General features: G+C 63.6%; 104 protein-coding genes and 1 tRNA gene (2 of these 105 only partly in view). 49 read left to right on the top strand and 56 right to left on the bottom strand.

Translation table 11 applies throughout. The features are described 5' to 3' along the window. From kdpA to B0G80_RS22040, 6 genes are all read right to left on the bottom strand, one after another. Nucleotides 1-1,000 carry the 5' portion of a potassium-transporting ATPase subunit KdpA gene (gene kdpA, locus B0G80_RS22065; RefSeq protein WP_116119409.1) on the bottom strand. The gene continues 806 nt to the left of window position 1, outside the view, so 1,000 of the gene's 1,806 nt are visible here — the first part of the coding sequence; it begins with the start codon at nt 998-1,000; the stop codon falls past the left edge of the window. Continuing rightward, on the bottom strand, nt 997-1,089 hold the full coding sequence (kdpF, locus tag B0G80_RS22060; protein WP_007583461.1) for a K(+)-transporting ATPase subunit F: 93 nt from the start codon (nt 1,087-1,089) through the stop codon (nt 997-999). Before kdpF ends, kdpA begins: the two co-directional genes overlap by 4 nt. Next, nucleotides 1,086-1,199 carry a hypothetical protein gene (locus B0G80_RS22055; protein ID WP_007175652.1) on the bottom strand — a complete coding sequence of 38 codons (114 nt, stop codon included), beginning with the start codon at nt 1,197-1,199 and terminating at the stop codon, nt 1,086-1,088. Before B0G80_RS22055 ends, kdpF begins: the two co-directional genes overlap by 4 nt. 258 nt (nt 1,200-1,457) lie before the next feature. Next, nucleotides 1,458-2,432, bottom strand: coding sequence for a quinone oxidoreductase (locus B0G80_RS22050; protein WP_116119408.1), 975 nt, complete (start codon nt 2,430-2,432; stop codon nt 1,458-1,460). 49 nt (nt 2,433-2,481) lie between these two features. Continuing rightward, nucleotides 2,482-2,871: a methylglyoxal synthase gene (locus B0G80_RS22045; RefSeq protein ID WP_106280312.1), complete on the bottom strand. Its 390-nt coding sequence runs from the start codon at nt 2,869-2,871 to the stop codon at nt 2,482-2,484. 87 nt (nt 2,872-2,958) lie between these two features. Continuing rightward, nucleotides 2,959-3,738 carry an SDR family oxidoreductase gene (locus B0G80_RS22040; RefSeq protein WP_116119407.1) on the bottom strand — a complete coding sequence of 260 codons (780 nt, stop codon included), beginning with the start codon at nt 3,736-3,738 and terminating at the stop codon, nt 2,959-2,961. Between the two features lie 363 nt (nt 3,739-4,101). On the opposite strand from B0G80_RS22040, the gene upp reads away from it, so the two are divergent. From upp to B0G80_RS21985, 10 genes are all read left to right on the top strand, one after another. Next, nucleotides 4,102-4,752 carry a uracil phosphoribosyltransferase gene (gene upp, locus B0G80_RS22035; RefSeq protein ID WP_012432337.1) on the top strand — a complete coding sequence of 217 codons (651 nt, stop codon included), beginning with the start codon at nt 4,102-4,104 and terminating at the stop codon, nt 4,750-4,752. 485 nt (nt 4,753-5,237) lie between these two features. Beyond that, entirely contained in the window at nt 5,238-5,966 is a 729-nt protein-coding gene (locus B0G80_RS22030) for a YebC/PmpR family DNA-binding transcriptional regulator (RefSeq protein WP_106280309.1), read from the top strand. A 266-nt stretch (nt 5,967-6,232) separates the two neighbouring features. After that, a complete protein-coding gene (purD, locus tag B0G80_RS22025; protein ID WP_106280307.1) occupies nt 6,233-7,531 on the top strand; it encodes a phosphoribosylamine--glycine ligase in 1,299 nt (432 codons plus the stop codon). A gap of 283 nt (nt 7,532-7,814) precedes the next feature. After that, the gene (hemF, locus tag B0G80_RS22015; protein ID WP_116119405.1) at nt 7,815-8,738 is read left to right on the top strand and encodes an oxygen-dependent coproporphyrinogen oxidase; all 924 of its coding nucleotides are present in this window, start codon (nt 7,815-7,817) and stop codon (nt 8,736-8,738) included. A gap of 49 nt (nt 8,739-8,787) precedes the next feature. Beyond that, a complete protein-coding gene (locus B0G80_RS22010) occupies nt 8,788-9,504 on the top strand; it encodes a nicotinate-nucleotide adenylyltransferase (protein ID WP_408968044.1) in 717 nt (238 codons plus the stop codon). Nucleotides 9,505-9,508: 4 nt separating this feature from the next. Beyond that, nucleotides 9,509-9,967, top strand: coding sequence for a ribosome silencing factor (gene rsfS / locus B0G80_RS22005; protein WP_116119403.1), 459 nt, complete (start codon nt 9,509-9,511; stop codon nt 9,965-9,967). Between the two features lie 70 nt (nt 9,968-10,037). Further along, entirely contained in the window at nt 10,038-10,508 is a 471-nt protein-coding gene (rlmH, locus tag B0G80_RS22000; RefSeq protein WP_106280297.1) for a 23S rRNA (pseudouridine(1915)-N(3))-methyltransferase RlmH, read from the top strand. A gap of 262 nt (nt 10,509-10,770) precedes the next feature. Next, nucleotides 10,771-11,400, top strand: coding sequence for a nucleoside triphosphate pyrophosphatase (locus B0G80_RS21995; RefSeq protein WP_106280456.1), 630 nt, complete (start codon nt 10,771-10,773; stop codon nt 11,398-11,400). Nucleotides 11,401-11,409: 9 nt separating this feature from the next. Next, nucleotides 11,410-12,879, top strand: coding sequence for a ribonuclease G (gene rng, locus B0G80_RS21990; RefSeq protein ID WP_012432329.1), 1,470 nt, complete (start codon nt 11,410-11,412; stop codon nt 12,877-12,879). A 209-nt stretch (nt 12,880-13,088) separates the two neighbouring features. Continuing rightward, nucleotides 13,089-13,751: a dihydrofolate reductase family protein gene (locus B0G80_RS21985; RefSeq protein ID WP_116119402.1), complete on the top strand. Its 663-nt coding sequence runs from the start codon at nt 13,089-13,091 to the stop codon at nt 13,749-13,751. Nucleotides 13,752-13,810: 59 nt separating this feature from the next. On the opposite strand, the gene B0G80_RS21980 is transcribed toward B0G80_RS21985, so the two are convergent. The 4 genes from B0G80_RS21980 to B0G80_RS21960 all read right to left on the bottom strand — a co-directional run bounded on the left by B0G80_RS21980 (nt 13,811) and on the right by B0G80_RS21960 (nt 18,159). Continuing rightward, entirely contained in the window at nt 13,811-14,821 is a 1,011-nt protein-coding gene (locus tag B0G80_RS21980) for a response regulator (protein WP_116119401.1), read from the bottom strand. A 180-nt stretch (nt 14,822-15,001) separates the two neighbouring features. Further along, nucleotides 15,002-15,406, bottom strand: a complete 405-nt coding sequence (locus B0G80_RS21970) for a response regulator (protein ID WP_116119399.1) — start codon at nt 15,404-15,406, stop codon at nt 15,002-15,004. Between the two features lie 7 nt (nt 15,407-15,413). Further along, a complete protein-coding gene (locus tag B0G80_RS21965) occupies nt 15,414-16,751 on the bottom strand; it encodes a sensor histidine kinase (protein ID WP_116119398.1) in 1,338 nt (445 codons plus the stop codon). A gap of 1 nt (nt 16,752) precedes the next feature. Continuing rightward, nucleotides 16,753-18,159: a class I SAM-dependent methyltransferase gene (locus tag B0G80_RS21960; RefSeq protein ID WP_116119397.1), complete on the bottom strand. Its 1,407-nt coding sequence runs from the start codon at nt 18,157-18,159 to the stop codon at nt 16,753-16,755. Between the two features lie 501 nt (nt 18,160-18,660). On the opposite strand from B0G80_RS21960, the gene B0G80_RS21955 reads away from it, so the two are divergent. Beyond that, on the top strand, nt 18,661-19,086 hold the full coding sequence (locus B0G80_RS21955; protein WP_106280285.1) for a CopG family transcriptional regulator: 426 nt from the start codon (nt 18,661-18,663) through the stop codon (nt 19,084-19,086). Between the two features lie 90 nt (nt 19,087-19,176). After that, a complete protein-coding gene (locus B0G80_RS21950; RefSeq protein WP_116119396.1) occupies nt 19,177-20,295 on the top strand; it encodes a PHB depolymerase family esterase in 1,119 nt (372 codons plus the stop codon). Between the two features lie 149 nt (nt 20,296-20,444). Here B0G80_RS21950 and B0G80_RS21945 read toward each other — a convergent pair whose 3' ends face one another. Next, nucleotides 20,445-21,254 (bottom strand): mechanosensitive ion channel family protein, encoded by an 810-nt coding sequence (locus tag B0G80_RS21945; RefSeq protein WP_116119395.1) that lies wholly within the window; start codon nt 21,252-21,254, stop codon nt 20,445-20,447. Nucleotides 21,255-21,445: 191 nt separating this feature from the next. Here B0G80_RS21945 and B0G80_RS21940 point away from each other — a divergent pair, with 191 nt between their 5' ends. After that, a complete protein-coding gene (locus B0G80_RS21940; RefSeq protein WP_116119827.1) occupies nt 21,446-21,661 on the top strand; it encodes a DUF2945 domain-containing protein in 216 nt (71 codons plus the stop codon). Nucleotides 21,662-21,718: 57 nt separating this feature from the next. Here the strand turns inward: B0G80_RS21940 and B0G80_RS21935 are convergent, their stop codons facing one another. From B0G80_RS21935 to B0G80_RS21925, 3 genes are all read right to left on the bottom strand, one after another. Then, on the bottom strand, nt 21,719-23,416 hold the full coding sequence (locus B0G80_RS21935) for a bifunctional diguanylate cyclase/phosphodiesterase (protein WP_116119826.1): 1,698 nt from the start codon (nt 23,414-23,416) through the stop codon (nt 21,719-21,721). Between the two features lie 355 nt (nt 23,417-23,771). After that, a complete protein-coding gene (locus tag B0G80_RS21930; protein WP_106280276.1) occupies nt 23,772-24,272 on the bottom strand; it encodes a GAF domain-containing protein in 501 nt (166 codons plus the stop codon). Between the two features lie 186 nt (nt 24,273-24,458). Then, the gene (locus B0G80_RS21925) at nt 24,459-24,884 is read right to left on the bottom strand and encodes a molybdopterin-binding protein (protein WP_116119394.1); all 426 of its coding nucleotides are present in this window, start codon (nt 24,882-24,884) and stop codon (nt 24,459-24,461) included. A 265-nt stretch (nt 24,885-25,149) separates the two neighbouring features. Between B0G80_RS21925 and B0G80_RS21920 the strand changes: the two genes are divergently transcribed. The 4 genes from B0G80_RS21920 to B0G80_RS21905 all read left to right on the top strand — a co-directional run bounded on the left by B0G80_RS21920 (nt 25,150) and on the right by B0G80_RS21905 (nt 29,222). Beyond that, on the top strand, nt 25,150-26,760 hold the full coding sequence (locus B0G80_RS21920; protein ID WP_181919999.1) for an SH3 domain-containing C40 family peptidase: 1,611 nt from the start codon (nt 25,150-25,152) through the stop codon (nt 26,758-26,760). 131 nt (nt 26,761-26,891) lie between these two features. Further along, entirely contained in the window at nt 26,892-27,359 is a 468-nt protein-coding gene (locus B0G80_RS21915) for a VOC family protein (protein ID WP_106280270.1), read from the top strand. A gap of 36 nt (nt 27,360-27,395) precedes the next feature. Next, nucleotides 27,396-27,869 (top strand): VOC family protein, encoded by a 474-nt coding sequence (locus B0G80_RS21910; protein ID WP_116119392.1) that lies wholly within the window; start codon nt 27,396-27,398, stop codon nt 27,867-27,869. A 141-nt stretch (nt 27,870-28,010) separates the two neighbouring features. Continuing rightward, nucleotides 28,011-29,222 carry an MFS transporter gene (locus tag B0G80_RS21905; RefSeq protein WP_116119391.1) on the top strand — a complete coding sequence of 404 codons (1,212 nt, stop codon included), beginning with the start codon at nt 28,011-28,013 and terminating at the stop codon, nt 29,220-29,222. 90 nt (nt 29,223-29,312) lie between these two features. Here B0G80_RS21905 and B0G80_RS21900 read toward each other — a convergent pair whose 3' ends face one another. The 4 genes from B0G80_RS21900 to B0G80_RS21880 form a co-directional block, all read right to left on the bottom strand. After that, nucleotides 29,313-30,116, bottom strand: a complete 804-nt coding sequence (locus B0G80_RS21900; RefSeq protein ID WP_106280454.1) for a transglutaminase family protein — start codon at nt 30,114-30,116, stop codon at nt 29,313-29,315. 141 nt (nt 30,117-30,257) lie between these two features. Then, complete coding sequence (locus tag B0G80_RS21895) at nt 30,258-31,175, bottom strand: transglutaminase family protein (protein ID WP_116119390.1); 918 nt, start codon at nt 31,173-31,175, stop codon at nt 30,258-30,260. A gap of 359 nt (nt 31,176-31,534) precedes the next feature. After that, entirely contained in the window at nt 31,535-32,944 is a 1,410-nt protein-coding gene (locus tag B0G80_RS21885) for an HdeD family acid-resistance protein (RefSeq protein WP_116119388.1), read from the bottom strand. A 244-nt stretch (nt 32,945-33,188) separates the two neighbouring features. Beyond that, nucleotides 33,189-34,115 (bottom strand): recombination-associated protein RdgC, encoded by a 927-nt coding sequence (locus B0G80_RS21880; RefSeq protein WP_116119387.1) that lies wholly within the window; start codon nt 34,113-34,115, stop codon nt 33,189-33,191. A gap of 219 nt (nt 34,116-34,334) precedes the next feature. Here B0G80_RS21880 and B0G80_RS21875 point away from each other — a divergent pair, with 219 nt between their 5' ends. Further along, the gene (locus tag B0G80_RS21875) at nt 34,335-34,883 is read left to right on the top strand and encodes an ester cyclase (protein WP_116119386.1); all 549 of its coding nucleotides are present in this window, start codon (nt 34,335-34,337) and stop codon (nt 34,881-34,883) included. Nucleotides 34,884-34,968: 85 nt separating this feature from the next. Further along, the gene (locus B0G80_RS21870) at nt 34,969-35,289 is read left to right on the top strand and encodes a hypothetical protein (RefSeq protein ID WP_116119385.1); all 321 of its coding nucleotides are present in this window, start codon (nt 34,969-34,971) and stop codon (nt 35,287-35,289) included. 16 nt (nt 35,290-35,305) lie between these two features. Here the strand turns inward: B0G80_RS21870 and B0G80_RS21865 are convergent, their stop codons facing one another. The 5 genes from B0G80_RS21865 to msbA all read right to left on the bottom strand — a co-directional run bounded on the left by B0G80_RS21865 (nt 35,306) and on the right by msbA (nt 42,376). Beyond that, complete coding sequence (locus tag B0G80_RS21865; protein ID WP_116119384.1) at nt 35,306-36,565, bottom strand: glycosyltransferase; 1,260 nt, start codon at nt 36,563-36,565, stop codon at nt 35,306-35,308. A gap of 5 nt (nt 36,566-36,570) precedes the next feature. After that, nucleotides 36,571-37,917, bottom strand: a complete 1,347-nt coding sequence (locus tag B0G80_RS21860; RefSeq protein ID WP_116119383.1) for an O-antigen ligase — start codon at nt 37,915-37,917, stop codon at nt 36,571-36,573. Continuing rightward, nucleotides 37,917-39,044 carry a glycosyltransferase family 9 protein gene (locus B0G80_RS21855; RefSeq protein ID WP_116119825.1) on the bottom strand — a complete coding sequence of 376 codons (1,128 nt, stop codon included), beginning with the start codon at nt 39,042-39,044 and terminating at the stop codon, nt 37,917-37,919. Before B0G80_RS21855 ends, B0G80_RS21860 begins: the two co-directional genes overlap by 1 nt. A 348-nt stretch (nt 39,045-39,392) precedes the next feature. Next, on the bottom strand, nt 39,393-40,469 hold the full coding sequence (locus tag B0G80_RS21850; RefSeq protein WP_116119382.1) for a glycosyltransferase family 4 protein: 1,077 nt from the start codon (nt 40,467-40,469) through the stop codon (nt 39,393-39,395). Between the two features lie 113 nt (nt 40,470-40,582). Next, complete coding sequence (gene msbA, locus B0G80_RS21845; RefSeq protein ID WP_116119381.1) at nt 40,583-42,376, bottom strand: lipid A export permease/ATP-binding protein MsbA; 1,794 nt, start codon at nt 42,374-42,376, stop codon at nt 40,583-40,585. Between the two features lie 202 nt (nt 42,377-42,578). Here msbA and B0G80_RS21840 point away from each other — a divergent pair, with 202 nt between their 5' ends. Then, entirely contained in the window at nt 42,579-43,340 is a 762-nt protein-coding gene (locus B0G80_RS21840; protein WP_116119380.1) for a glycosyltransferase family 2 protein, read from the top strand. Nucleotides 43,341-43,376: 36 nt separating this feature from the next. Here the strand turns inward: B0G80_RS21840 and dnaE are convergent, their stop codons facing one another. Continuing rightward, nucleotides 43,377-46,958: a DNA polymerase III subunit alpha gene (gene dnaE / locus B0G80_RS21835; RefSeq protein WP_116119379.1), complete on the bottom strand. Its 3,582-nt coding sequence runs from the start codon at nt 46,956-46,958 to the stop codon at nt 43,377-43,379. Nucleotides 46,959-47,289: 331 nt separating this feature from the next. On the opposite strand from dnaE, the gene B0G80_RS21830 reads away from it, so the two are divergent. Both B0G80_RS21830 and gluQRS read left to right on the top strand, forming a co-directional pair. Then, nucleotides 47,290-48,153 (top strand): sulfurtransferase, encoded by an 864-nt coding sequence (locus B0G80_RS21830; protein WP_116119378.1) that lies wholly within the window; start codon nt 47,290-47,292, stop codon nt 48,151-48,153. A gap of 31 nt (nt 48,154-48,184) precedes the next feature. Next, the gene (gene gluQRS / locus B0G80_RS21825; protein ID WP_116119377.1) at nt 48,185-49,075 is read left to right on the top strand and encodes a tRNA glutamyl-Q(34) synthetase GluQRS; all 891 of its coding nucleotides are present in this window, start codon (nt 48,185-48,187) and stop codon (nt 49,073-49,075) included. A gap of 200 nt (nt 49,076-49,275) precedes the next feature. Here gluQRS and B0G80_RS21820 read toward each other — a convergent pair whose 3' ends face one another. The 6 genes from B0G80_RS21820 to purT form a co-directional block, all read right to left on the bottom strand. Then, on the bottom strand, nt 49,276-50,748 hold the full coding sequence (locus tag B0G80_RS21820; RefSeq protein WP_116119376.1) for a DEAD/DEAH box helicase: 1,473 nt from the start codon (nt 50,746-50,748) through the stop codon (nt 49,276-49,278). A gap of 359 nt (nt 50,749-51,107) precedes the next feature. Further along, the gene (locus tag B0G80_RS21810; RefSeq protein WP_116119375.1) at nt 51,108-52,544 is read right to left on the bottom strand and encodes an aldehyde dehydrogenase family protein; all 1,437 of its coding nucleotides are present in this window, start codon (nt 52,542-52,544) and stop codon (nt 51,108-51,110) included. A gap of 25 nt (nt 52,545-52,569) precedes the next feature. Further along, nucleotides 52,570-54,222, bottom strand: coding sequence for an acetolactate synthase large subunit (locus B0G80_RS21805; RefSeq protein ID WP_106280237.1), 1,653 nt, complete (start codon nt 54,220-54,222; stop codon nt 52,570-52,572). Nucleotides 54,223-54,493: 271 nt separating this feature from the next. After that, nucleotides 54,494-54,862: an MliC family protein gene (locus tag B0G80_RS21800; RefSeq protein ID WP_106280236.1), complete on the bottom strand. Its 369-nt coding sequence runs from the start codon at nt 54,860-54,862 to the stop codon at nt 54,494-54,496. A 91-nt stretch (nt 54,863-54,953) separates the two neighbouring features. Continuing rightward, entirely contained in the window at nt 54,954-55,166 is a 213-nt protein-coding gene (locus B0G80_RS21795; RefSeq protein ID WP_116119374.1) for a DUF6726 family protein, read from the bottom strand. A 136-nt stretch (nt 55,167-55,302) separates the two neighbouring features. After that, the gene (gene purT, locus B0G80_RS21790) at nt 55,303-56,517 is read right to left on the bottom strand and encodes a formate-dependent phosphoribosylglycinamide formyltransferase (protein WP_116119373.1); all 1,215 of its coding nucleotides are present in this window, start codon (nt 56,515-56,517) and stop codon (nt 55,303-55,305) included. A 253-nt stretch (nt 56,518-56,770) separates the two neighbouring features. On the opposite strand from purT, the gene B0G80_RS21785 reads away from it, so the two are divergent. Continuing rightward, nucleotides 56,771-57,310: an META domain-containing protein gene (locus tag B0G80_RS21785; protein ID WP_116119372.1), complete on the top strand. Its 540-nt coding sequence runs from the start codon at nt 56,771-56,773 to the stop codon at nt 57,308-57,310. Nucleotides 57,311-57,571: 261 nt separating this feature from the next. Continuing rightward, a complete protein-coding gene (locus tag B0G80_RS21780) occupies nt 57,572-61,948 on the top strand; it encodes a DNA translocase FtsK (protein WP_116119371.1) in 4,377 nt (1,458 codons plus the stop codon). Between the two features lie 206 nt (nt 61,949-62,154). Here the strand turns inward: B0G80_RS21780 and B0G80_RS21775 are convergent, their stop codons facing one another. Continuing rightward, nucleotides 62,155-63,450: a lactonase family protein gene (locus B0G80_RS21775; protein ID WP_116119370.1), complete on the bottom strand. Its 1,296-nt coding sequence runs from the start codon at nt 63,448-63,450 to the stop codon at nt 62,155-62,157. Here B0G80_RS21775 and B0G80_RS45950 point away from each other — a divergent pair. Then, nucleotides 63,400-63,552 (top strand): hypothetical protein, encoded by a 153-nt coding sequence (locus tag B0G80_RS45950; protein ID WP_181920028.1) that lies wholly within the window; start codon nt 63,400-63,402, stop codon nt 63,550-63,552. The genes B0G80_RS21775 and B0G80_RS45950 overlap by 51 nt on opposite strands. A gap of 130 nt (nt 63,553-63,682) precedes the next feature. After that, complete coding sequence (locus B0G80_RS21770; protein WP_007175701.1) at nt 63,683-63,835, top strand: DUF3096 domain-containing protein; 153 nt, start codon at nt 63,683-63,685, stop codon at nt 63,833-63,835. 241 nt (nt 63,836-64,076) lie between these two features. Here B0G80_RS21770 and B0G80_RS21765 read toward each other — a convergent pair whose 3' ends face one another. Further along, a complete protein-coding gene (locus B0G80_RS21765) occupies nt 64,077-64,322 on the bottom strand; it encodes a hypothetical protein (protein ID WP_116119369.1) in 246 nt (81 codons plus the stop codon). Between the two features lie 241 nt (nt 64,323-64,563). Between B0G80_RS21765 and B0G80_RS21760 the strand changes: the two genes are divergently transcribed. Further along, entirely contained in the window at nt 64,564-66,444 is a 1,881-nt protein-coding gene (locus B0G80_RS21760) for a glycoside hydrolase family 15 protein (protein WP_116119368.1), read from the top strand. 180 nt (nt 66,445-66,624) lie between these two features. After that, the gene (locus B0G80_RS21755) at nt 66,625-67,902 is read left to right on the top strand and encodes a polyhydroxyalkanoate depolymerase (protein ID WP_106280221.1); all 1,278 of its coding nucleotides are present in this window, start codon (nt 66,625-66,627) and stop codon (nt 67,900-67,902) included. Between the two features lie 88 nt (nt 67,903-67,990). On the opposite strand, the gene B0G80_RS21750 is transcribed toward B0G80_RS21755, so the two are convergent. Next, the gene (locus B0G80_RS21750; protein ID WP_012432273.1) at nt 67,991-68,623 is read right to left on the bottom strand and encodes a TetR/AcrR family transcriptional regulator; all 633 of its coding nucleotides are present in this window, start codon (nt 68,621-68,623) and stop codon (nt 67,991-67,993) included. 242 nt (nt 68,624-68,865) lie between these two features. On the opposite strand from B0G80_RS21750, the gene rsxB reads away from it, so the two are divergent. From rsxB to B0G80_RS21735, 3 genes are all read left to right on the top strand, one after another. Further along, a complete protein-coding gene (gene rsxB / locus B0G80_RS21745) occupies nt 68,866-69,699 on the top strand; it encodes an electron transport complex subunit RsxB (RefSeq protein WP_116119367.1) in 834 nt (277 codons plus the stop codon). 19 nt (nt 69,700-69,718) lie between these two features. Next, nucleotides 69,719-70,363 (top strand): endonuclease III, encoded by a 645-nt coding sequence (nth, locus tag B0G80_RS21740; RefSeq protein WP_106280219.1) that lies wholly within the window; start codon nt 69,719-69,721, stop codon nt 70,361-70,363. Between the two features lie 154 nt (nt 70,364-70,517). After that, nucleotides 70,518-70,952, top strand: coding sequence for a DUF1841 family protein (locus tag B0G80_RS21735; protein ID WP_116119366.1), 435 nt, complete (start codon nt 70,518-70,520; stop codon nt 70,950-70,952). A gap of 127 nt (nt 70,953-71,079) precedes the next feature. Here B0G80_RS21735 and B0G80_RS21730 read toward each other — a convergent pair whose 3' ends face one another. Both B0G80_RS21730 and B0G80_RS21725 read right to left on the bottom strand, forming a co-directional pair. Beyond that, nucleotides 71,080-71,463 carry a c-type cytochrome gene (locus tag B0G80_RS21730; protein WP_106280217.1) on the bottom strand — a complete coding sequence of 128 codons (384 nt, stop codon included), beginning with the start codon at nt 71,461-71,463 and terminating at the stop codon, nt 71,080-71,082. A 59-nt stretch (nt 71,464-71,522) separates the two neighbouring features. Continuing rightward, nucleotides 71,523-71,891, bottom strand: coding sequence for a c-type cytochrome (locus B0G80_RS21725; protein WP_106280215.1), 369 nt, complete (start codon nt 71,889-71,891; stop codon nt 71,523-71,525). A 479-nt stretch (nt 71,892-72,370) separates the two neighbouring features. Between B0G80_RS21725 and B0G80_RS21720 the strand changes: the two genes are divergently transcribed. From B0G80_RS21720 to B0G80_RS21700, 5 genes are all read left to right on the top strand, one after another. Beyond that, nucleotides 72,371-73,213, top strand: a complete 843-nt coding sequence (locus B0G80_RS21720) for a MoxR family ATPase (RefSeq protein ID WP_116119365.1) — start codon at nt 72,371-72,373, stop codon at nt 73,211-73,213. 107 nt (nt 73,214-73,320) lie between these two features. Continuing rightward, entirely contained in the window at nt 73,321-74,496 is a 1,176-nt protein-coding gene (locus B0G80_RS21715; protein ID WP_106280213.1) for a VWA domain-containing protein, read from the top strand. 51 nt (nt 74,497-74,547) lie between these two features. Further along, nucleotides 74,548-75,768: a benzoate/H(+) symporter BenE family transporter gene (locus B0G80_RS21710; RefSeq protein WP_116119364.1), complete on the top strand. Its 1,221-nt coding sequence runs from the start codon at nt 74,548-74,550 to the stop codon at nt 75,766-75,768. Nucleotides 75,769-76,222: 454 nt separating this feature from the next. Next, a complete protein-coding gene (gene tal / locus B0G80_RS21705; protein ID WP_106280210.1) occupies nt 76,223-77,176 on the top strand; it encodes a transaldolase in 954 nt (317 codons plus the stop codon). A 475-nt stretch (nt 77,177-77,651) separates the two neighbouring features. After that, on the top strand, nt 77,652-78,065 hold the full coding sequence (locus tag B0G80_RS21700; protein ID WP_116119363.1) for a VOC family protein: 414 nt from the start codon (nt 77,652-77,654) through the stop codon (nt 78,063-78,065). A 112-nt stretch (nt 78,066-78,177) separates the two neighbouring features. Here the strand turns inward: B0G80_RS21700 and B0G80_RS21695 are convergent, their stop codons facing one another. The 6 genes from B0G80_RS21695 to B0G80_RS21670 all read right to left on the bottom strand — a co-directional run bounded on the left by B0G80_RS21695 (nt 78,178) and on the right by B0G80_RS21670 (nt 83,757). Continuing rightward, nucleotides 78,178-79,302 carry an FUSC family protein gene (locus B0G80_RS21695; protein WP_181919998.1) on the bottom strand — a complete coding sequence of 375 codons (1,125 nt, stop codon included), beginning with the start codon at nt 79,300-79,302 and terminating at the stop codon, nt 78,178-78,180. A 149-nt stretch (nt 79,303-79,451) separates the two neighbouring features. Further along, the gene (mctP, locus tag B0G80_RS21690) at nt 79,452-81,002 is read right to left on the bottom strand and encodes a monocarboxylate uptake permease MctP (RefSeq protein WP_116119362.1); all 1,551 of its coding nucleotides are present in this window, start codon (nt 81,000-81,002) and stop codon (nt 79,452-79,454) included. Further along, a complete protein-coding gene (locus tag B0G80_RS21685; RefSeq protein WP_106280205.1) occupies nt 81,002-81,241 on the bottom strand; it encodes a DUF3311 domain-containing protein in 240 nt (79 codons plus the stop codon). Before B0G80_RS21685 ends, mctP begins: the two co-directional genes overlap by 1 nt. A gap of 421 nt (nt 81,242-81,662) precedes the next feature. Then, nucleotides 81,663-82,604 (bottom strand): spermidine synthase, encoded by a 942-nt coding sequence (locus B0G80_RS21680; RefSeq protein ID WP_116119361.1) that lies wholly within the window; start codon nt 82,602-82,604, stop codon nt 81,663-81,665. Continuing rightward, nucleotides 82,601-83,074 (bottom strand): DNA-deoxyinosine glycosylase, encoded by a 474-nt coding sequence (locus tag B0G80_RS21675; protein ID WP_106280202.1) that lies wholly within the window; start codon nt 83,072-83,074, stop codon nt 82,601-82,603. The genes B0G80_RS21680 and B0G80_RS21675 overlap by 4 nt, the downstream gene beginning before the upstream one ends. Continuing rightward, nucleotides 83,074-83,757, bottom strand: a complete 684-nt coding sequence (locus tag B0G80_RS21670; protein WP_116119360.1) for a chorismate lyase — start codon at nt 83,755-83,757, stop codon at nt 83,074-83,076. The genes B0G80_RS21675 and B0G80_RS21670 overlap by 1 nt, the downstream gene beginning before the upstream one ends. 240 nt (nt 83,758-83,997) lie before the next feature. Between B0G80_RS21670 and B0G80_RS21665 the strand changes: the two genes are divergently transcribed. After that, nucleotides 83,998-84,504 carry an OmpA family protein gene (locus B0G80_RS21665; RefSeq protein ID WP_116119359.1) on the top strand — a complete coding sequence of 169 codons (507 nt, stop codon included), beginning with the start codon at nt 83,998-84,000 and terminating at the stop codon, nt 84,502-84,504. A 61-nt stretch (nt 84,505-84,565) separates the two neighbouring features. On the opposite strand, the gene B0G80_RS21660 is transcribed toward B0G80_RS21665, so the two are convergent. Then, a complete protein-coding gene (locus tag B0G80_RS21660; RefSeq protein ID WP_116119358.1) occupies nt 84,566-86,383 on the bottom strand; it encodes a tetratricopeptide repeat protein in 1,818 nt (605 codons plus the stop codon). 26 nt (nt 86,384-86,409) lie between these two features. Then, entirely contained in the window at nt 86,410-88,242 is a 1,833-nt protein-coding gene (locus B0G80_RS21655; RefSeq protein WP_116119357.1) for a tetratricopeptide repeat protein, read from the bottom strand. A 259-nt stretch (nt 88,243-88,501) separates the two neighbouring features. Between B0G80_RS21655 and B0G80_RS21650 the strand changes: the two genes are divergently transcribed. Beyond that, entirely contained in the window at nt 88,502-88,783 is a 282-nt protein-coding gene (locus tag B0G80_RS21650; RefSeq protein ID WP_116119356.1) for a hypothetical protein, read from the top strand. Nucleotides 88,784-88,958: 175 nt separating this feature from the next. On the opposite strand, the gene htpG is transcribed toward B0G80_RS21650, so the two are convergent. Continuing rightward, a complete protein-coding gene (gene htpG, locus B0G80_RS21645) occupies nt 88,959-90,857 on the bottom strand; it encodes a molecular chaperone HtpG (RefSeq protein ID WP_116119355.1) in 1,899 nt (632 codons plus the stop codon). A gap of 194 nt (nt 90,858-91,051) precedes the next feature. Beyond that, nucleotides 91,052-92,509 (bottom strand): PLP-dependent aminotransferase family protein, encoded by a 1,458-nt coding sequence (locus B0G80_RS21640; protein ID WP_106280189.1) that lies wholly within the window; start codon nt 92,507-92,509, stop codon nt 91,052-91,054. A gap of 265 nt (nt 92,510-92,774) precedes the next feature. On the opposite strand from B0G80_RS21640, the gene B0G80_RS21635 reads away from it, so the two are divergent. The 6 genes from B0G80_RS21635 (at nt 92,775) to B0G80_RS21610 (ending at nt 100,603) form a co-directional block, all read left to right on the top strand. Next, nucleotides 92,775-93,476: a VOC family protein gene (locus B0G80_RS21635; protein ID WP_116119354.1), complete on the top strand. Its 702-nt coding sequence runs from the start codon at nt 92,775-92,777 to the stop codon at nt 93,474-93,476. Nucleotides 93,477-93,548: 72 nt separating this feature from the next. Next, entirely contained in the window at nt 93,549-94,745 is a 1,197-nt protein-coding gene (locus tag B0G80_RS21630) for a PLP-dependent aminotransferase family protein (RefSeq protein ID WP_116119353.1), read from the top strand. Nucleotides 94,746-94,843: 98 nt separating this feature from the next. Continuing rightward, the gene (locus B0G80_RS21625; protein ID WP_012432248.1) at nt 94,844-95,308 is read left to right on the top strand and encodes a RidA family protein; all 465 of its coding nucleotides are present in this window, start codon (nt 94,844-94,846) and stop codon (nt 95,306-95,308) included. A gap of 180 nt (nt 95,309-95,488) precedes the next feature. After that, nucleotides 95,489-96,379, top strand: coding sequence for a PhzF family phenazine biosynthesis protein (locus tag B0G80_RS21620; protein ID WP_116119352.1), 891 nt, complete (start codon nt 95,489-95,491; stop codon nt 96,377-96,379). 493 nt (nt 96,380-96,872) lie between these two features. Continuing rightward, the gene (locus tag B0G80_RS21615) at nt 96,873-99,227 is read left to right on the top strand and encodes an EAL domain-containing protein (protein ID WP_116119351.1); all 2,355 of its coding nucleotides are present in this window, start codon (nt 96,873-96,875) and stop codon (nt 99,225-99,227) included. Nucleotides 99,228-99,394: 167 nt separating this feature from the next. Further along, complete coding sequence (locus B0G80_RS21610) at nt 99,395-100,603, top strand: chromate transporter (protein WP_116119350.1); 1,209 nt, start codon at nt 99,395-99,397, stop codon at nt 100,601-100,603. A gap of 5 nt (nt 100,604-100,608) precedes the next feature. Here B0G80_RS21610 and B0G80_RS21605 read toward each other — a convergent pair whose 3' ends face one another. From B0G80_RS21605 to B0G80_RS21585, 5 genes are all read right to left on the bottom strand, one after another. Then, nucleotides 100,609-101,067 (bottom strand): CopD family protein, encoded by a 459-nt coding sequence (locus B0G80_RS21605; protein WP_012432243.1) that lies wholly within the window; start codon nt 101,065-101,067, stop codon nt 100,609-100,611. A gap of 251 nt (nt 101,068-101,318) precedes the next feature. Beyond that, entirely contained in the window at nt 101,319-103,643 is a 2,325-nt protein-coding gene (parC, locus tag B0G80_RS21600; protein ID WP_116119349.1) for a DNA topoisomerase IV subunit A, read from the bottom strand. Nucleotides 103,644-103,723: 80 nt separating this feature from the next. Further along, nucleotides 103,724-105,709 carry a DNA topoisomerase IV subunit B gene (locus B0G80_RS21595; RefSeq protein WP_116119348.1) on the bottom strand — a complete coding sequence of 662 codons (1,986 nt, stop codon included), beginning with the start codon at nt 105,707-105,709 and terminating at the stop codon, nt 103,724-103,726. A 354-nt stretch (nt 105,710-106,063) separates the two neighbouring features. Beyond that, on the bottom strand, nt 106,064-107,992 hold the full coding sequence (locus B0G80_RS21590) for an ATP-binding cassette domain-containing protein (protein WP_116119347.1): 1,929 nt from the start codon (nt 107,990-107,992) through the stop codon (nt 106,064-106,066). 180 nt (nt 107,993-108,172) lie between these two features. Then, complete coding sequence (locus tag B0G80_RS21585; RefSeq protein ID WP_116119346.1) at nt 108,173-108,574, bottom strand: DUF4399 domain-containing protein; 402 nt, start codon at nt 108,572-108,574, stop codon at nt 108,173-108,175. 352 nt (nt 108,575-108,926) lie between these two features. Between B0G80_RS21585 and B0G80_RS21580 the strand changes: the two genes are divergently transcribed. The 5 genes from B0G80_RS21580 (at nt 108,927) to B0G80_RS21560 (ending at nt 112,211) form a co-directional block, all read left to right on the top strand. Continuing rightward, nucleotides 108,927-109,118, top strand: coding sequence for a rubredoxin (locus B0G80_RS21580; protein WP_007175738.1), 192 nt, complete (start codon nt 108,927-108,929; stop codon nt 109,116-109,118). A gap of 507 nt (nt 109,119-109,625) precedes the next feature. Next, a tRNA-Arg gene (locus B0G80_RS21575) sits at nt 109,626-109,700 on the top strand. 127 nt (nt 109,701-109,827) lie between these two features. Further along, nucleotides 109,828-111,174 (top strand): hypothetical protein, encoded by a 1,347-nt coding sequence (locus B0G80_RS21570; protein WP_116119345.1) that lies wholly within the window; start codon nt 109,828-109,830, stop codon nt 111,172-111,174. Beyond that, nucleotides 111,155-111,475 (top strand): hypothetical protein, encoded by a 321-nt coding sequence (locus B0G80_RS21565; protein WP_147309889.1) that lies wholly within the window; start codon nt 111,155-111,157, stop codon nt 111,473-111,475. Before B0G80_RS21570 ends, B0G80_RS21565 begins: the two co-directional genes overlap by 20 nt. 112 nt (nt 111,476-111,587) lie before the next feature. After that, nucleotides 111,588-112,211: a hypothetical protein gene (locus B0G80_RS21560; RefSeq protein WP_116119343.1), complete on the top strand. Its 624-nt coding sequence runs from the start codon at nt 111,588-111,590 to the stop codon at nt 112,209-112,211. Nucleotides 112,212-112,227: 16 nt separating this feature from the next. Here the strand turns inward: B0G80_RS21560 and B0G80_RS21555 are convergent, their stop codons facing one another. From B0G80_RS21555 to B0G80_RS45945, 6 genes are all read right to left on the bottom strand, one after another. Beyond that, entirely contained in the window at nt 112,228-112,497 is a 270-nt protein-coding gene (locus B0G80_RS21555; RefSeq protein ID WP_116119342.1) for a hypothetical protein, read from the bottom strand. 9 nt (nt 112,498-112,506) lie between these two features. After that, nucleotides 112,507-112,695: a hypothetical protein gene (locus B0G80_RS21550; protein ID WP_116119341.1), complete on the bottom strand. Its 189-nt coding sequence runs from the start codon at nt 112,693-112,695 to the stop codon at nt 112,507-112,509. Nucleotide 112,696: 1 nt separating this feature from the next. Then, complete coding sequence (locus tag B0G80_RS21545; protein ID WP_116119340.1) at nt 112,697-113,050, bottom strand: hypothetical protein; 354 nt, start codon at nt 113,048-113,050, stop codon at nt 112,697-112,699. Nucleotides 113,051-113,878: 828 nt separating this feature from the next. After that, on the bottom strand, nt 113,879-114,265 hold the full coding sequence (locus tag B0G80_RS21540; RefSeq protein ID WP_116119339.1) for a hypothetical protein: 387 nt from the start codon (nt 114,263-114,265) through the stop codon (nt 113,879-113,881). 130 nt (nt 114,266-114,395) lie between these two features. Next, a complete protein-coding gene (locus B0G80_RS46990) occupies nt 114,396-114,530 on the bottom strand; it encodes a hypothetical protein (RefSeq protein WP_258878942.1) in 135 nt (44 codons plus the stop codon). Continuing rightward, a protein-coding gene (locus B0G80_RS45945) for a hypothetical protein (protein WP_181919997.1) crosses the window boundary here: on the bottom strand, nt 114,527-114,604 show its final stretch. It continues 96 nt past the right edge of the window; 78 of the gene's 174 nt are visible here — the last part of the coding sequence; its start codon lies off the right edge, out of view — the gene reads right to left on this strand; it ends in the stop codon at nt 114,527-114,529. The genes B0G80_RS46990 and B0G80_RS45945 overlap by 4 nt, the downstream gene beginning before the upstream one ends.

Genomic DNA, 114,604 nt, shown 5'->3' with positions numbered 1-114,604 from the left:
CCGCGCTGATCTCGCCGAACACGCAGACCGCAAACGCGATCGTCATGGCGGCGAGCACGGCCACGCCCTGCTTGCGGTCCGCGATCATGCGGCCGAACACCAGCGCGAGCGCCGCCGGGATAATCAGGATCGAGAAGATCTGCAGGAAGTTCGAGAACGGCGTCGGGTTCTCGAACGGATGCGCCGAGTTGCCGTTAAAGAAGCCGCCGCCGTTGGTGCCGAGCATCTTGATCGCTTCCTGCGACGCGACCGGGCCCATGGCGAGGGTTTGCGTCTTCACGGGCGTATCGACCGTGACCGGATTGCCTTTGGCGTCCTTCACCGGATTGCCTTGCGCGTCGAGCTTGGGCGCGGCATAGGAGGTGGTTTGCAGCGTCGGCACGTCCTGATAGGTCTTGAAGTTCTGAATCACCCCCTGGCTCATCAACAGCGCCGCGACGATCGCCGACATCGGCAGCAACACGTACAGCGTCACGCGGGTCAGATCGACCCAGAAGTTGCCGATGGTTTGTGCCGTGTGACGCGCGAAGCCCCGAATCAGCGCAATCACCACCACGATGCCGGTGGCCGCCGAGAAGAAGTTCTGCACGGTGAACCCGAGCATCTGCGTTAGATAACCCACCGTCTGCTCGGGCGTGTAATCCTGCCAGTTCGTGTTGGTCACAAAACTGATTGCCGTGTTGAACGCGCCGTCGACCGTCATCGGGCCGAACTGCTGCGGGTTGCCCGGCAGCCAGCCTTGCACGCGCAACAGCACGTAGAGAAACGCGACGCCGAGCACGTTGAAGGCGATCGTGGCGATCGCGTAGTGCTTCCAGCTCATTTCCCTGGACGGATCGACGCCCGCGATGCGATACAGCAGACGCTCGACGGGACCGCCGAAGCGGACCACGCGCGAACTGCCGTCCATCACGGCGCTCAGATAACGGGCCATCGGCACCGCGGCTGCCAGCAGCACGACGATGAAGAGGCCCGCTTGCAGGACATTGTTCGAGTTCATTCAATGTCCTCCGCGCGCAACAGCGCATAGACCAGATAGGCGAACAGCAGCGCGGTCGCCGCGCCCGATAACCACAGAATCCAGTTCATGAGCGCGCTCCCTGCCCACGGCGGAACTGCATCAACTTCTCGCAGCCGGCAATCAACGCGAAGGTCAGCGCGGCAAACAGCACCAGCCCCCCGACATACAGCACATCCATTTTTGTTCTCCATTACACGGACTTTGGATAGCCGCAACGTTATGCCGAAGCGCGTAAAGGCCTGGTCAAAGATGGCGTGGCGTGTATAAAAATCGCGTAAACGAACAAGGCTGTTCCATCCTGCGATGGAACAGCCTTGGGTGGGCTGCGTCAGGCTTTGCGGCGTAAGGCGCCGGTTTGACCAGGGCTTGGGCGCGTCCTTCAATGAGCTTCGTTTTTATACGGCCGTCGTTATCGCGCTCGGGTCATCGTCGTCCGTTACGGCAGGAGCACTGTCGAGCCCGTTGTGCGGCGCCCTTCGAGATCCGCATGCGCTTGGCCAACGTCCGACAAAGCGTAACGCTGATTGATGCTCGTCTTGACCTTGCCCGACACCAGCACGTCGAACAACTCGGTGGACATTGCCTCGTAATCGCTGCGTTTGGCGATGTAGGTAAAGAGCGTCGGACGCGTGAAGAACAGTGAGCCACGTCCGGCGAATTCCGACGAATCGATCGGCGGCAACGGCCCCGACGCATTGCCGAAGCTCACGAACAGGCCGAGCGGCGCGAGGCAATCGAGCGAGCCCGTAAACGTGTCTTTACCGATCGAGTCGTACACCACCGGCACGCCCGCGCCGTTGGTGATCTCGCGCACGCGTTTGGTGAAGTTCTCGCGCGTGTAGACGATCGCGTGATCGCAACCGTGCGCCTTGGCGATCTCCGCTTTCTCATCCGAGCCGACTGTGCCGATCACCGTCGCGCCGAGCGCCTTCGCCCACTGGCACGCCAGCAGACCGACACCGCCCGCCGCGGCCTGGATCAGGATCGTGTCGCCGGCTCTCACGGGATACGTGCGGCGCAGCAGATATTGCGCGGTGAGGCCTTGCAGCATCACCGAGGCGGCCTGCTCGTCGCTCAACGCGTCGGGTACTTTCACCGCCTGCGCCGCCTGCAGCACGCGCTCCTGCGCATACGCGCCGGGCGGACGTCCCACGTACGCGATGCGATCGCCCACCTTCAGACCGCTGACGCCCGATCCGAGCGCCGTCACTTCGCCGGCCGCTTCCATGCCGAGACCGCCGGGCAACGGCAACGGATAGAGACCCGTGCGGAAGTACACGTCGATATAGTTCAGCCCAACCGCCGTCTGCCTGACGCGGATCTCGCCCGCGCCCGGTTCGCCGACTTCGACGTCGACCCACTTCATCACTTCGGGACCGCCGGTTTTATCGAATCGGATTGCTTTGACCATCACGTCTCCTTGAGGTTGGTTTTGATTCAGGCGTGCCGGGAGCGAAAGCTCAAACCTGTTGCGTGAGGCGCAAGGTCAGCGAGTCGAGCACCATGCGCGCCGTCGAAATGTTGGTCGCGCACGGAATGTTGTGCACGTCGCACGCGCGCACCAGCGCGTTGATGTCCGGTTCGTGCGGTTGCGGCGTCATCGGATCGCGCAGGAAGATCACCATGTCCACGCGCCCTTCCGCGAGTTGCGCGCCGATCTGCAGATCACCGCCGTGCGGGCCCGACAACATCCGCTCGACCACGAGGCCGTGCGCGTCGGCGATGCGCCCGCCGGTCGTGCCGGTCGCCACGATGTCGCAGCGCCTGAGCGTGTCGACGTATTCGCCGGCCAGTTTGACGATATCGTCCTTCTTGTGATCGTGCGCGATCAGCGCGATGCGGGTGGTCATGACGTAAGACTCCTGAAACCGTTGTGATTGTCGTTGTTGTGGTGATGCTTGTGGTGGTGCTTGTGGTGATGCTTTAGGACGTGCCGTTCAGAACGTCCCGGGATAGGCGCCGCCGTCGATCAGCCAGTTCTGTCCGGTGATATAGCCGGCATGCGCGCTGCACAGGAACGCGCAGGCAGCGCCGAATTCCTCGCGGGTGCCGAAACGGCCGGCGGGAATCGTCTTCGTGCGCTGCTTGCGCGCCTCGTCGACGGAAATGTTCTGCGCCTTGGCTTGCGCCGCGAAGGTGACGCCGATGCGGTCGGTGTCGAACAGCCCCGGCAGCAGGTTGTTGATGGTCACACCGGTGGGCGCGACCTTGCGCGCCAGTCCCGCGACGAAGCCCGTCAGCCCCGAGCGCGCGCCATTGGACAACCCGAGCACGTCGATCGGCGCCTTCACCGCCGAACTCGTGATATTGACGATGCGCCCGTAACCTTTCGCGCTCATCGAGTCGATGGTCGCGCGTATCAGCTCGATCGGCGTGAGCATGTTGCTTTCGAGCGCACGGATCCAGTCTTCGTGCGTAAAGTCGCGAAAGTCGCCCGGCGGCGGGCCGCCCGCGTTGTTGACCAGAATGTCCGGCTGCGGACAAACGGCGAGCGCCGCTGCCCGGCCTTCCGGCGTGGTGATGTCGCAGGCCACCGTCTTCACTTCCACGCCGCTTTGCTTGCGAATCTCGGCGGCGGTCGCCTCCAGCGTCTCGGCGGTGCGCGCGACGATCGTCAGGTTGACGCCTTCGGCGGCGAGCGCTTCCGCGCAGCCGCGCCCCAAGCCTTTGCTGGCCGCGCAGACCAGCGCGGTGCGTCCTGCGATTCCCATGTCCATATGTGTGCTCCTCGTGAAGTTGTGCCGCGTGCGAGACACCGGGCCGCCGCAAGTTTTCTTACGTTCCTCAGAGGCCTGGCGTAAAGCGACAGGTCCGGGGCCGCATTCTGGCGAAACCGCGGACCGCCTCGCGCGCTCTCCCCTCGGCCTCGGCCCTGGCGAGATATCCCGGCCCCTCGCGCGGCAAGTTTCCCCGATTCTAGAAGAATCGGTGCCGGACTGCGGCGGGCCGCTGCAATCTCCGGTATCTTCCGGCGGCACTCTTTCGGTAAACTTGCGCCGTGGCGCGTCCGCCAGCCTGCCGGTTTCCCGGCCGCGCGACGCGCCGAACCGATCCCTCTAGCCGCCCCGTGCGCACCCGCCATGACCCAGGACAGCCGTTTTCCCAATCTCTTCATCCTCGATCACCCGCTGATCCAGCACAAGCTGTCGCATATGCGCGACCGGGACACCTCGACTCGCACGTTCCGCGAACTGCTGCGTGAAATCACGCTGCTGATGGGCTACGAGATCACCCGCAATCTGCCCATGACCACGCGCCGCCTGACCACGCCGCTCGTCGAGATCGACGCGCCGGTGATCGCCGGCAAGAAGCTGGCGATCGTACCGGTGCTGCGGGCCGGCATCGGCATGTCGGACGGCCTGCTGGAACTGGTGCCGTCGGCGCGGGTGGGCCACATCGGCGTGTACCGTGCCGAAGATCATCGCCCGGTCGAATATCTGGTGCGTCTGCCCGACCTCGAAGACCGCGTGTTCATCCTGTGCGATCCGATGGTCGCGACCGGCTACTCCGCGGTGCATGCGGTCGACGTGCTCAAGCGCCGCAACGTGGCCGGCGAGAACATCATGTTCCTCGCGCTGGTCGCCGCGCCCGAAGGCGTGCAGGTGTTCCAGGACGCCCATCCGGACGTCAAGCTGTATGTCGCCTCGCTCGATTCGCATCTGAACGAGCACGCGTACATCGTGCCGGGTCTCGGCGACGCCGGCGACCGCCTGTTCGGCACGAAAAACTGAAAGCGGCCTGAAAAACGCTTGACGGCGCGCGCCAGCCGCCGTCATCACGCACTTTTCGCGGTGTTCGCCGCTATCTCGTCCTCTGCCGCGCCCCTGCGGCGTGATAAAATTCGAATCCGCTCAAAGAGCGGCTCAACTCGCACTACCGTCGACCACACCGCCTGGCGCCCCGCGCCTTTCGCGGGGCCTGGCAGGCCGGCGCGGCGTTTGCCGCGTGCGAGCCGCACCGCCCCGTCCCAATCGCGCTGCCGACTCGCGGTCCCGCCAGCCGGGCCCGGCTGGCCGCGATCAGGGTCGATACGCACAGCCACGGCGGGTTGGCCACGAACAGTTGAGCCGGACAGTCAGGCAGCGGGCGGTTTGACAGCGAGGCGCACAATACCGCGAACGCGCGCACAGGCGCGCGAACACGAGCAAGCGCCCGACATCGCAACGACAATTGCACAATGCGTGCGCCCCACCGGCGCGCGCGATGGAGAACAGGTATGGCGGGTCATTCGAAATGGGCCAACATCAAGCATAAGAAAGCAGCGGCCGACGCCAAGCGCGGCAAGGTCTGGACGCGGCTCATCAAGGAAATCCAGGTCGCGGCGCGCATGGGCGGCGGCGACATCGACTCGAACCCGCGCCTGCGGCTCGCCGTCGAAAAGGCGTACGACGCCAACATGCCGAAAGATAACGTCAACCGCGCGATCCAGCGTGGCGTGGGCGGCGTGGACGGCGCAAGCTACGAAGAAATCCGCTACGAAGGCTACGGCATCGGCGGCGCGGCGGTGATCGTGGACACCATGACCGACAACCGCACGCGCACGGTGGCGGAAGTGCGTCACGCGTTCTCGAAGAACGGCGGCAACATGGGCACGGACGGCTCGGTGTCGTTCATGTTCGATCACGTCGGCCAGTTCCTGTTCGCGCCCGGCACGGCGGAAGACAAGCTGATGGAAGCCGCGCTCGAAGCCGGCGCCGACGACGTCGTCACGAACGAAGACGGCAGTATCGAAGTGCTGTGCCCGCCGAACGATTTCCCGAAGGTGAAGTCGGCGCTGGAAGCCGCCGGCTTCAAGGCCGAACTGGCCGAGGTGACGATGAAACCTCAGACGGAAGTCGAGTTCACCGGCGAAGACGCCGTGAAAATGCAGAAGCTGCTCGACGCGCTGGAGAATCTGGACGACGTGCAGGAAGTCTATACAAACGCCGCGATCGCCGACGAATGAGCGTGCCACGGCAGCGCGTGGCGCATGCACTTGCAGTGGCACTGGCACTTGCACTTGCATGCACCCACGCCCGCGCCGCCGTCTGGCCCTCGCGTTGTTGCTGAGCGGGCGTGCGTGTCTGACCTCACATCACGCGACCACCCGGGTTCGTACTGTGCCCTGCGCGCCGCCACCGGCTGCTGCGGGCTGTTTGCGAATCTTGCTCTCATTCCACGGCTGAGCGTGCTGCGTCAGCCGTTTATGGTTTTTAAGTCTCGGGGATTCACATGAAGTTACTCGTCGTCGGTTCCGGCGGTCGCGAACATGCACTCGCATGGAAGCTCGCGCAATCGCCGCGGGTTCAGCTCGTCTACGTTGCTCCGGGCAACGGCGGCACCGCCCAGGACGAGCGTCTGCGCAACGTCAACATCACCGAGCCGGCTGCGCTCGCCGATTTCGTCGAACAGGAACAGATCGCCTTCACGCTGGTCGGGCCGGAGGCGCCGCTCGCAGCCGGCATCGTCAATCTGTTCCGCTCGCGCGGTCTGAAGATTTTCGGGCCGACCAAAGAAGCCGCCCAGCTCGAAAGCTCGAAAGACTTCGCCAAGGCGTTCATGAAGCGCCATGCGATCCCGACGGCCGAATACGAAACCTTCGCCGACGTCGCCGCCGCGCACGCGTATCTCGACGCCAAGGGCGCACCAATCGTCATCAAGGCCGACGGCCTCGCCGCGGGCAAGGGCGTGGTGGTCGCGCAAACGCTGGAAGAAGCGCACGCCGCCGTCGACATGATGCTGTCGGACAACAAGCTCGGCGACGCCGGCGCGCGTGTCGTGATCGAGGAATTCCTCACCGGCGAGGAAGCGAGCTTCATCGTGATGGTGGACGGCAAGCATGTGCTGGCGCTCGCGTCGAGCCAGGATCACAAGCGTCTGCTCGACGGCGACCAGGGTCCGAACACGGGCGGCATGGGCGCCTACTCGCCCGCGCCGATCGTCACGCCGCAACTGCACGCCCGCGTGATGCGCGAAATCATCCTGCCCACCGTGCGCGGCATGGAGAAGGAAGGCATCCGCTACACGGGTTTCCTGTACGCCGGTCTGATGATCGACGCGCAAGGCAACCCGAAAACGCTCGAATTCAACTGCCGCATGGGCGACCCGGAAACGCAGCCGATCATGGCGCGTCTGAAGGGCGACTATTCGAAGGTGGTCGAGCAGGCCATCGCCGGCACGCTGGATACGGTGGAACTGGAGTGGGATCGCCGCACCGCGCTCGGCGTCGTGCTCGCCGCGTATAACTATCCGGACACGCCGCGCAAGGGTGACCGCATCAACGACATTCCGGCTGAAACGGCGGATTCGGTCACGTTCCACGCCGGCACTACGCTGGCGGACGGCAAGCTGACCACCTCGGGCGGCCGCGTGCTGTGCGTGGTGGGACTGGCGGATTCGGTGCGCAGCGCGCAGTCGGTCGCGTACGAAACGATCAACCAGATCTCGTTCGACGGCATGCAGTATCGCCGCGACATCGGCTACCGTGCGTTGAATCGCAAGCACGACGTCAAGACCGACGGCAAGCACTAAGCCACGACCCCACTTGCCCGCGTGCGGCGCCAACGGCGCTACACTGCGGGTTTTCGCGGCGGGTTTCGCTTCGCTATCCGCGCCCGCAGCATGACCTGGGCAGATATGACCCGACTCAGGCCCGACGTGGCCTGACCGAAGCCCGTCGCGGCGGCAGTATTCCGCCCGAAGCGAAAAACCGTATGGCCGCGCCTTCGCAGGTTCCCCCTGACGCCGGCCCGGCCGTCGCCCTTCACGATGAACCCGCGGCACGACGAGCGTGCCGCCCTCAGCATCTTCATTCATGACCGATTCGAGCTACGACGCACAGGCCGTGCGCAGCTGGCTGCAAGGCCTGCAAACGCATATCGCGGACACGCTCGGCGCGTTCGACGGCACGCCGTTCGCCACCGACGCATGGCAGCGCGGGCCCGGCGAGAAGCTGCGCGGCGGCGGCTACACGCGGATTCTGGAAGGCGGCAACTTCTTCGAGCGGGCCGGCATCGGTTTTTCGGACGTCGCCGGCGACGCCTTGCCGGGTTCGGCGAGCGCCGCGCGTCCGCAACTCGCCGGCCGTGGTTTCGAAGCAATGGGCGTGTCGCTCGTGCTGCATCCGCACAATCCGCACTGCCCGACCGTGCATATGAATGTGCGTCTGCTGATCGCGACCAAGGCCGGCGAAGAGCCGGTGTTCTGGTTCGGCGGCGGCATGGATCTGACGCCGTACTACGGCTACGAGGAAGACGCGCAGCATTTTCATCGCACTTGCCGCGACGCGCTGCAACCTTATGGCGCGGACCTCTACCCGAGTTTCAAGCGCTGGTGCGACGAGTATTTCTTCCTTAAGCACCGCAACGAAGCGCGCGGCATCGGCGGGATTTTCTTCGACGATTTCTCGGCGCCGGGCTTCGACCAATCGTTCGCGATGCTCAGAAGCGTGGGCGACGCATTCCTCAAAGCGTACCTGCCGATCATCGAAAAGCGCCGCAACATTCCGTACGGTCAGGCCGAGCGCGATTTCCAGGCATACCGGCGCGGGCGCTACGTCGAGTTCAATCTGGTCTTCGACCGTGGCACACTGTTTGGGCTGCAGAGCGGCGGGCGCACGGAATCGATCCTGATGTCCATGCCGCCTGTGGCGAACTGGCGCTACAACTGGCACCCCGAACCGGGCACGCCGGAAGCGCGTCTTTATAGCGATTTTCTCGTGCCGCGCGAGTGGGTGTGAGGCTCAGGCCCGCACCGCGCCGCGCATCGTCACGACAAAGGATCTTCACCTGAAGCCGAACGCTCATCCTGTTGCCCTGCCTCGCCGGATCGGACTGCTCGGCGGCACTTTCGATCCGATCCACGACGGCCACCTCGCGCTCGCGCGGCGTTTCGCGCATGTGCTGCATCTGACCGAACTCGTGCTGTTGCCGGCCGGCCAGCCCTGGCAGAAAGCCGACGTCTCGCCGGCCGTGCATCGGCTGGCCATGACGCGCGCGGCGGCCAGCGAGCTGGTGCTGCCGGGCGCGACCGTGCGTGTCGCGACCGACGAGATCGAGCACGACGGCCCGACCTACACGGTCGACACGCTGCAACGCTGGCGTGAACGCGAAGGTGAGGACGCCTCGATTGCGCTCCTGATCGGCGCGGATCAACTGGTGCATCTCGACACATGGCACGACTGGCGGCGCCTGTTCGACTTTGCGCATATTTGCGCGGCCACGCGGCCCGGCTTCGACCTCGCGTCGATTCCTCCCGTGGTCGCAAAAAAAATCGACGCGCGCCGTGCGCGCGCCGACGTTCTGCAAGCCACGCCCTGCGGCCACTTGCTGATCGATACGACGCTTGCGTTCAACGTTTCGGCCACCGACATTCGCGCGCATCTGCGCGAACAGGTGAGCCAGCGGCTCGCCCTCGCGGGCGACGAACAGCAAGACCAGGCGGCGAGCCATGTCCCCACCGCGGTGTGGGACTATATTCTTCAACATCATCTGTACCACCGGTAACCCTATGGATATTCGCAAACTGCAACGCGTGATCGTCGACGCTCTCGAAGACGTCAAGGCGCAAGACATCAAGGTGTTCAACACCAGCCACCTGACCGCGCTGTTCGATCGCGTGATCGTCGCGAGCGGCACCTCCAATCGCCAGACCAAGGCGCTCGCTTCGAGCGTGCGCGAGAGCGTCAAGGAAAACGGCGGCGACATCATCAGTACCGAAGGCGAGGACATCGGCGAATGGGTGCTGGTGGATTGCGGCGACGCGATCGTGCACATCCTGCAACCGGCCCTGCGCCAGTACTACAACCTCGAGGAAATCTGGGGCGACAAGCCGGTGCGCATCAAGCTGTCCACGCCGGACCCGTTTGGCGGCGCGCGTTCGAGCGAACCCGATGAGGACGAGGACGAAGAGGAAGCAGCGCCGGCCGTGAAGAAGCCCGCGCGCAAGACGGCCGCGCGCCGCAAGTAAGTCAGGCGGCGGGCTTTGGGCAACTCACACCGTTCCGGTCCGCGTTGACATTCGCGATCTTCGATCCGTCATGAAACTGCATATCCTCGCCGTCGGCCACAAGATGCCGGACTGGATCGCCACCGGCTTCGACGAATACGCGAAGCGCATGCCGCCCGAACTGCGCATCGAGTTGCGCGAAATCAAACCCGAGCAGCGTTCGTCGGGACGGCCCGCGGAAAGCGTGATGGCCGCCGAGCGGCTGAAAATCGAAGCCGCGTTGCCGAAGAACGCGCGCATTGTCGCGCTCGACGAACGCGGCAAGGACTGGACCACCATGCAGCTCGCCGGCGCGCTGCCCGGCTGGCAGCAGGACGGCCGCGACGTGGCGTTCCTGATCGGCGGCGCCGATGGACTCGATCCTCAGTTGAAAGCGCGTGCCGATATGCTGCTGCGCGTCTCCAGCCTGACCTTGCCGCACGCGATGGTCCGCGTGCTGCTTGCCGAACAGCTTTACCGCGCGTGGACCATCACGCAAAATCACCCCTATCATCGCGTGTGAGCGAATGAGGCGGCGCTGAGAATGCGCAGGTGCGGTTGGCGGTCGCGACGCCAGGTTGCGTGTCGTAGTCGCATGTTGCAGTCGCGCCTTCGCCGTGTTTTTTCGGGTCGCATTTGCGGCGCTAACCGATGTGCATGCTGGCGTGCACAACAACGTGCGCGTAGCACGCGTCGTCATGCTCGCACCGCTGGTTTCCCACCGCACTGATCGACGCTCGACACCCGTCGCGCCCTCACGCAATCCGCTTCATCGAGACCTGTTCATGTCCACGTCCGCCGCTTCGCTGCATCCGTTCGTCTACCTCGCTTCGCAGAGTCCACGCCGCCAGGAGTTGTTGCAACAGCTCGGCGTGCGTTTCGAACTGCTGCTGCCGCGCCCCGATGAAGACGCCGAAGCACTCGAAGCCGAACTGCCCGGCGAACGCGCGCACGACTACGTGCAGCGGGTGTGCGTCGCCAAGGCGCATGCGGCGCGCGCGCGCCTCGTGGCCGGCGGCCATGCCGCGCGGCCGATTCTGGTTGCGGATACAACCGTCACGATCGACGACGCGATTCTCGGCAAGCCGGTCGATGCTGACGACGCCGTCGCGATGCTCAAGCGCCTCGCCGGACGCGATCACGAAGTGCTGACGGCCGTGGCCGTGGTCGATGCCGAAGGCGCGCTACTGCCGGCTGCGTTATCCGTGTCGAAGGTACGTTTTGCTGCACTGCACGCAGACGCGATCCGCCGCTATGCCGCGAGCGGCGAGCCGCTCGGCAAGGCGGGCGCGTACGGTGTGCAGGGACGCGCCGCGGAGTTTATCGAGCATATCGACGGGTCCTATTCAGGTATCATGGGTTTGCCGCTTTTTGAATCCGCTGCCCTCCTGCGTGCAGCGCGCATCGACTTCTAAAATAACACCATGAATGAAGAAATCCTGATCAATGTCACGCCGCAGGAAACGCGCGTCGCGCTGGTCCAGCAAGGCGCCGTCCAGGAACTTCACGTCGAACGAACGCTGTCGCGCGGCCGCGTCGGCAACGTCTATCTCGGCAAGGTCGTACGCGTGTTGCCGGGCATGCAGTCCGCCTTCATCGACATCGGTCTCGAACGCGCCGCGTTCCTTCATGTAGCCGACATCTGGCACCCGCGCATTGCCGGCGAGCCGCAGCATCAGACACCGCATCAGCCGATCGAAAAAATCGTCTTCGAGGGGCAAACGTTGATGGTGCAGGTCGTGAAGGATCCGATCGGCACCAAGGGCGCGCGACTGTCCACGCAAGTGAGCATCGCCGGGCGCACGCTCGTGTATCTGCCGCAGGAGCCGCATATCGGCATCTCGCAGAAGATCGAGAGCGAAGCCGAGCGCGAAGCCGTGCGTGCGCGTCTGACCGCCGTGCTGCCCGCCGACGAGAAAGGCGGCTACATCGTGCGCACCATCGCTGAAGATGCGACTAGCGAGGAGCTGGCCGGCGACGTCGCGTATCTGCGCAAGACGTGGGCGACGATTCTGTCGCAAGGTCAGCGCATGCCGCCCACCAGCCTGCTGTATCAGGATCTGAATCTCGCGCAACGCGTGCTGCGCGATTTCGTCAACGACGAGTCGTCGCGCATTCAGGTCGATTCGCGCGAGACGTATCAGATGCTGGCGGATTTCGCGGCCGAGTTCACGCCGGCGGTGTCGTCGAAGCTGCACCACTACACCGGCGAGCGGCCGCTTTTCGATCTGTACAACATCGAGGCGGAAATTCAGCGCGCGTTGTCGCGCCGGGTGGATCTGAAGTCGGGCGGTTATCTCGTGATCGACCAGACCGAAGCGATGACGACCATCGACGTGAATACCGGCGGCTACGTCGGCGCGCGCAACTTCGACGATACGATCTTCAAGACCAACCTTGAAGCCGCGCACACCATTGCGCGGCAATTACGTCTGCGCAATCTGGGCGGCGTGATCATCATCGACTTCATCGACATGGAGAACGTCGAGCATCGCGATCAGGTGTTGGGCGAATTGAAGAAAGCGTTGTCGCGCGATCGCACGCGTGTGACGGTGAATGGGTTCTCGCAACTCGGCCTTGTGGAGATGACGCGCAAGCGTACGCGTGAATCTCTTGCTCATGTGCTGTGCGAGCCTTGTCCGGTTTGCCAGGGCAAGGGGCAGGTCAAGACGCCCCGCACGGTGTGTTACGACGTGCTGCGCGAGATTCTGCGCGAGTCGCGCCAGTTCAATCCACGCGAGTTTCGCGTGGTGGCGTCGCAGCAGGTGATCGACCTGTTTCTCGAGGAAGAATCGCAGCATCTGGCAATGCTGATTGATTTCATCGGCAAGCCGGTGTCGCTGCAGGTGGAGTCGAATTTGAGCCAGGAGCAGTACGATATTGTGCTGATGTGAAAGTGCTTTTTGTTTAGAAACAAACATCTGTAAAGAGATCGGCAGCCAGCTTCTCCTCTGGCTACCGTTCTTCCCTTCCCGAATGCAATACCCGTCGTACTTGAACACTTCAACGCCTGCAAACGAACACGTCCAGACGCGCCACTTGTAGAGTTCCTACACGGCACTGTCCCAGAACGAATAGTTAGGCGTCCAAGCGGAGACACAAGATGACACGAGTTCGCGTTAACGGCTTTACCATCTCGCTCGACGGATACGGAGCAGGCCCAAACCAGGACATCGACAATCCGCTCGGCATTGGCGGGACGGATCTGCACCATTGGCTGATTCCAACACGCACGTTCCAGCGGACCTTATTCGGCAAGGACGGCGGCACGACCGGGGTAGACGACGACTTCGCGGCTCGCGGCTTTGAGAATGTCGGGGCCTGGATTCTCGGCAGAAACATGTTCAGCCCCGTTCGTGGGCCCTGGCCGGACATGAGCTGGAAAGGCTGGTGGGGAGACAATCCGCCGTACCACGTTCCGGTCTTCATCATGACGCATCATGCACGTCCACCCATCGAGATGGAAGGCGGCACGACGTTCCATTTCGTCACGGGCGGCATTCGCGAAGCGCTTGAAAGGGCACGCGAGGCGGCCGGCGGAATGGACGTGCGCATCGGCGGTGGGGCGAAAACGATTCAGCAGTATCTTCGCGAGAGCCTCATTGACGAACTGCACATTGCTATCGCGCCCGTCCTGCTCGGCGGAGGAGAACGGCTGTTCGAAGGGGTCGACTTGCGGGCTCTGGGATACGAATGCGTCGAATTCGTAGCGTCGGAGAAAGCCACGCACATGGTCCTACGGCGTCAAGGGCGCGCGGGCGCCTAAGCACTGATTGCCGCGGCCGGTCATGCATGGGCTCTCGCACAGCGAATCGTCTCCTTCGCCTAGTCGAACGCCCGCTCCGAGAACCGCTCGATCCAGAGCGCCAGGCGGTCGGCCGCAAAACTGGCGGCGCGTGTGCCGGCGCGGCAGACGATGGTGTCGCCTTCACGCGCAAACCGCAGGGCGCCGCCAGCTTCTTCCAGCCACAGCAGGCAGGCGAGCCAGGCGGCGTGCTCGGCCGATACGGTCTGCGCCACCGGCCGGGTGAGGAACTCACTCAATGTGGCCGGCGAAGTCCAGATCAGCGCATCGCCATCGCCGCGTACTGTGGCGCCGAGAACGTCAGCGAAAATTTGCACCGCATCGGCAGCGCTGCGCCCCGCATTCCGCGTACGCAGTTCCGCCAGGCGCGTGCCAACCGCATGGCCAAAACTGCCGCTGCATTCGCTCTCGACCCGTACCAGATCGGCGTAATCCATACGCTGCCAGTCCGGCTCCACGTTGCGCGTACCGGCCAGATCGGCCCCGGCCAGATAGGTCTCCACCGGCTGAAAGCGCCCTGGCCCGATCAGGCTGACGCACAACGTCTGCACGATGCCTATGCGAGTAGCCACGGTCTGCGTCTGCAGGACGCTCAGCTTCTCGCGCACGAGCTGGTCGCGTTCCTTGCGCAGTCCCGACAACTCCAGCGCCTGCTTCATCTCCATGCGCAGCGCGCTGATGTCCCACGGCTTCTTGATATAGCGATGTATCTGGCCCTGGTTGACGGCCTCGACGGTCTGGTCCAGCTCCGAATAAGCCGTCGTCAGGATCCGGACGATGTGGGGATAGCGCTCGCGCGCATAGCGCAGAAGTTCGTTGCCGTATTCACCCGGCATGCGCTGATCGGACACCAGCACAGCGAGGCTGCCGGCGTGGGCATCCAGCATTGCCTTGCCGTCCTCCACGGAGGCGCCCGTCACCACCGGCGCGATCGCACCGATGGCGCGCTCGAAATATTTGACCGCGGTGGCTTCGTCATCGACGAATAGAATCGCCGGTGGCGGTGTCTGGTTGGCAATCGTATCGCTCATGGGTAACTCCTGATTCGATCCTTGAAATTTGGGAATTCCGGCGTCACGGTAATGCCGGCGCCGGACGCGGACGCGATCCTGATACGCTCGCCGCAGGACTGCATGACGCGGTTGCAGAAAATCATGTCCCAGCCGCTCACGCCCGCGTTCGTGATAACGGGCCGACCGGCATGCGCTGCATCACTTCGGGCGCGACACCGGGGCCGTAGCCGCGGATGCCAGCACCTCGCGGACGGTGGCCACGCCTAGCGGCTTCTCCAGGATTCGAAATACCTCGCCGGAATTGACCGCGCCCAGGAGCGCGTTGCTGTCCGCGTAGGCCGTCACCAGGATCCGGACGATATGCGGATACTCCTGCGAAACCTGCCGCAGCAGGTCGTCGCCGTGCCGCCCCGGCATGCGGAAGTCCGTCACCAAAATCGTCACCCGCGCGCCTTCGCGGCGCAGGATCGACATGGCCTCGTCCGCGTTGCCGGCGAGCAGCACGTCATAATCGCGACCCGCCGAGCGCGCAAAGTACTTGCGAGCCAACTCCTCGTCATCGACATAGACGACAGTTTGCCGCGCTTGTTGGGTCTCTCTCATTTCTACATCACTCCAGACGCGGCAGGTCGAAGTTGAACGCCGTCCACTCGCCCAACTGGCTTTCCGCAAACAGTATGCCGCCGTGCCGCTCTACCACCGCGTAACTGATGGACAGACCAAGGCCTAGGCCCTGGCCGACTTCGCGGGTAGTGAAGAATGGTTCGAACACCCGCGCCAGATTCTCCGCGGCGATCCCCGGGCCGTTGTCGCGCACATTCACGTGCAGCCGGTCGTCCCGCCATTGCGCCGTGACATGGACTTTCGGCGATGCGGTGCCGGCCTTGTGCATGGCCAGCGCGGCATTCGAAAACAGGTTGATGAGCACGCCGATGATGGCGGCTTCGTCGCCCAGCACGAGGGTATCGCCGGGCAGCTCGCGCGTGACGCTCACGCCGCGCAGTTCATGCGCGCTGAGCCGGATCGACGAGTCAAGTGCCTTCTCGAACAGGAATGGCACGTCGTCCGCCGCCGCACCGGGCTTGCGGTAAGCAAAGGTCTTCAGGTCCGACACGATATGCTGGATGCGGTGCATACCCTGCTTGACGTCCGTCAGGCACTCCTGCAGCGACGGGCTGTCCTTGACCTCCGGTTCTTCCATGGCTATTTCGATGGCCATCAGGCAGAAGTTCACGGGGTTGTTGACCTCGTGGAGCAGCCCTGCGGACAACGTACCGATTGCAGCCATCTTCTCCTGCTGCAACAACTGGCCTTTGATCTGCGACAGGCTTTCATTGGTCAGCGCGAGCTGCTCGTTTTTGTGCGCTACCTCGTCCTTCAGCCGGAAAAGCTGGAAGCGGCCCTTCTCGTTGAAGTAGGTGTAAATGGAACTGGCCAACGCGCAGAAGAAGATCAGGATGAGCTGGAACTGAAACTTGCTTGGGTTCTGTATGCCGCCCGGATGCGCCGCGCAGGCGACGTAGTAGAGCAAGACCGTGGCCAGACCGAATGCCAGCGTCTGCCAGTAGCCGGAGGGGAACAGAATCCCGACCGCGAAGATCGTCAGCATAAGCCCGGCATAGAACAGCGACTCCCCGCCCTGCGTGACATAAATCATCCACGAGATCATGGCCTGCGGCAGCAGCAGCCAGAAGAAGGTGATGACCTGCACCTGGCGTTTGCCCGTTTCCGTGTACAGCGAGAGCAATGCCAGGCCGATGGCCGCGCTGGTCAGCACCCGAACGATGGCAAAGCGCTTCTGCTCGGCCGGATACACGACATAGTCCAGCGCCACGCCCATCAGCACCAGCACGATCACGGTCAGGCCGCCAGCCTTGCTGCACAGCAACCGGTAGTCGCGCAGTTCTTCACGATAGTTCGAACGCAGCCCAGCGAGGGATGTCGTCATCTCAGGCTACTTGTTGCCGGCCGATCATTACCTCGGCGAACACGTTCACCCCGGTCGCATCCGTGTACAGGCGCGGCTCGCCACAGTTTTCCGGCATGATTTCGGCCATCTGTGCCTCGTTGCGATAGATCAGGTACCACTCCAGCACGTGCTCCATGCTGAGGCGCTCGGGGTTGTCGGCGTGGACATTGGTGACCAGCAGGTGGCCGCCCGGTCTGGTGCGGCTGGCGAAATGCTGGTTCAGCCGGGCGCAGACCTTGTCCGAGAGATAGTCGAACAGGCCGGCGCAATAGACCGCGTCGAACTCGCGGACGTCCGGCGCGTCCGCATCCATCCGGCGCTTGAGCAGGTGGTGGACCGAGTCGTGCGTGTAGCTGATGGTCATGCGCCTGGCCGTTTCCTGTGCAATCGCCGCGAGGCGGTCGCGCGTCCAGTCCAGTGTCTCCTGGCTGAAGTCGAGCAGTTCGAACGTCAGCCACTCCGGCTCGTCGTATTCACGCATGAACCGCTGAATCTCCTGAGCGGGGCCGCAACCCACGTTCAGAACCCGGAACGGCCGCCGCGCGGCGCGCGCCTCATTGGCCAGCCGGGTCAGGTAGTCCACCAGCAACTCGACGCGATTGCGGTGCGCGCGTGCCACGGCCGTCTGCAGGAAGGCCGCGTTGACGATCTGGAAATACGTGCTCGGGCCCTGGCGGGGATCGTCGAGCATCTGGTTGACCATCTGGTAGTCGCCGGCATAGCCCAGCGGCTTGGTGAAGGTGCGGAAGACGAAGGGCGAACGCAGCAGCAGCGGATGGAGCGCGGCCTGGGCAAAGGCACGGTGTGCCGGCGCCAGTTCTTCGTCGACCAGGCGCGCCTCGCCTTCGAATTCGTCGAAGTAGACCTTGGTCCTTTCCATCAGCGGCGATGCCAGTTCGAGGAAGAAATCCTCGCGCAGGCTTTTGCCATCCTTCGGCATGGTGTCGGCCAGGTCCGCCTGCTCGACCCAGCGGGACATGTCTGAGAGAAAAGCCCGGATCTGGTTGACCGCGATCTGGTAGTCACGACGGATTTTGAAGCGCTCGGCCCAGTCCTGCGAGAACCGGCGCGCTTCTTCCCCGACCGCGCGCGCTTCCAGCACGCCGCCGCTCAGTTCCCGCCATTCGGCGATCAGCGTGACCGAGACAATGGCTGTCAGGCCCGTGTTGACCATGCTGATCACGACGGCCTTGCCCGAATAGGCGTGCTCCACGCCCATCTTGACCGACAGGTCGCTCAGTACCTCGCTGACCTGGACGATCGAGTACGGGTTATAGACCTCCATCACCAGGGACTTTCGCTGGAGATTGATGATCGTGCCCCGCACCTGCTCGCCCTGCGAGTTGAGGAAGCTCACTACCGGATCGATTTGCGTTTTGGAATACACAGTATGGCGGCCAGGAAAGTACCACGAGAAGTTGGTTTGGAATCTGGTGCGATACCAGGCCAGCAGGTCGGCCGGTTCAGCGTCGATGGTTTCCTCAGGTCCCGGTGACGAAGCGTCGCCATGGATATTTCAGTTGTCGCCGCAGCAACCCATTTTCCGGGTGGCGTACCCCTTCCTCCCGAACCGCATCGGCCGGACCAGTTATGCATTCGACCTGTCCACTCATCTCGCAACAGCCGCGTGCTAATGGCATCACGGCTTCAATGAGACTCGTTAGCCGGGTGGCCCTGAAGGCCGGCTTCGGGACAATACGGCCCTTTGCGATTGCAGCATTCTACTGATAAAAAAGAATGCTGTCGTCTCACGCCAATTCATCGGCCAACTGCCGGGTAATTCCTGAACGAGCCCCCAATTTCCTCCTTGACCGTGCTCCGTCGACAAGCGTATAACCATCCCATTGGATGTTATTTGGATGGTCTACGGATGCCACCGGGAGTGCAAATGCCGAAACTCAAGCTCGTCGACGCCTCACGCCCCAAAGGCGGCGAGACCGAAAAAATCACCATCAACCTGGGTCCGATCGACCTCGGCCAGATCGACCTGCTGGTCGAAGAAGGCTTTTACTCGAACCGCACCGACCTGATCCGCACGGCGATCCGCAACCAGATCGCGGTGCATGCCCAGGTCGTCGCGGAGACGGTGACCCGGCGCGCCATGGTGCTGGGCATGCAGCACTTCTCGCGGCAGGACCTCGAGGCGGCTCAGGCCGCGCACGAGCAACTCGACATTCACGTGCTAGGCCTCGCCAGCATCGCAGCCGATGTGCCGCCCGAACTTGCGGCGGCCACGATTGCATCGGTGGTGGTGCTCGGCGCCTTTCACGCGTCGCCTGCGGTCAAGGCGGCGCTCGCCGGCCGCATCAGCTAGGCGCGGCGCTCGACTCATTATCGTGGCTGAAGCAGCGACTCATCGGTCCACTCGCTCATCCACGGCCCACACAGGTCACTGCAAACCATCATGAAAATGAACGAAGATTTCCTGAAATCGATGACAGACGCCTTCGAGCTATTGCGCACGAAGGGCCCGCAGGAAGCCACCGCGGCGGTTCAGCGCGCGCTCGCGGGCGGCAAAACGAACGAGGTCCGCGCGGACCACGTACGGACATCGAACACGCCGTCGAATGCGAGCGAATGGGCGCAAGCGTGGTCGCAGATGCAAACCCAGGCGCAGGCGCAGGCCCAGGCGCGCCCCGCTCCGCATGCCCCTGGCGCGCCGGCTTTCGACGCCGACTCGCCGGGCACCTTCAGCACACACACGTTCAGCAACGCAGCCGGACAACGCCAGTACAAACTCTACGTGCCGGCTGTCTACAACAGCGAACCATTGCCGCTGATCGTCATGCTGCACGGCTGCACACAGAACGCCGACGACTTCGCCGCCGGCACGCGCATGAACGAAATGGCCGAGCGTCATGGCTTTATCGTCGTGTATCCGAATCAGGCGCAAGCGGCCAATCATTCGAAATGCTGGAACTGGTTCAAGCCTGCCGATCAACTACGCGATCAGGGCGAGCCGTCGTTGATCGCCGGCATCACGCGAGAAGTGATGGGCCGCTATCGCGTGGATCCGGCGCGCGTGTATGTCGCGGGTCTGTCGGCGGGCGGCGCGATGGCGGACATCATGCTGAAGACGTCGCCCGATCTTTACGCCGCGGCCGGCGTGCATTCGGGCCTCGCCTACGGTTGCGCGAAGGACCTGCCTTCGGCGCTCGGCGCGATGAAGGGCGGCAAGGCGCAACGCAAACGCGCGCACGGCACACCGCAACGTCCGTTGATCGTGTTTCATGGCGACGCTGACACAACCGTCCATCCGTCGAATGCGGCCGAGATCGTCGCGGCCTTCGACGCGGGCACCACCACCGTCAGCGAGCAATCAGGCGCTGCAAGCGGCCGGCGCGCGTATACGCGGCAACGGCATGTCGCGGCGAACGGCGTGGAAGCGGAGTCTTGGTCGATTCACGGCGCGGGTCACGCGTGGGCCGGCGGCAGTCAGCGCGGTTCGTACACGGACCCGACCGGCCCTGACGCCGCCGCGGAAATGGTGCGATTCTTTCTCGCCCATCCGCGCACGCATTGAGCCTGCACCCCAGCATGGAGCAGACCGGTCGCTTCAACATGAGTGACCGCTGGCTTGCTGTAGAGACGGTGGCGTGATGATACGAGGCGCCTTGCGACTTACCGGCGCTGACGGACAGTAAAAGGCCCCGCTAAAGACAGCGCCGCGACCTAAGCCGCAACCGGGCAACCGGCCTGTTCGAGCGCGGCCTGCGCGTGCTCATGCAGGTCGCCGCTGGTCAGCGACGCGTCCGGCGTGCGCACCCACGCCGCGATGCGCAGCGTCGCGCCGCCATCGTCCGGATAGTCGGCGACCGTGACGATCGGCGCGAGCGTGGCGCCGCTCAGCACGCGCGGTTCGTCGGCGACGAGTTTCTTCAATTCGCCGATCGCGGCGTCGACATCCTTGCGCTGCGCGAGGCCCACTTCGACCTCGATGCGCTGCGTGCCGCCGCTGCTGTAGTTGATCACCGGATTGCTCCAGATATGGCTATTCGGCACGAACACGGCATTGCCGTCGCCGCGTTCGATGCGCGTCGTGAAGAGCCCCACTTCGCGCACAATGCCCGCTGCCGCGCCGCTGCCCTCGATCACGTCGCCGACGCGAAACGGACGCAGCATCAACAGCATCATGCCGGCCGCGATATTTTGTAGCGTGCCTTGCAGCGCGAGTCCGATCGCGAGACCGGCGGCGCCGAGCACCGCGAGCACGCTCGCCGTGGCGATGCCGACTTCGCCGAGCGCAGCGATGAATACGAGCACGCGTACGGCCCAAGTGCTCATGGCCGCGAGCATCGGTGCGAGCGTCGGGTCAGCATGCGTACGCGCGAGCGTGCGCGCAAACATGGCGCCAATGCGGTTCGACAGCCACCAGCCGACCGCGAGGATCAGCACGGCCAGCACGATATGAAGGGCGTCGTGCGTCAGCGTGACGAGCAACGACGGCTGGAAGTGAAAGAGTCGGGTTAAGAGATCGTTCATCTCGAGTCTTCGCTCCGTTACGGTGTAAGTGCCCTGACGCATCCAAGCAGGATACGTTCCCACCCCTTACATTTCACGTGCGAAGGCACGCGGCTTGCTGGCCCATGCGAACAGTCACTGTGCGAATCATGCGAAGCCTGATCAGCAAGGCAGTCTCACTGCTGCCGTTGGCCGGCAAAAAGGAGCGCCACATGTCCCAACATCTGAAGTCTGGCGACCGTGTCAGTTGGAACACGCCGCAAGGCGTCACGCACGGCAAAGTCGTGCGTGTCATTTCAACTCATACGACCGTGGATGGCAGAACCGTCGATGCCTCGACATCCGACCCACATTACGAGGTACAAAGCGAGAAGAGTGGCAAGCATGCCGTGCATCGCGGCGACGCGTTGCATCGATTGCAGAATTGATACGGATGGCTAAGCACATCCGCGCGCACGGCGATCCATGCTGCCGGCAACCCGGCTTCAAACAGTGCCCAAAGGCCTCAGCAGATTACGCAGTGCTGCGACAGTAACCGGTCGCGAGAACCAGAAGCCTTGCGCTTCATCGCAACCGAGCGCTTCGAGTTGGGCGGCCTGCTCGGCCGTTTCGACGCCTTCGGCCGTCACGCGCAGTTTGAGCGCGTGCGCCATCGCGATGATGGCGCCCACCAGGGCCGCGCACTGCGGATCGGTGCTCATGCGCATCACAAACGAGCGGTCGATTTTCAAACGGTTCAGCGGAAAACGCGTCAGATAAGCGAGGCTCGAATAGCCGGTGCCGAAGTCGTCCACTGCGACTTCCACGCCCAGATCGCGCAGGGCAAAAAGCGTTTGCAAAGCCTGCTCGGTGTCACCGAGCAGCACGCCCTCGGTGATTTCCACTTCAAGATACGAGGGGTCGAGCGCGGCATCTTCCAATGCCTCGCGGATCGTTTCGAACAGATTGTGCCGCTGGAACTGCTGCGGCGAGACGTTCACCGCGAAGCGCGGCAAGTTGCCTGTCAGCCGCAGCAACTTGCCGGCGTCGCGGCACGCGGTGCGGATCACCCACTCGCCGATCTGCTCGATCAAACCCGCCTCCTCCGCAACCGGCACGAATTCGACGGGACTGATCAGGCCGCGTTGCGGATGGTTCCAGCGCAGCAGCGCCTCCACTTGCGCGATGTGACCGTTGGAAAGCGTAACCTGCGGCTGATACACGAGATGCAGTTGCTGACGCTCGATTGCGTCGCGCAACATGGTCTGCAGTTCGAAGCGGCGCGCGGCCTGGCCTTCGAGCGCTGTGGAAAACCGCCGCACCGCGTTGCCGTTCACCGCCGAAGCCGCCGACAGCGCCACGCCCGCGCGACGCATCAGCGTAGGCGCATCGCCGCCGTCGGCCGGATAAGCCACGATGCCGATGCTCGCGGTAATGGTCAACGCGGTGCCGGCGTAGTCGATCGCCTCGGCGATGCGCCCTAGCGCTTCGGCGGCGAACGCATCGGCCGCCGGGCCGGTTTCGTTGACGAGCAACGCGAACTGCGTGCCGCCGATCGAAGCGATCGTGCCGTCGTTCGGAAAGAGACCGCGCAAGCGTTCGCCAACAATCTGCAGCACGAGTTCAGCCGCATGCAAGCCGAGCGCGTCGCGCAGTTTGCGCAGATGATCGAGTTCGGCGATCAGCACGGTAAAGCCGCTGCCGCTACGCTCGCAACGCGCAATCGTCAGTTCCAGCCGTTCGGTGAAGAGCGTTTGATTCGGCAGGCGGGTCACGCCGTCGTGATGCGCGACGTACCAGAGACGCGCTTCCGATTGCGCGTAACGCGTCATGTCGATGGCGATGCCCACGTACAGCGCCGGACAAGCAGCCTGCGCGGGCTCGGTGACGAGCGGCGCCAACGCCAGCACCACGCGAACCGGCGTACCGTTGCGCCGCAAAAACCTCCACTCGCCTTCATAGCGCGAAGTCACCATGGCAAGCGGCGGCAATTCGGTGCGGCGTTTGGCCAGTTCGGCGGGATCGAACAAAGACTCGAAGGTGCGCCGACCGATCAGTTCTTCAGCCGTCCATCCCGTCAGCTTCTCGAAAGCGGCGTTGATGGAGTCGAACGTGCCGTCCGCGGTGCAGGTAAACATGCCATACGGCGCCGACGCAAGCGCGGCATCGCGCGTACGCGTTTCAGCGTAGAGGGGGACGTGCATCGCGCCGGCCTTTGATTTTCCTGAGTAGTGAAAGCGATCGAGCGTTTTTTGACGCGTGGGCGCAACCAGTAGCCCCGAAATTCCGGTCCGATGTTGCGGGCAACCGTGCGTATGATAACGGCTTTCGCGCCCCCGCCGAATTGGCCGCGGCGGGGGACGTTGAAATGTCAGCGGGCTGGCGGTGGCAGCGGTGGCGGAACGCATGCGTGTCGCCAGAACCTGGTGGCGGTTCGTCGCGCTCGTGAGCGTCTCGAGCGCGTTGGAGAGAACGATGGCGGGATAAGATCCGCCGACCGATCCCGGAACTGCATTCACTCGATATACGGAAAAGCAGAAGGCGCCGCTGTTCCGTTTTTTACGCGGCGCGCGGAAGCGCTGCTTCGATGAACACCGCGCACAGTGCTTCCATGCCCTTCGCGTCTTCTTCGTCGAAGCGCGCGACGCTCGGGCTGTCCACATCCCACACGCCGATCAGCGTGCCGTCCGGCGCGACGAGCGGCACGACGATTTCCGATTGCGAGGCCGAATCGCAGGCGATATGGCCGGGAAACTCGTGCACATCGCGCACCACCTGCGTCTCGCGGGTCTGCGCGGCCGTGCCGCAGACGCCCTTGCCGAGCGGAATTCGCACGCACGCGGGCTTGCCCTGGAACGGTCCGACGACCAGTTCCCGACCGTCGTGGAAATAGAAGCCGGCCCAGTTCAGATCGCTGAGCGAATGAAACACGAAGGCAGAAAAATTCGCGGCGTTGGCGATCCAGTCGGTTTCGCCGGCGAGCAGCGAGCGCGCCTGCGCGACCAGTTCTTCGTAGTGCGCGGCTTTGGGCAGATGCGAGGCGGAGGAGACTTCGAACATGACGGCGTCCGTGATGAAAGCGGAAGGAGGAACAGCGAGTCGTGCAGTTTAAAGCAAGCCGCCGTTTCCTTCACGACGCGCACACGCGCGGCGCCGGGCACACAGCAAAGCTCGCTCTCCTTCCGGTTCCGTCAGACCCGTCGGCCTCCGCGCATAGCGGAAGCCAACGGAAAAACCACACGACGACTACTGATCGACGCCGATGATCACGCTCGATGCCTTAAAGATCGCCGTCGCCGCTTTGCCGTTCGCGAGAGCGAGGCGATCGACGCTCTCATTGGTGATGATCGCCGCGATCTGCGCGCCGCCCGCGCTGATCGACACTTCGCAATTCACCGCGCCCTTCGTGAGCGCCGACACCGTACCGGCGATGCAATTGCGCGCCGACACCTGATTCTTCGCGACGTCGACCATCACGATCACCGACGACGCCTTGACCAGCGCAAAGGCTTGTTTGCCCACCGCGAGACCGAGCGACGTTGCGCTGCCATGGGTGATGATCGACACCATCTCCAGGCCGTCCTGGGTGCGCAGCGTGACTTCGTCGTTCACGGCGCCATGTTTGAGTTCCGTGATCTCGCCGGCGAATTGATTGCGCGCGCTGGTTTGCATGTTGTTCTCCTTGGTTAGGCGACCTCGTACGAACGTTGGTTGGAAGCCATCTGTCGGGTTGAGCGGTGAGCGTCGTGAAATGCTCGCCGGTTGCGGAAAGCTGCGCGTAAAGCGCGGTATCGCGCAGCCGCTATGAACAATGCGAACGCCCAATGAAACCACATAAGCATTATGCATGGGTGTGCACAGCGCGGCGCCGGTCGAACGTGCCGCACAATGCGCCGACACCGTATCATCGTGCCCTGGACCTTCTTCGCCGAAACCTATGCCCGTTGCCGTTCCATCCCGCCTTGCCGCCGCCTGGCCGAGCGCCCGTCGCGGCGCCGCGCTATGCGCCATGCTCGCCGCGATCACCGCGTGCAGCAACCCGTCGCCGACGCATGACACGCACACCCAACTCGACACCGTCACGCTGTTCCCGATCGCGCATTACGACCAGAACGTCGATCACTGGCTCGAACCGGACAGTCCAGGCTACGACCAGCCGTTCCTGAATCCGGCGGAACAGCAGGCGCACTTCAAGGCGCTCTACGCGCGCTACTTCGGCACCGGCACCGCGGCGCCCTCGCCTTGGAATGCCAGTTTCGTGACGATGCGCGTCTATCGCCAGCAAGGCGCAGACATTGCCGCGTTGCAGCAGCGGCGCGTCGCCAGGTTCGATAACACCGGCAAGAGCGGCGCGGACATCGGCTACGGCGAAAATTTCCGGCCGCACGACAAGGCGTGGATCGACGCCATCGCGCAAAACATGAATGTCGCGCAGTTCTCGCAGACGGCCGTTTATCAGCCGCAGCGCCGCGCGATCGCCACCAGCAACCTGATGGTGCGCGAACTGCCGACCACCGACCCGTCGTTCTACGACCACCGCCTGGCCGGCGAAGGCTATCCGTTCGACAACCTGCAGATCTCGGCCGTGCGTCCCGGCACGCCGCTATACGTGCTCGGCGGCAGCGTCGACGGCGCGTGGCATTACGTGCAGACGCCCGATGTGCAAGGCTGGGTGCGCAGCGACGGCGTCGGCATGGCCGACGATCGCTTCGTCGATACATGGCGCGCCGCAACGGGCAAAGCGCTCGGTGCGGTGATCGTGGCGTCGGCGCCGGTGCGCGACAGCCGCGGCGTGTTCCGCTTCGACGCGCCGGCCGGCACGCTGCTGCCGATCGTGCCCGCCAATGCCCCGCGGCCGGCGCAAACCAGGCCTGCCGCGAGCGACATTGGCGCCGCAACCGAGCCGGCAGCGGCGCGTCAAATACTCGTCCCGGCCCGCGACGCGGACGGCCAGGCGCTGATCCGCACCGCCGCCCTGAGCGACGCGCAAATCGCGCCGGCGCCGCTCGCCGCCACGCCGCGCCATCTGGCGATGCTGATGAAAACGCTGATCGGCCGTCCCTACGGCTGGGGCAATAGCGGGCTCTACAACGACTGTTCGTCGGAACTGCAAAGCATCTTCGCCGCGTTCGGCGTCTGGCTGCCGCGCCATTCGTCCACGCAGATGAGCGCCGGCCGCATGATCGACCTGTCGTCGTCCACGCCCGCGCAGCGGCTCGACTATCTGGCGCAGCACGGCGAGCCGTTGCGCACGCTGATCTACATCGGTGGGCATGTAATGCTGTATATCGGCAACACCACCCGCAACGGCAGCGCGGTGCCGGTCGTCTATCAGGACGTATGGGGCTTGCGGCCCGCCGACGACAGCCGGCGCGCGGTGATCGGCGGCTCGGTGATTCTGCCGCTGTTCGAACACATTCCCGAAGACGCCACGTTGCAATCGCTCGCGGCGACGCCGACGTTCCAGATCAGCATCCTCGGCGCGCCGCGTGGTGGCACGCCGGCGCCGTCCGCCGCGCCGCCGGACGAGGACAATCCGGCCGGTTGAGACGCGCGCCTGAAAAATATTTTTCCCGGAGTGTCGATTCATCGGTCACGTAACCGTCGTAACGTTGAAGACCTGACTCGACCGAGTCGGTCTTTCAACTCACGAACCTGTTACTTCAAGGAGTCGCCGTCATGTCCAGCAACGCTGTCAAACCGATCCCCGACGGGATGCACTCACTCACCCCGTATCTGATCTGCGCCAACGCCGCGGACGCCATCGCGTTCTACACCAAGGCCTTCAACGCCGTCGAACAGGTCCGCCTGCCCGGCCCCGGCGGCAAGGTCATGCATGCCACGCTGAAGATCGGCGATTCCATGCTGATGCTGACCGACGAATGGCCCGAGCACCAGTCGTTCGGCCCGAACACGCTGAAAGGCACGCCGGTTACGATTCACTACTATGTGGAAGATGTCGACGCCAGCTTCAAGCAGGCCGTCGACGCCGGCGCGACCGTCGTCATGCCCGTCACCGACATGTTCTGGGGCGACCGGTACGGCCAGGTGAAAGACCCGTTCGGCCATAGCTGGTCGTTGGCCACGCACAAGCGCGACCTGAGCCCGGAAGAAATCCAGAAAGCCATGATGGACTGCATGAAGTAAGGCGCGGTCCGTTCGGTGAGAAGGAGGAGAAACGTCATGCAAAAGATTGCGCCGTGCCTGTGGTTCGACGGCAATGCCGAAGAGGCCGCCCGCTTCTATACGTCCGTGTTTTCCGATTCCCGCATTGCCACCACCATGCATTACACGGACGCCGGACCCGGGCCGGCGGGCGACGTGCTGGCCATCACGTTCGAGATCGAGGGCCAGGAGTTCATGGCCCTGAACGGCGGCCCGCAGTTCCCCTTCACACCGGCAATTTCGCTGTTCGTGCACTGCAATTCGCAAGAGGAAATCGACCGTTACTGGACGAAGCTTCTGGACGGCGGCAAGGAGTGGCAATGCGGCTGGCTTCAGGACCGCTTCGGCGTCTCGTGGCAGATCGCGCCCGACGTACTCGGCGAGATGCTGCGCGACCCGGACACCGTCAAGGCGAGCCGCGTGATGAAACAGATGATGAGCATGGTCAAGCTCGATATCGCGCCGCTCGAAGCGGCTTATCGCGGCGATTGAAGTGCGCCCCTGACCGCGCGCCGTCGGCGCGCGGGCTGCTTGCATGCGCTGTGCATTCACAGCGCAGCGAGCGGACGAAGCGCGCGACAGCTCCATCTTTGATAGGATCGGTCTCGACCCATTAACGGCGGGACATAAACGGTGCGCGTCAACCATCAGGCTTTCTTCTGCTCGCTTTTTGTCGCGCGTCTCGCCGATCAGGTCCTGCTGTTTCTCGTGCCACTCGTCGTCTTCCAGACCACGCATCAAGTCTCGTGGTCGGGCCTCGCGTTCTTTATCGAAACGCTGCCGCGCTATCTGGTGTTTCCTTTCTTCGGCGCGTTGTGCGATCGCATCTCGCCGCTCAGGTTGATGCGCGTCAGCCAGGCGGTGCGGGCGCTGGCATGCTTCGGCGGCATATTCGCTTATGCGTTGTTTGGTGGCATCGGCTGGTTGATCGCACTCTCGGCGGTGTGCGGCGTATTGACGAGCCAGGGCCTCGTCGCACGTGAAGTCATGCTGCCGCAAATCTTCAGCACGCAACAGTTCCAGCGCGTGCTCGCCTACTCGCAGTTGGCCGACCAGTTAGGCTTCGTGCTCGGTCCGATGCTCGCCGCGCTGCTGCTCGGCCTGTGGCGTTGGGAATGGGTGGTCGGCGTAACCGGCATGCTGTTTCTTCTCGCCGATGCCGCTCTGCTGCTCTGGCAGCGCACCAGCGGTTTTCGCGCCGCGGAGCCGCCGCCTCTGGCGGCGGGCCACTGGACGCTGCCGCTGCGCATCGCGCTGCGTCATGTGCTGGTGCTGCCGGGCCTGAAGAAAGTCGTGCTGCTCGCCGCCGCCGAAAATCTGGTGATCGGCGTAACACTCGCCACGTCCGCGGCCATGGTGACCGGCCTTCACGCGCAGTCGAATCGCTACTATGCCGGACTGCAGACCGCCGGCGCTGTCGCCACGGTGCTGATCCTGTTGACGATCGCACGCGCCGCATGGCCGGCGCGCACGCTGGGACTGGTCGCCTTCGTCTCGATTTGCGCGGGCGGCGTAATCGCCGGCGCGAGCACGGCACCGTGGGGCTATGCGCTCGGCTTCCTGCTGATCGTCGGCTTCGACAAGATGTTCAACGTCTACATCCGCAGCGCGCGGCAACGAATCATTCCGCCGCAGGACTACGGCAAGACGACCGGCGTGGTGATCCTTCTGAACAACATGACGCAGCCCCTCGCGGGTCTGTTGGTCGGCGTGTTCTCGGCGCGCGCGCAAACCGGCCCGCTGATCGTGATTCTTTCACTGACGATGGGCGGCATCGGCGCGGCGGTATCGGTCGGCGCGGCGCTGGTGCGAAGGCGGAAGCGCGCACTGGCGCTCGGGGAATGAAGCCGCGTTGGCTTGCCCGAATGCCGTGATTAATCTCGGGCGCGGGCTATGCAGCGCCCGGGTGGCTTGAGGTCGTTATCCGCAACACAGCTAGACCGCCTCGCATACCACCGCGAACTTCAACAACTGCGTGGGCCCGAACGCATTGCTGAGCGCCACGTCGGCGGCGTCGCGGCCGCGTGCCATCAGCACACGTCCCGTGCGCGGCGCGTTGTTGCGCGGGTCGAAGGTTTGCCAGCATCCGCCGATGTAGGCCTCGAACCACGCGGCAAAGTCCATCGTCGCGTACGGCGGCGGCAGGCCGACGTCGCTGATATAGCCCGTGCAATAACGCGCTGGAATATTCATGGCCCGGCATAGCGCCACCGCCAGATGCGCGAAGTCGCGGCACACGCCTTTGCGCTCCTGCCATGCCTGCCAGGCGGTCTTGGTCGGCCGCGCAAAGTCGTAGCCGAACACGATGTGGTTGTGCACGTAGTCGCAGATCGCATCCACGCGCCCACGGCCGAGCGGCAGCTTGCCGAAGGTCTGCCACGCGAATTCGGAGAGCAGATCGGTTTCGCAATAGCGGCTGCCGAGCAGAAAGACCAGCGTATCGTCGGGCAGCATTTCCACCGGATGCTGTTCGGTGTACGGCGGCCGCATCTCCGGCTCGGACGACACCTCCAGCACCGCGCTCGTCGAAAAAGAGATTTTTCCCGGCGGCGCCACCAGCCGGCTGCACAGATTGCCGAACGAGTCGCGATACTGCCTGATCGGCACCGGCGGATCGACCACCAGCACATCAGGATTCAGCACCTCTTTCGCGTGCGAATAGTGGGTGTTCAACATCAGCAACATCGGCGTCGGTTGCACGCACTCATAGACCAGCTCGTAGCCAACGCGCAATTTCATCGCAGCGCCCTTTTCCAGTTGAAACATTCAATTGACGCGCACGGCGAGCCGCCCGCAGCGTCACTCCCGCAAACACGTTTCGATTCGACGCGCCGTGATTTTCGGCGCGCGTTCATTCGTCTTATTCGCGTTGCTTGGCGGTCATTCGCCTTCGGTCACGCTCACGTCCACCTGCAAGCCGCGAAACGAATGCGGCGCGCCATGCCACGTGCCCCACAACGGCAGCGCCTGATAGGCGTTCCACGCCACCGCCACGCGAATCAGATGCCGATTGCCGACGATGCTATTGGTCGGATCGAAATCGACCCAGCCGGCGCCGGGCAAATAGATCTGCAACCACGCGTGCGTCGCGCCGCCGCCTTGCGTGGCGTCGTGCTCGGGTACGAACAGATAGCCGCTCACGAAGCGCGCCGCGAGGCCGAGCGAGCGCACCGCGTCCATCATCAGCACGGCAAAATCGCGGCAACTGCCGCTGCGGCTGCGCAACGTGTCGCCGGGACGGTTTACGCCTTTTTCCGTGCGGCGCACATAGAAAAACGTGCTCTTGATTTCGAGCGTCATGGCACGCAGCAGCGCCATCGTGCCGCCACTACCCGCACTGCTTTTGCCACTTTTGCCGCCGCTCTTTGCGGAACTGCCCAAGATCGGCACGAAGCGGCGCGCCCATTCGTCCACGTCGCTGTCCGGATACTGGCGGCTGCGCGCGTTCACGAGATCTGACGCTTCCTCGTTGGTGTACGCAAACGGCCAGTTCACCGCATACGGCTCGAGCGCGTAATCGGGCATGGGCGCTTCGAAGTGCTCGAGTGTCACTTCGCTGTCGAAGCGCAATTCGCTCGCCTTGCCCGCGAAACTCGCGACCGCCACCGAGTTGTCGAACACGTCGTGCAGCCAATGCAGCCGCGACGGCTCGGGCGTGATCACCAGCTTGTTGGTGACGAGCCGCAGGTCGTGGCTCGCGCGCGGCCGGAACATCATGCGATGTTCGCCGAAGCGCACGGGTTCCGAGTAACGGTAGACGCTGACGTGGCGCACCGTGAAACGCTGCGGCTCATTCATCCGACCGCCCGATGGATGCCGCCGGGTTCATCGTGTCCATCGCGTTCGCGCTTGTAAAAAGCCGCTGCCGCCGCGGACAAAAAGCGCGCGGCGCGGTTTTGATCTTCAATGAGCCACGGCCGGGTTGCGGTGTGGTCGAGTGCTCTCAAACGGAAACTGACGGGTTGAGCATACACCCGCCATATTGGTTGAAAGTACTCATTTGGCCGCGGCATCGCGCGGGGAAGTTATCAACAGAATCTGTTCGCAAATCTGTGCATAACTATCCGGCAAAAACTGCAAGCCGTTGATGCGATTGCCATTTCTGCCGCGATGCCGAAGTTGGGCAGCGCGTGCACCCGGCGTGCATCTGGCGCGCGTCATTCGCGCACTGTGCCGCGCGCCGCGTCGTCGGCACCGTGCGCGTGACGGGCCTCTTCGCGCCACCGCTGACGCGAGCGAACCATTCTGCGCACCGCGAGCCGTGCCATCTTGACCCAGCCCGAAGGCCGCGGGTCGGCCAGCATGCTCAGCGCACGCGCGTAGTCGAGCGTGAGGCCGGGTGTCCACGCCATCGTCGCGGCTCGCTTGCGCACTTGCGCGGCGACCCACAGTTCCGGCGTCGAGATCACGCGCAAAAACGGCTGCCAGCCGCCGAGATTGCCCCACACGCGCGACGAGGCGCCTTCGATCGCGGCTTCCAGTGCCCGCGAGACGCTGCTCGAACAGTTGCGGTGCGTGAGGTTGTAAGTCGTGTCCTGTCGATATGTCTCCCAGAAGCGGCTCAGGCGAACCGGATCGTAGTTGCGGATGCGCACCTGAACCGTCGACGGACACCACGCTTTCGCTTCGGTCGGGTAATCGGGCTGGAATAGTCCCGGCATGTCGTTCTCGCGCGTGGCACGCAGCAGCCGCGCGAAATCGTCCGGCGAACGATCGATCTCGACGCCGGGATACAGGCTGATATAGACGCCCTCGGGCGATTCGAGCGCGGCATGGCCGGTCGATATCACGCCGTTGCGATCCACCGCCGCGATATAGCGATCCACGATCAATTGCCGGCGCGCCTCGCCCTTGGCCGAACCGACCGGCGTCCACACATGCACGGTCAACGCGGCTTCGTCGGCGGCCGGCGGGCCGTCCCATTCGTGCGCGATCAGACGGCTGGCGGCCAGCGCGCTCGCGGCGGCAATGCCGGCGTCCGCCGCAGAATCGCCGGCGGCGACCGCGGGGTTCGACGCCAGCCGCCGCACCCGCGTGCTCAGCAGGATCATGTTCCATCCGCCAAAGATCAGCCCGAGTCCGACACAGTACGGCACCGTGCCCACGTAGTGGGTCGGATAGGGTTGATAGAAGAAAATCGCCAGCGCGATTTCGACGGCGCCGCCGATCATCGCGAGCCGCCATGTGCGAAAGCGGACCACTCTTGCCGCGACGATCTGCAGGAGGCCATCGGCGAAAAAGAGCGTGCCGAAGATCATCGACAGAATGAAATTGCCATGCTCGTGGCCGATCAGAATCAGCGCCGCGGCGGTGGTGAACGCGATGCCCTTCATATAGCGCAGCGTGCGTTGCCCGCCCATGCCGGTCCAGGCGACGGCCAGCGTGGCAAGGCCTTCGAGCAACAGCAACGAGACGAACGGGGTGATGGGAAAATAGAGCGCGCTATCGAGCGCGTCGATGAACACGAACACGCCGAGCAGAAAACTGATGCAACCGGCAATCCGCAACGATCGCCAGCGCGTGCGCAGATAATCGACGCCCAACAGAATCATGACCAGACGAACCATTGCGAGTCCTCCGTGACTGATGCGTTCTGCTGATCGCCATCTTAACCACTTTGGCGGCGCGGGCGCGCGTGGCCCGGGCGTGACCCACTAAGCGACAGCGCACATTTGCCACGCCTCGCTCGTGTATCTTTGTGCCGCTCATGCCGATGCGCTTTCGCGCCCCGATCGATCGGCCACAAAAAAGGCCGGCGCGGAAATGGCTTCAACGCGCCGGCCCGCAATCAGGCAAAAAACCAGAAGCTGTTTACGCCGCCTTGGCTTGCGGCATGGCTTCGCCGCCCTGCTCGCCACCCAACGCATCGAGCAGATTGCTCAGCATGCGGTCGAGCTCGGCGGTCATTAGCGTGACGTCGGAGTCGAAGCGTTCGTCGTCGTTTTGCGCGGTGGGGTCGCTCGCTTCCTTCAGCACGTCGAGCGGCGCGATGCGCTTGATCGTCAGCGAGGGCGTCAGCACGAACGACACGCGGTCGTTCCACGTCATCGCGAGACGCATGCATTGCTTGCCGGCTTCGATATGACGGCGCATATCTTCGGCATCCAAAGTATGTCCCACATAGCGCACGGTCGCGTTGCCTTCGGTGGGCGAACGCAACTCGGTGTCCTGGTCGAGCGTGAAGCCGGCGGGGCCCTCGCCTGAGAGCAGCCATTCGGTCATGGCCGCGACCGGCGAATGCGTGACGCGCACCGTGCCGAGCGGCAATTGATCGATCGACTTGACCAGCAGGCCGCGCACTTCATCGGCGACTGCTTGAGAAGCGGCGTCGATCACGAGCCAGCCGTTCTTGCAATCGATCCACACGCGCGTGTCGCGGCGAATGCTGAAAGCGCGCGGCAACAGTTCGTCGGTGACCTGTTCCTTGAGTTCGCGCATCTGCTTGCGGCCGGGTTTGAAGCCCTGCTGATCTTCGAGTTCGAGCGCGCGCTCCTTGGTCACCTGCGTGACGACCGACGCCGGCAGCAGTTTCTTTTCGGCGCGAAACGTCAGCAACATCTGGCCATTGAGCGAGTACACCAGCGAGTCGTTATCGCGCGGCGATGCCCAGCCATGGCTTTGCATCTCGACGCTGTTGCCGGGCGCGAACGCGTGCGGCGCGAGCCACTTCTGCATCTGCTCCGGAGTGACGGACCACGGAGCGGGAAGACGGTGAAGCTGAAGGTTTTTGAACCACATGGGCGGAGTCGTGTACGGGCAAAGCGCACCATTCTATCTGACGATAGACGTCGCGCGGTCGGCTGGAAGGACTCTGTTACTTCGTCGCCCGGGCGTTCACGGCGTCGCGGTCATTTTCAAATAAATGCAGATAATCCTTTAAACGACAGACTGATTATCAAACACAGCCTTACACCGGAGAATACGCTTCATCCACTTCAACTCTCTCCGGAGCGCACCATGCCCACCTCATCCCTCTCGCGAATCGGCCGCCACGTGCTGATCGCCGCGAGCCTCGCCGGCGCCTTGAGCGCCCACGCCGCCAGCGACGCCGACCTGCCCGTGCCGCACCACGTCGCCGTCGCGTCGAACTCGGCGCAAAGCGCCGAAGTCGTGCGAACCGCCCGTCGCTATGCCGCCTTCTGGAATACCGGCGACGAGGCCTACGCGAAACTCGCACTCTCGCCCGCCTTCATCGATCGCACCTTGCCGGATGGACGCCCGCAAGGTCCCGACGGTCCGCTGCAGGCGTCGAAAGGTTTTCGCGCGGCCGTGCCCGACCTGCATGCGGAAATCGACGACCTCGTGGTGGCCGGCGATCGCGCCTCGGTTCATCTGCATTTCCATGGTCATTTCACCGGGCAGTTCCACAACCTCAAAGGCAACGGCCAGACCGTCGATTTCCAGGCCTTCGATCTATATCGCGTGAAAGACGGCCACATTGCCGAAAACTGGCACCTCGAAGACAACCTGACGCTGCTCAAGCAACTCGGCGCCATCAAGCCGTAATGGTTTAGCCGTAGCCGTTTTGAGCGCGCGTTACGTTTAAATCACCTAGACTTTTTGACAAGCGCGTGACTAGACGGAGGCGGCCATGGCCGATCAAACCGCAGCCTGGCAGATGGTGGAGTACGAGGGATTCGAGATTCACGTAGCGCCGTTCCTGAAGAACCCGCCCAGCGAAGGGCACACGCCGAGCGCGGCGAATCTGCGCTACACGTATATCGGCTACGTTTGCCATCCGGGCGCGGACCCGGCCATTCCCGGCCATGCGGTGCCGTTTCACCCCGACGGCGAAGAGAGTTTTGCCGGCGAGGACGAAGCCGTGTATGAAGCCGTGCACGTGGGCCGCAGTATCGTAGATGGCACGCATCCAGACCTGACGGTGTTGCCGCTAGTGACTGGCGGCGTGTGAATCTCCAGCTTGCGCTTCAACGAGGCTCCAGCACGCCCGACGGCGAACCCTGCTTCGCCAGCAGGCGCTCCGCCAGTTCCAGCATCCGCTGATTGGCGCGTGGCGGCGTGAACGTCTCGACTTTTTGCAGCGCGGCTTGCGCGACGCTGCGGCGCAGCTCGGTGTCCGTCAGCAGGCGTTCGATGGCGAGCGCCATGGCGTCCACGTCGCCGATCGGCACCAGCAGGCCGGCCTTGCCACCTTCCAGCATATCTCGCGGACCGGTCGGGCAATCCGTCGACAGCACCGGCGTGCCGAGCGCCATCGCCTCGCCGAGCACCACGGCGCAACCCTCATAGCGGCTGCTCAGCACGAGCATTTCTGCCTGCCGGATATAGGGCAATGGATTAGCGCAGAAGCCAAGAAACTGTACCGATGCACCGATCCCCAGTTGGTCGGCGAGTTGCTCCAGCTCGCGCCGGTCCCGCCCTTCGCCGATCAGAACGAGCGCCGCCTCGCAGCGGCCGCGCTCGCGCAACTGGGCGTAGGCTCGCAACAAGGTCTTATGGTCCTTCTGACCTTCGTCCAGACGCGCCACGGAAACGATGAACGACTCAGCCGGACGTTTGATCTCCGCGCGCGCCGCCTGCCGCAGCGTGTCGACGTCGATCACATTCGGCAACTCGACAATGTCCATGTCCACGCCGGTTGTCGAAAAGAGTTCCCGCGCCTCGTGCAGCATGGCGGGGATCAGCACGGTGATCGCCGAGTAGCGCACGTAATGCCGCACGCGCCGGGCGATGTACCGCGCGCTCTTGCCGCCGAGCCGTGCCGCCAGGCTGAAATGGTTGACGCCGAACCAGGGCACGTTGCCACTGCCCGCCATATGACGCAGCGAAAAATCGAAATCGCAAACCAGATCGTGTTGCTTGACCAGATGCCGCATACGCAGCGCCAGCAGCGGCCGGATTGCGCCGTAGGTCGACAGCTTGTGCAGTAACTTCTCGCCGGTGCCCAGCTTGCGCCGGCGCGCCGCGTCATGCAGCGCGTACATCCATTTCGACGAGGCGAGCACGTGGACGGGAACGTCTTCGGGAATGGACTGCGCGCGCCAGAACGCCAGGTCGTCGGTCGGATACGCCACCGACAGGCTCGGCGCGAACAGGCGCCGGTCGAGCGTCTTCAGCCAGGCGAGCAACGCGGTCTCGGTGCCGCCTTTGCCGAAATCGTTGATATGAAACAAGATGCGCAGCGGGGTGCGGTCGGCTTCGATAGAGCGGGCGTTCACGTTCGTCATCCTGGTTATTCGCCCAACTCGGCCGTTGGCGCTTCGCGCCGCTGTTCACTGCGTGCCGCCGTGGATTGCCCACGTGCGGTCCCGCTCGACGCTGCGCCCGGCGCGCGCGCCTGTTCCGCGCAACCTAGCAGCAGGCCCGCAAAAGCCCAGAATGCCAGCATGGTGGTCTGCCACATGAAGTCGTCGGTCGAATTTTTCGCGATCATACCGGCCACCAGCGCAACGCCCGCGGCGCACTGCCAGGGCTTGACTCGCCGCAGCCGCCAGAAACGCAAAACGAGGCACAGCAACAGCACGGTCTGCAGCACCACGCCGACGAATCCCGTCTGCAACCACGTGTTGATGAACAGGTTATGCGCATGCGTCAGCGCTTGCGGTTCGACCGCCAGCAGACTGGCCGGCATTTCGCCGCGATAGACGATACCTGGCAGCGGCTTGCCGAAACCCACGCCGATCCACCGGTGGCGCTCGGCCTCGTGGATATAGAACGCCCATAGCTTCGGACGCGTGTCGGCCGATACCGTGTCGCCGATCGCGGAAAGCGAACCCGGCACATAGACCGGATGACCGTCGATCGCCAGATCGTGCGGCTGCTGCACGGAAGGAGGCAGAGCAGCCGTGCGCAGGCGGGAGCTAAGTTCGAGCGTGCCGATGCCGGCCGCGCCCACCACGGCAATGACCAGCAGCGCCAGCGGCAGGCGCCGCCGGTACAGTGGGAACAGGGCGACCAGCAGCGTCGCGGCGGCCGCCGGCCAGAAAAACCGGTTGAGCGTTGCGAGACCAATGAAGAGGCACAGCACGATGCCGCTCGCGCCGATCACGCGCCAACGAGGCCGCAGCATGAAGCCCGCGAACAGCGCCATGGCAAATACCGCGAGCGTGCTGGTGTGACCGACGCGGTTATAGAAATGCATGGGGAAGGTATTGGCGGTGGGTGGTTGCAAATGCCCCCAGTTGAGCGCGCTGATCACGGCGACCGCCACGCAGGCGATCCAGTTGACGGCCACCACGGGCTCGGGCCGCCGCAGTTGGGTGCCGAATAGCCAGAAGCCCCAGAACGACACCAGCGGATAGAGTACTTCGTCGCACCACGCGTGCAGACTGATCATCGGATACATGGACCACGCGACCGAGGCAAGGCTCCAGCCGGCCCAGCCCGCGATGGGCAGCGCCAGCGGCCAGTGCCGCGGCGAGGGCCGCTCGGGCGACCAGGCCGCCGCCGCCACGCCGAGCGCCATCAGGGCGAGCGCGTTGAAGACGATCGCCGTCATGTGGCCGAACATCACCACGAACAGAATGACCGGACAGGCAACCCAGAACACGCGCTCCACTCGCGCAGCCGTGTGAGTCATTACACTTTCACCAGAACATTTTGCAATGCGTTATATACCGACTCGACCGACAGCCGCCCCATGCAGTCGGCATGGTCGCCGCGCCACGCGACGCAGGTCGTCTCGTTGCGATCACAGCGTCGCACCCATGCTACCTCTCGGCGGAAAATAAAAGGCTGATCGCGGCACGGCATGTCGGCGATCGTAATCGGCACGAAGGGCACCTCGCGCCAATAGCGGCCCGCGCCGTGAATCAGCGCGTTGCCCGGCCCGAACAGCGCGAGCGTGGGCACCCCAATCAGACGCCCCAGATGCGCGACGCCGGTATCGGGACAAACCACGGCTTGCGCGCCGGCAAACAGATGCCACAACTCGCCGAGGCCGAGCCGCGCCGCCAGATTCGGATGATGCGGGTCCGGGTCGATCGCGCGAATCAGTTCCGCCTCGCCCGGACCGCCGGTCCATACCGGCAGATAGCCGAGTGCTTCCACGCGTTGCGCCAGCTCGCGCCAGCGCGCGTTGGGCCAGCGTTTGACGCTGGTGCTCGCGCCCGGATGCAGCACGACGTAAGGCTGGGTCAGCAGCGACGGCTCAGGCAGCGCCGCATGTTGCGGCGCGCGCCAGTCGGCCGGGCGATAAGCGCGCGGCGGCGGCCCGTCGATTAGTTCCGTGGCGAGGTCGGCCCAGGCCGCCGCCGTGTCGGGATACGGCACGCTGCGGTTGAGCGGCCAGTTTTTCCAGGCCGGCCGATCGCCCGAGTGTCCGACGATCCAGCGGCAACCCGCGCCCAACGCGAGCCAGCTATGACGATTGTCGCCGAGCACCATGCCGAGGTCGTAAGGGCCGGAAAGCAAAACGTCGCGCACGGACTTCGAATCACGCGGATCGAACGGCAAGGCCGTGACGTCGAAGGGCCGGCCGGCGTACAGCGGCACGATCGCCTTCGGACAGGCGAGAACGATCTGCGACTGAGGGTATTGCTCGCGCAACTTGGCGAGCAACGGCGTGAGCAGCAGCGTGTCGCCCAGCAACAGATGATGCGCAATCAGGATACGGCGCGGATGCCGCGACTCGCGGCGCAGTGGCTTGATCAGCAGTCGCGGGATAGCCCGCGCAAAAATACGAAGACGCCCGGCAAGCCGACTCATAGGCTCATCGGCGCGTGGGTTCCCGCCGCGATCTTGCAGTACGCCGATACCCGGCGTGAGGTCGCGTTCGCCATGCACAATCTCCAGCGGTATTCTTCCCGAAGGCCTCCAGTGCAACGGCGACGGTCCCGTCACGGCGGGCTGGCGCGGCTCGGGACGCGGCGCCTTTGGCCCGCCGCCTGTCCAGGCCGGCATGGAAAGCTCGATGAAATAAAAATGGGGCGTTCCGCTCGATCTGAGTTCGAGCGTTGGTAGTTCAAAATTATAACATGTGGCCCTGCCGCCGAACGACGCAAAACCGCGCCAGCAGGGCCGCCCGCGCCTTACACGGCAAGGCAGCGACGAGTCCTAGCGCGCGGCGTCGATCTGCCGCGCCAGCGTCAACAGCGCGCTTGCGTGAGCGGCCACACTTGCGTCGTAAAGCACCGCGTCGCGGGCAAGTTCGGACGGTGCGCGACGTGTGCCGTCGCGATGCGCGCGAACTGCCCGCTCGAGAGTGGCACGCAGGTCGGCGAGGTCGTCCGGCGCGAAAACGAACTTCGCGTGCGGCGCGATCGCATCGCAGCAGCCGATACTCGACGGAAAAATGACCGGCGTGCCGCACATCACCGATTCGATGCCGACCAGGCCAAACGGCTCATACGTCGATGCGAGGATCGTGAAGTCCGCAGCCTGGTAGCACTCCGCGAGCTCTTTCACGTAGCCGATATAGCGCAGCCGTTCGGATGTGCGCGCGGGCGGCCGCCCCGCCACGGCCACCACCACGGGCAGCGACGTGTCACGCAGCGCGGCTTCGATGAGCGGCAAGCCCTTGCGCTCATGGCTGCTCGACGGAAATAACAGGACGATTTCGTTGTCGGCGAAACCATATTTGTGGCGCAACGCGGCGCGCGTGGCGGCGTCGGTCGGCGCGAAGCGTGTGGCATCGACGGGCGGATACAGCACGCGGATCTTCGCTTCGTCGACCCCGTACAGCTCGCGCAGTTCGTCGTGCATCAACTGTGAATGCGCCACGACCACTTTCGAGCGCTCGTACTGACGGCGCTCGAGCGCGATCTGCCAGCCGTCCGAAGGCTTCTGCGCGCGCCCCGTCGCCCGCAGAAAACCAAGATGCGTGCCGCCGCAGATCGCCAGCTCCGACGAGTCCACGCGGTTGCAGCCGATCAGCACATCAACCTGCGCCGCGCGCCGCGCCGCGCGCAAGCGCCACGAAAACCAGCGATCGCGCAGTTTGCCCGGCAGGAACGAGACGTTGATACGGTGCGGCTCGACCAGTTTGAATTCGGGCAACGACGCGTCGAAGCGGCGCGCGAAGAAAGCCGGTTCGACGCCGAGCGCGGCGAAGCCACGCACCAGGTCCATGGCGTAGCGCTCGAGCCCGCCGCTGTGCCGCAGGGCGTTACTGGAGAGTCCAAGTTTCTTCATTCAGACCGCGCGCGCCCGCGCCTCGTCAAATGTTAAGGGGGAAGTCATGCGCGGTCCGGGCCAGCGGACCGCGTGAATGGAAAGCCGAATGGCGGATCGACGTGTCGCGCGCGTCAGGCCGTGGTCTGCTGGAACTGAATGCGGTGCAGATGCGCGTACAGCCCGTCTCGCGCCAGCAGTTCACGATGGCTGCCGCTCTCGACGATGCGCCCCGCTTCCATGACGAGGATCCGGTTGGCGCGCTCGATGGTCGAGAGGCGGTGCGCGATGACGAGTGTCGTGCGGCCCTTCATCAAGGTTTCCAGCGCAGCCTGCACGTGTCGCTCGGACTCGGAATCCAGCGCCGAGGTCGCCTCGTCGAGGATCAGGATCGGGGCGTCCTTGTAGATCGCGCGCGCGATTGCCAAACGCTGCCGCTGGCCGCCCGAGAGCATCAAGCCGTTGTCGCCGACCAATGTGTCGATGCCTTTCGGCATGGCCTCGACGGTGTCCCACAGGTTGGCCGCGCGCAGCGCCGCCTTGACCTTCTCGGGGTCGGCGGTTTGGCCGTAGGCGACGTTATTGGCGACCGTGTCGTTGAACAGCACCACGTCCTGGCTCACCATCGCGATCTGGCTGCGCAGCGCGTGCAGATCGTATTCGGGGATCGCCACGCCGTCGACCAGGATCTGGCCGGCGGTCGGATCGAAAAAGCGCGGCAGCAGATTCACCAGCGTGGTCTTGCCGCTGCCCGACGGGCCCGCGAGCGCGACCATTTCGCCCGGCGCCACCTTGAACGACACCTGGTCGAGCGTGTGGCGGTTGTGCGTGGCGTTGGCGCTGTAATTGAAAGAGACTCCGCGGAATTCCACTTCGCCGCGCGCTCGCTCGAGCGGCTTGCCGCCGCCGGCCGGTTCGGACGGCTCGTCGATCAAACCGAAGATGAGCTCGCACGCCGTCATGCCGCGTTGCAGCGGCTGGTTCACGTCCATCAGATGCTTGAGCGGCGAGATGATCAGCAGCATCGACGTGACGAAGGCGACGAAGCCGCCGACCGTGGTCTGATCCGACGACGACTGCACCACCGCGATCGTGATCACGACGGCGAGCGCGATCGACGCAAGGAACTGCGTCAACGGCTGCGCGAGGCCGCCGGACACGGTCATGCGCATGGCGTAGCCGCGCAGACGCTTGCTCATTGCCTCGAAGCGGTCCATCTCGTACTGCTCGCCGTTGTGCACCTTGACGACCTTATAGCCGCCCACCGACTCTTCGACGATGTACGAAAGCTCGTTGGTCAGCAACTGATGCTCGCGGTTCAGACGGCGCAAGCGGCGGTTGATCTTGCCGACCAGCCAGCCGATGGCCGGCAGCAGCACCGCGACGATCAGCGTCAAACGCCAGTTCAGATAGAACAGATAGCCGAGCAGAAAGACAACGGTGAGCGAATCGCGCACCAGCGTGACCAGCACGCTCAGCAGCACGTTGAGAATCTGGTTCACCTCGAAGACGATCGCATTGATGACCGTACTCGCGGTTTCGCGCTGGAAGAAGGCGACGCTCGTGTGAATCATGCGGCTGAACATCTTCAGGCGCAGGTCGAGCAGGATCTTGTTCGTCACATAGGCGAGCAGATAGCCGGACGCGTATTGCGACAGGCTGCGAACCAGGGCGAGACCGATCACCGCGGCCGGCACGAACCACTTGGTCTTGTCGTTGGCGTGCGCGCCGAAGCCCTTGTCCAGCAGAGGCTTGAGCAAGGCGGGGATCGCCGCGTCAGTGGCGGCGCTGACGGCCATCGCGACGATTGCGCCGAGGAGAACCCAGATCAGCGGCTGGATATACGGCCACAGCCGTTTAAAGACGACGGCGGCCGACGACGCCTCGCCTGAACCGATGGGTTTGCTTAACGTTGGCTTCGCGCTCAAGGAATCCTCTGAGAAGGCGGAACGGCTACCGCGCGGCGGACGGAAGGCCGGCCGGGCGGAATATCGAAAAGGAGCATTGTAAACGCTTGGGGGTGAGCGTCGGCGGTTGAGAACCGGCTGTGTATACTCCTCGTGCAACTCGCCTGGCGCATTCCGCTTGCGCGACCCGTTCCGTCATTCCGCCCATCACGCTACTTCAGGTATGCAAGAAACCACCCTCGGCGTCGCCATCATCACCAAAAACGCGGCGGCGCGGCTCGCAGAATGTCTGCAAGCCGTGGCCTTCGCCGATCAGATCGTCGTGATCGACGGCGGCAGCACCGACGGCACCGCCGAGATCGCCCGCGCGCACGGCGCACGCGTGATCGAGCAAACCGATTGGCCGGGCTTCGGCCCGCAAAAGAATCGCGCGGTCGACGCGCTCAGCACGAGGTGGATTCTTTCGATCGATGCCGACGAGATCGTCTCGCCGGAACTGGCCTCCGCGATTCGCGCCGCGATGACGACTCCCACTGCGGAGGTCTACGCGGTGGACCGGCTGTCGAGCTTTTGCGGCCACTGGATTCATCACAGCGGCTGGTATCCGGACTGGATTCCGCGCCTCTTCAAACGCGGCGCCGCGCGATTCTCCGACGACCTGGTGCATGAGCGACTGGTGTTCGACACGCCCGCGCAGCGACTCGACGGCAAGCTGATGCATTACTCCTACGAGGACTTCGAAGGCGTGTTGCGCAAGCTCGACGCATATTCGACGGCGGGCGCCCAGCAACGTCACGCGGCGGGGCAACGCGGCAGCTTCGGCAAGGCGCTCGGACGCGGCGCGTGGGCGTTCGTGCGGACTTACGTGCTGCGCCGCGGTTTCCTGGACGGCCGCGCCGGTTTTATGATCGCGGTGTTCAATGCGGAGACGGTGTATTACCGGTTTTTGAAGCTGGCGCGTCTGGGAGAGAAAGCGCGGCGGTAGGTCTTGGGACGTAAGCCGCGCAGTCATCCTGACCGGTCAATAGACGATCTCGATCGAGCTTCCCGCGAACTCGCCGCGCAACGCTGCGAGCAGTTCGTCGGTCGGCTTCACGCGCCATGCGTCGCCCAGGCGCATTTCACCTTCCGCATTCTGGCTGCGATAGACCACCTGCACGGCGAGCCCGTTCGGAATCTGTACCGCCTGACGCTGGCCACCTCCGCCATAGCCGCCGCCATTACGGCCGCCGCCGTTGCCGCCGCCATTCCCACCACGCGATGATGCCGCCGGCGCCGCGACTACTTGCGGTTCGTCCTTGCCCGCGCTGTGCGCTTCGAGCACGCGACGCAACGCCAGCGCGTCCGCATTGCCGTTCATCTGCACCTTGACCGCCTCCGCATAACGGCAGCGCGCGCGGCCGAGGTCCATGACCGTGTCGACGGTGAAGCGGATACCGCCCGTGAACGCGTCGTTACGCGCCTGGCCTTGCACGACCAGCAGTTCGTCTTCCTTGAACAGCTGCTTGTGCGCCTCGAACGTTTCGTTGAACACCGTGACTTCGCACTGGCCGGTGCCGTCGTCGAGCAACGCGATCAGCATCTTGCCCCGCTGGGTCATCTGCGTGCGCAGCGAGGCGATCACGCCCGCGATCAGCTTGTCGCGTCCTTCTTTCAGTTCGCCGATCTTCTGGCGCACGAAGCGGCGCACTTCGCCCTTGTAGGCGTCGAACAGATGGCCCGACAGGTAGAAGCCGAGCGCCGCCTTCTCTTCCTGCAGCTTCTTCTTTTCCGGCCACTCCGCTTCGTCCACCAGTTCATGACCTTGCGAGGGCGCGTCGCCCATGTCGAACAGACCCGCCTGCAAGGCATTGGCGCTCGCCTGCTCGGCGGCTTCCATGGCGAGCGACACGGACGCGATCAGTTGCGCGCGATTCGCATGCAAGGTGTCGAACGCGCCGGCGCGAATCAAAGCTTCGACCGTGCGGCGATTGACGATGCGACGATCGACCCGGTTGCAGAAATCGAAGATGTCGATGAACGGACCTTCTTCGCGCGCGCGCAGGATTTCCTCGATTGCGTTCTGGCCGCTGCCCTTGATCGCGCCGAGGCCGTAACGGATCGTTTTCGAACGCTTGCCGTCAGGCTCGGCAACCGGCTCGAAGCGGTACGCGGACAGGTTCACGTCCGGCGGCAGCACCGCCATCTTGTTCGTGAGACAGTCTTCGAACAGGATCTTGACCTTGTCCGTGTCGTCCATGGCGAGCGACATATTCGCCGCCATGAATTCCGCCGGATGGTGCGCCTTCAGCCACGCGGTGTAGTACGCGAGCAGCGCATATGCGGCCGCGTGCGACTTGTTGAAGCCGTAGCCCGCGAACTTCTCCATCAAGTCGAAGATTTCGTCGGCCTTTTCCGCGGTCAGACCGTTCTTCGCGGCGCCCTGACGGAACAACTCGCGATGCTCGGCCATTTCCTCGGCCTTCTTCTTACCCATCGCGCGACGCAGCAAGTCGGCGCCACCCAGCGAGTAGCCGCCGATGATCTGCGCCATCTGCATCACCTGCTCCTGGTAGACCATGATGCCGTAGGTCTCTTTCAGAACAGATTCGACACGCGGATCCGGATACTCCACCACTTCGCGGCCATGCTTGCGCGCGCAGAAGCTCGGAATCAGATCCATTGGGCCCGGACGGTACAACGCGACCAGCGCGATGATGTCCTCGAAGCGGTCGGGCTGCGCATCTTTCAGCATGCCTTGCATGCCGCGGCTTTCCAGCTGGAACACGGCGACCGTATTCGCTTTCTTCAATATCGAGAACGACGCCGGATCGTCGAGCGGTACCTGCCCGAGCGACCAGTCCTGCTTCGACGGATCGAGACGGCGGATATAGCGCTCGGCCCAATCGAGAATTGTGAGCGTGGTCAGACCCAAAAAGTCGAACTTCACGAGGCCGACGGCTTCGACGTCGTCCTTGTCGTACTGGCTCACGACGCCGCTTTCATCGCCCTGCGTATACAGCGGGCAGAAATCAGTCAGCTTGCCGGGCGCGATCAGCACGCCGCCCGCGTGCATGCCGACGTTACGCGTCAGCCCTTCCACGCGCTGCGCGAGTTCGAGCAGCTGATGCACTTCGTCTTCGTTGTCGAAGCGCTCCTGCAGGAGCGGCTCTTCTTTCATCGCGTCGGCGATGGTGACGTGCTTGCCTGGCTTGAACGGAATCAGCTTGGCAATGCCGTCCGTGAACATGTAGCCGAGATCGAGCACCCGGCCGATGTCGCGCACCGCCGCCTTTGCCGCCATCGTGCCGAAGGTGGCGATCTGCGACACGGCGTCCGCACCGTACTTTTCCTTCACGTACTGGATCACGCGATCGCGGCCGTGCTGGCAGAAGTCGATGTCGAAGTCGGGCATGGACACCCGCTCCGGATTCAGGAAACGTTCGAACAGCAGGTTGTAGCGCAGCGGATCGAGGTCGGTCACACCGAGCGCGTACGCGACCAGCGAACCCGCGCCCGAGCCGCGGCCTGGTCCGACCGGCACGCCGTTGTTCTTGGCCCAGTTGATGAAGTCCGCCACGATCAGGAAGTAGCCGGGAAAGCCCATCTTGATGATCGTGCCGCACTCGAATTCGAGGCGCGCGTAATACGTTTCGCGTTGCGCTTCGCGCTCGGCCGCGTCGGGATACAACTGCTCGAGACGCTTTTCGAGCCCCTCTTTCGACAGCTGCACGAGGTAGTCGTCGAGCGACATGCCGTCGGGTGTCGGGAACAGCGGCAGCTTGGGTTTGCCGAGTTCGAGCGTGAGGTTGCAACGCTTGGCGATTTCAACGGAGTTGGCGAGCGCCGACGGAATGTCCGCGAAGAGCGCCGCCATCTCTTCCTGTGTGCGGAAGTACTGCTCGGACGTAAAGCGCTTCGAGCGGCGCGGATTCGCCAGAATGTCGCCCTCGGAAATGCACACGCGCGCTTCGTGCGCGGTGAAGTCGTCCGGCGTCATGAACTGCATGGGGTGCGTGGCGACCACCGGCAATTTCAGCGACGCCGCCAGCGCAACCGCCTGCTGCACGTACTGCTCGCCGCCCGGCAGACCACAGCGCTGCAACTCGATATAGAAGCCGCCCGGGAACACTTTGGCCCAATGCAACGCGTTGCGCTTTGCCGCTTCTTCGTTGCCCGCCGCGAGCGCGAGACCGACGTCGCCCTGCTGCGCGCCGGACAAAGCAAGCAGCCCTTCGCCGAGACCGGATTCCAGCCAGCTCGCCTCGACCTCTGCGCGGCCGCGATACTGATTCGTGAGTGAGGCCTTGCTGAGCAGTTCGCACAGATTCAGATAGCCGCGCCGGTCTTTCACCAGCAGCAGTAAACGGGAAGGCTTGTCGCGGTCGTCCGGATTGGTGATCCAGACGTCGCAGCCGGCAATGGGTTTGACCCCTTTGCCGCGGGCTTCCTTGTAGAAACGGACGAGGCCGAAGGCGTTGCCGAGATCGGTGAGGGCGAGCGCGCCCTGACCGTCTTTGGCAGCGGCCTTGACGATGTCGTCAAGACGCACGATGCCGTCGGCAATCGAGAATTCGGAGTGAACGCGGAGATGAACGAAGCGGGGATCTGACATGGGCGACATTGTAACTCCACCCTTCCGGAGTTTTCAGGCCAAAGCAGTGCGTTAGCCGATCGGCTTAGGACACATATTGGCAAGCCGCTTGCACAGGCGCTTCTACGTTGGCCGAGCACGCGAGCGGACGCTCGCGCAGAGAGAATCGCAGCAAGTTGACGAACGATTTGCGCTACCGCAACCCCTTGCCCATTCGGCCGAGTCGGGTAAAGCGCCGGGTTGAGGGATAATACGGGTTTCGCCCTATTCGACGTGGCCGCGCCGCAAGGCGTCTGAAGGCGGGCAGCCCAATGCGCCCCCGTTTTCCGCGAGGCCGGTCACTTCTTACCGCTGGACACTCATGAGTATCGTCAATCTCTCTTCGTATCATTTCGCGACTATCGAAGACACCGCTGCATGGCGCCCGTTCGTCACGGAACGCTGCAACGCGCTCGGCCTGAAGGGCACCATTCTGCTCGCGCGGGAAGGCATCAACCTGTTCGTCGCCGGCACGCGCGAAAACACCGACGCCTTCATCCACTACATTCGCCACGACGCGCTGTTCGAAGGCAAGTTCGTGAATCTGCAGTTCAAGGAAAGCCTGTCGGACAAGCAGCCGTTCACCCGTATGCTGGTCAAGCTCAAGCGCGAGATCATCACGATGAAGAAGCCGGCCATCCGGCCGGAACTCGGCCGCGCGCCGTTCGTCGACGCGCCCACGCTGAAAAACTGGCTGGACCGCGGTCACGACGACCAGGGCCGTCCGGTCGTGATGCTCGACACGCGCAACGCGTTCGAAGTCGACGTCGGCACATTCGACAACGCGCTCGATTACCGCATTACGAAATTCAGCGAGTTTCCCGAAGTGATCGAGCACAATCGCGCGGACCTGGAAGGCAAGACGGTCGTGTCGTTCTGCACGGGCGGGATTCGCTGCGAGAAGGCCGCGATCCACATGAAGGAAGTCGGCATCGAGAACGTATACCAACTCGAAGGCGGCATTCTGAAGTACTTCGAGGAAGTGGGCGGCGCGCATTATCACGGCGACTGCTTCGTGTTCGACTACCGCACCGCGCTCAATCCGCAGCTCGAGCCTAGCAAGACCACGCAATGCTTCGGCTGCCGCGCGGTGGTCCCGCCGCAAGCGCAAGAATCGCCGCTGTACCTGGCGGGCAAGACGTGTCCGGAATGCCATCCGGACGGCAAGGCGGCGCGCGCCGCGTGATGGCGGCGGCGTACCACGCCACCACTGGCCCATGACCTACCGCGGACGTTTCGCGCCCTCGCCCACCGGGCCACTGCACTTCGGCTCGCTGGTCAGTGCGCTCGCAAGCTGGCTGGACGCGCGTGCGCATCGCGGCGCATGGCTCGTTCGCGTTGAAGATATCGACGGCCCGCGCACCGTGCCCGGCGCCGCGGAAGACATCCTCGCCACGCTCCAACGCTTCGGCATGCATGCGGACGAACCGCCTGTCTGGCAAAGCACGCGGATGGCGCGCTATCAGGAAGCATTGGAACAATTGAAAGCGACGGGCGTGATTTATCCATGTGGCTGCACGCGCAAGGAAATCGCCGACTCGCTGCTCAACGCGCACATGCGCAATACGACGCTCGCCTATCCCGGCACCTGCCGCAACGGCCTGCACGGCAAACCAGCACGCGCATGGCGCTTGCGCGTGCCGGACGGCAACGCGGCGATCATCACGTTCGAAGACCGCTGGCAAGGCAAACAGACTCAGAATCTGGCCACCGAGGTCGGCGACTTCGTGCTGAAGCGCGCGGACGACCAATGGGCTTATCAACTGGCGGTGGTCGTCGACGACGCGGACGCGGGCATCACGCACATCGTGCGCGGCGCGGATTTGATGGATTCAACGGCAAGGCAGATCTATTTGCAGCGCTGCCTGGGCGTGCCGACACCCGAATATCTGCATGTGCCCGTCGTCACGAATGCGGAGGGCGAAAAACTCAGCAAGCAGAACGGAGCCACAGCACTGGACCATGACAAGCCGCTCGAAGCGCTGAGCGCCGCGGCGCGGCATCTTGGGCTCGATCTGGGAAACGCTGCGACCCATACGACGCTAGACGGCTTTTATGCTGCCGCCACGGCGGCATGGGCAAAACGGATGGGCTTACCGGCAGCGTGAACGCGATTCGCGTCTGAAAAATCTTGCCGTGCGCGGCGCGCATTGCGCAAACTGGCTGCGGCAACCGGCACGGTGCGCGGTGCGCGGTGCGGCGTGAGTGTTCGACACGCTTCAAATTTTGCCGCGCTTCAAACGGCGCCCTGCTTGCGGTCGAGCCCGGTCCCTTGAGATAAACCGAGCCGCAAGCAGCGAACTACAAATCAGGTAGACGAAGACGACTTCCGCGGCATCCCAAACCCGCCCAGCAGCGCTGCCAGCGGCTGCTTGGACGCCGCCTTCTGCGGCGCGGCGGAAGCAGCGGCCTCCTCGATCTTGCGAACCGAAGAAGGCGACGGCTCATAAGGCTTCAGGAAGAAATCATCCACGGGTTGCGCGCGATGATGATGCGGCCGGTCGTACGAACCCGACGACGACGCACCCGTGCGACGACGGCTGCCGCGATCCTCACGGCCCTCGCTGCTGCGCTCGCGACGCGGCGCGCGTTCTTCATGATGATGCCGCACCGGCGCTTCCACCGTCAGGCGTTGCACGTCCAGCGGACGCTTGATCAACTTCTCGATATCGGCCAACTGCTTGCGCTCGTTCGGGCTGCACAGCGACAACGCATCGCCCGAAGCGCCCGCGCGGCCGGTACGGCCGATCCGGTGCACGTAGTCTTCCGCATTGAACGGCAGATCGAAGTTGATCACCGCCGGCAATTCGGCGATATCCAGGCCGCGCGCGGCGACGTCCGTTGCCACCAGCGCTTCGATCTCGCCGCGCTTGAACGCGTCGAGCGCCTGCATCCGCTCATTCTGCGTGCGGTCGCCGTGAATCGCGGTCGCAACCACGCCGTCGCGCTCAAGGCTGCGCGCGAGACGGCTCGCGCCGATCTTGCTGTTGCAGAACACGATCACCTGCTTGAGACCGCGTTCGCGAATCAGTTGCACGACCGCACCCGTCTTGTCGCCCTCGGCGACTTCGTACACGACCTGCGTCACGTTGGTTGCGGTCGAGTTGCTGCGCGCGACTTCGATGGTCTGCGGGTCACGCAGATATGTGGCGGCAAGCTTCTTGATTTCGCCCGAGAACGTGGCCGAGAACAGCAGGGTTTGACGTTCTTTCGGCAGCAGGTTCAGGATGCGCTGCAGATCCGGCAGGAAGCCCATGTCGAGCATGCGGTCGGCTTCGTCGAGCACGAGGATCTGCACCTGGCCGAGATTGGCCGTTTTCTGTTGCACGTGGTCGAGCAGACGGCCCGGCGTGGCGATCAGAATCTCGACGCCGCGGCGCAGTTGCTCGGACTGCGGATTCATATCCACGCCGCCGAACACCACCGCGCTGCGCAGCGCGGTGTGTTTCGCATACGCCTGCACGTTCGCGGCGACCTGGTCGGCCAGTTCGCGGGTCGGCGTGAGGATCAGCGCGCGCACCGGGTGGCGCGCGGGCGAAGCGCTCGTGCTGGCCTGCGGCAGCAAACGCTGGATGATCGGCAGCGAGAAACTCGCGGTCTTGCCGGTGCCGGTTTGCGCGGCCCCCATCATGTCACGGCCGGCCAGCACGACAGGGATCGCCTGCTCCTGGATCGGCGTGGGGATGGTGTAGCCCGACTCTTTGACGGCTTTCAGGATGTCGGGCGCGAGGCCGAATTGATCAAAAGTCGCAGTACTGGGCGTGACGGCTGTGTCGGACATGGTGGCTTTCGCTAAAAATGCGCTTCGCGCGTGCGCGCGGTAGCGGTCGGAACCGCAGAGGGCATTGTGATGAAGGCGGAGCCACGGCGTTCCGCACGGGACCCGTTGGTACTGTCGGTACGGCGGGAAAAATTGCGGCCGGCTCCGGCCGGCGGAAACACCCGCCGGAAAGGCCGGTATTGTAGCACTTCAGCAAAAACACTCATGGCGCATGCGCCGGCTTTCTGCTTACGTCCGCGAAAGCCAGCCGCCAAGACGCGCCGCAGCCGCCGGAGAATCGCGGCAAAGCCGTGGTGCGCCCCGCTCGCAGCGTAGTTCGTGGGGACGACGGTTGTGTGACAGCGTGTGGGTTCGCCGCCTCACCACGTCTCGCGCATCACCATCAAGCGCAGTTCGGTCATGTCCTCGATCGCGTAGCGCACGCCTTCCCGCCCCAGCCCCGAATCCTTCACACCGCCATACGGCATGTTGTCGACCCGGAACGAGGGCACGTCGTTGATCACCACGCCGCCCACGTCGAGTTCGTCCCACGCGCGATGCGCGTGCGCGAGCGAATCCGTGAACACGCCCGCTTGCAGCCCGAAATCGCTGTCGTTGACGGTTGCGAGCGCCGCGCCGAAATCGTCGAAGCGCTCCAGGATCGCCACCGGCCCGAAAGCTTCCTTGCGATACAGATCCGTGTCGCGTTTCACGCCTTCGAGCAGCGTGGCTTCGAACATCGCGCCGTCCACCTTGCCGCCCGCGATGATTTTCGCGCCCGCCTGCACCGCGCTTTCCATCCAGCCGGCGAGGCGTTTGGACTCCGATTCGGAGATCATCGGCCCGACGAAGGTCTTTTCGTCTTTCGGATCGCCCATCACCAGCGTCTTCGTCTTCGCGATCAGCTTCTCGCGCAGCGCATCGTAGACCTTTGCGTGGACCAGAATCCGCTGCACGCCGATACAGCTCTGCCCTGACTGGTAGAACGCGCCGAACGCGAGCCGGTCGACCACATAGTCGAGCTTCTCACCCTGATCGCCGTCGACGATTGCGGCCGCGTTGCCACCCAGCTCCAGGATCACCTTTTTCTTGCCGGCTTTCTTCTTCAGATCCCAGCCCACCGCGGGCGAGCCGGTGAAGGACAGCAATTTGAAGCGCTCGTCGGTGGTGAACAGATCGGCGCCGTCGCGATGCGCGGGAAGAATCGAGAACGCGCCCTTCGGCAAATCGGTCTCCGCCAGAATCTCGCCCATGATGAGCGCGCCGACCGGCGTGCGGCTCGCCGGCTTCAATACGAACGGCACGCCCGCCGCGATGGCCGGCGCGACCTTGTGGGCGGTCAGGTTCAACGGGAAATTGAACGGCGAAATGAACGAGCACGGGCCGATCGGCACACGCTTCACATAGCCGTGATAACCCTTGGCACGCGGCGATATCTCCAGATTGACAATCTCGCCGTCGATGCGCACCGATTCCTCCGCCGCCACCTTGAACGTATCGATCAGGCGCGTGACCTCGCCTTTCGAGTCGTTGATCGGCTTGCCGGCTTCGATGCACAGCGCAAGCGCCAGCTCGTCGTAGCGCTCACGAAAGCGCTTCACGCAATGTTCGAGCACCGCCTGGCGCTTGAACGGGGGAAAGGCGCGTAAAGCGGGCATGGCGTCGACGGCATGGCCGATCGCTTTGTCGATCGCGGCGGCGTCGGCCATCGCGACGCGGGTCGCGACTTCGCCGCTGAATTTATCGGTGACTTCGAGGTCGGTGTTGGCGGCCACCGCAACGTTCGCCAGGTAGTACGGGTAAGTCTTCTGCAACATGACGCGTCTCCGTGATCCGATGCCTTCACAGTTGCGCCGAAAGCCGCTTGATTTCGCGATTCAGCACGCGCTCGTTGTCCGAATAGTCGATCGGCAGATCGATCACATGGACGCCGGGCGTTGCGAAACATTCGCGCAGCAGCGGCGCGAATTCCCCCGCCGTTTCGATGCGGTGCCCCTTCGCCCCGTAGCTCTCGGCATACGCGACGAAATCCGGATTGCTCAGCGTCATGCCGTAGTCCGGGAAGTTCATGTTTTCCTGCTTCCAGCGAATCATGCCGAAGGCGTCGTCGCGCACGATCAGGATCACCAGATCCAGTTTCAGACGCACCGCCGTTTCCAGTTCCTGCGAGTTCATCATGAAGCCGCCGTCGCCGCACACGGCCATGACCTTGCGGTCCGGGTGCACGATCTTGGTAGCGATCGCGGACGGCAAGCCCGCGCCCATCGAAGCCAGCGCGTTGTCGAGCAGCAGCGAATTCGGTTCGTGCGCGCGGTAGTAACGGGCGAACCAGATCTTGTACATGCCGTTGTCCAGACACACGATGCCGTCCACCGGCGTGGTCTCGTACACGTCGTTGACGACGCGCACCGGATACATGGGAAAGCGGTCGTCGTGCTGGCCTTTCGCCAGATGCGCCTCGAAGTGCTCCTTGATTTCCTTGAAGCGCGTGAAGTCCCAATGCTCCTGCCGCTCCTTGAGGCTTTCCTTGAGTTGCCACACCGCGTTGGCGATATCGCCGACCACTTCGATCTGCGGAAAGTACACGGTATCCACTTCCGCGCCGAGAAAGTTGACGTGAATCACCGTTTTCTCGCCCGCGTCGCCGCTGCGCATGAAAAACGGCGGCTTCTCGATCACGTCGTGACCGACGTTGATGATGCAGTCCGCGTGGTCGATCGCGCGGTGCACGAAGTCGCCGTCGGAGAGCGTCGCATTGCCGAGCCACATGGGGTGCGATTCGTCGATCACGCCCTTGCCCATCTGCGTCGTGAAGAACGGAATGCCGATCTGGTCGACGAACTCGCGCAGCATCTTGGTGGTGGTCTTGCGATTGCCGCCCGCGCCGATCATCAGCAACGGATGCTTCGCGCTGGTGATCGCCTCGACCGCGCGCGCCACGGCTTTTTCCTCGGCGACGGGACGGCGGCTGTAGCTCTTCGGAATCGGCTTGCCGTCGCCTTCTTCATGCGCGACGTCTTCGGGCAATTCAAGGTGTGTGGCGCCCGGCCGCTCTTCCTCCGCCTGACGAACCGCCTCGCGCACCATTGCCGGAATATTGGCGATCGATACGATCTGCCGCGTGTACTTGGTGAGCGGCTCCATCATGCGCACCACGTCGACGATCTGAAAATGTCCCTGCTTGCTCGACTTGATCGGCTTTTGCCCGGTGACCATCAGCATCGGCATGCCGCCCAGTTGCGCGTAGGCCGCGGCGGTCACGAAGTTGGTCGCGCCCGGCCCGAGGGTGGCCAGACACACTCCCGTGCGCCCGGTGAGACGGCCGTACGTGGCGGCCATAAAGCCGGCCGCCTGTTCGTGGCGCGTGAGGATCAGACGGATTTTCGAGCGGCGCAGCGATTCGAGCAGATCGAGATTTTCTTCACCGGGAATGCCGAACACGTACTCGACACCTTCGGCTTCCAGCGATTTGACGAACAGGTCCGATGCTTTCATTGAGGGTCTCGCTTGATGATACGGACGCGGGCCGCGACCCCGTCGCCGGGGCCCGGAAACTGGCGATCAAAAACGGACGATCGAAAACGACGCCGGCCACGCCGGCAATGCCCGGCATGACTACGATGGCATGACGCGGCGGCACGGCGGCAATGCCATGCGGGACAGCTTACTACTCGAATGGAAACGGTGTGCGCCGGCGGACAACGCCGCAAGGCAGGGGGAAAGAAGAAACGGCGGCATGGGTGGAGAATGCCGCCATATGTCGCACTCAGCGATTGATGGCGATGCAGTCCGAAAGCATGGGCGGCGCGTCTTGGCCGGCCATGGCGTCATACAGGTCGGCGCGCGGGCCCTTGGTCCACCACGTGTAGCTGCCGGCCTGATATTTCGCGCCGGACGCCGACAGCGTGTTGACGAACAGCAGTTGCTTGCCCTTCACCGGCACGAGCGCGAAGCTTTGGCCGTTCGCCGTGTTCCAATAAGTGACTTGCAGGATCTTGCCGGTCGCGCAGGTGTATTTGTGCGTCTGACGGTTTTTGGTCTGAATCTCGGAGAACTGCAACGGCGCGGCCCACGCCTCGCTGTATAGCGCCGCGAGACCCGCCGCCGTGGCGACTGCAACAAGCCATTTCTTCATTGGATGCCTCGATGGTTGCTACCAATCTAACACGGGTGACGCGCCGCCCATTGCGCCTCGCGCTGCGGCTAAACGTCCGACGACGGATCGGTTATGGATCGATCACGTCGGCGCACGCGTCGGTCGGCGCAGCGGCGACATGCCCCACCAGCGGCACGATTTTCAAGCCTGCCGAGGCGACCCGGCACGGCGCCGCCGCGAGGCCGCATCCCGTCAATCCCGCGCACAGCGCGAGCAGCACGCCGAGTGCGCCGAGACGGCCGGTCCAACCGCGCCGCGTGGTGTTGCGGATTTCCAGCGCCATACGTACCTTTACTCCGATGAGCCCGACGAGCCCAATCATTCAGATTGCGCGCGCGGCAATGGTGCCGGGCACGCGGGTCGGGCAACGCACGGCGAATCGCCTCATTACAGCGATTCGCCGCGCGTTGCGCCGTGACTTACTTTGCCGACACCGGCCGCACCGCCGCCGCGGCCTGCTTCGCGCGCGAACGGGCTTCGTCCGTGTTCTCGCCGGTGGCGAGCGCCACGCCCATGCGGCGCTTGATGAAACTCTCCGGCTTGCCGAACAGACGCAGGTCCGCGTTCGGCACCGCCAATGCCGCGGCGACGCCTTCGAAGGCAATGCCTGCCTCGTCGAGCCCGCCGTAAATCACCGCCGACGCACCCGGCGCCCGCAGCGACGTATCCACCGGCAAACCGAGAATCGCGCGCGCATGCAATTCGAATTCCGAAAAGCGTTGCGAGCACAGCGTGACGAGACCCGTATCGTGCGGACGCGGACTCACTTCCGAAAACCATACGTCATCGCCGCGCACGAAAAGTTCCACGCCGAACAGGCCGCGGCCGCCGAGCGCGGCCGTCACCTTGTGCGCGACCTCGCGCGAACGTTCCAGCGCGAGCGGGCTCATGGGCTGCGGCTGCCAGGATTCGACGTAGTCGCCGGCCACTTGCACGTGGCCGATCGGGTCGCAGAAATACGTGCTGACTTCGCCGCTTGCCGGATCGATGGCGCGCACGGTCAATTGCGTGATTTCGTATTCGAAATCGATAAAGCCTTCGACGATCACGCGGCCGTGGTTCACGCGGCCGCCGGCTAGCGCGTATTGCCATGCGGGTTCGACGTCGGCGTCGCTGCGCAGCACCGACTGCCCCTTGCCCGACGACGACATGACCGGCTTCACCACACACGGATACCCGACTTTGGCGATGCCTGCGCGCAGTTCGTCGAGCGAATCGGCGAAGGCATACGGCGAGGTCGGCAAGCCGAGTTCCTCAGCGGCGAGACGGCGGATGCCTTCGCGGTTCATGGTGAGCTGCGTGGCGCGCGCGGTCGGGATCACTTCGGCGAGACCGTCGCTTTCAATGGCCGCGAGCGCGTCGGTCGCGATTGCCTCGATCTCGGGGACGATCAGGTGCGGGTGCTCCTGTTCGACCAGCGCGCGCAGCGCGGCGCGGTCGGTCATGTCGATCACGTGCGCGCGGTGCGCCACCTGGTGACCCGGCGCATTCGGGTAACGGTCGACGGCGATCACTTCGACGCCCAGCCGCTGCAGCGCGATGATCACTTCCTTGCCGAGCTCGCCGGCGCCGAGCAGCATGACGCGCGTGGCGGATTCAGAAAGGGGTGTGCCGATCCGTTGGCCGATCTGCATGAGGTCTCCAGATAAAAGTCGGATGAGGGTGGGATTGGGTAGAGCACGATGTTAACATGCGGGCCCCTCGCCGCGCCTTGCTCGCGGCGGCCACACCATGCTTCACGCGTGCAGGGCAACGGCGTAGCAAGAAGACGGCGCGCAAGGGCGCCGCGGCGCTCCGAATCAGCGCTTTCGCGTGCCGTTGCTCTCGCGTGCGGCGAGCTTAGTGCGTTACCCTTACGCCTTCGCCAGTTTGAAGAGGAACGACGCCATGCTCCAAAGCTCCTCCGCGCGACGTATTGCGCGCTTCACCCCGTATCTGCGCACCGCCATTGCCGCGTTGAGCGTCGCCGCGCTGTTGGGCGCCTGTGCGATCCCGAAACATCCCGACGAGCAAGCCGCCGCGCCCGATCCATTCAATCCCGCCGCCGCGCAACTGCTCGACGACACCAGTTGGGTGTTGAGCGCCTGGAAACAGGCCGACGGCACGGCGCGCGCGATTCCGTCCGCCGACCAGGGCGCGCCGATTACCCTCACGCTTTCGACCTCGACCGGCCAGCGCCACGCCAGCGGCTTTTCCGGCTGCAACCGTTACATGGGCTCGTACGCGCTGAAAGACGGCAAGCTGAGCTTCGGCACGCTCGGCGGCACGCGCATGGCCTGCATGACGCCGGGCGGACAGATCGAAGGCGCCTATCTCAATGCGCTCACGCACATCGACCGCACCGGCGTGCAGATGCGCGCGCCGCAGCAGATGCAACTGGTGCTCGACAACGGCGACACGCTGACCTTCGACAGCAGCACGAAATGAACGCGTCGCGGATCCTCCCGTCGACGCCTCGGCGCGCTGCTGACCGAAGCGGGCTGCACAGCGGCGCCGCGCGCCAGACGGTCCATATGACGGGTGAAGGCTGTCCCGACAGCCGTTGTTTTTCACCGACGGGACGCCGCGCGCCGGTCTGTTTTTCAATTGGACGCCAGCATACTTGCGTCTGCCTTCGAAGCATCGGGCTTCGCCGGTTAAACTCGTCGGATTGCGTTTTTGCGCGTCCATCATTCGTTGATGTCTAGTATGCACACGGTAGTTTTCGGCTGGTTCGGCGGGTCAGCCGTCTGGTTCATTCCTCTTTTGTGGCGTCTCGTGAAGTCGGTTCTGCCGGGCGGCGCGGGTCTGCGCGGCCCCGGCACGATCCGGCTGTGGCTCGGCTTCGTCTGCGTGCTGGTGGCAAGCTGCACACTCGAGGCGTCGCTGATCGGCGTGGCCGGCGTGAATGGCTTCGGCCATGCGCTGGCCACGGGCTTCGGCCATCTGCTCGGGCATATCGGCACGCCTCTCGCAGCGCTCGCGCTGCTTTTCATCAGCCTGCCGTGGCTGATCGACTTCCGCTGGCGCGATTTCGCTGCCTGGGCCGACGGCGCGTTCGGCCTCGGCCTGTCACGCGGCCTCGCGAAACGCGACGAGGAGGCACGCCGTCATCGCAGCGTCGATGACGGATTGCCGTCGCATGTTTCGCCGGCCACCAATACGATGGCGCCTAAAACCAATGGTCGTTACGCGCGCCCGACGGTCTGGCGTCCGCCGGCGCGTGGACGCGACGCGGCTGCGGCTGGCGCCGCGGCTGGCGCGGCGGGCAAGGATGCGGCGGCGCGTAGCGGTGCAGCGAGTTGGCGCACAGGCGCGGCCGCACCGCGCAGCCAGGCGACCCAGGCCGAGCCGGTGCTGCGCGCGGGCGCTGCGGCCACACCGCCGCGACATGGGCCGATGCAAACGCAACCACTCAAAGCGGACAAGGCTGCCTGGATGCCGGCTGAGCCCGTTGCGCCGGCCGGCTGGTTGCGCGAGTCGGGGTCGCGGGTGGCTACGGCGGGAGCAGGATCGGTGGCGGGATCGGTCTCGGGTGCGGGAGCAGGGTCGGGGGTGTCTGGAGCTTCCGGAGCTTCCGCTCGCGTTGGCGCGTCGCAGGTTGGACGTCGTTCGGCCGGCGAGCAACGGCACGTGGGATCGGCAGCCGGGGGCGCTTTTGCTGCGGGTGCTGCGGGTGCTGCGGGTGCTGCCGCCAAGGTAACTCAGGCAGCGGTGCATACGTCATCAGCAACGGCGCGGGCCGCGTCGGGCAGCGTGGGCTCTCACTCCGCCGCAGGTTCAGTTGGAAATGCGGCGGCCAGCGCGGGCCGTCCTTCGACGATGGCCCATGACACAGCGGCCTCGGCGGCTTCCGTCAACCGCACGTCCGCGCCGCGGCAAGCTTTCTCGCCCGCCCCGCGTTCGAACGAAGTCACGCCGACGCGAGCAGCGAGCCGGCCGGCACCGAGCTACACGCGTCCAATGCCGGCGACGCAGAAAGTCGCGCCACCTGCCAGCGTCCAGGAGACCCTTCGCAGCATCGCGGAAAACGCCGCACGCTGGACCGATATTGCGGGCGTGAGCCTCGCGCGCAGCACCGGCTCGGAAAATGCGAAAGTGACGGATGCGCCGAACGCGGCGCCGTCGTTCGAGCCTGAGCAGTCGATTGTCGATGTGCCACGAACGGATGCGGTTGAAGCGGTTTTGACGCCGGATGCGCATCGCCCTTCGTTTGAAGCTGCGGACAGCGCGCCGGCCGATCACGTGTCAGACGAGCCGTCCGACACGCCGCGCGTGGAAGCAGTGGTCGAGGCGCCGCCCGAAGTGAGCCACGAGCCCGTCGTGCAGTGGCCAATCGAGCCGCCGATTATTCGACCGCCGTTGACGGTGGCGCCAGTGGTTGAGCACGGGCTGGTTGCTACGCCAGCGCCGACGTTTGCGCCAGTGTCTGTATCTACGCCTGCGCCAATAACTGCGCCAGTGGTTGAGCACGCGCCGATTGTTTCACCTGCACCTGCACCTGCACCTGCACCTGCACCTGCACCTGCACCTGCACCTGGATCGCAGTATGTGGCGCCCGCCACTACACCGACGCCGTTCCAGGTTTTCGCTGCGCAGTTGCAAGCAAGCGAAGCGCACGAGGATGAAACGCCGTTCGAATACGATCCGACTGTCGCGACAACACAAGCCGACCATCACACGAGTCCGAGCGTTGAAACCGCACAGACGCTCAGCCAGCCTGCGGACCATTCAGAAGTCGTCGCAGCGCGCGTCGCCGGGCAATTCGCTGCGCCAGCAATTGCCGAACAGGCGAAAGAAGCCGCACCGTTCGTCGAGCCGCAGCCCGCCGCGCCTTCGTCGGCCGCTGAAGTCGTGATCGATAAAGCGCTTGCGCCTTGGGAAGCCGAACTCGACGCGGTACTGGCGCAACACACGGCTTCGTCATCGAGCGTGCCGGGTGTCAGCCGCGTCGGCGTATCGAGCGGAGCCGGCCTGACGCATAACGCCACGCCATCGCCGAACATGGCGCGCACGGTCGAGTCCGCCACGCCCGTCGAAACCGAAACGGCGGACGCCCCTGCCCTGTCGGGCGTACCTGAAACATCGGACTCGGCAACCGTTGGGCATGCGGCGAACATAACCGCCGCAACGCCGCCGCAGAATGTCATGCCGCACGTCTCGGAGACACCGACCGCAGCACACGCGGCGAACATGAGCACCGCAGCGGCGCCGCAAAGCATCACGCCGCAGACCTCGGGCTCGTCGGCTAACGCGCATGCGTCGAACCTGCCCATCGCGGTGCCGCCGCAGAACCTCGCCCCGCAAGCATCGAACGTGGTTCGCTTTCCGGGCTTCGCCGTTCAGACGGCGCCCGTGGCATCCGATGTCGCTGACGACGAATCTTTCGCCGTTGAAGAACGTCCTAACGACGCCGCTATCCCGCCGCAAGCGCCGGCAGCATCGGCATCGCTCGCGGCGCCATTCACAACCGCGGCCCCATCCGTAGAGGCAACCGAAGCAACCGAGGCCACAGAGCCCACCGAACCCGCCGTCCAACCACGCCCTCCCCTGCGCGGCCACAGCCCCGCCAACGGTTTCGAGTTCCGCGCGCCCGCCGCATCGATGGTCGAATTGCCCACGCTCGATCTGCTCGCGCCCGCGGACATCGACGTCGAACCCGTCTCCGAAGAAAAACTCATCGAAACCGGCCTGCTGATCGAACAGCGCCTGCAGGAATTCAAGGTGCCGGTCACGGTCGTCGGCGCATCGGCCGGCCCGGTCATCACGCGCTTCGAAGTCGAGCCGGCGCTCGGCGTGCGCGGCAGTCAGATCGTCGGCTTGATGAAGGATCTGTCACGCGGCCTCGGGCTCACGTCCATCCGCGTGGTCGAGACGATTCCCGGCAAGACCTGCATGGGCCTCGAATTGCCGAACACCCGGCGCCAGACGATCCGCCTCTCTGAAATCCTCGAAGCCAGCGTCTATCAAAACTCGCATTCGCAGTTGACGCTCGCCATGGGCAAGGACATCACCGGCCATCCGGTCGTCGCCGATCTGGCGAAGGCGCCGCACATGCTGGTCGCCGGCACGACCGGTTCGGGCAAGTCGGTGGCGATCAACGCGATGATCTGCTCGCTGCTCTACAAGGCGATGCCGGAAGAAGTCCGCCTCATCATGATCGATCCGAAGATGCTGGAGCTGTCGGTCTACGAAGGCATTCCGCATCTGCTCGCACCCGTTGTCACGGACATGAAGCTGGCGGCCAACGCGCTCAACTGGTGCGTCGGCGAAATGGAAAAGCGCTACCGCCTAATGTCCGCAGTCGGCGTGCGCAACCTGGCCGGCTTCAACCAGAAAATCCGCGATATCGAGGCCAAGGGCAAGAAGCTCGGCAACCCGTTCTCGCTGACGCCGGAAGCGCCCGAACCTCTCGCGCCGCTGCCGCTGATCGTGGTCGTGATCGACGAACTCGCCGACCTGATGATGGTGGCCGGCAAGAAGATCGAAGAACTGATCGCGCGCCTCGCGCAGAAAGCGCGCGCCGCCGGCATCCATTTGATTCTGGCGACGCAGCGTCCTTCGGTGGATGTGATCACCGGCCTCATCAAGGCGAACATTCCGACGCGCGTGGCCTTCCAGGTGTCGTCAAAAATCGACTCGCGCACGATTCTCGATCAGATGGGCGCCGAGTCGCTGCTCGGCCAGGGCGACATGCTGTTCCTGCCGCCCGGCACGGGCTATCCACAACGTGTGCACGGCGCCTTCGTCGCTGACGAGGAAGTGCATCGGATCGTCGAATATCTGAAGCAGTTCGGCGAGCCGCAGTACGAGGAAGGTATTCTCGACGGCCCGGCCACCGACGGCGGCGCGGCGCAAGACCTGTTCGGCGAATCGCCGGATGCGGAAGCCGATCCGCTTTACGACGAAGCGGTCGCCTTCGTGGTGCGCACGCGGCGCGCGTCGATCTCGTCGGTGCAGCGGCAGTTGCGCATCGGTTATAACCGCGCGGCGCGGCTCGTCGAGCAGATGGAAACCGCGGGCCTCGTGTCGGCGATGGGCATCAACGGCAGCCGCGAAGTGCTGGCGCCTGGGCCGGCGGAATAAGCGGCGACTGGCCGGTGAACGCCGCTGATTGCAGTTGATCGCCGGCGCTTCCGAGGGCCGCAAGACGCAAGCGCAAACAACCTCGCCGCGAAATCGACCACAAAAAAGGAATCGGGCCGCTTCACAAAAGCGGCCCGTTTTTCATCCCGCGCGCGGCGCGTCGATATCACCCGCCTCGTCTTTCACCGCGTCGTCGGCATCTCGTGTTACGACGGCGAGACCAGCTTGAAATCCACCGGCGCGCCGAGTTCGAAATGCTTCGGATTCGCTTCGAGCAAACCGCTCTGCTGGTCGCGCTTGAACACATACACGGTATCGCTGTTCTGATTGCCGACGATCAGCCAGTTGCCGGTCGGGTCGATCGCGAATTCACGCGGCGACTTGCCCATGCTCGATTGATGACCGATCTTCTTCAGGTGCCCGTTGGTGGGATCGACCGAAAAGATCACGATGTCGTTCGCGTCGCCGCGATTGGTGGCATACAGAAAGCGCCCGTCCGGCGACAGATGGATCGCCGCCGCGCCCACCGCGCCCTTGAAGCCGGGTTCGGTCAGGGGCAGCGTTTGCACCTGCGTGAGCTTGCCGTCGTTGTAATTGAACGTGCTGACCGTGGCGGCCATTTCGCTCGTCAGATATGCGTGTTTGCCGTCGGCGCCGAACACCAGATGGCGCGGACCCGAGCCGGCTTTTTCCTGGTTGTAGCGCCAGTCGGTCGGGCCGAACAGGCCGCGGCTGCCGTCAGGCGTGTAGCGATACGAGTACAGCTTGTCCGCGCCGAGATCCTGCGCGAACAGATAGTGGCCGTCCGGCGAGAACACCGTGGAGTGAACGTGCGAGTTATCCTGACGTCCCTTCACCGGCCCGCCGCCTTCGTAGTGCACGGTGAGCACCGACGCGCCGACCTGGCCGTCGGCCTGCAACGGGAACACCGCGAAGCTGCCGCCGGGATCCGCGGCCACCGAATAGTTCGCGGTCAGCAAATACTTGCCGTCCGGCGAGAGGCTCAGATAGCACGGATCGTTGCCGTCCGAGGAGACCTTGTTGAGAAACGTCAACTGGCCGCTCGCGGCGTCGAAACGAAACGCGCTGATACCGCCGCGTTGCGTGGCCGGACCGTTGTCGCCGGGCATTTCGTTGACCGCGTAGACGAAGCGGCGGTCGCGGCTCACCACGAGGTAGGACGGATTGACCGTCTGCGCGACCGAGACGCGTGTCGCTTCACCCGTCTTCGTGTCGAAGCGATAGACGTACAGGCCTTCGCTCTTTGGACCGGTATAGGTGCCGACCAGCATGTCATAGACGCCGTCGGCGGGAGCCGGGCCGGAATCTTGCGCAAACGCATGCGAAGCAACAATCGAGACCATGAGCACGAAACCTTTTATTATCGAGCGGGCGGAGCGCAGCGGAGCATGCGTTACGCGCCGTGAAGTGGGATCAGCAGCAGAAGGCAAGTGGAAATCCGCAACGGTACGCATCGCGGCGGCTCGGTGACGACGAAGCATATGACCTCCTCGGACAGCGGTTATTTGGTTGAATCGGTTGTCATGGTGTCGCTGGTCTGCCGCGCAATCGGTCGAGCGTTGTTCTTATCGAAAGAAGTATAAAAGCGTTGTGTCGGATCATGCAGCGAATCCGCCGACCGGCATCCGGTCCGACGGCAATCGGCAGCATGAGTAGCAATTGTCCCGCCTGACGGGGCGTTTTTTTAATCGCGTCTCACACTACGGAGTCTTCATGAACGTCACACTCAGCCTGGGCCCGCTGGTTTCGTTGATCGCCGGTATTCTGATTCTCGTCATGCCGCGCCTGTTGAACTACATCGTCGCGCTCTATCTGATCATCATCGGCATCATTGGGATCTTCGGCGTGGGGTCGTCGCACTTCTGAGCGGCGGCAAGCGCTTACGCAAGCATGCAACGCGCGACCGGGCGCAGCGCCGGCCCGGCTGCGCCCCGCATCGAGTCAGGACATGAGATGTGCGAAAGCTTCACGCGCCGACTGGCCGTGAAGCTCGGTGCAAGCGATGAACCCGGACGGCATGGCGAAGCACTGTTCGTTCGGCCGATGCGTGGTGAGTTTGCGGTCAGTGCGGTGACGTCACCGTCCGGTGTGCATGAAGCGCCGTCAGTCAACCGTTCGAAAGCTGGTCGAGACGCAGCCGTCCCTGCAGCGACAGCGCGCCGACGGCATAATGGCCGTCGCCTGTTTGATAACGGCGGAAGCAGGCCCGTTCGACCAGAAAGGCGGCGGCGGTCATCAAGCCGTTGCGGGTCAGGCCCAGGCGGCCATGATCGAGTGGCAGCATCGAATCGTCGGCAAGTTCGCTGGCGGCCGAGAGAATCGTGATGCAATCAGATTTCGACGGGTTCAGCATAGCTATAGTCCTCGGAAACGGCGTCTGTATGCGCCATGGGCGGGGCTGAGTCATAATCCGGAAAGCTCCGGGCGTCGGTATGAAATCTGATTGTAGGCATTGATTTGACAATTACCAACCCGCATTGTGCTGCGTTGCGTGATGAACCAAAACGCATCCAGCCAGTCGGGTAAAGGCAACGACACTTCAACGACACCTCGCGCGGGCACGACTCGCCGCGCGCACTACTGACTCGCTCCCCATGCCCGCATTTATCGAAGACTATGCGCTCATCGGCGACGGCCATACGGCCGCGCTCGTTTCCCGCGAGGGATCCGTCGACTGGCTCTGCTGGCCGCGCTTCGATTCCGGCGCCTGTTTCGCCGCCCTGCTCGGCACGCCCGAAAACGGCCGCTGGCTGATCTCGCCGGTCTCGGACACGCCGCCGACCATCACGCGTCGCTATCGCGGCGAGACGCTGATCCTCGAAACCGACTTCGAGACGCCCGAGGGCGCCGTCACGCTGATCGATTTCATGCCGCCGGGTAACGGCTGGTCGGAAATGGTGCGGCTCGTGGTCGGTAGACGCGGCAGGGTGCCCATGAAAATGGAACTGGTGCTGCGCTTCGATTACGGCTTCTCGATTCCGTGGGTCGACCGCCTGAAGCACGACAGCGGCATCAAGGCGATCGTCGGACCGGACACCGCCGTGTTGCGCACGCCGGTCGAGTTACGCGGCGAAGACATGAAGACAGTCGCCGAATTCACCGTCAGCGAAGGCGAACGGGTGCCGTTCTCGCTGGCTTATGCGGCCTCGCATCTGCGCATTCCGCCGGCGCGCGATGCGCACACCTCGCTGGCGCGCACCGAGAATCACTGGCTCGAATGGTCGGCGCGCAGCACGGTCGAAGGACGTTGGGCCGAACCGATCCGCCGCTCGCTGATCACGCTGAAGGCGCTCGCTTACGAGCCGACCGGCGGCATCGTCGCCGCGCCCACTACGTCGCTGCCGGAGCAACTCGGCGGCACGCGCAACTGGGACTACCGTTACTGCTGGCTGCGCGACGCCACCATCACGCTGCTCGCGATGATGCGCGGCGGCTACTACGACGAAGCACGCGCATGGCGCAGCTGGCTCGGCCGCGTGATGGCCGGTGCGCCGGACCAGTTGCAGATCATGTACGGCATCGCGGGCGAGCGGCGCCTGCCCGAATTCGAAATCGACTGGCTGCCGGGCTATCAGGACGCGAAACCGGTGCGGATCGGCAATAACGCGGTCGGCCAGCGCCAGCTCGACGTCTATGGCGAAGTGATGAATGCGCTGCATCTGGCGCGCGTCGGCGGCCTGCAGGCGGACGACACCGCGTGGAACGTGCAGCGCGCGCTGCTGAAGCACCTCGACACGATCTGGCAGGAACCCGACGAAGGCATCTGGGAAACGCGCGGCGGCCGGCAGCATTTCACCTTCTCGAAGGTCATGGCGTGGGTCGCCTACGACCGCGCCATCAAGTCGGCGGAAATGTTCAAGCTCGACGGGCCGCTCGACGAATGGCGCGCCACCCGCGCGAAAATTCATGCGGAAGTCTGCGAGAAGGCCTGGAATCCCGCGCTCAACGCGTTCTCACAGTGCTACGGCACCGACCAGCTCGATGCGAGCGTGCTGCTGATGCCGCTAGTCGCCTTCTTGCCGCCGAACGATCCGCGCGTAAAAGGCACCGTGGCGGCGATCGAACGCGACCTGATGCATGACGGCTTCGTCATGCGCTATCGCACGACCGAATACGACGACGGCCTGCCGCCGGGAGAAGGCACGTTTCTAGCGTGTTCGTTCTGGATGGTGGACAACCTGGCGCTGCAAGGCCGTATCGACGAAGCGATCGCGATGTACGAACGGCTGCTCGCGCTCTGCAACGATGTCGGTTTGCTCGCGGAGGAATACGACCCGGCTGCGAAGCGTCTTGTCGGCAATTTTCCGCAGGCGTTTTCGCACGTGGCGCTGGTCCACACCGGCTTGAACCTGATGAAACATGAACAGGCCATGGCGCAGGCGACCGGGCACCCCTCCCATAACGGCACTGGAGACAGGGAACTTGATGCTGCTGCAACCCCGGATAGCGGCGCGGCAACATCGCCAGTAGCATGATTTAATGACAGTTTGCGTGCCATGTGCGCGCAAAATGCTGCATTGCACAAGTACGCTTTGTTCGATATGATCGACGAGACTGTCGGCCGAAAAACAATGTGCCTACAAACAATTTGGCCCGCTGCAACGCCACAGGCGTGTTTGCGAAGCCCCATGCGAACCGCTTAAAACGGAGCACCCATGCTCTACCAACTGCACGAATTCCAACGGGCGATGTTGAGCCCCCTCACCGCCTGGGCTCAGGCCGCATCGAAATCCTTTGCGAATCCCGCCAGCCCTTTGGCCTACGTGCCTGGCGCCACGCGCCTCTCAGCCGGTTACGAACTGCTCTACCGGCTTGGTAAAGATTACGAAAAGCCTGAGTTCAATCTTCATCAGATTGTCAAAGACGGCCATAACATCCCGATCATCGAACAGACGATCATCGAGAAGCCGTTCTGCCGCCTGATGCGCTTCAAGCGTTTCGCGGACGACAGCGACGCTGTCACCCAATTGAAAGATGAGCCGGTCGTGCTGGTGTGCGCACCGTTGTCAGGACACCACGCCACGCTGCTGCGCGACACCGTTAAAACGCTGCTGCAGGATCACAAGGTCTACCTGACCGACTGGATCGACGCACGCATGGTGCCGCTCGAAGCCGGCGAGTTTGGTCTGGACGACTATGTCGCCTACATTCAGGAATTCATCCGTCACATCGGCGCGAAGAATCTGCACGTGATCTCGGTGTGTCAGCCGACCGTGCCGGTGCTCGCCGCCATCTCGCTGCTGGCGAGCCGCGGTGAAGACACGCCGCGCACCATGACGATGATGGGCGGCCCGATCGACGCCCGCAAGAGCCCGACCTCGGTCAACTCGCTCGCCACACAGCACTCGTACGAGTGGTTCGAGAACAACGTGATCTTCACGGTGCCGCCGAATTATCCGGGCGTGGGGCGTAAGGTTTACCCGGGCTTTCTGCAGCACACCGGTTTTGTGGCCATGAATCCGGAACGCCACGCGGCATCGCACTGGGACTACTACCAGAGCCTGCTGCGCGGTGACGAAGACGACGCGGAAGCGCACCGCCGCTTCTACGACGAGTACAACGCCGTGCTCGACATGGACGCTGACTATTACCTCGACACGATCCGCGTGGTCTTCCAGGAATTCAGCCTTGCCGAAGGCACGTGGGACGTCTCCGGCGAACGGGTGAAACCGCAGGACATCACGAAGACCGCGCTCTTCACGATCGAAGGCGAGTTGGACGATATCTCCGGCGACGGCCAGACCTATGCCGCACACGATCTGTGTACAGGCATTCCGGAAGCGAACAAGCGTCACTTCACCGCGGAAAAGTGCGGGCACTACGGCATTTTCTCAGGGCGCCGCTGGCGTACCATCATCTATCCGCAGCTGCGCGACTTCATCCTCGAGCACAACAAGGCGCCGAAGGTTGCGAAGGAAAAAGTCGAAGCCTGAGCGTCGCACGCATAGTCGATAAACAACGGCCTCTTCGGAGGCCGTTGTCGTTTATGAGGATCCCGAAGCCTCGGTGCGCGGCGCGACGTTACTTCCGCAACAGATAGGCGAGCAGCAACTCGGTGTTCATCTGAATCACTTCACTGCGCTCGCTGGCACTGCTGAAGTCGCGGCCGAGCGTGGCTTCGAGCGTGAAGCGGTTCGACACGATGTAATAGCCCATGCCGGACAGCGTGACATAGAAGCGCAGCGGATCGACATTGGTGCGAAACAGCCCCGCGCGTTGACCGCGTTCGAGAATGCCGCCGAGCGTGGCGACGATCGGCGAGATCATTTCGCGGATGCGCGTGGACTTCTGCATATAGCGTGCTTCGTGCAGATTCTCGTTATTGATGAGACGCAGCAACTCGGGATGATCGCGGTAGTAATCCCAAACAAAATGCGCGAGACGCGTGATGGCCTCGACCGGGGCAATGCCATTGAGTTCGAGCGTGCGCTCCGCTTCGTTGAGCGCGCTGAACGCGTGCTCGAGTACCGCGGTAAACAGTTGCTCCTTGCTACCGAAGTAGTAATAGAGCATGCGCTCATTCGTTTCCGCGCGGCGAGCGATCTGATCGACGCGCGCGCCGAATAGCCCACCATTTGCAAACTCTTCGGCCGCCGCGAGCAGAATGCGGCGCCGTGTGCCTTCAGGATCTCTTTTGATTTTCGGCTGATTCATGGTGGCATCGTCTTCGTGAGCCGCGTTATCCGGATCGCGCCGCCGGCCTCTCCTCGGGCCTTGCACCGACAGCACTGAACGGGCTGGTTGGGGGAATACCCTTCTGCGGTCTTTCGAAAAAGCGCTTCGATTATGGCACATGGATTGCGGATGGCAATTGGGGAAATCGGCGATAATGTGCTATTTAGTTCAAGCTGTGCGGCCGCAAGCCAAAGCACCAGTCAGAGCCCCACGCCGTGACCGTGACAGATACCAGAACCCTCGCAGACCGCATCGAAGATCTGCTCCCCCAGACGCAATGCACCAAGTGCGGTTACCCCGCATGCCGCCCCTATGCCGAAGCCGTTGCAAGCGGCAAGGCCAATTACAACCAATGCCCGCCGGGCGGCGCCGAGGGCATCGCGCGGCTTGCCGCGTTGCTCGGCAAGCCGGTGATTCCGCTCAATTCCGCCAATGGCGTCGAAAGGCCGCGCCCGTTGGCGGTTATCGACGAGCAAGTTTGCATCGGTTGCACGTTGTGCATGCAGGCCTGTCCGGTCGATGCAATAGTTGGCGCACCGAAACAGATGCATACGGTGATCGTCGAGCTCTGCACCGGCTGCGACCTGTGCGTGCCGCCCTGCCCCGTCGACTGCATCGCCTTGCCGCCGGTCACGGGTGAAGCGACCGGTTGGAATGCATGGAGCCAGGCGCAGGCCGACGCCGCGCGCGCACGCCACGACCGGCGCGAAGCGCGTCTCGCACGCGAGCGCGAGGCCGCCGAAGCACGTGCTGCAGCGCGGCGAGCAGGCAGCACTCTCACTGCTCAGGTTACCGAAACAACTGCGGCCAGCGAGGCGACGCCATCGGCTGCACCCGCCGCGGACGACGCCGATGCGAAGAAACGCGCGATCATCCAGGCCGCGCTCGAACGTGCTCGCAAGAAGAAAGAGGAACTGGCCGCCAAAGGCCAGGGCCCACTCAACACCGAGCGCGTGAGCGCGGACGTGCAGGCGCAGATCGACGCCGCCGAAGCGCGCCGCCGCCGTCTCGGCCTCGCCGCGGACGACACCGGCACGCCGTCCGACAAGCGCTAACCGCACCGTCACGTCCAGCATGAATGCGAACAAACGCCGCGCCATCTACGAGACGCTTCAGAGTCTCAATCCTCATCCGACAACCGAACTCGAGTACACCACTCCGTTCGAACTGCTGATCGCTGTGTTGCTGTCCGCGCAGGCCACCGACGTGTCGGTCAACAAGGCCATGCGCAAGATGTTCCCGGTCGCGAACACGCCGCAGAAGGTTTTCGATCTGGGCGAGGAAGGCGTGACCGCCTACATCAAGACTATCGGCCTCTATCGCACCAAGGCGAAGAACGTCATCGCGACTTGCCGCATTCTGCTCGACCAGTACGGCGGCGAAGTGCCCGAGGATCGCGAAGCGCTCGAAAGTCTGCCGGGCGTCGGACGGAAAACGGCCAATGTGATTCTGAACACGGCGTTTGGTCATCCGACCATTGCGGTCGACACGCACATCTTTCGGGTTGCGAATCGAACCGGCCTCGCGCCCGGCAAGGACGTTCGCGCGGTCGAAGTGGCGCTGGAGAAATTCACGCCCGCCGAGTTCAAGCAGGACGCGCACCACTGGCTGATCCTGCACGGCCGCTATGTGTGCAAGGCGCGCCGGCCTGAATGCTGGCATTGCGTGATCGAGCCACTGTGCGAGTTCCGGCCGAAAACGCCCCCGCCGGATCTGTAGGCGCAACCGGCGCCTCGCTCAGCGCCGGAGCGCCGCCAGCAGCTCGCGCCGCCCCGGCGTAAAATGACGCCCTGCCTCGTCGGCTCGTCCGCTTCGCGAACTGACGCCTTCGCAGGCTCACGTCCCACGCCCCACTCAACGCAACGGTCTCACGATGTTCAATCCCAGCCGCGACGAAGTCCGTCTCTTCTTCACCGACACCTGGCGCAAGCAGCGCAAAGGCGAAATTCTGACGCCGCTGGAGGCCATTGCCGCCGACTGGATCGTCGAACACCCCGAATACCACGCCGACCTGACCGACGGCGACGCCGCCCAGGCACAGGACTACTCGCCCGAACGCGGCCAGACCAACCCGTTTCTGCATCTGTCGATGCATCTGGCGATCACCGAACAGTTGTCGATCGACCAGCCGCCCGGCATTCGCGCGGCGCATGAACGGCTTGCCGCACGCCTCGGCTCGACCCACGAAGCGCAGCACGCGATCATGGACTGCCTCGGCGAAACCATCTGGGAAGCGCAGCGCACCGGCACGCCGCCGGACACGAACGCGTATCTGCAACGCATCGAGCGGCGCGCCACGCGCGATTGAGGCCAGCATCGCGCGTACAAGGGCGAGCGGGGGCGAGCGGGCAAAGACCACGGCTCCAAAAGCACAACACCCCGCCGAAGCGGGGTGTCGTTCAATCCGAAAGCAGCGCGAAGATGGTGCGACGCGCTTACTTCTTCTGCACCAGATCGCCGTTCAGCGATTCGACATAAGCCGCGATGTCTTTCATATCGCTTTGCGACAGGCTTTGCACTTGCGCCTGCATGATCGGGTTGTTGCGACCGAAATGCGGGTTGCCGTTGCCCATCTGATACTGACGCAGCGCAAAGTAGACATAGTCGGAATGCTGACCCGCGAGCTTCGGATATTCCGGGCTCACCGGCTTGTTCAGGTTCACGCCGTGGCACGCCGCGCAGTTGTGGCTGTCGGACAGCACCTTGCCGTTGCCTGCGTCGGCCGCGTGCGCGAGGTTCGCTGCAACCAGACCGATCACTGCCGCCGACGCGCATGCAGCCTTGAACACCGTGTGGAGTGCCTGTTGGGGCTTATTCATGAATTCTCCTATCCCGCGAATTTATTAGCCGAGTGACTGGATGGACGAGCCGCAGCCGGTCACTTGTCGGGATTGCTCTTCGAAGAGGAATTTTGCGCTGCGTAGTAGGCCGCGATGTCGGCGATGTCCTGATCCGACAGCGACGCGGTAATGGCGCGCATTGTTTCGAAATGGCGGTCGCCCTTCTTGTAGCCATGCAGGGCGTTCTCGAGGTACGCCTGGTTCTGCCCGCCGAGCATTGGCACGCGGTAGACCTCAGGGTAAGCCGTGCGGTATTCAGGGATGCCGTGGCAGCCAATACACATCGCGACCTTGCCTTGGCCCGCCTTCGCGTTGCCGACGACATCCGCTGCCTGCGCACTGGCCGTATAGCCCGCGAGCACCGACAGCGCTGCGATCACGACGTTTTTGCCAACGAATTTATTCATAGCATGTAACCTGGCTTGAGGGGAAACGGGCGACCAGAAGGCAACGGCCCGCGCCGTTATTCTTATAGGGAGCCACGCAGGCCAAAAAAATCGGGCTAATTGTACCGCGACGCCGCGCCGAACGTCCACCGCGCGGGGCTGCGGCGCGTCCGGCCGCCGCAAAGCCACGGCTAGCGCCGCTTTGCTTCGCCGCAGCCAATCCGCGGGGCATGGCGGCCACCGTCGCATATGGGCTGCTCACACCGGTGCGCACCCGTTCGATACCGCGGCCAGCACGGCAACCGACGCCCGCCCAGCCCGCTCTCGCCCGGCGTGCCCGCCCACCGGGCGCGCCGGGCGAGCTTTCGGCCCGCTCGCGGACGCCGCGTGCGCACTCGCTTCACGCCACGGCACCGCGGATGACACCTTACGCGAGGCGGTTTCAGGCCAACAGGTCTTCTGACTTATACTGGGGTTTTTCCCGAAAAGAGCAGCTCGCCATGCGTTTCGAAGGCTCATCGCAGTACGTCGCCACCGACGACCTCAAGCTCGCGGTCAACGCCGCGATGACGCTCAAGCGCCCGCTGCTGATCAAGGGCGAGCCCGGCACGGGCAAAACCATGCTCGCCGAAGAAGTCGCCGCCGCGCTCGGCATGCCGCTGCTGCAATGGCACATCAAGTCCACCACCAAGGCGCAGCAGGGTCTGTACGAATACGACGCGGTGTCGCGCCTGCGCGATTCGCAACTCGGCGACGAGCGCGTCAAGGACATCCGCAACTACATCGTCAAGGGCGTGCTGTGGCAGGCGTTCGAGTCGGACGAGCAAACCGTGCTGCTGATCGACGAGATCGACAAGGCCGACATCGAATTTCCGAACGATTTGCTGCGCGAACTTGACCGCATGGAGTTCTACGTGTACGAGACGCACGAGCTGATCCGCGCGAAACAGCGCCCGCTCGTGATCATCACGTCTAACAACGAGAAGGAGCTGCCGGACGCGTTCCTGCGCCGCTGCTTCTTCCACTACATCAAGTTCCCCGATCCGGTCACCATGCAGCAGATCGTCGAGGTGCACTACCCCGGCATCAAGAAGGAATTGCTCGCGGCCGCCATGCAGAGCTTTTTCGAATTGCGCAATGTCGCAGGATTGAAGAAGAAGCCGTCCACCTCAGAACTGCTCGACTGGCTCAAGCTGCTGCTCGCCGAAGACATTCCGCCGGAAGCGCTGCGCTCGTCCGACCAGAAGCAGATCATTCCGCCGCTGCATGGCGCATTGGTGAAAAACGAGCAGGACGTGAGTCTGTTCGAGCGGCTGATCTTCATGAACCGCAATAACCGTTGAACGAGCGTTCAACGAGCGCCGATGATCGTGACCAAGACCCGGATGGTCGCGAGGCCGCCACTGAAAAGCGCGCCGCCCCGACCACCCGCCGCCGCAGAGGACCCAGCATGCTGATCGACTTCTTCTACTCGCTGCGCGCCGCCAAACTGCCGGTGTCGGTGAAGGAATACCTGACGTTGCTCGAGGCGCTCAAGGCCAACGTGATCGCGCCGTCGCTCGACGAGTTCTACTATCTCGCGCGCATCACGCTGGTCAAGGACGAGCAGTACTTCGACAAGTTCGACCAGGCGTTCGGCGCGTATTTCAAAGGCGTCGCGCAAGCTTCGGAGCTCGCCTTCGACATCCCGCTCGACTGGCTGAAAAAGAAGCTGCAACGCGACCTGTCGCCGGAAGAAAAAGCGCAGATCGAGGCAATGGGTGGCCTCGACAAGCTCATGGAGCGCCTGAAGGAACTGTTCGACGAGCAGAAGGAGCGCCACGAAGGCGGCAGCAAGTGGATCGGCACGGGCGGCACGTCGCCGTTCGGCAATGGCGGCTACAACCCGGAGGGCGTGCGCATCGGCGGCGACGCGGCGGGCAACCGCACCGCCGTCAAGGTCTGGGAAGCGCGCGCCTATCGCGATTACGACGACCAGGTGGAAATCGGCACGCGCAACATCAAGATCGCGCTGCGCCGCCTGCGCCGCTTCGCTCGCGAAGGCGCCGCCGAAGAGCTCGATCTGCCCGACACGATCCGCAGCACGGCCGCGAACGCCGGCTGGCTCGATCTGAAGATGGTGCCCGAGCGGCATAACAAAGTGAAAGTGCTGATGCTGCTCGACGTGGGCGGCTCGATGGACGATCACATCAAGCGCACCGAGGAGCTGTTCTCCGCCGCCAAAGCCGAGTTCAAGCACCTGGAGTTCTACTATTTCCACAACTGCGTGTACGACTTTCTGTGGAAAAACAACCGCCGCCGTCACGCCGAGCGCATGCCGACGTGGGACGTGCTACACAAATTCACGTCGGACTACAAGCTGATTTTCGTCGGCGACGCGACCATGAGCCCGTACGAAGTCCTGCAGCCGGGCGGCTCGGTGGAGTACAACAACGCCGAAGCCGGCGCGGTGTGGCTGCGCCGGCTCGCCGATCATTTCCCGCATCACGCGTGGCTCAATCCCGAACCGGAAGGCTTGTGGGCGTACCGGCAGTCGGTCAGCGCGATCCGCGAAGTGCTCGGCCATCGCATGTACCCGCTCACGCTCGCCGGCCTCGAGGCCGCCATGCGCATGCTGAGCAAATAGCCGGGGCACGTTCTACCTTCGCCTTACCATCTTCGATAAGAAAGCATCTGCATGAGTCCGTCTAGCACGCCCCATTTGTCCCCGGCCGCCGCGCCGCCCGGGCGCCTCAATCCTTTCGCCGACACGTCGCTGTCCGCCATCGTCGCCGGTTTTGTCGCGATGATGACCGGCTACACTAGTTCGCTCGTGCTGATGTTCCAGGCCGGCCAGGCCGCGCATCTATCCGACGCGCAGATTTCGTCGTGGATCTGGGCCTTGTCGATCGGCATGGCCGTCTGCACGATCGGGCTGTCGCTGCGCTTTCGCGCGCCGATCGTGATCGCCTGGTCGACGCCCGGCGCGGCGCTGCTGGTGTCGTCGCTGCCGCACGTGCCGTATGCGGAGGCGATCGGCGCGTTTATCGTCTGCGCGCTGCTGCTTACGGTGGTCGGCCTGACCGGCTGGTTCGACACGCTGATGAAGAAGATTCCGGCGGGCATCGCCTCGGCTTTGCTGGCGGGCATCCTGTTCGAGATCGGCATCGAGATTTTCCGCGCCGCGCAATTCCAGACCGCGCTCGTGTTGACGATGTTCTTCACCTATCTGATCGTCAAACGGCTCGCGCCGCGCTACGCGATCGTCACGACGCTGATCGTCGGCACCGCGGCTGCCGGCGGGCTCGGGCTGCTCGACTTCAGCCGCTTTCACGTCGCGCTGGCGCATCCGGTGTTCACGATGCCGGCGTTTTCGGTAGCGGCCGGCGTCAGCATCGGAATTCCGCTGTTTGTCGTGGCAATGGCGTCGCAGAACGTGCCGGGCATCGCCGTGCTGCGCGCGGACGGCTACACCACGCCCTCGGCGCCGCTGATTTCGACCACCGGCATCGCCTCGTTGCTGCTCGCGCCGTTCGGTTCGCACGGCATCAATCTTGCGGCGATCACCGCGGCGATCTGCACCGGCCCCGAAGCGCACGAAAACCGCAACAAGCGCTATATGGCGGCGGTGTGGTGCGGCATCTTCTACCTGATCGCCGGGGTTTTCGGCGCGACCATCGCCGCGCTGTTTGCGGCCTTGCCAAAGGCGCTGGTGGTGTCCGTCGCGGCGCTGGCGTTGTTCGGCTCGATCATGAGCGGGCTCGCCAACGCGATGCAGGACCTGAAGCAACGCGAGGCGGCGCTGGTCACGTTCATGGTGACGGCGTCGGGGCTGACTTTGCTGTCCATCGGTTCGGCTTTCTGGGGCCTGGTGGCGGGTGTGCTGACGCAAGTCGTGTTGAATGCGCGGCGGGCTTGATGCGCGTGCGGCGCGAGGCGGCTTGGTGATCTGGCGGCGGGCGACAGCCGCGCTGCCGCGGAGCGGGTGTTGAACGCCCTGCGCGCTTGATGCTCGCACTGTGCGAGGCAACGGCTCGGCCTCCGGCCGCCTGTCGCCAGTTGCCGGCAAAATCGGGTGGCAATATTCAGTCGGTAAAATCCGCTCGGCAGAATCGGTCAGCGCTGGATCGATGGGCGGAAAATGCCGCGTGAATTCGATGTGAACGGATCGCCATGGGCAAGTGTCAACACTGCATCAGCCGATCCGCCATAGAATAGAAGCATCCGGCAGTGCTTTCCGTCAAAATTCCACGGCACGATGACGGGCAGCGCTGCAGCGTGACCCGCGGCCGCCGGAACTGGTTTGCGTTTCAGACCGGTGGCAACCTCATTTCTCCTGAACCACGGCGCGCACGCGCCTTGAAGGCTCGAACATGACAACCGCACTCGATCAACTCAAGCAATACACCACCGTCGTGGCCGATACCGGCGACTTCCAGCAGCTTGCCCAGTACAAGCCGCAGGACGCGACCACCAATCCGTCGCTGATTCTGAAAGCGGTGCAGAAAGACGATTACAAGCCGCTGCTGGAAAAGACCGTGAAGGCTCACGCGTCGAAGCCGGTCGGCGCGATCATCGACCAGTTGCTGATCGCCTTCGGCACCGAAATTCTCAAGATCATTCCGGGCCGCGTATCGACGGAAGTGGACGCGCGCCTCTCGTTCGACACCGAAGCGTCGATCGCCAAAGGCCGCGAACTGATCTCGCTGTACAAGGAGCACGGTATCGGCCGCGAACGCGTGCTGATCAAGCTGGCTTCCACGTGGGAAGGTGTCCGCGCGGCTGAAGTGCTGCAGAAGGAAGGCATTCACTGCAACATGACGCTGCTGTTCTCGCTCGCTCAGGCGGCGGCCTGTGCCGAGGCTGGTGCACAGTTGATCTCGCCGTTCGTCGGGCGGATTTACGACTGGTACAAGAAGAACGCCGGCAGCGCGTGGGACGAAGCGAAAGACGGCGGCGCCAATGATCCGGGCGTTAAATCGGTGCGCCGCATTTACGCGTACTACAAGAAGTTCGGCTACAAGACTGAGGTGATGGGCGCGAGTTTTCGCACGCCGGGGCAGATTCTCGAACTGGCGGGGTGCGATCTGCTGACTATCAGTCCGGATCTGCTGCAGAAGCTGCATGAGAGCACGGAAAAGGTGGAGCGGAAGCTGTCGCCGGATAGCGCTAAAGATGCGGATATTGAACGCGTGCCGGTTGATGAAGCGTCGTTCCGGTTTCTCGTCAATGATGAGGCTATGGCGACTGAGAAGCTCGCTGAAGGGATTCGGGCGTTTGCCGCTGATGCGGTTAAGTTGGAGAAGTTGATCGAAGCATTGCGGTAAGGTTCGGTTGCGCTGGTTTTTGTCGGCGCTGCGTGTACGCGGCCTTGGACTTTGCGGTTCAGGGCCGTGTGTCGTTTACTCACCTGCGGCGTCGGTTTGCTGTTGCATTTGATGCGCGGTGGGGGCGCCGCTGGGCTTACGACATTTAGTCACAATTGGGCGCTCGTCGGCGTCTAGAATCCTCTGCATGGGCGCTTTATGGTGGTCTATTAGCGTCGCCCCTGTGCGGGGCGGCACCTACTTTCTTTGCCGCGGCAAAGAAAGTAGGCAAAGAAAGCCGCTTCACACCGCCAGCTCATAAGCGGGCCCGTCGCGCTGTCACGGTAGTGGCGCATCTGGAATCTGTGTCCTCGCACACTCCGCGTCAGTGACAAGGCGCTCATTCTTCCGGCGGCGCTGCGCGCGCCGTCGCGGTACTTCTTCAATGTGGGCTCTTGCGGGAATTTCGCGCTGCTCACTCCTTCCGGAGACGATCATGGTGGTTCAGCCTTACGTATTTTTTAATGGACGGTGCGAGGAAGCGCTCGACTACTATTGCGCAAAGCTCGGCGCTCAGGTGACCCTCAAGATGCGCTACAAGGACGCGCCGCCCGATCCGCAAAACCAGCCGCGACCCGGTCTCGAAGAAAAGATCATGCACGCCAATGTGCGCATGGGCTCGACCGACTGGATGGCCTCCGACGGTCATTGCGATCCCGCCGCCACCATGAATGGCTTCAGCCTCTCTCTGACCGCCGACGACGCCAAGTCCGCCGAACAGTTCTTCGACGCGCTCGCAGACGGCGGTCAGGTGACACTCCCGTTTCAGCCAACCTTCTGGAGCAAAGGCTTCGGGATGGTGGTCGACCGCTTCGGTCTCATGTGGATGGTGACAGTGCCAGAAGGTTGAGCCACGGCGCTGTGCACGACAATGAGCGCGTACGCTCGCAGTGATTGCTGCGGTTGCCGCGCTCGGTTCGGTCAGGCGACCACGGCGCCCCTGGGAGTGGGCGCCGACCGGCTCAAATCTTCAGTAACGGCCGCGCGCGGCGTTCGATGTTCCAGTTCGGCTCGGTTTCCAGCAACCGCTCGCGCAGGCGGTCCACCTGTTCGGCAAGCCGTTGTCCAAGCCAGTACGGCCCCTGAAATTCGGGCGGCAGCCTCAGCGCCGCGTCGCCGTGCGTCTGCGCGAGCGCCGACGCGGACGGAATGCCGAAGTGCGTCGCCCGGCCAAAGCGCAGGCCGCGCGCCATCGCCAGCAAAATCGCCCGCACGGTGCGCACCTCGACGCCGCATTGCTCGGCGTACGCGGCGCGCGCCGTGGCGTCGGCGTGCATTAGCGGACCAGTGGCGAGCAACTCCAGCGAACTGAGCACCGAGCGGTGCAGCCGCTGAATCTCTTCGAGCTTCGACTGCGGCACCTCGATTTCCTTCGCCACCGAAGGCATCAGCGAACGCAATTGCACGAGCCGCTTGTTGATCGCCAGAAAGCGCTTGACCTGCTCTTCCTCGCTGATGGTCTCGCCCTCCAGCAGCCGCGTGTAGATGCGCGCGCATTCGCGCAGATTGGTCGCGAGCCCATAGCGCCACGAATAGGTGGCATGCAGCGGCAGCGCAAACGAAAACGCCAGCGCGATCATAATGCCGATCAGCACGTTCGCCGTGCGCCACAGGCCGACGTCGATCTGGTTGTCACCGTGGCCCGCGACGATGCACATGGTGATCGCCGTCAACAGCCCGATATAGCCCGACGAGCCGATCGCAAACCATGCGCAGATGCCCGCGGCGATCGACATCAGCACGTAAGTGAGCGGCGGCGAGTCGGTCAGGTTCTGCAACACGATCAGTGCGAGCCCGATCGACGCCCCGAGCAGCGTGCCCGCCGCCCGCTCCGCCGCCTTCTTGCGGATGTTGCCGTGATGCTGCAAGCCGCCGATCACCACCAGCAAAGTGACCGACGACCAGATGCCGTGCGGAATGTCGATGCCGGTGGTCGCCAGAATCGACACCAGCATGGCCAGCCCGACACGCAGACTGTGCAGCACCTTGGCGTGGCGATAGCGGTAGTAAGGCGACGTAACCGCGCGAACCATCCGGCTGAGCGCCGAGCGGCGTGGAATCACAGTGTGGGAACCGGCAGAAGCCATGGCGGCGCGCTCGATACGGTGAAGGACGGTTCTGCTATCCTGCCCTGGACTGCCTCATCAAGACAAACGCCCGCACACTTTCGTGTGCGGGCGTTGCTGTTTTCAGGCTGTCGCGCGCGTAGTGCGGCACGACATGAAGCATGCCTTGATCAGCTTTCGACCACGTCCAGATAGTCTTCCGGACGGGTACGGTCTTCGGCGCGCTGCATGCCGACCGCGCGCACCAGCAAGCTCACCACCACCGCCACCACCAGATTCACGATCAGCGACCACACCGCGGCGTAGCCCGGAATCGCCATGCCGAACAGGTGGATCGTGAAGATCGAGCCGGCCAGCTTCAGCGAAATCGCCATCCACGTGCCGGTTGCGATACCGACCGCCCAGCCCGCCAGCAGGCCGCGATAGTCGAGCACGCGCGTGTACAGACCGAGCACGATGGCCGGCAGCGTCTGGATGATCCAGATACCGCCAAGCAGCTGCAACTGGATCGCATACGTGAGCGGCAGGCCGAGAATGAACGCCACCGCGCCGACCTTGACGATCAGCGAGACCAGCTTCGCGACATTGGTCTCCTGCTCATGCGTCATGTTGCGGTTGACGAACTCCTTGTGGATGTTGCGCGTGTACAGGTTCGCCGCCGCAATCGACATGATCGCCGCCGGCACCAGCGCGCCGATGCCGATCGCCGCGAACGCCACGCCCACGAACCACGACGGGAAGTAATGCAGGAACAGCGCCGGCACCGCGAAGTTCGGACCGAACGCCTTGAAGTAAGGCGCGAACTCAGGCATGTCCTTCACGCCCGAAGCCAAAGCCATGAAGCCGAGCAGCGCGAGCAGGCCGAGCACCAGCGAGTAAGCCGGCAGCATCGCCATATTGCGGCGGATCGTGTTACCCGACTTCGACGACAACACCGCCGTGATTGAGTGCGGGTACAGGAACAGCGCGAGCGCCGAACCCACCGCGAGCGTCGCGTACGCACTGTAGCCGTTCAGGCTCGAGACGTCCGGCGCCTTCAGCAGCAGCTTGGCGGGCGGCACCACGCTGAAGATGTGACCGAAGCCGCCCAGTTGCGGCGGAATCACGATGATCGCGGCGAAGATCGTGATGTAGATCAGCACGTCCTTGACCACCGCGATCATGGCCGGCGCGCGCAGACCCGAGGTGTACGTGTACGCCGCCAGGATCGCGAACGCGATGATCAGCGGCAGATCGCCGACGAAGCCCTTGGTGTCGAAACCGAGCGCGCCGATCACCACTTCGATCCCGACCAGTTGCAGCGCGATGTACGGCATGGTCGCGACGATGCCGGTCACGGCGATCGCCAGAGCGAGCATGCGGCTGCCATAGCGCGCCGACACGAAGTCCGCCGATGTCACGTAGCCCTGACGTTTGGCGATGCTCCACAGTTTCGGGAACACGACGAACGCGAACGGATAGATCAGGATCGTGTAAGGCAGCGCGAAGAAACCCGTTGCGCCCGCACCGAACACCAGCGCCGGCACGGCGATGAAGGTGTACGCGGTGTACAGGTCGCCGCCCAGCAGGAACCACGTAACGATGGTGCCGAAGCGCCGGCCGCCGAGGCCCCACTCTTCCAGATGCGCCAGATCGCCGCGCCGCCAGTGGGCCGCAATAAAGCCGAGAATCGTGACGCCGATGAAAAACAGAACGAAGACGAAAGTTGCAATGGCGTTCATTATCGTGCGCCCCCCTGCGGACGGCCGCTGGAGCGCGTCTTGGTTTTGAAGTACACGAGCGCCGTGATGATTGCGCTGATCAGCACCCACAGGAGCTGATACCAGTAGAAGAACGGAAAGTCGAACAGCACCGGTTCGACCTTGTTATATGACGGCACCCAGATCATCGCGATCCAGGGCAACAGCAGCAACCAGAGCCAGTGCTTGCTGGCTTTGTTCGCGTCGGCGTCGTGAGCCATGACGTCTCCTCTTCCCTATTATTGAAATGTTGGCCCGTGTTTGACGGGTGGTGGATCCCGCTGCGAGGGGTGGCCCCGCGAATGCCCACGGGCGCCCCGAAAGCTTCGAAAGAGTATAGGAGCGGCGAGAGCGCGGTCAAGCAGGGGCGACCCCAGCACGATCGCGCTTTCGAGGTCGGCGCCGAGGTGTTCCAGCAAGAGGAGTGAAAGCGCTGCGGCGAGGCGCATCAGGCCGTGCCGCTTGGGTCTGGCAGGCCGGCCCGCATCGCGAGGAAGAGGCCGGCTGTTCAATGCGCAATGGATGAGGGCCGCGAACGTCGCGTGGGCGCAACGGCGCGCGGCGCGCCGGCTGCGACACTTAGTCCATGCACTGCTTTGGATCGGACCGGCTTGCGCGGCCCGAGCGCATGGGTCGTTGCAATCAGATCGAGAACGCGGCGCCGTTTTGCCCGGTCGATTCCTGCAGGCCCTTGATCCATTTGCGCGCAGGCAGACCGAGTTCCGCTTCGATCAGCCTGGCGCGCGCCTGCAGCGCCGCGAACGGCACCTCGAGCGCCGGGCCCGAAAACGCGATCGCGATGCGGTTGCCGTCGTGCACTTCCGGCAGCGCGACCACGCGGCCGTCGAAGGCTTCGTTCAGACGCTTCATGTTGCGCACGAAGCTCGGGTGATCGCCGAACAGGTTCACCGTCACCACGCCCGCGTCGGTCAGGCACGCACGCACCGCACGATAGAAGCCGACGCTGTCGAGCACCGGACCGCGCGCCGTCGCGTCATAGACGTCGATCTGCAACGCGCCGATCGTGCCGTGGTTGGCGCCGTCGTTGACGAAATCCCATGCGTCGGCTTCATGCACGGTCAGACGGGCGTCGTCGTGCGGCAGCTCGAACATCGTGCGCGCGGCCACGACGACCGCGGGGTTCACTTCCACCGCCTCGACCTTCGCGCGTTTCAGGAAGCGATGCGCGAACTTGGTCAGCGCCGCGGCGCCCAGACCGAGCTGGACGATGCGCTTGGGCGTTTCGATAAACAGCAGCCAGGCCATCATCTGCTGCGCGTACTCGAGTTCGATGTGATCCGGCTTGCGCAGACGCATCGCGCCTTGCACCCACTCCGTGCCGAAATGCAGGAAGCGCACGCCGCCTTCTTCGGAGAACGTCACCGGCGCGAAGCGCGGCTTGCGCGGCGCTTCGATTTGCGGCGCGTCGTGCAGATCGTCGTCGTGCGAAACGCGCGTTTTGTTGCGCGCGGCGTTCTGCGATTTCTGCGGTTTGTGCGATTTCTGTTTTCCACCGGCGGCGTCAGCGTCGCGGTTGCGGAAGGCACGCGCTTCAGCGGAAGCGCGCCTGATCAATTTCGTCATGTAAGGATGTCGCGCCAAAGACGCAATTTCTGGTCGAACGAGAGCATAGCATTCGCCGGACTCGACGAAGGCAATACGAGGGTGGCATAGCCCGCCGCGCCGATCACCGGCGCAAAGCGGCCCGCCGTCTTGCCGTTGAAGCAGACTTTGGCGAGCTTCGGCGCGTGCGCGCGCAGCGAGGCGAAATCATTCGGACTGGCGTTGCGGATCGCGGCATCGAGACTGCCTTCGCGCGTGCAGGCGGCGAGCACGTCCCACACGCCGATGCCGTGCGCGAGCAGGCGGCGCAAACGCTCCTCGTAAGTGAGTTCGGCGAGCGGCTCGTCGAGCACGGCGCCGAGCAGGCGCCAGAACTGGTTACGGGGATGCGCGTAGTACTGCGTCGCGGCGAGCGACGCCTCGCCGGGAAAACTGCCGAGAATCAGCGTATGCGTATCCGCGGCGGCGACCGGAGGAAAACCGCGCAGCATCAGCGGCTCCCTTCGTCGGACGCGCGCATCGCGGGATGCGCGCGGGATGCGGTGTGCTCGAGCGGACGGCCGTGTTCGCGCACCCGCGGATGCGCGAGCCGCTCGTGCGACCGGCTCGCGCCGGACAAGGTTGCCAGATGCGTCCATAACGCGGGCAACATGCATTCGGTGACCATCAACGGCGCGCCGTGGCGCTCGAATACCGAGCGGCGCGCGACCAACGCGTGCGGCGGCAACCCTTCAATTTCACGCGCGGCCAGACGATAAAGCGGATGCCGCGCGGTCAACCTGCGGCTCACCAGCGACGAACGCGCCACGCTGCTATCGCTATACAGCAACTCAGCCAGCGGCCGCGTGCGCAGACGCCGCATGGCCTGCCAGACACCGGCGCTGGCGGCGAGCGGCGCGACGCTATGCGCGGCGACAAACGGTATGCCGTCGACCGACAGCGCGACTTCCCGAACCCAGACCGGCGCACGCGACACGAGGCCGAGCGCGGCACGCTCGTCGGCCCACGGCAGCGCGACGCCTTCGTGCGTGACGCGTACCGCGACGGCGCCGAGCGCGCGCAGATGCGCGGTCAGTGAACCACCACGGGTCAGCCAGTCTTTCTGGGCGGCGCTGAAGCCGGGTAAGGGCGCGACGCGCCAGTGGGCGTCGGCGGCATCGAAACGGATGGACATGGTGTCGGATTATAACGGCGCGGCTGTCGGACCATTCGCCAACGCCCAGGCCTTGCCCTTCAGCAGATTTCATCCATTACGACAGAGGTAGCGAAGCGCTCTCACCGGCGTGTCGATTTCAGATAGTTCCGATTCTCCCCGACTCGCGTCGCGCGATAAAACCTCCGTGCTTTGCAAAGCCGGCCGCCCGCAATCGAACGGCGCGCCACATGAACGCACAACCAAGGAAAAGACACGAAGATGAAGAATATTCTGAGCACAACCGCATGCGCGATCTCGGTCCTGCTGGTGACAGGCTGCGCGGCGCAACTGAACCGCGACACGGAGACGTCGTTGAACAAGGCTGTTGGTATCGAGGTGGCGCCGGTCGCCGGCGGTGTCGCGGTCAAGCTGCCCGAAACCGCCCTGTTCGATTTCAACAAATCCGACGTGCGCGGCGACGCGGCCGCTGTGGTCGATCGTTCAGCCGTGCTGCTCAAGCGCAGCAATAAACCGATTGTGGTCGAGGGCTACACCGACAACGTCGGCACGCTCGAATACAACCAGCAACTGTCCGAAGCGCGCGCGACCGCGGTGGGTTATGCGCTCGTAGCGCGCGGCATCGCAACGGACCGCATTCGCACGAAGGGCAACGCGTACAACAACCCGGTAGCGGCCAACGATACCCCCGAAGGCCGCGCGCTGAACCGCCGTACCGAGATCGTCGTGCGTGGCGAGACGATGGATACCTTGATGGGCAAGAAGTAAGCGAAGCTATTCGCGGCGACCTTCAACTGAAAAGCCGGGCGCCTGTCAGACCGCCCGGCTTTCAGTCAGCGACAAAATCGCGCAATGCTTGCGCCACCTCGTCGAGCACCGTGTCCCAACGCCCCAACTCGCGCTGCCTGAACAGTCGCGCGGACGGATACCACGGACTATCGTCGCGCGCCGTCAGCCACCGCCAGTCGGTGAACGTGGGCACCAGCACCCAGACGGGCGTATCGCAGGCGCCGGCGAGATGAGCAACCGCCGTGTCCACCGTAATCACCAGATCGAGCGACTGCACGATCGCCAGCGTATCGGCAAACGTGCCGATTTCCGGCCCGAGTCTGTGCACGCTGCTATCCGCACGCGACGCCACGGCGTCGTTCTGCGTCTCACCCTTTTGCAGCGCGAACCATTGCACGCCGGTCTGCTGCAAAACCGGCAGCCATTGACGCAACGGAATCGACCGATAACGGTCGAGCTCGTACGCCGGATTGCCGGCCCAGACAATGCCGACGCGTTTTCCAGGTGGCTCGCGCGCATCGGCTGCACCGATTGCGTCGAGCCGGGTCCGCCAGCGTTGCACCTGCGCCGGTTCCGCTCGCAGATAAGACGTCGTGAGCGGCAACATCGGCAGCTCCAGCTTCATGGACTCCGGCATGCTCAGCATGCGGCACCAGTAGTCGTACGGACCGGGCGGCGCGCTCGTCCACGCGGCACGCACGCCGGCCGCGCTTCGCGCCACTTCGCCGAGCGGAGCCTCGACCCAGACGTCGACCTGTGCGCCGCGCCGATGCAGCCAGTCGGCCATACGCAAGAACTGCAATTGATCGCCCAGCCCCTGCTCGCCGACCAGCAGAAAGCGGCGGCCCGTTACCCGCTCGCCTTGCCATTCTGGGTAAGCGGGGCGAACCAGATCGTGATTTTCCGGCAGGGCTTCATGCCATCGATATTGCTTCCAGCCGTTTTCGTAGTCGCCGGCGCGCAGTTGCGCTGCTGCGAGGTTGAATTGCATCAGCGGATGATCGGGCATCCGCCGCGCGGCTTCCACGGCATGCGCATGCATGGCCGGGAAGTCGCCCAGCATGTTGAACGCATACGACGCGTTGTGATGCAGCCAACCGTTGAGAGGATCGACGGCGAGCGCTGCAATGGCGATGCTGATCGCGTCCCTGAAACGCTCTGCCTCGTTCAATGCAAAGGCCAACTGTTGCAACGCGGACGCATCTGAGGCGAAGCGAATGCGTAGGTCGGCGAGCACGCTGTCGATCTCCGCGCCGCGATGCGCTTTCGACAACGCCGCTATCAATTCGAGCGCGTCCGGCAGATGCGTCGACTCGAGCGACCACGCGCGCAGCCAGTAGTCCGCTGCGTCCTGATAGCGTTCGAGCTCGGTACTGATTCGTGCGAGCGAGCGAACGGCATGATGTAAGGTCGGTTCGAGTTCAAGCGCTTCGAGATAGTGTCCGCGTGCTTCGACGAGACGCTTCGAAAGCTTCAGGCAATCGCCCAGATTGCGATGCAGGCTCGCAGTGCCGCCACTCAAAGCCACGGCGCGATGGTAGAACGCTTCGGCCGCGATCAACTCGCCGCCCAGCGCAGCGATCAAGCCGCGATGCTCCCAGATGTCCGCGCGCTCAGGTGCGACATTCAATGCCTGATCGAAATACACGCGCGAACGGTCGAGCCGATCGACGCGAAACAGGGCAAGGCCAAGGCGATGGAGCGCGTGCACATTGTGCGGCTGCGTCGCGAGAACGCGTTCGTAGTCGACAATCGCCATGTCATGACGCCCTGCCGCGAAGCAGGCGTCGGCGTGCGCGGTGATTGCACCGATATCGTTGGAGACGCTGGTGGGGAGAGAGAAATCGGGTTCGTGCATCGACGTGGATCAGTTGCGTGAGTGACTCAAGCTGGCGTGGATTGCGCCGCTCGGGCCGTCCGGTTCGCCGCCATCATCGTCTTCAGACGCGCGGCGGCCCGCTCGACCACCGGCGCCCATTGCGCAGGCCGCGGCTGCCGGAACAGCTCGACCGAGTCATACCAGGGCTGCGCCTCGTCGTTGCCCCACGACCAATGCGAGACGTGATCGAGCATCGCCAGCACGCGATGCCCTAGTGCGCCGCCGAGATGCAACGGCGCGCTGTCGATCGTCACCAACGCGTCCAGCGCGGTGAGATGCGCCGCCACGTCGTCGAAGCCGTCTATGTAATCGCCGGTCAGATCGCACAGGCGATATCCCTGCGCGGCGAGCGCCGTCACATCGGCGTGACGTCCGGGCGTGAGCGGATGGAAGACGACATCCGGAAGCGCCAGCAGCGGCGTCAGCGCCGCAAGCGGAATCGACCGCATGGCGTCGCGCCGATGCGTCGGGCTGCCCGACCAGACGAGACCGACGTGCCACGCCGCATCGGGTGCGTGCGCGCTGATCCGTTCGCGCCAGGCCGCCGCCTTCGTTCTATCGGCCTGCAGGTAGGGCGCGCCGCGAACCTGCTCCGGTTCGAGACCGAGCACGAGCGGCAGGCTCATGAGCGGCAATGCGTAATCCGGTGCGCCGAGCGGGCCTTCTTCGATCGACACGCAATTCGCGTAGCAACGCGCGAACAGCGGTTGCAGCGCGCGACGCACGGCCAGCACCAGCCGTCCGCCTTCGTCACGCACGCGTGCCGCCAGTTGCGGAACGAAGCGCACCATCTGGATGTCGTCGCCGTTGCCCTGCTCGCTGTGCACGACCAGGGTCTTGCCGGCGAGCGCTTCGCCATGCCAGCGCGGGCACAAGCGCGTCATGACGCTGACGACATTGTTCTGCTCGCGATCTTCGCGCGCAAGACGCGCCTCGAAACGCGGCCACGCGCTCGACCAATCGCCGCGCCGCAGTTCCAGGTCCGCCAGATCGACCGCCGCCTGCACCGCTGACGGATCGATTGCGAGCGCCGCGCGCAGCGCCGCCTCGCTGTCCTCGTAGCGCGCCTGCTCGTTCAGATACATGCCGATGGCCGCCAGCACGTCCGCGTTGCCGGGCGAGACGGCGTCCACGGCGCGCATGGTGGTCTCCGCTGCCGCAGCGTCGTTGCACTGCCATTGCGCGTGACTGAGCTGCCACGCCATCTCCGCATCGGCGGGATTGCGCGCAAGACATTCGCGGCAGATACGCTCGACCATCGGCCAATCGCGAATCTCGCGCAACGCCAGCACGAGTTGCAACGGCAACGCCGGATCGATCGCGGGGTCGAGCGCATACGCCCGCGACAACGCCGCACGACGCTCGTCCCGCGCGCTCGTCTCCGGCAGCGCCGCCAACGCGATCGACAACCACCACGGCGCGCGCGCGTCCTGCGGCGCGCGACGCTCATAGGCACGCAAGATTCGCGCGGCCGCCGAGTGCGCGCCGCACGTGGACATCAGCCAGGCGACCCAGTCGATCGTCGTCTCGACCGGCTGCGCGGCCACCGCCCGCTCGCTGTTTCGCTGCGCGACGGCGGCATAGCCGAGCGCGTCGGCGAACAACGCGACCCGCCCATGGCGCGCTCCGTTAGCGCACGCCTGCGCCTGCGACGCGCTGTGATACGCCTCTTCGAAACGCCCGGCGCTCGCGCACAGGTCGGCGTGCAACTGCGCCGTCGCGCCTGCCACGGCCATTTCGACTGCGTGCCGCGCGGCGGCGTCGAAACCTTGCTCGCGCAGGATGGACCACAGGAGATGAACGGAATCGAGAGGGACTGCCAGAGCGGAATCGGACATGGGATTTCAGTGTGTTGTGGTTGGCATGCGAAGGCGTAATCAAAAAAATAGGACTTGGTGCTTTCAATGCTTAAAGACTGGAAATAACCCTTCAAGTCTCCGAATGAAAATCGCGCGAGCATAAGACAAAACCGCGCTTTTACATCTCATAAACCAATCTCGATTTAATTCCGTTGATTGTGTTTAGTTAGTTAACCATAATTAATTCAAGTCGACTATGAGTAGCCGCCGTTAGTCGATCCGATCGATCAACTACAACATGGAGCAAGCTTTGAATACTGGAAAATCGAAGGAAACATCCGACAGCATTGCTCATCTCGCTGCGGTCGTTTTACGGCGCGCGGGCGTCGCGCAACTGGAGAAAGAACTGGCGGGCTCAGCTCTGGCCCAACATCACACGTCGAAACAGACCAGCAGGGCTATCGGCAGTCTTGCTGCGAAAGTACTGGCCGATCACACTTCATGTCACGAGGCCAAGGAATTGGCCGGTAGCGTGCTCTCGCAAGTACGTCATCTGGAGGGGCCAGCGCCCGCGCGTTGAGCGCTCGCGCTGAAGCGGGCCGAGGCGGAGCAAAGCGAGCTTCGCCAAGTCCCGCCAAGTCACGCGGGGTCACGTCCCATCACACGCCGTGGGCAAAAAAAATGCGCTGCCGAAGCAGCGCATTTTTCAACCTCGAGCGTCAGTGCGACACCGCGGCATCAAACTCGACCCACGCTCAATTCGCGCGCGCCAGCAGCAGCGCATTGGTGCGCTTCACAAAACTCGCCGGATCGTCCAGCGCGCCACCTTCGGCGAGCAATGCCTGATCGAACAGCAGATGGCACCAGTCGTCGAAGTTCGCGCTGTCCGCGTGCAGGCCCTTCACCAGCGCGTGCTCCGGATTCACTTCGAGAATCGGATGGAACGACGGCGCCGTCTGACCCGCGGCCTTGAGCATGCGCTGCAGATAGCCGCTCATTTCGCCGTCGTCGGCAACGAGGCAGGACGGTGAATCGGTCAGGCGGAACGTGAGACGCACGTCCTTGGCCTTGTCCTTCAGCGCTTCCTTCATCTTCTCGACGAGCGGCTTGAACTCTTCGCCGACCTTTTCCTGCGCCTGCTTTTCTTCGTCGTTCAACGCGCCCAGATCGAGATCGCCGCGCGCCACGCTTTGCAGCGGCTTGCCTTCGAATTCGTTCAGGAACGACAGGATCCACTCGTCCACACGATCGGTCAGCAGCAGCACTTCCACGCCCTTCTTGCGGAACACTTCGAGGTGCGGGCTGTGGGTGGCGGCCTGCCAGGTGTCGGCGGTCACATAGTAAATCTTGGTCTGCTCGGGCTTCATGCGCGCCACGTAGTCGGCCAGCGACACGGTCTGCTCCGGCATCTCTGTATGCGTCGACGCAAAGCGCACGAGTTTCGCGATCCGCTCGCGGTTGGCAAAGTCTTCGCCGATGCCTTCCTTCAGCACCTGGCCGAATTCCTTCCAGAAGCCGGCGTACTTTTCCTTGTCGGCCTCGTTATCCGAATTGGCCAGCTCTTCGAGCATGGACAGCGAACGCTTGGTTACGCCTTCGCGGATCGCCTTCACGTCGCGGCTTTCCTGCAGGATTTCGCGCGACACGTTCAGCGGCAGATCCGCCGAATCGACCACGCCCTTTACGAAGCGCAGATACGCGGGCAGCAGTTGCTCGGCGTCGTCCATGATGAACACGCGCTTCACGTACAGCTTCAGGCCGCCGCGATAATCGCGATTGAACATGTCGAACGGCGCGTGGGTCGGCACGTACAGCAATTGCGTGTACTCGCTGCGGCCTTCCACGCGGTTATGCGTCCACGTGAGCGGATCCTGATGGTCGTGCGAGAGGTGCTGATAGAACTGCTTGTACTGCTCGTCGGTGATCTCGTTCTTCGAGCGCGTCCACAGCGCGCTGGCCTGATTGACGGTCTCGTCCTCGTCCTTCGTGACCATCTCGCTCTTTTCCGCGTCCCACTCTTCCTTCTGCATCAGAATCGGCAATGCAACGTGGTCGGAGTACTTCTGGATGATCGATTTCAGACGATGCGACGACAGCAGGTCGTCTTCATCCGCACGCAGATGCAGCGTGATGGTCGTTCCGCGCGCAGCACGCTCGATCTGCTCGACCGCGAAATCGCCTTCGCCCGCGCTTTCCCAGCGCACGCCTTCCGAGGCCGGCAAACCGGCGCGGCGCGTTTCGACCGTGATCTTATCCGCGACGATGAAGCCCGAATAGAAGCCCACGCCGAACTGGCCGATCAGCGCCGCATCTTTCTGCTGGTCGCCGGAGAGCTTGCCGAAGAATTCCTTGGTCCCCGAGCGGGCGATCGTGCCGAGGTTGGCGATCGCTTCGTCGCGGCTCATGCCGATGCCGTTGTCGTCGAGCGTGATGGTGCGCGCGGCCTTGTCGTACGACACGCGAATCCGCAGGTTCGGATCGTTTTCGTACAGCGCGCTGTTTTCGATTGCTTCGAAGCGCAGCTTGTCGGCCGCGTCGGAGGCGTTCGAAATCAGCTCGCGCAGGAAAATTTCCTTGTTGCTGTACAGCGAATGGATCATCAGGTGCAGAAGCTGTTTCACTTCTGCCTGAAAGCTCATGGTTTCTTGTGCCATGGTCGGACTTCCTCTCTGTTGCGAATGGGGGTTCAAGTCGGGCGCGGCGCCGTGCGTTGCGGTTCGCCGGCGACCTCGGCCTGCCGTCGGCCTGCCGTCTGCAGGCCGCTGGGCCGGCACCGGGCCGATGCCTCGGCCGCTGGATGCGCGGCCCGCCGGATTGTCCGCCTAATTGGGGGCAAGCCGGCGCGGTTTCAAGAGGCGCGGCGCGCCACGCTGTCGAGATAACGGCACAAAAAAGTGGCCAGTTCCGGATCGCCGCAGTTGGAAATATTGAAGCGCATCCACGTGGTCGACGACTGTTGCGGGGAAAACAGGCTGCCGGGCGTCAGCAGAAAGCCGGCTTCGTGACCCGCGGCCGCCAGCGCGTCGGCGTCGACGCCCGTGTCGGCCCACAAAAACATCCCGGCCATGGGCGTGAGGAACAGCTTCAGGCCGGTCTTCTCCAGCATCCGCACGGACTTTTCGCGCACGCCGTCCAGCCGCACGCGCAGCCGTTCGACATGCCGCCGGTAGTGGCCTTCGGTCAAAATCTTGTACAGCACACGCTCGTTCAGTTCCGGGCTCGTCATGCCGACCAGCATTTTCTGGTCGCTGACCGCGGTCGCCACTTCTGGCGCGCAGGCAATGAAACCGACACGCAGATTCGGCGCGAGCGTCTTCGAGAAGCTGCCGAGATAGATCACGCGTTTCAACTGGTCAAGACTCGCGAGGCGCGTGCCCGGATAGCTCGGTGGACACAGATCGCCGTAAATATCATCCTCGACAACGATGAAATCGTACGCTTCGGCAAGGCGCAGAATGCGGAACGCCTGGGCCGCCGTGAGCGACGTGCCGGTCGGGTTCTGCAACACCGAATTGATCACCAGCATTTTCGGCCGCCAGGTTTGCACCAGCGACTCGAGCGCGTCGAGATCCGGGCCGTCCGGCGTGTATGGCATGCCCACCAATCGCGCGCCCTGCGACGCGAAACGCCCGAACATCTGAAACCACGCCGGATCGCCGACGATCACCGCATCGCCCGGCCTGACGTAAATGCGCGAGATCAGGTCGATGGCCTGCGTGATGCCGGACACCATCACGATCTGATCCGGCGACGCGCCGATCTCCAGTTCCTCGAGCCGCGTCTGCAACTGCTGGCGCAGCGGCAGAAAACCCTGCGGCGTGCCGATGCCGAGCATCTGCGCGCCGCTCTGCCGGCCGAGCGTGCGCAGCGCGTTGGTGATCAGGTCGCCGTCGAGCCAGCGCGCCGGCAGATAACCCAGCCCAGGACTGCGCTCGGGCCGCGCGCCGGTGTGCAGCATGTTGCGCAGCAGCCAGACCACGTCGATCGTGGCCGGCGCCGGCGCCGCGGCGTGCGGATGAATCTCGGCGGTAGCGCTGGCCGCGCCGCCCAGCCGCTCGCGCACGTAAAACCCGGAGCCGCGCCGCGACTCCAGAAAACCCTGCGCCACGAGCCGTTCGTACGCCTCGACCACGGTGAAGCGCGACACGCCCTTGTCGAGCGCCAGCTTGCGGATCGACGGCATGCGCATGCCGGGGCGGAACACGCGCTCCTCGATGCGGCGGCGCGCCCACTGGACGAGTTGCTCGACCAGCGTGAGCGACGCAGTGTCGTGCGGGGTGGGAATCTGGGCAAGCGGGACGGACATGACGGGCTCCAACTGTACCGAACAGTATCGAATTGATTGTACCGTTACTGTGCCGGTCGGCGTCGCTACATTTGAGACAAGTGAAGGATGGGATGGCGGCACAGCGGGTTTTACGACGCCGCCTACGCTCTCCGGCAAAACCCTGCCAAACACCATCCGCATGGCCCGCCGATCCGGCAAACGGTTATGCTAACGGCCCCGGCAGCGTTGCCGCGACACCCGGCCCGCCCCGGTTTACCGCAGAAAACCGTTTCCCCGCTCCGTCATGACTGCTCATCCGCTCCGCCTCGATCACCTCGTCATTTCCGCCCGCACCCTCGACGAAGGCACGCAGTACGTCGCCGATACGCTCGGCGTCGCCCCGTCCGGCGGCGGCGCGCATCCGCTGATGCGCACGCATAACCGCCTGCTGAACCTGTGGGGCGGCGTGTATCTGGAAGTGATCGCGATCGATCCGCAAGCTGCAGCCTTGGACAATGCGCCGGCCGACGGCAGTGCGCCGCGCCCCCGTCTGTTCGCGCTCGACGACCCGGCAACACACGCGCGGCTCGAAAACGGGCCGTATCTATCGCATTGGGTTGCCCGGGTCGAGCGGCCGAAACACCTGCCGACGTGGCAAGCGCAGTATCCGCAGCGCATTCCCCCCGTCGTGCCGCTGACGCGCGGCGATTTCACGTGGGGCCTCACGGTGCCGGACGACGGCGCGTTTCCCGCGTGGCAAGGCATCGGCGACGGCGTGCTGCCCTCGCTGATTCAGTGGGACACGACGAAGCATCCGTCGACGTCCTTGCCGGAAACCGGGATTTCGCTGCAAGCCTTGAAAGGCCTGCATCCGCAAGCCGACACGGTGGCGGCGCAACTGCGCTGGCTCGGCGCGACGCATCTGATCGCGCTGCAGCCCACGGAAGGCGCGCCGGCGCTCATCGCCGAATTTGAAACGCCCGACGGTCTACGGACCCTTAAATAAGCAGCGCGCGCGGGTCGCCGACTCGCGCGATAATCGAAGTTTTGACCGGTTCCAGTACCAGCAGAGGAGACCATGGACCAAAGCGACTTGAAAGCCCCCACGTGGCAGTTGTCCGAACGCGCACGCAAGCTCACGAGCTCGGCGATTCGCGAGATTCTGAAGGTCACGGAGCGGCCCGAAGTCATTTCGTTCGCGGGCGGCCTGCCCTCGCCGGCTACCTTTCCGGCCGAACGCATGCGCGCCGCGTCCGACCGCATTCTGCGCGACGAACCCGCCGCGGCGCTGCAATACAGCGCGACCGAAGGTTTCCTGCCGCTGCGCGAATGGATCGCGAAGCGCTATTCGGTGAACGGCGCGCAGATCCGTCCGACTCAGGTGCTGATCACGACCGGCTCGCAGCAGGCGCTCGACCTGCTCGGCAAGGTGCTGGTGTGCCCGGGCAGCCCGGTGCTGGTCGAAACGCCGACCTACCTCGGCGCGCTGCAATCGTTCTCGATGTACGAGCCGCGTTACGTGCAAGTGCCGACCGACGAACATGGCCTCGTTCCCGAAGGCCTCACGCCCGAGCTAACCGCCGGCGCGCGCCTGCTGTACGCGCAACCCAATTTCCAGAATCCCACGGGCCGTCGTCTGCCGGTCGAACGCCGCCGCGCGCTCGCCGAGTTCGCGAAGACCGCGCCGTTCCCGGTGATCGAAGACGACCCGTACGGCGCGCTCGACTACGCCGGCGAACCGCTGCCCACCATGCTGTCGATGGCGCCGGGCCACGTCGTCCATCTCGGTTCCTTCTCGAAGGTGCTGGCGCCGGGCCTGCGGGTCGGCTACATCATCGCGCCCGAAGAGTTGATTTTCAAACTCGTGCAAGCCAAGCAAGCGACCGACCTGCACACGCCGAGCTTCACGCAGCGCATCGTGTACGAAGTGATCAAGGACGGCTTCCTCGACACGCACGTGCCGACCATCCGCGAACTGTATCGTGATCAATGCGCGGCGATGCTGGCTTCGCTCGAACGCTACATGCCGGAAGGCGTGAGCTGGAATCGCCCGGAAGGCGGCATGTTCGTGTGGGTGAATCTGCCCGCGCGGATCGACAGCATGAAGCTGCTGGAAGAAGCGGTCGCGCAGAACGTCGCGTTCGTGCCGGGCGGTCCGTTCTTCGCGAACGAACCGCAACACAACACGCTGCGCCTGTCGTTCGTGACGGTGCCGCCGGCAAAGATCGACGAAGGCGTGTCGCGTCTCGGCGCGCTGATCCGCGCGAAGATCTGAACGCCGCCGCGCGCTGAGGGCGTTTTTCATGCGCGCCGTTTGCATGATTTTCGCCCGGCCCGCATCCACGGAATTCCACTACTGACCAAGGACACACCATGGCTCAAACGAATGTGTACGACAAGCTCAAGGAACTGGGCATCGAACTTCCGACCGCCGGCGCGCCGGCTGCCGCGTATGTGATGAGCGCGCAAAGCGGCAACACGGTGTATCTCTCCGGACATATCGCCAAGAAGGACGGCAAGGTGTGGACCGGCAAGCTCGGTGCCACGCTCACCACCGAGGAAGGCAAGGCCGCCGCTCGCTCGATCGCCATCGACCTGCTCGCCACGCTGCACGCGCATGTCGGCGATCTGAACCGCGTCACGCGCATCGTCAAGCTGATGAGTCTCGTCAACTCGACGCTCGAATTCACCGAACAGCATCTGGTCACCAACGGTGCGTCCGAACTGGTCGCGGACGTGTTCGGCGAACGCGGCAAGCATGCGCGCTCGGCATTCGGCGTCGCGCAGATTCCGCTCGGCGCGTGCGTCGAGATCGAGATGATCGCCGAAGTCGAGTAATGCGGTAACGCAGTAACGCAGTCGGAGCCGCCGGCCGTCCGGCGCAGCGAGACGGCAACGCGTCGCGAGGTGTCAGCCACCCGCGGCGCGTTTTGCATTTGTGAGAGGTGGATCGTTACGTCGTCAACGGATAGAATCCGCCAATCCTATCCATTCGTTTGATTCGCTGGACTGCGCCCGATGCCCGCCCACACTGTCCGTTTCAAACAAGTCGACGTGTTCACGTCGGTGCCGTTCAAAGGCAATCCGCTTGCCGTCGTGTTCGATGCCGACGCACTCGATACGACTCAGATGCAGGCCATCGCTCACTGGACCAATCTGTCCGAAACGACGTTCCTGGTAAAACCGACCGACCCGGCCGCCGACTATCGTGTGCGCATCTTCAGTAAGCTCGGCGAAATGCCGTTCGCGGGTCATCCGACGCTCGGCACCGCGCACGCATTGCTCGAAAGCGGTTATCAGCCGAAGCAGGCCGGCAAGCTCGTGCAGCAATGCGGCGTGGGACTCGTCGAACTCGAGGCGCTGCCGGGCTCGGACGGCGCGTGGGCCTTCGCCGCGCCGCCTGCGCGCGTCACGCCGCTTGCCGAGGATCGCTACGCGGCACTGTCTACGGCTTTACGTAGCGATGCAATCGATTTCAGCGCGCCACCCTGCGCGGTCGACAATGGTGCGCCGTGGCTCGTGGTGCGCGTCAGTTCGGCGCGTGAATGCCTCGCGTTAGCACCCGATGCCAGCGCGCTCGCCGACATTGCGCATTCGGTGGGTACGCACGGCCTCGCTGTGTACGGTCCGCACGAGGCCAACGGGCCGGCGACCTTCGAGGTGCGCTGCCTGATGGCCGGTGGCGGTTTCGGCGTGGGCGAAGACCCGGTGACAGGCAGCGCCAATGCCGCGCTTGCAGGCCTGCTGAGCGCCCAGCGGTTGCGCCCGGGCACGCACTATTCAGCCCGTCAAGGCACCGCCCTGGGCCGGGCCGGCCAGGTCTCGGTGCGCTACGACGACGCGCGCGGCAAGACATGGATTGGCGGCTCGTCGGTGACGATTGTCGACGGCACGTTTCGCCTGCCCTGACCGGCACGCCCCTTGCCTCGCTTGTACGCCGGGCACGCTACAGGAGGCGGCATAGGGTTCGCCCTGCCTGGCCACGCTTGACCACAAATCGCCGCATCGTTTGCACTATTAAATGCGTCTCGCATCGGGGGAGGCCTGTTAAAGGCCTGGCACACCTGAATGCTGGCGCGCCTCGCCGCCGAATCCCGATGAAATATCCGACTATGACCGCGATGCGGCGGCCTCGAGAGCGGTTGCACAGGATGCCAAATTCGTCGCAACGGGCATCTGGCCGCGCCCTCGTATACCCGATGCCCGGCCTCTTCCTTAATCCAGTGGCATTAAGTAATATCAAGACGTACCCGATGACCTGCGGATGGTCAGGCACGGCGCCACGCTTACTTCTTCTGCGCAGCAGTTCCGGCACCTTGGTCACCATGCAGCCACCCATGAATTCAGCGCAGTCGACGCTCGCTCGTTTGCAACCGGCCGGCACCCAGGCACGGGCCGCCCGATGAGCCAATCCCGCTTCTCCGACCAGCGCGATGCCAAAGCCCGCCGCGACCCCGCAGTGTCGCGCCGGCGTGCGTTGCTCGCCATTCCCGCGCTAGGCGTATTGGTCCTGATCCTGCTTTGGACCGTGATCTTCGCGCGCCTGTCGGTCGAGAAAGAAGCCACGTATCGCGAGGCCATGGCCTCTGCTGCAATACTCTCCGCGGCGCTGGAGCAGCACACGGTCAAGGCGATTCACCAGGTCGATCAGATCACCCGCTTCGTCAAATTCGAGTTCGAGAAAACGCCGAATCATTTCGATCTGGCGAGCACGGTGGAAAAAGGCGTCGTGCAAAGCGAGACGCTGGTGCAGGTGTCCTTGATCGACGAACACGGCACGCTGATCGCCAACACGGCGGAACTCAACCCCAAGCGCATCGACCTGTCCGACCGCGAACACTTCAAGGTCCACGAACACGAGAACGACGACCAGTTGTTTATCAGCAAGCCCGTGCTCGGCCGCGTGTCCGGCCACTGGACCCTGCAGATGACGCGTCGTCTGAATCATCCGGACGGCTCGTTCGCGGGCGTCGTGGTGGTCTCGGAAGATCCCAGCTACTTCACCACCGACTTCTACAACAACGCGGCGATCGGCCGTGAAGGCGTGATCGCGGTGATCTCGGACAACGGCACCGTGCTCGCGCGGCGCACCGGCAGCACCGAAACCGCCAACGGCGTGTTCTCGGCGAGCGGCTCGTATCCGAACTCGGAACATGTGTCGGGCACCTACGTCGATTCGATCGACAACGTCACGCGCATCGTGTCGTACCGGCATATCGACGGTTATCCGCTCGGCGTGCTGGTGGGTCTCTCGCAAGCCGAGGAATTCGCCGACTACAACCACACGCGCAACGTCTATCTGATGATGGCGGCCTTCATCTCCTTCGCCATGCTGAGTTTCTTCGCCGTGGCAACCGGCCTGATCGGCAAGCTGCTCGGCCGCGAGCGCGAGATGACGCATCTGGTCGAATACGATCTGCTCACCGGTCTGCGTAATCGCTACGCGACGTTGCAGACACTGCGTCACGACGTGGCGCAGCAGACCAACCTCGGCCGCCTCGCAATTCTCTTTATCGACCTCGACAACTTCAAGACCGTCAACGACACGCTCGGTCACAACGCCGGCGACATCGTGCTGCAAATGACGGCCTCGCGGCTCGCCGCCGCGGTTGGCGAAGGCGGCGCGCTGAGCCGCATCGGCGGCGACGAGTTCGTCGTCGTGATCAAGGGCGACGACGTCGAGAAGCGCGCCGTCGCGCTTGCCGAAGCCGCGGCCGAAGCGTTCGCCAAGCCGTTCGACGTGCGCGGCAGTTCGTTCGTGCTGCATGCGAGCATCGGCATCGCGCTCTACTCGGTCGCCAACGAAAGCGAGATCGACCTGCTGAAAAAAGCCGACCTCGCCATGTACAGCGCGAAAGACGCGGGGAAAAACTGCTATCAGTTCTATTCGCCGCAACTGTCGCACCGCGCGGATCATTTGATGAAGTGGGAACAGCAGTTGCGCGTGGCGCTCGCCGAAGGGCAACTGTTTCTCGCCTATCAGCCGAAGATCGATCTGACGCGCCGCTGCATTACCGGCTTCGAGGCATTGGTGCGCTGGAATCATCCGCAACACGGTTTGATTCCGGCCAACGAGTTCATTCCGGTTGCGGAATCGACCGGCCTGATCGTGCCGATCGGCGACTTCGTGATCGAGACCGCCTGCCGGCAACTCGCGCTGTGGCAGCAACAGGGCTACGACACGCTGTCGCTCGCGGTGAACATTTCGGCGGTGCAATTCTGGCGCGGCGACCTGTACGAAACGATCTCGCACGCCATCGAGGAGAGCGGCATCTCCGCACGCCGCCTCGAACTCGAAATCACCGAAACGGCGATGATGGAGTATCCCGAACTGGTCTCCGAGAAAATCTTCGCGTTGAAGCGCCTCGGCGTGCGCATCGCGCTCGACGATTTCGGCACCGGCTATTCGTCGCTGTCCTATCTGAACCGCTTCTCGGTGGACACGCTGAAGGTGGACCGTTCGTTCATCCAGGCAATTCCGGGCGACCGCAGCGTCTGCGTGATGGTCACCGCGATCGTCAATCTGGCGCGTTCGCTCGGCCTCACCGTGGTGGTCGAAGGCACGGAGACCGAAGAGCAGATTGCGTGGCTCGCCGCGCTCGGTCATATCGAGGCACAGGGCTTCCTATTCTCGCGCCCCGTGCCGGTGGACGCGATTGCGGCGCTGCTGGACCGCTTCGGCGTGTGCGGCATGACGGGCCGCCGCATCGCGCACGAAGCCGACAGCACCAGCAGCGTATCCAGCACCAACACCTGAGCGCGGCGCCCGTTACGGGTCGTCGCGGGTCGTCACCCGCAGCGCCGCAAAACCGGCTACATTCTCGCTGTACTGCATCACAGCGCGATGCCGCCCGCCGGCCGCGTCGGACCACTAAACGATGATCTCAAAGGACTAGCGCCCGCGTACCGGGCGCTCTTGGCGCCATGCAGACGATCACGAGCCACGATGCCGCCAGACGAGGTGAACGGGAACCGCTATGGACGCTGTTCCGGGTCGTGTTCGGCCTGTCCGCGTTGTCATGGGGCGGCCTCGCGCTCATGGCGCAACTTGAAAACCATTATGTCGAACGCGAAGGACGCCTCTCACGTATCGCCTTCTCCGATCTGATCGCGCTCGCCTGGATGGTGCCCGGCCCGGTGGGCTGCAACGTCGCCGTGCAACTCGGGCATGCGCTGCGCGGACGCGCCGGCGCCTGGGTTGCGGGCGTTGCCAGCGTCCTGCCCTTCTTCATGCTGATGACGCTGTTCGCGATCTTCTACCGCACGCCGTTCGTGCGCGCCGCCGCCTCGCAAACCTTGCTCGCTCACTTCAGCGTCGTGCTGGCCACGCTGATCGCGATCACCTGGTACAAACAGACGCGTGCGCTGGTGCGCGGCAAGCTCGAATGGGGCGCGGCGGTGCTGGGATGCATCGCGCTGTTCTATGCGCGCAGTCCGGCCGCTTATGTCGTCATGCTCGGGGCGGCCTTCGGCACCGGCTGGTTCGTGAGCCCGGTGCGCAATGCGCGCGTCGTCGTGTCGTTCGCGCGCGGCGACTGGCAGATGCTGAGCGCTCTGTCCATCTTCCTCGCGTTGTTCGCGATGCCGTTGCCGCATCGCTATGAGCTGGCGCTATTGTGGCCGCGGCTGGCGGGCGCCGGCATGACGTTGTTCGGCGGCGGCTTCTCGGCGCTACCGGTGCTCAAGACGCTGTTCGTCACGCCGGCGATCGGCGTCTCCGATAACGACTTCACGCTGGCGTTTTCGCTGTCGCCGCTCTCGCCCGGACCGCTGTTGAACGTGGTGCCGTTCTTCGGCTATCTGGTGGATGGCTGGGTGGGTGCGCTGATTGCCACGCTCGCGCTGTTCGTGCCGTCAGGGTGCCTCGTCGTGCTGGCGCAGCGGCATCTGCATCAGTTGAAGGCCAATCCGCGCTTCGAGCACGGCATGCGGATCCTGCGCGCCGTCACCACCGCGTTTCTCGCGGTGGCCGTGCTACGCATTGCCGCGCATGTGCCGTTCAAACCGATTTATCTATTGACCGCGCTGTTCTCCGCCATGTGCTTCGCCAAGCTGAAGGTGCCGGTGTACCTGGTGTACGGGACGGTAGCAGTGGTGTGCGGGCTGTGGCTCGCGTATGGCTCGCTGATCTAGGCGCCTCAAAAACCGCGCGACAGCACCGCGACGCCAATCGTCACCACGCCGAGCACGATATTGATCAGCACCAGACGGCGGATCGTGCCGACGGCGCGTGCGCCATCCGGCCATTTTTGCGCCTGCACCGCACGGCGGATACGCGGGAAGACGGCAAAGCGGATATGCCCGAAGATCAGCATCATGACGATGCCGAGGCCGGCCATGGCATGCAGCGGCCAGGTGGCATGGCCGCCGCCGAATTGCATGAGCAGGAAGCCGCCGGTCAGGAGAATCACCAGCACCGAGGCCGCGACCCAATTGAAGAAACGGCCGAACACCGATTCCCACAACGGCAAGCGTAGTTGCGGCGAGAGATCGGCAATGGCCGGGCGCAGACAGAAATGCGCGAACACCATCCCACCGACCCACACGGCAACCGCGAGCAAATGGAGAAAGAGCGCGAGTTCGATAGCCTTGTTCATGTTGTTTTCCTCTCCCGACGACGCCACGCCGCTTATAACGAGTGCTATGAGCAAGCGGCTATTGAGCGCATTCGACCACGTGCAATGCACGCAGTTCCATGACGCCCGTGGCTTTCGCGCCGTTTTTGTAGTTGTTATCGCAGCATGTCCACCTTGATGGCCATGCTGCTCCCCGGTTTTGTACTCTCACTCCGCACGACAAGCGTCTCGCATGCTAGCAGACGCTTGCCACGTTCCAACGTCAAACTTCGTTAAGCGGCCAGCACCGGACGCATACCTTCGAGCTTCATCTTGCTCTCAGGCGCGCGGCCCTTGCGCGCCCGTTTGCCGATATGCGGCGCGAGCGCGGCGCCACTCACCTTCTCTTCATCGACACGGCCGCCACGGCGCGTGCCGATCAACACGACGCCCGCGTTGTTGATAGAGAGCGCCTGTACGAGCGTTTCCTTGTCGTCGAGCGCCATCAGCGTGACGCCGCGGCCGCCGCCCGAGAGAGTCTTCATCTCGTCGAGGCCGAACACCAGCAAACGTCCGCCCGACGAAAGACACGCAATGTGCGTCGCGTCCGGCAGCATCGGCATTGGCGCGAGCGGCACGGCGCCGGCGTCGATCGTCATGAACGACTTGCCGGCCTTCACGCGGCTCACCATGTCGCCGACCTTCGCGACGAAGCCGAAGCCGTTGCTCGACGCCAGCAGCAACGCCTGATCCGCGGACGCCGCGTAGTAATGCATCAGATGGCTGCCCGACTCCAGCTCGATCAGCGACGTGACCGGCACACCGTCGCCGCGGCCGCCCGGCAGCGTCGCCACCGCGACCGAATAGACACGGCCGTTGCTGCCCCACGCGACCAGCGTGTCCGGCGTGCGGCACTGGAACGCCGCATAGAGCCCGTCGCCGGCCTTGAACGTGAAGCCCGCGACGTCGAGTCCGTGACCCTTCAACGCGCGCACCCAACCCTTCTGCGACACCACGACCGTCACCGGCTCGTCGACCACGCGCGCTTCGAACGTCGCGCGTTTTTCCTGCTGGATCAGCGTGCGGCGCTCGTCGCCGTACTGCTTGGCGTCGCCTTCGATTTCCTTGATGAGCAGACGCTTCATCGCCGATTCGCTGCCGAGCAGTTCTTCCAGCTTGGCCTTCTCGTCCTTCAGCTCGGCGAGTTCCTTCTCGATCTTGATCTTCTCGAGCCGCGCCAACTGACGCAGCCGGATTTCAAGAATGTCTTCGGCTTGACGATCGGACAAGCCGAACGCGGCCATCAACGCGACCTTCGGTTCATCGGATTCGCGAATGATGCGGATGACTTCGTCGATATTCAAGAAGACGATCATCCGGCCTTCGAGAATATGAATCCGGTCGTCGACCTTGCTCAAACGATGCCGCGTGCGGCGCGTCACCGTGGTGAAGCGGAACGCGATCCACTCGTGCAGGATTTCGCTCAAGCCCTTCTGACGCGGTCGGCCGTCGCCGCCGACCATGACCATATTGAGCGACGCATTCGATTCGAGGCTCGTATGCGCAAGCAGCGTGTTGACGAAATCGGTTTGATCGATACGGCTCGACTTCGGCTCGAACACGAGACGCACTGGCGCGTCGCGGCCCGATTCGTCGCGCACGGCATCGAGCAGCGCCAGCATGGTCTGCTTGGTTTGCAGTTGTTCCGGCGTGAGCGCTTTCTTGCCGAGCTTGATCTTCGGGTTGGTCTGCTCTTCGATTTCTTCGAGCACTTTCTGCGCGGCCGTGTTCGGCGGCAGTTCGGTGATCACCAGTTGCCACTGGCCGCGCGCGAGTTCCTCGATCTTCCAGCGTGCGCGTACCTTCAGGCTGCCGCGCCCGCTTTCGTATGCGGCGGAAATCTCGGCGTCGCTCGAAATGATTTGCGCGCCGCCCGGGAAATCCGGCCCGGCGATGTGCTGCATCAATTCCGCGTGTTCGATCTTCGGATTGCGGATCATCGCGACCGTCGCAGCCGCGACTTCGCGCAGATTGTGCGACGGAATTTCCGTGGCCAACCCGACCGCGATACCCGATGCGCCGTTCAGCAAGACGAATGGCAAGCGCGCGGGCAACAGCCGCGGCTCCTCGGAAGAGCCGTCGTAATTAGGCATGAAATCGACCGTGCCCTGGTTGATCTCATCGAGCAGCAGTTTCGCGATCGGCGTGAGGCGCGCTTCCGTGTAACGCATCGCCGCCGCGCCATCGCCGTCGCGCGAACCGAAATTGCCTTGGCCGTCGATCAGTGGATAGCGCATCGAGAAGTCTTGCGCGAGACGCACCAGCGCGTCGTACGCGGACTGGTCGCCGTGCGGGTGATACTTACCGAGCACGTCGCCGACCACGCGCGCCGACTTGACCGGCTTCGCGTTGTCGGACAGCCCCATGTCGTTCATCGCGAACAGGATGCGGCGCTGCACCGGCTTCTGGCCGTCGCACACATCCGGCAGCGCGCGGCCCTTGACCACGCTCACCGCATAGTCGAGGTACGCGCGTTCCGCGTAATTGCCGAGCGTGAGAAAGTCGCCTTCCGGGGGCGGCGGCTCGGTGAAAAGGTCGAGAGTGTTATCGTCGTCCATCTAGATTCCGTATCCGTGTTTGGCGTGAAGTTGTCAGGCGAAGTCTGAGCGCGGGCAAAATTGCCCGCTAAAGCGCTCGCTCAGATATCCGCTTCCACTTCGTTGCCCTTTTCTTCCAGCCAGCTGCGGCGCGATGCCGCTTCGCCCTTGCCCATCAGCATCGTCATGCGCGCGACCGTGGCGTCGTAGTCGAGTGCGCCGAGCGCCACCGGGCTCAAGCGCCGCGTGTCGGGGTTCATCGTGGTGTCCCACAACTGTTCCGCGCTCATTTCGCCGAGGCCCTTGAAGCGGCTGATCGACCACTGCGTGTCGCGCACGCCGTCCTTGCGGAGCTTGTCGAGAATCGCTTCGAGTTCACCTTCGTCGAGCGCGTACAGCTTCTGCGCCGGCTTCTTGCCGCGCGCGGGCGCGTCGACCCGGAACAGCGGCGGGCGCGCCACACACACATGTCCGCGTTCGATTAGTTGCGGGAAATGCTTGAAGAACAGCGTGAGCAGCAGAACCTGAATGTGCGAGCCGTCGACGTCCGCGTCCGACAGAATGCAGATCTTGCCGTAGCGCAGGTTCGAGAGATCGACCTTGTCGTCCGGGCTGTGCGGATCGACGCCGATCGCCACCGAGATGTCGTGCACCTCATTATTGGCGAACAGCCGGTCGCGTTCGGTTTCCCACGTGTTCAGCACCTTGCCGCGCAACGGCAGAATGGCCTGATATTCCTTGTCGCGGCCCATTTTCGCGGAGCCGCCCGCCGAGTCGCCCTCGACGAGGAACAGTTCGTTGCGGCCGATTTCCGTCGATTCGCAATCGGTCAGCTTGCCCGGCAACACCGCGACGCCCGAGCTCTTGCGTTTCTCGACCTTCTGCCCGGCACGCGTGCGCGCCTGCGCCTGCTTGATGACGAGGTCGGCGAGTTTCTTGCCGAGCTCGACGTGCTGATTCAGCCACAATTCCAGCGCCGGCCGCGCGAACGACGACACCAGCTTGACCGCGTCGCGGCTATTCAGGCGTTCCTTGATCTGCCCTTGGAATTGCGGATCGAGTACTTTCGCCGACAGCACGAACGACACGCGCGCGAACACGTCTTCAGCGAGCAGCTTGACGCCCTTCGGCTGCAGGTTATGCAGTTCGACGAAGCTCTTCACCGCCTGATACAGACCGTCGCGCAAGCCGGATTCGTGCGTGCCGCCCGCGGGCGTGGGAATCAGGTTCACGTACGACTCGCGCATGAGCGTGCCTTCCTCGCTCCACGCGACGACCCATGCGGCGCCCTCGCCTTCGGCGAACGTCTCTTCGCTCGCGCGGGAGTTTTCGGCGTAACGCTCGCCCTCGAACAGCGGAATCAGCAGATCGCTGCCGTTCATGCCTTCGAGCAGATAGCCGCGCAGACCGTCTTCGTATTTCCAGGTTTGCTGCTCGCCGGTTTTCTCGTTGATCAGCGTGACTTCAACGCCCGGCAGCAGCACCGCCTTGGAGCGCAGCAGACGTTGCAGTTCGCCGAGCGGCAGGTTCGGCGAATCGAAGTACTTGGGATTGGCCCACGCGGTGACGCGTGTGCCGGACTTCTTGTCGCCCTTCGTGGCGGGCCGCACTTCGAGTTCCTTGGCGACGTCGCCGTTGGCGAAACTCAATTCGGCGATCTTGCCATCGCGCCACACGGTGACGTCGAGGCGCGTGGACAGCGCGTTGGTGACGGACACGCCGACACCGTGCAAGCCGCCCGAGAACGTGTACGCGCCGCCGGCGGCTTTATCGAACTTGCCGCCCGCGTGCAGGCGCGTGAACACGATTTCCACGACCGGCACGCCTTCTTCGGGATGCAGACCGAACGGAATGCCGCGGCCGTCGTCTTCGACGGAGACCGAATGGTCTGCGTGCAGCGTCACGGTGATTAGCCGGCCGTGGCCGCCGAGGGCCTCGTCCGATGCGTTGTCGATGACTTCCTGAATGATGTGCAGCGGATTCTCGGTGCGGGTGTACATCCCGGGCCGTTGCTTGACCGGCTCCAGGCCCTTCAACACCTTGATCGACGCTTCGCTATACGCGGCGTTTGGCTTTTTCGTAGACATGGTTGACTCGGATGCGTCGGTTCATCGTTGTCCACAGGTCCTGTTCAGAAAGCTGTGGACAATGCGTTGAGTTTTCAAAAAAAGCGAAACGAAACAACGGGGTTAGGTGGGGTGCCCGCCGTGCGGGCAAACTGTTTTGTCGCATGGCTTCCCGTTGGCGCGCTCGACGGCGGCTCGAAGCCTGTCCCGCATATAGCAGGGTGGGCAACGTCGACGCTGGTGCGAACGCCGGGGAAGCCTGTTCGCGGGGTATTTTACTGATTTCGATCCGCGCGGCAATTCACACTGCACGGGATTGGCCGTCTGGATAAGGGACGGCGGTGGCGCGGTCCAATCCCGCGCCGCCCCCGCACCTCATTTGCGCCGCTTTTCCAGCTCGTCCCAGCGTTCGAGCGCGACCAGCAGTTCTTCGTCGATCGCCGCATAGCGCTCTGTCAAACGCGTGCCTTCCTGCGCATCTTTGGCGAACACGGAGCCGTCTTCGAGTTGTGCGCCTATCGTTTTCTGCTCGGCTTCGAGCGCGGCGATTTTTTCCGGCAGCGCATCCAGTTCGCGCTGCTCCTTGAACGACAGCTTCACGGCGCGTTGCGGCGCGTTGCGGCCCGCGGAACTGTCTTTGGCCGCGGCCGTGTCTTTGCCCGCTTCTTTCTGTGCGTCCAGCGCCATTTGCTGCGAACGGTCTCGCTGGATCTGCCAATCGGTGAAGCCGCCGACGTACTCGCGCCACTTTCCGCCGCCTTCCGACGCGATCACCGAGGTCGCGACGTTGTCGAGGAACGCGCGGTCGTGGCTGACCAGCAGCACCGTGCCGTCGTATTCCGTGAGCAGCTCTTCGAGCAGTTCCAGCGTGGGAATGTCGAGGTCGTTGGTCGGTTCGTCGAGCACCAGCACGTTGGCCGGACGCGCGAACAGACGCGCGAGCAGCAGGCGGTTACGCTCGCCGCCCGACAGCGATTTGACCGGCGAACGCGCGCGTTCGGGTGCGAACAGGAAGTCGCCGAGATAACTCATGACGTGCTTCTTCTGGCCGTTCACTTCGACCCACTCGCTGCCCGGGCTGATTGTGTCGGCGAGGCTTTTTTCCAGATCGAGCTGCGCGCGCATCTGGTCGAAATACGCGACCTGCAGATTCGTGCCGATGCGCACCGTGCCTTCGTCCGGCGCCAATTCGCCGAGGATCATCTTGAGCAGCGTGGTCTTGCCCGCGCCGTTCGGACCGACAAAGCCGATCTTGTCGCCGCGCATGACCGTGGCCGTAAAGCTGTCGACCACCGTGCGCGCACCGTAGCGCTTGGTCACGTCGGTCAATTCGGCGACGATCTTGCCGGACTTTTCGCCCTGACCGACGTCTAGCTTGACGTTGCCCAGCACGTTGCGGCGTTCCGCGCGCTCGTTGCGCATCTCCACGAGCCGCGCGATCCGGCCGACGCTGCGCGTGCGGCGCGCCTCGACGCCCTTGCGGATCCACACTTCTTCCTGCGCGAGCAGCTTGTCGAACTTGGCGGCTTCCACTTGCTCGATTTCGAGCTGTTGCGCCTTGCGCGTTTGGTATGCCGAGAAATTGCCCGGATACGAGAGCAGACGCCCGCGATCCAGTTCGACGATGCGCGTGGCGACGCGATCGAGAAACGCGCGATCGTGGGTAATGAAGAGCAGGCCCGCGCGCAGCGAGACCAGCAGGTCCTCGAGCCAGCGGATGCCGTCGAAATCGAGGTGATTGGTCGGCTCGTCGAGCAGCAGCACGTCAGGCTGTACGACCAGCGCGCGCGCCAGCGCCACGCGCTTTTGCATGCCGCCCGACAGCGAGCCCACCCTTGCCTCGCCGTTCAGGCCGATCTGTTGCAGCGTGGTCGCCACGCGTGTGCTCCAGTTCCAGGCGTCCGAATGGTCAAGCGACGATTGCAGCGTGTTCATGCGCGACATGAGCGCGTCGTGCTCCGCGCCTTCCGGCTCGTCGGCGAGCTGGTTGGCGACCGCGTCGTATTCGTCCAGCAGCGCGCGGGCGTGCGTGAGGCCGGCGGCGACCGCGTCGAACACCGTGTCGTCCGTGTCGAACTCTGGCTCCTGCGGCACATAGACCGAAGTCAGGCCCTGCTGACGCGTGACGAGGCCGTCGTCAGGTTTGCTCAGGTCGGCGACGATCTTCAGCAGCGACGACTTGCCCGCGCCGTTGCGGCCGATCAGGCCGACGCGTTCGCCCGCTTCGAGAGAGAAATCCGCGTGATCGAGCAACGCGACGTGACCGAACGCCAGTTGGGCTCCGGTAATGGTGTAAAGCGACATGGAGAATTGGAGAAGACAGCGATGGGTCGGAACTGCCCATTGTACCGGGCGCGCGGGCGGGTGCCCGTATGCCGGAAGAGATAGATCGAATGGCCGGCTTGCGGGCCGCGAACAAGCCCGCTGCGCATGGTCGAGAAGCCGGAGCACGTCGGCACGCGCCCGGCTGTCTCGTGCGGCCGGTTACTTCACATGCACCGTGATGGTCTTGCTCATTTCCGGACCGTACGATCGATGCGCGCCGTCGCCGAACTGCAGCGTCAGCGTGTGGTCGCCCGGCGGCAGCGTCAGATCGGTTTCGGTCTGGCCCTTGCCGAAGTGCAGCGACTTGTCGTTCGCGGGAATGACCTCGCCCTTGGGCAGCGGCTTGCCGTCCACCAGCAGATGATGATGGCCCGTGCCTTCCGTCATCGTGCCGGCCGGCGCGACCTTCATGCCGTCGACACCGAACACCACGTGGACGGGATTGCTGACGGTCGCGCCGTCCGCCGGCTGCACGAACGACACGCCGGCGGCCTGCGCCGCGCCGGATACCGCGAGCAATCCGGCCAATGCCGCACCGACCAACCATTTGTTCTTGAACATCGTTTTTCTCCTTTTTGGGAAACGAGAGTCACGCGCGGGCTATGCCGGCGACGACGGCGCCTCAGTGGCCTGAGTGGCCTGAGGAGCCTGAGGAGCCTGAGGCCGATCGTCGCAGTTCATGCCGGGCGCGCCGGCGCGCCGGTCCAAAAGATCAGCTGCGGATCAGAGCATACACGCTGTGTATGACCGAGTTCGTCAAGCGGGTACGGCCTTGACGCGGGCGCTCTGTGGCGTTGCCGCATCGGGAGTTTTCTGCCGGATTGACGAATTCCGGTAATATTGCGGGTCGCCGCCGTGCCCAAAAAAGGGGCAGACTGAGCGGGTTTTGCATTGAACTAGAGAAGAGTGCGTCGTGAGCGAAGTAATTGAAGTGACTGAATATAAGAGCTGGGTCTGTCTGATTTGCGGCTGGATCTACAACGAGGAAGAAGGCCTGCCCGAGGAAGGCATCGCACCGGGCACGCGCTTCGCCGCGATTCCCGAAGACTGGCGATGCCCGCTGTGCGACGTGGGCAAGGCTGAGTTCGCCGTGGTGGAGTTCTGAGCCGGATTTGTCGGATTGCCGGCACAGTGCTTCACTGTTTTGGTTCGTTGCATGCGTTGGAGGTTCGTGCGGCCCAGCAGGCGTTGACTGCTGGGCCGTTTGCTTTGTGGGACCAGTTTTCCGCGGCTAGATCTGAAGAAGTGGCCGCCCTGTTCCGTGAGCACCGGTCTCGACCTCGCTCGCCGCGTCCGGGCTATTGCGGCGTCTCTAGATTTAATCGCATTTTGTTATACTCTGCCCTCGCTGGCGTACTTGAGCACGCCAACAACTGCCGATTGGCAGGACTGAAGCCATGTTTTACCTCGTTCCGAACTGTTGCAGTGACAAGCCTCGTTTCGTGGCTACAGGGTCACGCAGTAGCGAAACGGTAGCAAAGACTGCTGTAAACTGGCTTCGCGGGCGGTCGCGGCGCTTCATTTAGGAAGAAGCATAAAAGCCGAAAACGCCCGCGGGATGAGGCCGCAGCCAATAGCATCAAGGGCTCGGTCCTCCATTGCCAATATCCATCTCCCTGTAGTTCAATGGATAGAACAAGTGCCTCCTAAGCGCTAGATACAGGTTCGATTCCTGTCAGGGGGACCAGATAGTCGCCAGAAAGGCCAACCGGACGGGTGTTACCACTGAATTTGGCGTAAATTTGGCGTAATGCACCCGAACCATATCGCTTGCAGGCAGTGTATTTTGTGTCCCAAAAAATAAAAACGACCTCATGCCGATTCCCCTAGCCGTCGACCAACTACTTTCGGACAAGCGCCTTCGTAAAGCCAGTCGGCGACGCTGGCGCCAGACGAAAGGACGCGCACGGCTCGCCGAGCAGCGTCGCGTGAACAAGCTCCGATTTGGGGACCATTCGCGAATTGTCCGCATGCTGGCCGAATGCAGCACGGCCGAACTGAAGCTCCCGCGCACGGGCGCTAAGGTTGTCGTCCCACCGACCTTTTCAATTATCGATGACCCAGTCACGGCGCTGCAGGTCATCCTTTCATTCGCAAAGCTGGCTCGCGACAACCGGCTGCGGTCCATAGAAATCGACCACAGCAGAATGCAAGTCTGCGACTTGGCAGCGAACGCAGTTCTCGACCTCGTCGCCAGCGAACTGTCGACCGAAGCGCGCCAGAGGGGTTCAAAAATACGTTTCTTCGGTCGCTACCCAATCCCGACGCATCTAAAGCGCTTTGTTCAATGCATAGGGATTGTGAAGCAACTCTCCATCGCGCACGAAGTGCCCTCCCCGGAGGAAAAAAACGGTGTGCGGATTTTTGACAAGCGAAAGCGCCACTACCATGATCCGATCGACCCGACCCAAGCTGATTTCAAATCGCGCGTCGCCGTGGACTTTGTGGACCATATCAACGGCTGTCTCAACGATCACGGGCGAGCGCTCACGCCGGCAGCAGTCCATAAGCTTTGCGTATACATTGGCGAAATCCTAGGCAACGCAGAAGACCACGCGGGATTTGAGGACTGGACGATTCAAGGGTATCTTGATAACGCCGTTGACACACCCATGTGTGAGATAGCGATCTTCAATTTTGGAGCGTCTATCGCGGAAACGCTGTCCGGGCTTCCGGCGGATTGCTATACCTGGCGGCAAATCAGTTCCTATGTGTTGATGCATCGCGGCGCCAAGTTGTTTCGAGCTGGCTGGCGGGAACGAGATTTGCTCACGCTGATTGCCTTGCAGGGAAATGTTAGCTCCAAGAACCACTCGGAAAAGGACACGCGCGGGCAAGGCACCGTGGATCTGATTGAATTTTTTCAGAAGGTTTACGAGGAATGTGCGAGAGATAGCAGAGAGTCGGCGAAGATGGCGATACTGTCGGGAAGCACGCACATCCTGTTTGATGGCAAATACCGGCTGAGTGGATCGTCCGCGCGTGGTAAAGTTATTGCGTTCAACGCAGAGAACACGCTGTACAAGCAGCCGGATAGTTCATATGTTAAGTCCTTGGGCGCGTTGAAGTTCCCAGGAACCATCATTAGCATCCGTTTTCCCCTAAGTACGGCCAGTACGGTTGCTTTGGGAGTGAACAGAAATGAGCCAAACCGTGATTGATTTTGCAAAGTTAGAGGGCCCCGTATTTACAGGGCGCCCGAGAGGCGAGCAGCTTCGGACGAAGCTCGGCGTCGACGCACTTGACGAATCTGATCAAGTCGTGGAGGTGAAAATTCCCGACACGACTTATTCAGTAAGTAGTTCATTCGTCTTGGGTTTGTTCGGGAAAAGTGTCGTTCATGCGGGAAGTAAGCAGGCGTTTTACGAAAAATTCCATTTCCAAACGTCCCAGCTATTTCGAGACGTCGTTGATACCTGTGTAACGCGTGCACTCCAAAACAAGACGTTGTTCGATCATTGATCTTGCGGTCCTGATAGCGCTCGTCTGTAGCTTGCCCAACGCGTCGGTAGCGCGTCCGGCAAGCCAAACGAGCGCAGTTTCCGCACCTTCCGCATCTCCCCTTACCGCTTCGATGGTTGCGGAAGTTGCGCAATCTTCAAGCGGCATCTACGCCGAACTCCATAGCATCGCCGCTGACGTTCGCGAGAGCCATCTAGAGTCAAAGAAGGCCCCGATCTGGACACTCGCGACCACGTTCTCATTACTGGCATTGCTGGTATCGCTCGGCTCCGCCGCCTATACGGCGGTGTACACCCGACGAAAGGATTCGAGGGCGCGTCAGCAGTCGATCAACGACGAGTACTGGCTCCGCAAAATCGTAAGCCCGCTCGTCATTGAACCCTTGGTCAAATGGCTCTTGGAGACTGTCGGCGAGCTTCCTGCGGACTGCTCCGAAGCGACATTTTCGAAAGATGCAGCGTCGGCCTACCGAGATACGTTCCAAGCGCAAATGCTCGTGCACCGACGCAATCTGATCGTTCTCAAGCAGCTTGAGCTAGCCCTGTTTGAAAAAGCTGGCGAGCATCTGGACGACATCGAGGACGGTGTCCTCGACTATTGCGGCGAGAATGCTCTAGAGACAAAGCGCGCCGACGGGACTGCAGCCCAACCAAGAGGCCCGCTAGTCGCAAAAATCCAAGAAAACATGACTGGCATTCTAGGCGCGGTCCAGCGTTTTCAGAATCGACTCTCATGAAGCGGGACGACGAAACTCATGCTGCGCCTTTGTGAGCTTTGCACAGTGCATCGACGGCGTGGCGCGCCTCGCGCGTAGCGGCGACGCGCTCAAGTGCCTCTACGAGAACCGGATACATATTCCAGCGCCGCGCCAGCTCGGCGGCGTCCTGCGCGTCGCTCGCGAGATCGGCGCCGGGTTCGCAGCAAACGACGTGATGCGGCCCAACCTGGGCGAATGGCCGACCGATCGACGGTGACCAGTCCGCGCGGCGCATTGAAGTCAGCGTGCCTTCTTTCGTCTTCATGGCGCGATCTCAGATGGAGCGGTGAACGACGTGGCCTTGTCCCGGGAAGTACTTCGCCACGACAGCAGTCGCGATCTCCCTCTGGCGTTCGTCGTCGACGACGACCGTGAGGCCGTCGCCAGAACAAACGATCTCGCCGGACACACCTTGCGCGAGCAGGACGCGGGCGAGTTGCTGGGTACGAAGGAGGGAGGGCATATCAGGCGCCCGTCTGGAGCGGCTCGCCGTAGAGACAACCATTCCGCTCGCGCGTCACACGTACCCAGTCGCGCAATGCGTCACGGAAAAGCCTCGCCTTACCGACAGCGCGCCCGAGAACGCAGCCGCGAATGACGTTCCAGTATTCGATGCCGAACAGGTCCGGGTTACACAGCAGGTAGGAGATCTGGCATTCCAGATCGTCGTAGTCGAGCGTCTCAATATCCGTGAACGCGTCTCGCGCACGATCGGCCGTGATCTCGCCGAGGCGACGCTTACGCGCGATGATCTCTTTGATCGCGATGATCGTTTTGTCGAAGTCGTGCACCAGTACGCCGTCGATGATGGTTCTCATGCTGCACCTCGCACGGTTGCCAAGCACACGGCGGACCCAAGGGCTAGCAACTGCGCGCCTCGCTCGTCGCGTTCAGCGCGATCTGCAAATGCGACGACAGAACGCGTACCCTCGTGAGCGATAAAGCGGAGAACGTAGGGGCGGAGCGCGGGCGCCGATGAGGACTGCGAAGTACGGGAGATCGGAAACAGTGCGAGTGCGGCTGAAAACATGGTGACATCCTGACGATTTTTTTGAGATTTGCCCTTTTGAGGGGCGGCCAGGCGCTCAAAACCGTCGTCAGCACGGCGGGCATATTTCCCCTTGCGGGGTCTTTCATTAGCCGCACGCCCGGCCATAGATGCGAAACCTATGGACGAAAAAATTCCGCATGCTATCGGGTGCGGATTCCGCTGACTGTTTGGTGTTTTGAGCACCGTGTCAGAACTGTAGCGCGCGGGGTTTACCCCCGTCAAGGGCATTTCGCGAGATTGACGAAAGTACTGGCCCCGCGTGCATTGGCACGGCGCGCGCGGCTTGCGGACCGCCAACGCAAAGAACTCGGCAAAGCGGAAACCCGCGCGATCGCCGGCCGGCGCAACCGGCGTCGGCACCGTTGGGCTAAGCGGAAAGGGGCGCGGTCTGAGCTAGCCACCGTTCAGCCCCTTTAGCTTCATCTCAAACCATAAAGCCGGCTTTTTCGATCAGCGACAGGTGATGGTCGATCTCGGCGGTGCCGTATCCGTCCACCTGCATCTCTGGATGCATCCGGCTGAATCTGTGCGCTGTGGGCCGGGCGGCAATGACAACGCCTCGAGCTTCAGCATTGGCTCGCGGATCAGGTCCACGTCACGCTTCATTCTTGGGGTTCTGCTGACCAGCCTGATTGGCCTTCAAGGCAAGCGCTTGCGCGAGGAGCCGCTCAAATTCTTCCTGGGTATTCGCTTCGATCTCGATGTCGCCGGCCTTCATCCGCACCTTGCGGCCGGCGCGGCCCTGCAGCCATGCTGACAATATGGCGGCAATGGCAGAGCCGAAAATGGGCCCTAGTGTTTGCGCAAATTCCACTATCAAATCGAGGGGTGCATCCTCTTCGATTCTGTCGATTCCCTCTTTTTCGGGTACCACTTTCCCGCCGTGCGCCTGTGCGAGCTTGGCAAACTGCCGTAGGCTAGTGGTATCAAATTCATTGTGCGCTGATGAAAGGCAAACTTCAATCCTGTCGGCGGCATTCATCGGTATTCTCCCGAACGACGATTGATAAAGCACACTATCACATATAAAACCTGGCTACAGCCGGACACCTGTAGTCGACTATTCGACTGGTCCCCGCACCGTAACGACGAACGCTTGCGAAGACCGGCCCTCATCCGGCAGCCGCCGAGATCGAGAACCGAGTCCACTCATTGACGAAGCGATGCAGGTCCGCCGGCCGCAGCGGATTGCGATACGGCATGCGATTCGCGCCGAGCGCGCGGCGCCGCGCGAGCTCGATCGTCATGGTTTCCGCGTCGTCGACGTGGGGGGGGCGCCGTCACGCGATTCATAGCGGCGGCCGCGTTCGGTGATGACCAC

It is taken from the genome of Paraburkholderia sp. BL6669N2, from assembly GCF_003387275.1.
Lineage (GTDB): Bacteria > Pseudomonadota > Gammaproteobacteria > Burkholderiales > Burkholderiaceae > Paraburkholderia.
The sequence above is the reverse complement of the archived record's forward strand: the minus strand, read 5'-3'. Positions and strand labels throughout refer to the sequence as shown.

Excerpts from the sequence above, each read along its gene's own strand:
- kdpF (WP_007583461.1), bottom strand. The coding sequence starts at position 1,089 with ATGAACTGGATTCTGTGGTTATCGGGCGCGGCGACCGCGCTGCTGTTC.
- B0G80_RS22055 (WP_007175652.1), bottom strand. The coding sequence starts at position 1,199 with ATGGATGTGCTGTATGTCGGGGGGCTGGTGCTGTTTGCCGCGCTGACC.
- B0G80_RS22050 (WP_116119408.1), bottom strand. The coding sequence starts at position 2,432 with ATGGTCAAAGCAATCCGATTCGATAAAACCGGCGGTCCCGAAGTGATG.
- B0G80_RS22045 (WP_106280312.1), bottom strand. The coding sequence starts at position 2,871 with ATGACCACCCGCATCGCGCTGATCGCGCACGATCACAAGAAGGACGAT.
- B0G80_RS22040 (WP_116119407.1), bottom strand. The coding sequence starts at position 3,738 with ATGGACATGGGAATCGCAGGACGCACCGCGCTGGTCTGCGCGGCCAGC.
- upp (WP_012432337.1), top strand. The coding sequence starts at position 4,102 with ATGACCCAGGACAGCCGTTTTCCCAATCTCTTCATCCTCGATCACCCG.
- B0G80_RS22030 (WP_106280309.1), top strand. The coding sequence starts at position 5,238 with ATGGCGGGTCATTCGAAATGGGCCAACATCAAGCATAAGAAAGCAGCG.
- purD (WP_106280307.1), top strand. The coding sequence starts at position 6,233 with ATGAAGTTACTCGTCGTCGGTTCCGGCGGTCGCGAACATGCACTCGCA.
- hemF (WP_116119405.1), top strand. The coding sequence starts at position 7,815 with ATGACCGATTCGAGCTACGACGCACAGGCCGTGCGCAGCTGGCTGCAA.
- rsfS (WP_116119403.1), top strand. The coding sequence starts at position 9,509 with ATGGATATTCGCAAACTGCAACGCGTGATCGTCGACGCTCTCGAAGAC.
- rlmH (WP_106280297.1), top strand. The coding sequence starts at position 10,038 with ATGAAACTGCATATCCTCGCCGTCGGCCACAAGATGCCGGACTGGATC.
- B0G80_RS21995 (WP_106280456.1), top strand. The coding sequence starts at position 10,771 with ATGTCCACGTCCGCCGCTTCGCTGCATCCGTTCGTCTACCTCGCTTCG.
- rng (WP_012432329.1), top strand. The coding sequence starts at position 11,410 with ATGAATGAAGAAATCCTGATCAATGTCACGCCGCAGGAAACGCGCGTC.
- B0G80_RS21985 (WP_116119402.1), top strand. The coding sequence starts at position 13,089 with ATGACACGAGTTCGCGTTAACGGCTTTACCATCTCGCTCGACGGATAC.
- B0G80_RS21980 (WP_116119401.1), bottom strand. The coding sequence starts at position 14,821 with ATGAGCGATACGATTGCCAACCAGACACCGCCACCGGCGATTCTATTC.
- B0G80_RS21970 (WP_116119399.1), bottom strand. The coding sequence starts at position 15,406 with ATGAGAGAGACCCAACAAGCGCGGCAAACTGTCGTCTATGTCGATGAC.
- B0G80_RS21965 (WP_116119398.1), bottom strand. The coding sequence starts at position 16,751 with ATGACGACATCCCTCGCTGGGCTGCGTTCGAACTATCGTGAAGAACTG.
- B0G80_RS21955 (WP_106280285.1), top strand. The coding sequence starts at position 18,661 with ATGCCGAAACTCAAGCTCGTCGACGCCTCACGCCCCAAAGGCGGCGAG.
- B0G80_RS21950 (WP_116119396.1), top strand. The coding sequence starts at position 19,177 with ATGAAAATGAACGAAGATTTCCTGAAATCGATGACAGACGCCTTCGAG.
- B0G80_RS21945 (WP_116119395.1), bottom strand. The coding sequence starts at position 21,254 with ATGAACGATCTCTTAACCCGACTCTTTCACTTCCAGCCGTCGTTGCTC.
- B0G80_RS21940 (WP_116119827.1), top strand. The coding sequence starts at position 21,446 with ATGTCCCAACATCTGAAGTCTGGCGACCGTGTCAGTTGGAACACGCCG.
- B0G80_RS21935 (WP_116119826.1), bottom strand. The coding sequence starts at position 23,416 with ATGCACGTCCCCCTCTACGCTGAAACGCGTACGCGCGATGCCGCGCTT.
- B0G80_RS21930 (WP_106280276.1), bottom strand. The coding sequence starts at position 24,272 with ATGTTCGAAGTCTCCTCCGCCTCGCATCTGCCCAAAGCCGCGCACTAC.
- B0G80_RS21925 (WP_116119394.1), bottom strand. The coding sequence starts at position 24,884 with ATGCAAACCAGCGCGCGCAATCAATTCGCCGGCGAGATCACGGAACTC.
- B0G80_RS21920 (WP_181919999.1), top strand. The coding sequence starts at position 25,150 with ATGCCCGTTGCCGTTCCATCCCGCCTTGCCGCCGCCTGGCCGAGCGCC.
- B0G80_RS21915 (WP_106280270.1), top strand. The coding sequence starts at position 26,892 with ATGTCCAGCAACGCTGTCAAACCGATCCCCGACGGGATGCACTCACTC.
- B0G80_RS21910 (WP_116119392.1), top strand. The coding sequence starts at position 27,396 with ATGCAAAAGATTGCGCCGTGCCTGTGGTTCGACGGCAATGCCGAAGAG.
- B0G80_RS21900 (WP_106280454.1), bottom strand. The coding sequence starts at position 30,116 with ATGAAATTGCGCGTTGGCTACGAGCTGGTCTATGAGTGCGTGCAACCG.
- B0G80_RS21895 (WP_116119390.1), bottom strand. The coding sequence starts at position 31,175 with ATGAATGAGCCGCAGCGTTTCACGGTGCGCCACGTCAGCGTCTACCGT.
- B0G80_RS21885 (WP_116119388.1), bottom strand. The coding sequence starts at position 32,944 with ATGGTTCGTCTGGTCATGATTCTGTTGGGCGTCGATTATCTGCGCACG.
- B0G80_RS21880 (WP_116119387.1), bottom strand. The coding sequence starts at position 34,115 with ATGTGGTTCAAAAACCTTCAGCTTCACCGTCTTCCCGCTCCGTGGTCC.
- B0G80_RS21875 (WP_116119386.1), top strand. The coding sequence starts at position 34,335 with ATGCCCACCTCATCCCTCTCGCGAATCGGCCGCCACGTGCTGATCGCC.
- B0G80_RS21870 (WP_116119385.1), top strand. The coding sequence starts at position 34,969 with ATGGCCGATCAAACCGCAGCCTGGCAGATGGTGGAGTACGAGGGATTC.
- B0G80_RS21865 (WP_116119384.1), bottom strand. The coding sequence starts at position 36,565 with ATGACGAACGTGAACGCCCGCTCTATCGAAGCCGACCGCACCCCGCTG.
- B0G80_RS21860 (WP_116119383.1), bottom strand. The coding sequence starts at position 37,917 with ATGACTCACACGGCTGCGCGAGTGGAGCGCGTGTTCTGGGTTGCCTGT.
- B0G80_RS21855 (WP_116119825.1), bottom strand. The coding sequence starts at position 39,044 with ATGAGTCGGCTTGCCGGGCGTCTTCGTATTTTTGCGCGGGCTATCCCG.
- B0G80_RS21850 (WP_116119382.1), bottom strand. The coding sequence starts at position 40,469 with ATGAAGAAACTTGGACTCTCCAGTAACGCCCTGCGGCACAGCGGCGGG.
- B0G80_RS21840 (WP_116119380.1), top strand. The coding sequence starts at position 42,579 with ATGCAAGAAACCACCCTCGGCGTCGCCATCATCACCAAAAACGCGGCG.
- dnaE (WP_116119379.1), bottom strand. The coding sequence starts at position 46,958 with ATGTCGCCCATGTCAGATCCCCGCTTCGTTCATCTCCGCGTTCACTCC.
- B0G80_RS21830 (WP_116119378.1), top strand. The coding sequence starts at position 47,290 with ATGAGTATCGTCAATCTCTCTTCGTATCATTTCGCGACTATCGAAGAC.
- gluQRS (WP_116119377.1), top strand. The coding sequence starts at position 48,185 with ATGACCTACCGCGGACGTTTCGCGCCCTCGCCCACCGGGCCACTGCAC.
- B0G80_RS21820 (WP_116119376.1), bottom strand. The coding sequence starts at position 50,748 with ATGTCCGACACAGCCGTCACGCCCAGTACTGCGACTTTTGATCAATTC.
- B0G80_RS21810 (WP_116119375.1), bottom strand. The coding sequence starts at position 52,544 with ATGTTGCAGAAGACTTACCCGTACTACCTGGCGAACGTTGCGGTGGCC.
- B0G80_RS21805 (WP_106280237.1), bottom strand. The coding sequence starts at position 54,222 with ATGAAAGCATCGGACCTGTTCGTCAAATCGCTGGAAGCCGAAGGTGTC.
- B0G80_RS21800 (WP_106280236.1), bottom strand. The coding sequence starts at position 54,862 with ATGAAGAAATGGCTTGTTGCAGTCGCCACGGCGGCGGGTCTCGCGGCG.
- B0G80_RS21795 (WP_116119374.1), bottom strand. The coding sequence starts at position 55,166 with ATGGCGCTGGAAATCCGCAACACCACGCGGCGCGGTTGGACCGGCCGT.
- purT (WP_116119373.1), bottom strand. The coding sequence starts at position 56,517 with ATGCAGATCGGCCAACGGATCGGCACACCCCTTTCTGAATCCGCCACG.
- B0G80_RS21785 (WP_116119372.1), top strand. The coding sequence starts at position 56,771 with ATGCTCCAAAGCTCCTCCGCGCGACGTATTGCGCGCTTCACCCCGTAT.
- B0G80_RS21780 (WP_116119371.1), top strand. The coding sequence starts at position 57,572 with ATGCACACGGTAGTTTTCGGCTGGTTCGGCGGGTCAGCCGTCTGGTTC.
- B0G80_RS21775 (WP_116119370.1), bottom strand. The coding sequence starts at position 63,450 with ATGCTTCGTCGTCACCGAGCCGCCGCGATGCGTACCGTTGCGGATTTC.
- B0G80_RS21770 (WP_007175701.1), top strand. The coding sequence starts at position 63,683 with ATGAACGTCACACTCAGCCTGGGCCCGCTGGTTTCGTTGATCGCCGGT.
- B0G80_RS21765 (WP_116119369.1), bottom strand. The coding sequence starts at position 64,322 with ATGCTGAACCCGTCGAAATCTGATTGCATCACGATTCTCTCGGCCGCC.
- B0G80_RS21760 (WP_116119368.1), top strand. The coding sequence starts at position 64,564 with ATGCCCGCATTTATCGAAGACTATGCGCTCATCGGCGACGGCCATACG.
- B0G80_RS21755 (WP_106280221.1), top strand. The coding sequence starts at position 66,625 with ATGCTCTACCAACTGCACGAATTCCAACGGGCGATGTTGAGCCCCCTC.
- B0G80_RS21750 (WP_012432273.1), bottom strand. The coding sequence starts at position 68,623 with ATGAATCAGCCGAAAATCAAAAGAGATCCTGAAGGCACACGGCGCCGC.
- nth (WP_106280219.1), top strand. The coding sequence starts at position 69,719 with ATGAATGCGAACAAACGCCGCGCCATCTACGAGACGCTTCAGAGTCTC.
- B0G80_RS21735 (WP_116119366.1), top strand. The coding sequence starts at position 70,518 with ATGTTCAATCCCAGCCGCGACGAAGTCCGTCTCTTCTTCACCGACACC.
- B0G80_RS21730 (WP_106280217.1), bottom strand. The coding sequence starts at position 71,463 with ATGAATAAGCCCCAACAGGCACTCCACACGGTGTTCAAGGCTGCATGC.
- B0G80_RS21725 (WP_106280215.1), bottom strand. The coding sequence starts at position 71,891 with ATGAATAAATTCGTTGGCAAAAACGTCGTGATCGCAGCGCTGTCGGTG.
- B0G80_RS21720 (WP_116119365.1), top strand. The coding sequence starts at position 72,371 with ATGCGTTTCGAAGGCTCATCGCAGTACGTCGCCACCGACGACCTCAAG.
- B0G80_RS21715 (WP_106280213.1), top strand. The coding sequence starts at position 73,321 with ATGCTGATCGACTTCTTCTACTCGCTGCGCGCCGCCAAACTGCCGGTG.
- B0G80_RS21710 (WP_116119364.1), top strand. The coding sequence starts at position 74,548 with ATGAGTCCGTCTAGCACGCCCCATTTGTCCCCGGCCGCCGCGCCGCCC.
- tal (WP_106280210.1), top strand. The coding sequence starts at position 76,223 with ATGACAACCGCACTCGATCAACTCAAGCAATACACCACCGTCGTGGCC.
- B0G80_RS21700 (WP_116119363.1), top strand. The coding sequence starts at position 77,652 with ATGGTGGTTCAGCCTTACGTATTTTTTAATGGACGGTGCGAGGAAGCG.
- B0G80_RS21695 (WP_181919998.1), bottom strand. The coding sequence starts at position 79,302 with ATGGCTTCTGCCGGTTCCCACACTGTGATTCCACGCCGCTCGGCGCTC.
- mctP (WP_116119362.1), bottom strand. The coding sequence starts at position 81,002 with ATGAACGCCATTGCAACTTTCGTCTTCGTTCTGTTTTTCATCGGCGTC.
- B0G80_RS21685 (WP_106280205.1), bottom strand. The coding sequence starts at position 81,241 with ATGGCTCACGACGCCGACGCGAACAAAGCCAGCAAGCACTGGCTCTGG.
- B0G80_RS21680 (WP_116119361.1), bottom strand. The coding sequence starts at position 82,604 with ATGACGAAATTGATCAGGCGCGCTTCCGCTGAAGCGCGTGCCTTCCGC.
- B0G80_RS21675 (WP_106280202.1), bottom strand. The coding sequence starts at position 83,074 with ATGCTGCGCGGTTTTCCTCCGGTCGCCGCCGCGGATACGCATACGCTG.
- B0G80_RS21670 (WP_116119360.1), bottom strand. The coding sequence starts at position 83,757 with ATGTCCATCCGTTTCGATGCCGCCGACGCCCACTGGCGCGTCGCGCCC.
- B0G80_RS21665 (WP_116119359.1), top strand. The coding sequence starts at position 83,998 with ATGAAGAATATTCTGAGCACAACCGCATGCGCGATCTCGGTCCTGCTG.
- B0G80_RS21660 (WP_116119358.1), bottom strand. The coding sequence starts at position 86,383 with ATGCACGAACCCGATTTCTCTCTCCCCACCAGCGTCTCCAACGATATC.
- B0G80_RS21655 (WP_116119357.1), bottom strand. The coding sequence starts at position 88,242 with ATGTCCGATTCCGCTCTGGCAGTCCCTCTCGATTCCGTTCATCTCCTG.
- B0G80_RS21650 (WP_116119356.1), top strand. The coding sequence starts at position 88,502 with ATGGAGCAAGCTTTGAATACTGGAAAATCGAAGGAAACATCCGACAGC.
- htpG (WP_116119355.1), bottom strand. The coding sequence starts at position 90,857 with ATGGCACAAGAAACCATGAGCTTTCAGGCAGAAGTGAAACAGCTTCTG.
- B0G80_RS21640 (WP_106280189.1), bottom strand. The coding sequence starts at position 92,509 with ATGTCCGTCCCGCTTGCCCAGATTCCCACCCCGCACGACACTGCGTCG.
- B0G80_RS21635 (WP_116119354.1), top strand. The coding sequence starts at position 92,775 with ATGACTGCTCATCCGCTCCGCCTCGATCACCTCGTCATTTCCGCCCGC.
- B0G80_RS21630 (WP_116119353.1), top strand. The coding sequence starts at position 93,549 with ATGGACCAAAGCGACTTGAAAGCCCCCACGTGGCAGTTGTCCGAACGC.
- B0G80_RS21625 (WP_012432248.1), top strand. The coding sequence starts at position 94,844 with ATGGCTCAAACGAATGTGTACGACAAGCTCAAGGAACTGGGCATCGAA.
- B0G80_RS21620 (WP_116119352.1), top strand. The coding sequence starts at position 95,489 with ATGCCCGCCCACACTGTCCGTTTCAAACAAGTCGACGTGTTCACGTCG.
- B0G80_RS21615 (WP_116119351.1), top strand. The coding sequence starts at position 96,873 with ATGAGCCAATCCCGCTTCTCCGACCAGCGCGATGCCAAAGCCCGCCGC.
- B0G80_RS21610 (WP_116119350.1), top strand. The coding sequence starts at position 99,395 with ATGCAGACGATCACGAGCCACGATGCCGCCAGACGAGGTGAACGGGAA.
- B0G80_RS21605 (WP_012432243.1), bottom strand. The coding sequence starts at position 101,067 with ATGAACAAGGCTATCGAACTCGCGCTCTTTCTCCATTTGCTCGCGGTT.
- parC (WP_116119349.1), bottom strand. The coding sequence starts at position 103,643 with ATGGACGACGATAACACTCTCGACCTTTTCACCGAGCCGCCGCCCCCG.
- B0G80_RS21595 (WP_116119348.1), bottom strand. The coding sequence starts at position 105,709 with ATGTCTACGAAAAAGCCAAACGCCGCGTATAGCGAAGCGTCGATCAAG.
- B0G80_RS21590 (WP_116119347.1), bottom strand. The coding sequence starts at position 107,992 with ATGTCGCTTTACACCATTACCGGAGCCCAACTGGCGTTCGGTCACGTC.
- B0G80_RS21585 (WP_116119346.1), bottom strand. The coding sequence starts at position 108,574 with ATGTTCAAGAACAAATGGTTGGTCGGTGCGGCATTGGCCGGATTGCTC.
- B0G80_RS21570 (WP_116119345.1), top strand. The coding sequence starts at position 109,828 with ATGCCGATTCCCCTAGCCGTCGACCAACTACTTTCGGACAAGCGCCTT.
- B0G80_RS21565 (WP_147309889.1), top strand. The coding sequence starts at position 111,155 with ATGAGCCAAACCGTGATTGATTTTGCAAAGTTAGAGGGCCCCGTATTT.
- B0G80_RS21560 (WP_116119343.1), top strand. The coding sequence starts at position 111,588 with ATGGTTGCGGAAGTTGCGCAATCTTCAAGCGGCATCTACGCCGAACTC.
- B0G80_RS21555 (WP_116119342.1), bottom strand. The coding sequence starts at position 112,497 with ATGAAGACGAAAGAAGGCACGCTGACTTCAATGCGCCGCGCGGACTGG.
- B0G80_RS21550 (WP_116119341.1), bottom strand. The coding sequence starts at position 112,695 with ATGCCCTCCCTCCTTCGTACCCAGCAACTCGCCCGCGTCCTGCTCGCG.
- B0G80_RS21545 (WP_116119340.1), bottom strand. The coding sequence starts at position 113,050 with ATGAGAACCATCATCGACGGCGTACTGGTGCACGACTTCGACAAAACG.
- B0G80_RS21540 (WP_116119339.1), bottom strand. The coding sequence starts at position 114,265 with ATGAATGCCGCCGACAGGATTGAAGTTTGCCTTTCATCAGCGCACAAT.
- B0G80_RS46990 (WP_258878942.1), bottom strand. The coding sequence starts at position 114,530 with ATGACGATCGAGCTCGCGCGGCGCCGCGCGCTCGGCGCGAATCGCATG.